The following is a 112,231-nucleotide window of genomic DNA, read 5'->3' as shown; positions in this document are numbered from 1 at the left end:
TTTGCCTGAACCTGCCGGTCGGTCTCAACCTCAACCTGCCGATCTACAAGCGCATCTCTAAGAACGCGTTGATTTCGGGCGGGCAGGAGAAGGCTCATGCCGAGCGGCAGATCGCTGGGCTGCGCATCAAGACGGCGGGCCGCGGGGCGCTGGCGTCCAGCCTGTCGGGCGGCAACCAGCAGAAGATCGTCATCGGCAAGTGGCTGAACCACGGCGCGAAGCTCTTCATCTTCGACGAGCCGACCGTCGGCGTCGACGTCGGCACCAAGGCCGAAATCTACCGGCTGTTCTCGACGCTTCTGGCCGAGGGGGCGGGCATCATCCTGATCTCCTCCTACCTGCCGGAGGTCTACGAACTATCCGACACGCTCCATGTCTTCCGCAACGGCCGTGTCGTGGCGAGCCATGTCTATCACGCGGCCAGCCATGAACGGATCCTGTCCGAAGCGCTGGAAGCGACGACACAAAAGAATGGGGAGCAGCCATGAGCACCGAAACATTGCCGGCGGAGAAGCCGAAGCGGAATTTCAATGTCCTGTTCGGACTGACGCTGCTGCTTCTTCTGATCGCCCTGTGGATCGCGCTGTCGGTGGCGACGCCGTCCTTCGCCTCGGAGATCAACATCTCGAATCTCCTGCGCCAGGGCTCGATGATCGCCATCCTCGCGGTCGGCCAGACCTTCGTCATCATCACCGCCGGCATCGACCTGTCGGTGGGCGCGATCGTCGGTTTCTGCACCGTTATCCCGGCGCTCGTCATCAATGCCGGCTGGCCGGTTCCGGTCGCGGTGCTGGCGACGCTGCTGGTCGGCGTGGCGATCGGCCTGTTCCACGGCTTCGGCATCGTCAGGATGGGCCTGCCGCCCTTCATCATCACGCTGGCCACCCTGACCTCGCTGCGGGGCGTCGGCCTGTTGATCACGAACGGCAATTCGATCTCGATCCAGAGCGACGCCTTCCAGGAGTTCTCGCGCAACTCCTTCATCGGCATCCCGAATCTGTTCTGGATGGTCATCCTGGTGGCGGTGCCGTCCTATGTCCTCCTGCATCACAGCCGCTGGGGACGTTATCTCTTCGCAGTCGGCTCCAATCCGGAGGCGGCGCGACTGTCGGGCGTCAACGTGCCGCGCACGATCTACATGGCCTACATTCTGTCGGGCCTGTGCGCAGCCTTCGTGGGCGTGCTGCTCGCCTCGCGCATCGGCATCGGCAACCCGACCCAGGCCGAGGGCTGGGAACTGCAGGCCATCGCATCGTCGGTGATCGGCGGCACGTCACTGTTCGGCGCCATCGGCTCGGTGCATGGGCCGCTGCTCGGCGCGTTCATCCTCGCCACGATCAACAACGGCGCCAACCTGCTCAACGTGAATTCGTTCTGGCAGCGCGTCATCACCGGCCTGCTCATCATCGTGATCGTCTATTTCGACGGGCTGAGGCGCCGGGGCACGAAATAGCGATCGGGCAGGACAGCAGGCGCGGCGGGCGGTCCGCCGCTCCTGCGTTTCCGGATTCGCGTGGCGGCTTGGTCCCTGTTTTTCAGCATGTCTTTATCCCGAAACCGGCGCCCACTTTCGGCAGACATGCTTTAAGCCGCCTTTTCCCAGCTTTGCCTGATGTGCCGGTAGCCGTCGCGGTAGACGGCCTCGGGGCTTTCGGCGAAATCGCGCCAGACCTTTGTGGCGGCGGCGAGGTCGGCAAGTCCGCGGCCGAAGGCTTCGATGGTCAGCCAGTCGTCATAGCCGCTGTTGCGGATCGCCGCGAAGGTTTCCGCCCAGGGAATGTTGCCGCGCCCCGGCACGCCGCGATCGTTCTCGGAGATGTGGACGTGGACGATGTTCCTGCGGTTCTTGGTATAGGCGCCGATCGGGTCGGTCTCCTCGATATTGGCGTGGAAAGTATCGTACATGGCGCGGATATGGGGACGGTCGACCTCGTCGATATGGGCGCATAGCGCTTCCATCGTGTTAAACAGATAGCATTCGAAACGGTTGAGCGCCTCTAGGCCGATGGTGACGCCCCTGTTTCCCGCATGATCGCCGATGGCGCGCTGGGAGGAGACGGAGCGCTTCAACTCGGCGTCGGTCGGCCCGCTGCCCGAGAATGCGCCCAGCGTCGAATGCAGCGGGCCAGACAGGGTTGGCGCGCCGAGTGCGGCCGCGCAGTCGATGGCGTTCTTCATATAGGCGATGCCGGCCTCGCGGGTGGCGGCGTCCGGCGAAATCAGGTTCATCGCCGGATCGCCCATGGCCGAGACGGCGGTGCGTTCCAGGCCTATGCGGTCGAGCAAGTCGCCGAGCCGCGCGTAGCCGTCGGGCGTGCCTTCGAAGATCGGGATCTCCACGCCGTCATAGCCGGTCGCCTTGATGTCGCGCAGCAGCGCCTCGTGCTCGCCGGTGACGCGGGTGGTCCACAGGAACATGCACATGCCGATTTTCATTGGTGTTCCCCCCGTCGTTTACCCCTCACCCGGCCATTTCGAGCCGTCATTCCGGGGCCGCGCAGCGGAACCCGGAATCCAGGGCGGGAACGCTGCCAATCCAGGCCAGGCCAAGTAATGTCGGCATTCTGGATTCCGGGTTCCGCTGCGCGGCCCCGGAATGACGCGATGCCCTACAATTTCGTCCAGGCGCCGTTCTTCTTCGACGATTTCACGCAGGCCTCGATGAAGGCCATGCCTTCGACACCGTCCTGCACGGTCGGGAAGACGACGTCCCTGGGCGGTTTGCCGCCTTTCCTGCGGGCGGCGCGGATCGCCTTCGCGGCTTCCTGGTAGATGTTGGCGAAGCCCTCAAGATAGCCTTCCGGGTGACCGGACGGAACCCGGATCAGGCGGCCGGCCACCGGCATCGCACCCGCGCCGGCACGGGTCAGCAACTGCTTCGGCTGGCCGAAGGGCGTGTACCAGAGATAGTTCGGATCGGCCTGCACCCACTCCAGACCGCCCTTGGTGCCGTAGACGCGCAGCTTCAGCCCGTTTTCGTGGCCCGGCGCCACCTGGCTGGCCCACAGCATACCCTTGGCAGGATGCGCCTTGCCTTTTGCCTTGAAGCGCAGCAGCACGTTGACGTTGTCGTCAAGCTGGCGCCCCGGCACGAAGGAATCGAGGTCGGCCGACAGCGAATCCAGTTCCAGGCCCGAGACGAAGCGGGCGAGATTGTAGGCGTGGGTGCCGATGTCGCCGAGCGCCCCGCCGGCGCCGGCCTGCTTCGGGTCGGACCGCCACGACGCCTGTTTCTGGCCGGTGGCGGCGAGGTCTTCCGTCAGCCAGTCCTGCGGATATTCGGCCTGCACGAGCCGAATGTCGCCGAGCTGGCCCTTCGCGACCATCTCGCGCGCCTGCCGGATCATCGGATAGGCGGTGTAATTGTGGGTGAGGACAAAAACCTTGCCGGTCTTCTCCACAACAGCCGCCAGCTTCTTCGCCTCTGCCAGCGTCATCGCCAGCGGCTTGTCGCAGATGACATGGATGCCGGCGTTGAGGAAGGCCATCGCCGCCGGCACGTGGACGTTGTTGGGGGTGACGATGGCGACCGCCTCGATGCCGTCGGCGCGCTTCGCCTCCGCCTTTGCCATCTCGGCATAGCTGCCATAGCTGCGGTCGGGATCGAGGCCAAGTTCCTCTGCCGATGCCCTGGCACGCTTCGGATCGGACGACAGCGCGCCGGCAACCAGTTCGAACTCGTTGTCCATGCGCGCGGCGATGCGGTGCACCGCGCCGATGAAGGCGCCCTGGCCACCGCCCACCATGCCGTAGCGGATCGGACCGCTACCGGATTCCACCTGCCTGCCGCTGACCATGTTTGTCCTCCTTTAAGCGGCAGTCGGCAGTCGGCAACAGGCAGTCGGAATATCTTTGACGGGCACTACGGCTCGACCAGAATTCGCCATCCGACTGCCGACTGCCTATTGCCGACTGCCTGCGTTTCAAATCCCCATCATCGCCCTGAGCAACTTCTTGTCTTCCTTGCCCGCGGCGAAATCGTCGAAGGCCTTTTCCGTCACCCTGATGATGTGGTGCTGGATGAAGGGCGCGCCCTCGGCCGCGCCGTCCTCGGGATGTTTCAGGCAGCACTCCCATTCCAGCACGGCCCAGGACGAGTAGTCATACTGCGCCAGCTTGGAGAAGATGCCGCCGAAATCGACCTGGCCGTCGCCGAGCGAGCGGAAGCGGCCGGCGCGGTTCAGCCAGCTCTGGTAACCGGAATAGACGCCCTGGCGTCCATCCGGGTTGAACTCCGCGTCCTTCACGTGGAAGGCCTTGATGCGCTCGTGGTAGATGTCGATGAAGGCGAGGTAGTCCATCTGCTGCAAGAGGAAGTGCGACGGGTCGTAATTGATGGCGCAGCGCTTGTGGCCGCCCAGCGCGTCGAGGAACATCTCGAAGGTGGCGCCGTCGAACACGTCCTCGCTCGGATGGATCTCGTAACCGATGTCGACGCCGTGATCCTCGTAGACGTCGAGGATGGGCTTCCAGCGCCTGGCGAGTTCGCCGAAGGCTTCCTCGATCAGCCCGGCGGGGCGCTGCGGGAAGGGGTAGAGATAGGGGAAGGCCAGCGAGCCGGAGAAGGAGACCGAAACGTCGAGGCCCATGTTGCGTGATGCCTTGGCGCCGGCCTTCAATTGTTCGACCGCCCATTGCTGCCGGGCCTTCGGGTTGTTGTGCACCTTGGCGGGCGCGAAACCGTCCATCTGCGCGTCATAGGCGGGATGGACCGCCACGAGCTGGCCCTGCAGATGCGTCGACAGTTCGGTGATCTCGACGCCGGCGTCCTTGCAGATGCCCTGGACCTCGTCGCAATAGGCTTTGGAGGACGCCGCCTTCTCCAGGTCGAACAGTCGGCCGTCCCAGGTCGGAATCTGGATGCCCTTGTAACCGAGGCTTGCTGCCCATCCGGCGATCGCCGGCAGCGAGTTGAACGGGGCCGTATCGCCCGCGAACTGCGCCAGGAAAATGGCTGGTCCCTTCATCGTCGTCGGCATGGTTTCCTCCCTGTGCGGCCCAGCATAACGCGCAGCACGCCGTCTGCCAGTCCGTTTCAGATTTTTGGCGTGCCTCAGACCTCGTCGCTTTCTGGTATTACCAAATGGAATCGAATGGTCAAGCAGCGTCTTGATCTTCAAAACCAGTCCGGATCGTCACAAAAAGGCATAAATATCTATTGATTACAGCCATTTGAATTCTCTGGTCGGCTATTTGCCAGGGCTTCTTGTCGGGTGTTGGAAATTGCTGTAGAGGTCGATGGAAATCCAATTGGTCTAACCAGTTCAAGCATTCTGCTGGCCGATTGGGAGGAGGTCGCGGTCCGCCCTCGACACGATGACGGCGCGTGACCGCATCTGACGGTTCTGGGAAGACAATCTGGGAAGGAAACGATCATGCATCTTTCGACGCACAACTGGATGCGGGCTGAGCCGCTCGAGGTGACGCTCAGGCGCATCAAGAAATTCGGCTACGAATCGATCGAGATTTCCGGAGAGCCAGAGCAGTACAAGACCAAGGAGACCCGTGCGCTGCTCAAGGAGCACGGCATAAGATGCTGGGGGTCGGTCACCCTCATGCTGGGCGACCGCAACCTTGCGGCGAGGGACCAGGGCCAGCGCGAACGGTCCGTGCAATACGTCAAGGACGTGCTCACCATGGTGAGCGAGCTGGACGGCGAGATCATCACGCTGGTGCCGGCCACGGTCGGCAAGGTCGTTCCCGACGGCACCGAGGACGAGGAATGGAAATGGGTGGTGGACGCCACGCGCGAGTGCTTCACCCACGCCAAAAAGGTCGGCGTGCGCATCGCGATCGAGCCGCTGAACCGCTTCGAGACCTATCTGTTCAACCGCGGCGAGCAGGCGATGGCGCTGGCCGACGCGGTGTCGCCCGAATGCGGCATCTGCCTCGACGCCTATCATATCCACATGGAAGAATTCGATGTGGCGGAAGCTATCCGCAAGGCGGGCAAGCGGCTGTTCGACTTCCATGTCGCCGACAACAACCGCTTCGCCGCCGGCCTCGGCACGATCGACTGGAAGAAGATCGTCGGGCTCCTCAAGGAGATCGGTTATGACGGCGCGCTCACCAACGAGTTCGTCGCGCCGGTCGACCGCACGCCCGCCAACCGCTATCCCGACATGGTCGAGCGCAACCCCGTCGACATCTCGCCGGAGCAGCTCAAGTTCATCCAGGATCACGGGTCGAGCCTGCTGACGGAAAAATTCTACACCGACCAGATGCGCATCACGGCGGAGACGATCCTGCCGCTGATCAAGTGAGCTGGGCCTTGGCGTTGACATGAATACACCCCTACCCCTTACCCCTCCCCTCAAGGGGGAGGGGGATTCTGAGGCGCCGGCGCTCCCCTCCCCCTTGAGGGGAGGGGTCAGGGGTGGGGGTACGGCTTGCGAAATGGCAGGAGCAGGCCGTTGCGCATAAAAGCGGTTCAAGCCTGGTGGGTTCGCGTGCCGATCGAGGCGGCGCGGCAGCACCGCAGCGATTTCGGTCAGGTGAAGACCTTCGACGCCGCCATCCTGCGCATCGAGACGAACGATGGTCTCGTTGGCTGGGGCGAGGGCAAGAACGCGGCCGGCAGCGCCGGCAGCTATGGCGCGCTCGTCCACATGCTCAACCACGAGGTCGGGCCGCAATTGATCGGCCGCGACCCGGCCGATATCGCGATCATCTGGGAGATGCTCTACAACGGCTCGCGCCACGAGATGGCGGCGCGCGAGGGCCATGCCATGCCGCAGATCGCGCGGCGTGGCATGAGTGTAGCAGCCATCAGCGCCGTCGACATCGCGCTGTGGGACATTCTGGGCAAGTCGCTCGGCCAGCCGGTGTGGCGGCTGATCGGCGGCCGCAAGACGGATCGCCTGCCGGCCTATGCCTCGGGCGGCTGGGCGGATGCGGACGGCATCGGCGAGCAGTTGCGCTCCTATATCGACAGGGGCGGCTTCAGGGCGGTGAAGATGCGCGTCGGCGCGATGGACGGCGCGCCGCAGGTCTCGGCCGGGCGCGTGCGCGCCGCGCGGGAGGCGTTGGGGCCGGAGATCGACATCATGGTCGACGCGCACGGCACCTACACGGTGGCCGATGCCAGGCGCTTCGTCCATATGGTCGCGGACCAGAACCTCGCCTGGTTCGAAGAGCCTGTCATCGCCGACGACAAGGCCGGCATGGCGGAGGTGCGCGCCAGCGGCGCGGTGCCGATCGCGGCCGGCGAAAGCGAGGCGACCCGCTACGCGTTCCGGGACCTCGCGGTGGCCAAGGCGGCGGACGTGTTCCAGCCGGACCCGGCCTTTTGCGGCGGCATTTCGGAGGCGTTGCGCATCGGCACGATCGCCAGCGCGTTCAACCTGCGCTTCGCGCCGCATCTGTGGGCCGGGGCGCCCTGCTTCTTCGCCGGACTGCATGTGTGCGCGGCCGCACCGGCCTCCTTCATCGTCGAATATTCGCTCGGCGCCAATCCGATGATTCACGACCTGGTCGAAGAGACTGTCGAAGCGCGGGACGGTATGGTAGCGATCCCCGAAAAGCCGGGGCTGGGATTCACGGTCTCGGAAAAATTCCTGGAGGCGCACGCGCAACGCTGTTGACGATGAAAGAAAACACGCTTCTGGCGGAACTCGCCGCCTACCTCTTCTCCCATGCCGACAGCGAGAGCGGCCGCACGCCTTCCGAGCGCGAACTGGCCGAGCATTTTTCCGTCAGCCGCGGCCAGATCCGCGAGGCGCTCGCCATCCTCGAAGCCATGCGCATCGTGGAACGGCGCGCCAAGTCCGGCATCTATGTCGATACCAGGCAGGCGAGCGTGGAGGCGATGGCGCTGTTCGCGCGCGCCGGCCTGCCGCTCGACCCGGTGCAGATCTACGAAACGGTGGAACTCAGGAAGATCCACGAGATCAAGGCGGCGGAACTCGCCTGTGCCCGCGCCACGGAAGAAAATTTCGCGCGGCTGAGGGAGATCCTGAAGGAATCGGAGGAGCAGCTCGCCGCCGGCGAAGGATTGGCCAGGCAGGATCGCGATTTCCATCTGGAGATCGTCCGCGCCACCCAGAACAGCGTGTTCTACCGGATTTGCAGCGTCTACTACGTGATGGGCGAACGGAGGCTGCCGGTCTATTTCAACGATCCCGAGCGCGGGCGCCGGTCGCACGCCGAGCACATCCAGATCTACGAAGCCCTTCTGCGCCGTGACGGCAATCTGGCGCAGGCGCTGATGAGCGCGCATCTGCAAGGCGCGGAAAGCTACTGGAAGGGGCTGATCGGCGGCGACGCCGGCCGGACGACACCGGTGCTGGAAAAGGCAATTTGACGTACACGCTCAGCCCCTTCTCTGGCGAGCAGGCCGGAGAAGGGGAAGAATTTCCGTATTTCAGGACCGGGAGTTTCGATCCATCATGCCCCTGATCCTTTCGACCCACGCGCTGCACCCGAAGGCAAGCGCCATGCTCGCCGCTGCCGGCGAGTTGAGGATCGCCTCCGCCTTCGATGCCGCGACGCTGGCTCGGGAAGCGACCGACGCGGACATCGTCGTCGTGCGCGCGCCGCTGCCGGAGGCGCTGTTCTCCACGGCGAGGAAACTGAAGGCCGCCATCCGCCACGGCGCCGGGTTGGACATGATCCCGATGGACGCCGCCACTGCCGCCGGCGTGCTGGTGGCCAACGTGCCGGGCGTGAACGCACGCTCCGTCGCGGAACACGTCTTTTTCGCCATCCTGGCGCTGCTTCGACGCTTCCGGTCGATGGACCGCGACCTGCGCGAAAAGGGCTGGCTGGCTGGTCGCGCCCATGCCGACGGCAACCACGAACTGTCGGGCCGCACCATCGGCATTGTCGGCCTCGGCGCTGTCGGCCAGACGGTCGGCCACATGGCCGCGCACGGGTTCGGTCTAAACGTAGTCGCCACCACGCGCAGCGCCCGCGCCGCACCCGATGGCGTGCGCTTTCTGCCGGTCGACGAACTGGTGCGCGAAAGCGATATCGTCGTGCTCTGTTGCCCGTTGACACCGGAAACGCGCGGCCTGATGAGCGCTGAGCGCATTGCCTTGATGAAGCCCGGCGCCTTGCTCATCAATGTCTCGCGTGGCCCCGTGATCGATGACGCTGCGCTGATCGAGGCACTTCGCGAAAACCGCATCGGCGGCGCGGCGCTCGACGTCTTCGCCGAGCAGCCGCTGCCCGCGGATCACCCGTATTTCGGCTTCGACAATGTCGTCATCACCCCGCATATGGCCGGCATCACGGAAGAATCGATGATGCGCATGGGCGTCGGCGCGGCCGAAGAGACTGTCCGCGTCCTGCAAGGCGGACTGCCGGTCAATCTGCGCAATCCCGAAGCGGTCGGACGTTACAGGCAGCGGTTTCCCGCGTCGGAAAAGGGACAATCCGGCTCTTCCGAGGGAACTTGAAACCGGCCATCGCGCAATTCGACCTATTTTGCGCAAGATTGGAGCGTCAACTCGCATCATGCGGCTTTATCCGATTGTCTTCGTCGCGTGCTGCGCGGCTCTGGCTTCGACCCCGGCCCCTGCCGGCGCTGAGGCGCGCTACGTCTTCTGCGACAATGGGTTGAGGTGCATCAAGGCGCCTTGCCCGTCCAACAATGCGTTGGACCTGGCCACCGGAACGGTGATGCGGGGCGTCTCTCTCGATCCGGACCGGTTGCCCGGCGAATCTGCCGAAGGGGTGCGAGGCGGAAAGCTCGTCGTGCGCGGCTTTATCCAGCGCCGGACAGTGACCTATACGGGCAAGGAGTACGACCTGCCTTTTCTCGTGGCCACGGCAGTCGAACGGGCCACGACTCCCGCCGAGAACGCGCGCTGCTTTTCCCGGTAGCCGTGCCGGCTTCTCGCCGGGGTGCCGGCGATGCCGCCGAATTTCAAGCCGTCAGAAGAGTTTCCACCGCCGCGGCGATCGCCAGAAGCCGGCTATCGTGGCCATGGCGGCCGACAAGCATGAGGCTGGAAGGAAGGTCTGTGCCTGGCATCGGGAGGGAGATCGCGCACAGGTCGAACTGGTTGGCGACCTGGGTGTTGCGCAGCAGAAGGCCTTCGGCGCGGTCCCGCGCGGCCTCGTCCGCTGCCATTGCGGCGATGGTCGGCGCTAGGATCGGAACGGTGGGCAGGACCAGCGCGTCGAGGCCCGAAAGCCGCTCGTCCATGGCCGCCATAAGCTCGCGGCGCCGGCGCAGCGCCCGCATATAGACAGGCGCCGGTACGGAGGCCGCCCGCGCGAGCGGTTCCGACACATGCGGATCGACGGCGGTGGCGGCACCGGCGGCGAGCCAGTCGGCATGGATTTCCGCGCCTTCCATCGCCGCGATCGAAGCGCGCTTCGTCGCTTTTTTCATCTCGATGAGAAGATCGTCGATGGCAACATCTGCGACAGCCATTCCGGTAAGTGTTAACTTACGCAACGAATGATCGAACGCATCGGCAACCGTAGCTTCGGTGTGTGCGAACAAGGCGCCGCGCGGAATGCCGATGCGGACGCCGGACAGATCGACAGGCTGAAGGTGTCGAAACTCCTCTCCCGCCATGATTGCGTCGGCCGCCGCGCATTCGGCGACGGTCCTGGCCAGCGGCCCGATCGAGTCCAGCGTCGGCGAGAGCGGAAAGGCGCCGTCCAGCGGAACGCGCCGGGCGGTCGGCTTGAAGCCGACGACCCCGTTCAGTGCGGCGGGGATGCGTACCGAGCCGCCGGTGTCTGAGCCTATGGCGACGTCGCTGGTGCCTTCTGCTACCGACACGCCCGCGCCGGAGGACGAGCCGCCGGGGATGCGGGCGGCGTCCGCGGCGTTGCCGGGCGTCCCATAGTGCGGATTGTCGCCGATCGCGGTGAAGGCGAACTCGGTCATCGCCGTCTTGCCGATGATGACGGCCCCGGCGCGTCGCAACCGCGCCACCACGACGGCGTCGGCCTCGGCCGGCCTGACATCGCGGCGCATCAGCGAACCGGCCAGGGTCGGCTCGCCGGCAACGTCGAACAGGTCTTTTACGGAGACGATGGCGCCGTCCAGCGGCCCGAGGGTCACGCCCGCCCTGCGGCGGGCGTCGGCGGCGTCGGCGGCGGCGCGAGCGGGCTCCACATAGAGCCTGGAAAACACCTTCTCTTCTTCCGCCCGCGCGGCGAGGCGCTGCAGCCTTTCCTCCAGGCGATCGCGCGACGATTCCACGATTGTTGCCCTCCGTAGCCGGAACACTATGCTTGCGGCTTGCTTTGTCATGGCAGGAACCCAATCGCAACCGCACCATGTCCACCACCTACGAACCGGTCAACACGCTCAAGCCCGTTCATGAGGATGTCTGGATCGTCGACGGTCCGGAGATCCGGTTCGGACCGCCGGGGCTCAAGATGCCGTTTCCCACGCGCATGACGATCGTGCGGCTGGCCGGGCAAAACCTCTTCATCCATTCGCCGACGGCCTTGTCCGATATGCTGAAGGCCGAAGTCGAAAAGCTCGGCACGGTCAGGTGGATCGTCGGCCCGAACCGGATTCATTACTGGTGGATACCGCAATGGCACGAGGCGTGGCCGCAGGCTGAAGTCTTCCTGGCGCCGCGTATCCGCGAGCAGGCGGGAGACCATATCCGTTTCGACGCCTCGCCGCTGGACGGCGCGGACGGCTATCCCTGGGACAGCGAGATCGCCACGCTGCCGGTCGCAGGCAGCTACATGACGGAAGTGGAATTCTTCCATCGTGCCTCGCGCACCCTCATCCTGACCGACCTGATCGAGAATTTCGAGCCGCGCAGGCTGTCATTGTGGATGCGGCTATTGACCTGGCTGGGCGGCGTCCAGGACCCGCACGGCTCGATGCCGCGCGACATGCGCATGACGTTCTCCGCCGACAGGCAGAAGCTTCGTACGGCGATCGATACGATGATCGGCTGGGCGCCGGAGCGCATCATCATCGCTCATGGCCGCTGGTATCGGCGTGACGGGGCGGCCGAGCTCAGGCGCGCTTTCGGCTGGCTTGAGGGGTGAAAGGGCGGCCACGCCCCCTGGATCATCGGTGCGCTCTCTCGACCGTTCCGGGTCTGCTCACGGTCTGCAGCGAGGCCACCGGCGCACCCGCTATCCGCGCCATGACGGCGTGCGCCAATTCCGAGCCGGCCAGCCGCACATCCTCGTTCACCACGTAGATCTGCGGACGAAACAGGTGCAGCAGGCGCGACGACTGCTTGGAGACGATATCGACCTCACGGCCGAGTTGAAGTCCCGCATCCTCTATGCCGGCCACAAGCGCAAAGGTGGCGCCGCCGGCGCCGCTGACGATGCCGTCGGGGCAGCCCCGACGACGCATCATGTCGACGGTCGAGGCACGGATGGTATCGATGGAATTGTCGAGCGTCGCGGCGGGAAAGGGAATTTCGGACAGGCCATGCTCGGCCAGCGCCTCGGCAAAGCCTTCGCGCATGTGATGGTAATAGCTGAGATTCGGCGGCGGCGGCAGCAGGGCCAGCCGCCTGCGTCCCAGGCCGGCAAGCGTGCGTACCGCCTCGGCCGCGAAGGCGCGGTTGTCGAAGTCGTGGTAGGGATGCTCGATGCCCATGCGGGTGCGGCCGTGCGTGGCGAAGGGAAAGCCGTGCTCGCTCATGTAGCGCACGCGCTTGTCGTCCGGCTCGGTGCGCGAAATGATGATGCCGTCGGCGGACCCGGTCTCGACGATGTAGCGGACCGGTTCGAGTGGATCGTTGTTGCGCGAATAGGGCGTGACGATCAGGTGGTAGGGCGTCGGCGCCAGCGCCTCCGAGATGCCGTAGATCATGTCGGAGACGAAGCCGCCGATCTGCTCCTCGGTGTCGAGGACGAGCGAGATGACGTTGGTCTTGCCGGTGCGCAGGCGCACGCCCGCCCTGTTGGGACGATAGCCGATCTGCCTGGCGACCATCTGCACGCGCTTGCGCGTCTCAGCGCCGATCTCCGGCGCATCCTTCAGCGCGCGCGAAACGGTGGTGACGCCGAGACCCGTCATGAAGGCGAGCGTCTTGAGCGTCGGCCTTTCCGAATGCCGCGTCTCGTCCGCTTCGTCCTGTCGATTGTCTTTGCGCATCCTACCCGTCCGCCAAGGCGCATAGCAGCCGCACCGGGCTGCGGCAACGGCCGATTCCCGCCGGCCTGTCCGACGGTTTCTTCTGGAACCTCAAGTATATTGAAACGTTACAGATTACCAGCATTATGACGTCATGGGCACGTCTGACGCCGGTTACCGTAACAGGCCGTCCAGTCCGAATAATTGCCACGACAGATATGCGGATTTCCTTTCTTCACCGCAATCATCGCATTGCAAAAGACGCGAAGCTGCGGATCGAGAAGGCAGCCTCGATCCGGAGAGGCGGTTGCGCCGGTCTCAAAATTGCCTTATGCACAATCTGTAACGTTTCAGAATTCTGGGAGGAATCGAAATGGGATACAGAAGCGTCACAGCCGCGCTGGCGGCGAGCGCCTTTGCCCTCGCCTTCACCGGTGCGGCACAGGCGACGGACCTGGAGGTGATCCACTGGTGGACGTCGAAAGGCGAGTCGGCCGCCGTTTCGCAGTTCGCCAAGGCCTTCGACAATGACGGCCACGGCGACCATTGGGTGGATAGCGCCATCGCGCTCGGCGAGACCGCGCGCTCGACCGTCATGCAGCGCGTGCTCGGCGGCGACCCGCCGGGCGCCGCCCAGTTCAATCCCGGTCGCCAGTACGAGGAGTTGATCTCCGGCGGCAAGCTTCTCGACCTCACCGACATCGCCAAGGAAAACAAGTGGGAGGAGGTCATCCGCCCGAAGGCCATCCAGAGCGCCTGCCTTGTCGACGGCCATTGGTGGTGCGTGCCCGTCAACCTGCATTCCAACTACTGGGCCTGGTATTCCAAGCCGGCATTCGAGAAGGCAGGGCTGCCCGAGCCGCGAAGCCTGGCCGAGTTCATCAAGGACGCGCCCAAGCTGAAGGAATCGGGCGTCATCCCCTTCGCCATCGGCGGCGACGGCAATGGCTGGCAGATCCAGCTTCTGTTCCAGGACATGGTGACGGAAGCGCTCGGCGTGAAGCAGCGCGACAAGATGTTCACCGAAAAGAGCGCCGACATCGCCGGCGGCCCCGAGATGAAGGGCGTGTTCGAGCAGTTGCGGACGCTCAAGCAATATACCGACAACGGCTACGCAAACCGCAACTGGAATGACACGACCAACATGGTCATCACCAACAAGGCCGCCCTGCAGGTGATGGGCGACTGGGCGCGCGGCGAATTCGCGGCCGCCGGCATGACCGGCGTCAAGGATTTCGGCTGCATGATCGGCCTCAACGAAGACAAGCCGGTGGTCTCGACCGACGGCGACATCATCGTCTTCTTCAAGCAGGACAATCCGGATGTGGAGGCGGCGCAAAAGCGGCTGGCGGCTCTTTTGCTCAGCCCGAAGGTGCAGGTGGCCTTCAACAACGCCAAGGGCTCCATGCCGGTGCGCGGCGACGTCGATTTGGGCACGGCCGATCCGTGCATGCAAAAGGCGCTCAAGGCGGTGGAAGATCCAGCCAAGATCGTCACGGCGACCAACAGGTTCATCACCGAGAACACCAACCAGCAGATCAACGAACTGGTGTCGCAGTTCTTCGCCGACGATTCCATGTCGCCGGACGACGCGACCGCCAAATTTGCCGACGTCATCGCCAACTCGGATTGAGAACGACACAATCCCGAGCGCATCACCGCACTCGGGATTGTTCTTGCGTTTGATCGTAAGCCGGACTGCCGCAATCCACGACAATCGTAACCGACGGGAAGATGCAGAAAAGCTGGACCCGCAGACTAAACCTCATCGCGATCATCGGCACCTTGCCGATGATCCTGGTGGCCGTCGGCGTCTTCGTGATCGGCGTCGGGTTCTCGGTACTGTGGTCGTTCACCTCGTCCAAGCTGTTTCCGAGCTACGACTTCGTCGGCCTCGCGCAGTATCGCCGGCTGTGGTCGGACGGGCGCTGGCTGATCTCGGTCGACAACATCTGGCTGTTCGGGCTGCTGTCGATCGGCTTCAACATGGTCTTCGGCTACCTGCTGGCCGTCTTCATGGACCAGCGCATCCGCAACGAGGATCTGTTCCGCTCGGTCTTCCTCTATCCGTTCGCCATGTCGCTGATCGTCACCGGGCTGGTGTGGCAATGGGCGCTCGATCCCAATCTCGGGCTTCAGCAGGCGATGCGCAATTTCGGCTGGCAGGGCTTTTCCTTCGCGCCGCTGGTCGATTCCCGCACCGCGCTCTACGGGCTCGTCGTCGCCTCGATCTGGCAGGGTTCCGGAGTGACGATGGCGATCCTGCTGGCCGGCCTGCGCGGCGTTGATGAGGAGATATGGAAGGCGGCGCGGGTGGACGGAATTCCCGCCTGGCGCACGCATCTCTTCATCATTGCGCCGATGATGAAGGGCGCGTTCGCGACCGCCTTCGTGCTGCAATGCGTCACCGTGGTGCGGGTCTACGACCTGGTCATCGCCATGACAGGCGGCGGCCCCGGCATCGCCACGACCATGCCGGCGGTCTACGTCATCCAGCTTATCACCGTGCGCCAGAACGTCGGACAGGGCATGGCCGCTGCTACGATGATGCTGCTGCCCATCCTCGTGGTGATCGCCGCGATGGGGCTGCTGCGCTGGCGCCGCAGCCGGGCGGGGAGGGTCGCCGCATGACCGCTGCCGCTACCTTCTCCGTCCGGCCCGCAACGAGCGCGGGAGCGGAGCCGCGCGGGCCGAAGCCCAGGCGGCTGTCGATCGGCCGCTTCGGCGTCTACGCTTTCCTCGTCGTCTCGGCGCTGTTCTTCCTGGTGCCGCTCTACATCATGGTGGTGACGTCGCTGAAGGGCATGCCGGAGATCAGGCTCGGGCATCTCTTCAACCTGCCGGCCGAAGTCACCTTCCAGCCCTGGGTCGACGCCTGGCTGCACGCCTGCACCGGGCGCGATTGCAACGGGCTGAGCCCCGGCTTCCTCAACTCGGTGAAGATCACCGTGCCGAGCGTCGTCATCTCGATCGTCTGCGCCTCGATCAACGGCTATGCGCTGAGCTTCTGGCCGTACAAGGGGGCGAACCTGCTGTTCGGACTTCTGGTGTTCGGCGCCTTCGTGCCCTACCAGGTGGTGATCTACCCGCTGATCATCGGGCTGTCCTCGGTCGGCCTGTTCGCCACGCTGCCCGGCATCATCATCGTGCACGCCATCTTCGGCATGCCGATCCTGACGCTGCTGTTCCGCAATTTCTACGCAGCACTTCCGGTGGAACTGTTCAAGGCGGCGCGCGTCGACGGCGCCGGTTTTTGGCGGGTGTTCTTCCACATCATGCTGCCCATGTCGGTGCCGGTCACCATCGTCGCCGTGATCCTCCAGGTGACGGGCATCTGGAACGACTTCCTGTTCGGCGTCGTCTTCGCGGGAAGGTCCAACTGGCCGATGACGGTGCAGCTCAACAACATCGTCAACACCACGACGGGCGTGCGCGAATACAACGTCAACATGGCCGCCACCATCCTGACGGCCGCGGTGCCGCTCGCCATCTACTTCATTTCCGGCCGCTGGTTCGTGCGCGGAATCACCGCCGGCTCGGTCAAGGGGTGAGGACGGGGTGAAGATGACAGTCACGACAGATAGCGTTGCCGCCGTGCCCTCGAGCGTCTCGATCCAGGATCTTTCGCTGAGCTTCGGAACCGTCAAGGTGCTGAAATCGCTCGACCTCGACATAAAGGAGGGCGAGTTCGTGGTGCTGCTCGGGCCGTCCGGCTGCGGCAAGTCCACGCTGCTCAACTGCATCGCCGGCCTGCTCGACATTTCCGGCGGCCGCATCTTCATCAAGGGCAGGAACGTCACCTGGGAGGAGCCGAAGGACCGCGGCATCGGCATGGTGTTCCAGTCCTACGCGCTCTATCCGCAGATGAGCGTGGAGAAGAACCTGTCCTTCGGCCTGCGCGTCGCCGGCACGCCGAAGGACGAGATCGCAAGGCGCATCGCGCGCGCGGCCGAAATCCTGCAGATCGAGCCGTTGCTCGACCGCAAGCCCGCCGCGCTGTCCGGCGGCCAGCGCCAGCGCGTGGCGATCGGGCGCGCTCTGGTGCGCGACGTCGACGTCTTCCTGTTCGACGAGCCGCTCTCCAACCTCGACGCCAAGCTGCGCTCGGAACTGCGCGTCGAGATCAAGCTGCTGCACCGGCGGCTCAAGAACACGATGATCTACGTCACCCACGACCAGATCGAGGCGATGACGCTGGCCGACCGCATCGCGGTGATGCGCGCCGGCGTCATCCAGCAGTTCGACGAACCGCAGGTGATCTACAAAAAGCCGGTGAACCGTTTCGTCGCCGGGTTCCTCGGTTCGCCCGGCATGAACTTTCTGGACGGCGAAATCATGCTGCGCGGCGGCCAGGCCGCCTTCGTCGCCGACGCCATCGACGTGCCGCTGACCAAATATGATTTCGGTCCCGCCGGCGCGAAGCCGGGCCCCGCCGTCCTCGGCATCCGGCCGGAGCACATCGCCGTTAACGCCGGCAGCGACTGGCCGTTCGAGGCGGCGGTGCCGGTCGAGATCGTCGAGCCGATGGGCTCCGATACGATCGTCTGGTCGAAGCTCGGCCGGCAGGCCGTCACCATGCGGGTGACGGCGGAACGGTCGCCGAAGGTCGGCGACCGCATCGGCATCGGCTTCGATCCCATCAACGCCTCGCTGTTCGACACGGACGGCAACCGCCTGTGAGTTTCCATCCCGAGCAAACGGAAAGCACGCCATGAACTGGTCGTTTCAACTCTACAGCGCCCGCAAGTTCCCGCCGTGGGACAGAATCCTGAAACTGCTGGCGGATGCCGGCTATGCGGAGGTCGAGGGGTTCGGCGGCATCTATGACGATCCGGCGGGCTTCCGGGCCGAACTCGACAGGAACGGCCTGGCCATGCCGACAGGGCATTTTTCCATCGACGCGCTCGAAAACGATTTCGACGGCGTGCGGCGCATCGCCGATGCGCTGGGCGTGAAACTGATGGTCTGTCCTTATCTTGTTCCCGAGGCGCGGCCTTCGGACACGACTGGGTGGCGCGGCTTCGGCGAGCGGCTGGCGAAAGCCGGCGAGCGGGCCAAGGCGGCCGGATACGGTTTCGCCTGGCACAATCACGACTTCGAGTTCAAGGCGCTGCCGGACGGTTCCGTGCCGATGGAACATCTGCTGTCCGCGGCGCCAGGGATCGGCTGGGAATTCGACGTGGCGTGGTGCGTGCGCGGCGGCAGTGACCCGATGCGCTGGATCGACCGGCACGGACAGCGCATCAGCGCCGTCCACGTCAAGGACATCGCGCGGCCGGGCGAAGGGCAGGACGAGGACGGCTGGGCCGATGTCGGGCACGGTTCGATGGACTGGGCCAAGCTGCTCAGGGCATTGCGGGCCGAAACACCGGCGAAGTACTTCATCATGGAGCAGGACAACCCGAACGACATCGAACGCTTCGCGCGGCGCTCGCTCGCGGCGGTGCAGAGCTACCAGGACGCGAAGGGATAACGGTCATGGCGAGGAGACTGGGGGTCGGCGTCATCGGCTGCGGCAATATCTCCGCGGCCTATTTCAGACTGGCGCCGCTGTTTCGCGGCATCGAGATGCGCGCCTGCGCGGACATCGACATGGCCGCGGCAAGGGCCCGCGCCGGAGAGTACGAGATTCGGGCGGAGACGGTGGACGGCCTGCTCGCCGCACCCGACATCGACATCGTGGTCAACCTGACGAATCCGGCCGCGCATTACGCGGTGTCGAAGAAGGTGCTCGACGCCGGCAAGCACGTCTATTCGGAAAAACCCTTCGTGCTTTCGGTCAGGGAGGGGCTGGACCTGAAGAAGCGGGCCGCAGGAAAGGGGCTGCGCATCGGTTCGGCGCCCGACACCTTCCTCGGCGGCGCGCATCAGCTTGCGCGCAATCTCATCGACAGCGGCAAGGTGGGAAAAATCACCAGCGGCACGTGCTTCGTGATGGGACACGGCATGGAGCACTGGCATCCGAATCCGGATTTCTTCTTCCAGCCCGGCGCCGGGCCGGTGCTCGACATCGGGCCTTATTATGTCACCAATCTGATCCAGCTGATCGGACCGGTGCGCCGGGTGGCGGCGGTTGCCACGACGCCGGCGAAGGAGCGCACGATCCTGTCGAAACCGCGCAAGGGAGAAAAGATCGCGGTCAACACGCCGACCACCATCCACGCCGTTCTGGAGTTCGAGAACGGCGCCGTGGTGACGCTGAACACCAGCTGGGACGTGTGGGTCCACAACCACGCGCCGATGGAGCTTTATGGCGAGGCGGGCACGCTCTTCGTGCCGGACCCGAATTTCTTCGGCGGCAAAGTGAGCTACACCAGTGCGGACAAGACGGTGACATCATTGCCGAAATGGGAGCATCCCCTTGCCGTCGCCAACGAGAAGCATCCGGCGGGGATGATGGCCAACTACCGCACCGCGGGACTGGCCGACATGGCGCTCGCCATCCTGCAGGACCGGCCGCATCGCTGCTCGATGGAGCTGGCGCTGCATGCGGTGGACGTCATGACGTCGATCCTGAAGTCGGGCGAAACGGGCAAGTTCGTCGCCATGCAGACGACATGCGGGCGCCCGGCTGCGCTGGGCGTGAAGGAAGCGAAGGCGATGATGGCGAAGCGGTAGCAGCGAGGGACTTCCACAATCTCGGTCGTCGCGCACCCCCACCCCTAACCCCTCCCCACAAGGGGGAGGGGGACGTGGGCGCGGCAGCTTCCCCTCCCCCTTGTGGGGAGGGGTTAGGGGTGGGGGTGCGACGCCATACGCGGTTGTCTGCCGGCAACGGGGAGAAGGAGAATGGCCGCGCCGGCGGCCACCCCCTCGCCCCGTTCACGGGGAGAGGGTAAGGGTGAGGGGCAGCGCCGACTCGCCTGGTTCGGCGCTACCCAACACGATTTCGATTTCGAGGATTACCCATGCCCTACACACCCGCCGAAAATCGCTATTCCGCCATGCTCTACAACCGCTGCGGCCGGTCGGGGCTGAAATTGCCGGCGATCTCGCTCGGGCTGTGGCACAATTTCGGAGACGACACGCCCCATCGAACCAAGCAGGCGATCCTCCACAAGGCGTTCGACCTCGGCATCACGCATTTCGACCTCGCCAACAATTACGGCCCGCCGCCCGGCTCGGCGGAGACCGCTTTTGGTAGACTCCTGCGCGAGGACTTCGCCGGCTACCGCGACGAACTCATCATCTCGACCAAGGCCGGCTACGGGATGTGGCCCGGACCCTACGGCGAGTGGGGCAGCCGCAAATACCTGCTTTCCAGTCTCGACCAGAGTCTCAGGCGCATGGGACTCGACTATGTCGACATCTTCTATTCGCACCGCTTCGATCCCGACACGCCGCTGGAGGAAACGATGGGTGCGCTCGATCATGCGGTGCGCTCGGGCAAGGCGCTCTATGCCGGCATCTCGTCCTACAATTCGCAGCGTACGCGCGAGGCCGCCGATATTCTCAAGCGCCTCGGCACGCCCTGCGTCATCCACCAGCCAAGCTACTCCATGCTCAACCGCTGGGTGGAAGAGGACGGGCTGCTCGACACGCTGGACGGTCTGGGGATCGGATCGATCGTGTTCACGCCGCTGGCGCAAGGCATGCTGACCAACAAATATCTCAACGGCATCCCCGAAGGCAGCCGCGCCAGCCAGGGCAAGTCGCTTCGCCAATCCTTCATCACCGAGGAAACGGTCGCCAACATCAAGGCGCTGAACGAGATCGCCAAGAAGCGCGGCCAGAGCCTTGCACAGATGGCGCTCGCCTGGGTGCTGCGCAAGGGCCGCGTCACCTCGGCGCTGATCGGCGCCAGCCGGCCCGAGCAGGTGGAGGACTGCGTCGGCGCGCTGAAGACGCTCGACTTCAGCGACAGCGAACTGGCCGAGATCGACCGCTATGCCCGCGAGGCGAACGTCAATCTGTGGGCGCAGTCGGCGGAGCGCAAGGGGCCGCCGCGCAAGTAGGGGAAAACCGCGAACAGGGTCAGGCGGCGCCTGCCGCCTGGCATTTCGCGCAGACGCCGCGGAACTCGATGACGGCCTTCTTCGGCGCGAAGCCGGTGGAGCGTACCCAGTCGTCGAGTTGGTGGCCGATGGCATGGTCGGAGAATTCACTGGCCTGGCCGCACTGGTCGCAGATGGCGAAGGCGATCATGGAATGGCTGTGGTCGTGCGGCTCGGCGCAGGCGACGAAGGCGTTGAGGCTCTCCAGCCTGTGCACGAAGCCTTCCTTGATGAGCGCATCGAGCGCGCGATAGACCTGCAGCGGCGCGCGGAAGCCGCGCTCGCGTAACTGGTCGAGCAGCATGTAGGCGCTGAGCGGCGCGCTGGCGCGCTCGAGCTTTTCCAGGACCGAGATCTGGTTCTTGGTGAGCGCCGCCCTTGCCGTCATGATGTGTGCCTGCCTTTGCCCCGCCGGTCTGGCGAGCCTTCCCATGACATAGCGAGGAAGCGCCGGTTTTTCCACCTTGCCGTTTTGTCCCGCTTCAAGCAGGCGAGGGTACGGCTGCCCCGTTCGGCTGTCGGTCGGCCTACTTTAGTGCGCTTCGTCCCAATTACCGGCGGCGCGGGCGTCGACCTGCAACGGCACCGACAGCGACACGGCGGGCATGGCGGCGTTCTCCATCACCTGCCTGACGACGGGAATGGTCGCGTCGACCTCCTGTTCCGCCGTCTCGAAGATCAGTTCGTCATGCACCTGCAGGAGCATGCGGGCTGACAGCCCGGCATCCGCCAGCGCGCCCTCCATGCGCACCATGGCGCGGCGGATGATGTCCGCTGCCGTTCCTTGCAGGCGCGCATTGATGGAGGCGCGCTCGTTGAAGGCGCGAACCGAGGGGTTCGGGGAGCGTATCTCGGGATAGTGGATGCGGCGGCCGAACACGGTCTCGACATAGCCGTTCTCGCGCGCATAGGCCTTGGTCGTCTCGATATAGTCGCGGATGCCGGGGAAGCGCTCGAAATACTTCTTGATATAGGCGCCCGCTTCCTCGCGCGGGATCGAAAGCTGGTTGGCGAGGCCGAAGGCCGAGATGCCGTAGATGATGCCGAAATTGATCGCCTTGGCGCGGCGGCGCACTTCCGAGGGCATGCCTTCGACGGGAACGCCGAACATCTCGGAGGCGGTGATGGCGTGGATGTCGGCACCCTCGGCGAAAGCCTGTTTCAGTTGCGGAATGTCGGCCACGTCGGCGAGCACGCGCAGTTCGATCTGGCTATAGTCGGCCGATATCAGCCTGTTGCCCGGCTCGGCGATGAAGGCGGTGCGGATCCTGCGGCCTTCGGCGGTCCGCACCGGAATGTTCTGGAGGTTCGGGTCGGACGAGGACAGCCGCCCGGTCGTCGTCGAGGCCAGCGAATAGGACGTGTGGACGCGCTTCGTCTCGGGATGGATGAAGCCGGGCAGGGCGTCGGTGTAGGTGGATTTGAGCTTGGTAAGCTGGCGCCAGTCGACGATCTTGCGCGGCAGCGCGTGGCCTTCCGCCGCAAGGTCCTCCAGCACCCGCGCCGATGTCGTCCATTGGCCCGTCTTCGTCTTGGTGGCGCCCGGCAGCCCCATGCGGCCGAACAGAATGTCGCCGAGCTGCTTGGGGGAGCCGATGGTGAAGCGCTCGCCGGCCAGTTCGTAGATTTCGTCCTCCAGCCCGGCCGCGCCCTGGGCCAGTTCTCCCGACAAGCGCGACAGGATCTGCCGGTCGACGGATATGCCGCGCTGCTCCATGCGCGCCAGCACCGGCACCAGCGGCCGTTCCAGCCGCTCGTACACAGACACCAGCCCCTTGGCCGCCAGTCGCGGCTTCAGCACCAGCCACAGGCGCAGCGTGACGTCGGCGTCCTCGGCGGCGTAGCAGGTCGCCTTGTCGAGGGGCACCTGGTGGAAGCCGATGAAGCTTTTTCCCGAGCCAGCCACCTCCTTGAAGGCGATCGGCTTGTGGCCGAGCCATTTTTCCGAGAGCGCATCCATGCCGTGCCCGCCGGACGTTCCGGCGTCGAGCACATAGGAGATCAGCATGGTGTCGTCGTAGGAGACGACGTCGATGCCGTGGCGCTGCATGACGACGAGGTCGTATTTCAGGTTCTGCGCGATCTTCAGGACTGAGGGGTCTTCCATCAAGGGCTTGATGGCGGCGAGCGCGTCGCGGATCGGAATCTGGTTTTCCACCAGCCCGCCGCCGAGCAGGTCGTCCTCGCCATTCTTGTGTCCGACCGGGACATAGGCCGCATGGCCGGGCCGGATGGCGAGCGAGAAGCCGCATAGGTCCGCCTGCATGGGGTCGAGCGAGGTGGTCTCGGTATCGAAGGCGACGATGCCCGCCTCGCGTGCGTCCGCTACCCATTGTTCGAGCGTCGCGAGGTCGCGGATGCAGTGGTAGGCGTTGACGTCGATCTTGTCAGCCACCGCCGTTTCCGCCCGCATGGCGGAAAGCAGCGAGGGAGAATCCCCCTCCTCCTTGAGGGGAGGGGTTAGGGGTGGGGGTTCTGAAGCGTCGGCGCTCGACGAAATACCCCCACCCGCGCCTCCGGCGCGACCTCCCCTCAAGGGGGAGGTAGAGGCGCTGCCCACATCCGGTCCGTGCGCGGTATCGGCGCGCTCGACCGCGACCGAAGCCGCCTCGATATCGGCCGGCTCGGCGCCGGTCGCTTCCGCGACGCGGCGAGTCAGCGAGGAAAATTCCATGGCCTTGAGGAAAGCGATCAGCTTCGGGCCGTCGGCGGGCTGGAGGATGAAGTCTTCCAGGCCTTCGCCGACTGCAACGGGCACGTCGGTCTTCAGCGTCACCAGGTCGCGTGAGATGCGCGCCTTGTCGGCGTTGTCGATGATGGACTGGCGCCGCTTCTCCTGCTTGATTTCCGTCGCGCGCGCCAGAAGCGCGTCGAGGTCGCCGAACTGTTCGAGAAGCTGGGCCGCGGTCTTGGGGCCGATGCCGGGAACGCCGGGAACGTTATCGACCGAGTCGCCGGTCAGCGCCTGCAGGTCGATCATCTTTTCCGGCGGCACGCCCCATTTCTCGATCACTTCGGGAATGCCGATCTGGCGGTCCTTCATCGGATCGTACATGCCGACCGTGGGGCCGACGAGCTGCATCAGGTCCTTGTCGGAGGAGACGATGGTGGTGTCGCCGCCGGCCTCGCAGGCGAGCCGGCAGTAGGTGGCGATCAGGTCGTCGGCCTCGAAGCCTTCCATCTCGACGCAGGGCAGGCCGAAGGCGCGCGTCGCCTCGCGGATCAGGCCGAACTGCGGAACGAGGTCTTCCGGCGGCGCCGAGCGGTTGGCCTTGTATTCCGGATAGAGATCGTTGCGAAAGGTCTTCGAGGAATAGTCGAAGATGACGGCGAAATGGGTGGGCGTGGTGCCGACATCGGTGTTGCGCGCTTCGCGCAGGAGCTTCCACAGCATATTGCAGAAGCCGGAAACGGCCCCGACCGGCAGGCCGTCCGACTTGCGCGTCAACGGCGGCAGCGCGTGATAGGCGCGGAAAATGTAGCCCGAGCCGTCGACAAGAAAGAGATGATCGCCTTTTTTCATGGGTGCTAGCCGTACCGTGCAGGTGCTGGCGTGTCCACGGCAAACGCCCCGCGCAAGACAGGTTCCGACAACGTCCTGACAGGAGGCGTCAGCACTCTCACAAGCATGTTACGAAGATGTAATGTTCGTGCCCTTGAATCGCCACGTTGTGCGACCCAGATAGCAGTCATCGGCAGTTTTCGCCGAAGTCCGGAGCAAGGCCCGTCCCCCGCCTATGCCGGACACCTGCGGCAGCCTATCCCCCTCTCCGGGCTGCCGCAATGTTTGAGTATCGCCGCCGTGGTTCCCCCTCCACCACGGCGGCGTCTTTTTGTCCCGATCCCTTTATCCCGGCCCCTGTGCCGCCGTTTTTACCGCCCGGTTTGCCTGGGGCGGGCTTTCCGTTTGCAATCGACGCCGTTACGGTTGCGCCGCAAATGTGAAAGGCCTTCGGAATGTCTGCAATTTCCTCCGTCCTGGACCGGCTCGACCGGGACTTCGACAATAGCCTGGACAGGCTGTTCGACCTGCTCCGCATCAAATCCATATCGACCGACCCGGCCTTTGCCGCCGACTGCCGTGCTGCCGCCGAGTGGCTTGTCGCGGATCTGAAGACGATCGGCTTCGATGCGTCGGTGCGCGCGACGCCCGGGCATCCGATGGTGGTGGCGCACCACGACGGCCCGGCGGATGCGCCGCACCTCCTCTTCTACGGCCACTACGACGTGCAGCCGGTCGATCCGCTCGACCTGTGGGACGACGATCCATTCGATCCGAAGCTCAAGGAGATCGAACCCGGCCGCAAGGTCATCACCGGGCGCGGCTCCTCCGACGACAAGGGACAGCTCATGCTGTTCGTGGAGGCGTGCAGGGCGTGGAAGGCGGAGCATGGCGCGCTGCCGTGCCGGATCACGCTCCTGTTCGAGGGCGAGGAGGAAAGCGGCTCTCCCTCGCTGAAACCGTTCCTCGAGGCGAATGCGGAGGAACTGAAGGCCGATGTCGCGCTGGTCTGCGACACCGACATGTGGGACCCCGAAACGCCGTCCATCTGCACCTCGCTGCGCGGGCTGGTCGGCGAGGAAGTGGTGGTCAAGGCGGCGAACCGCGACCTGCATTCGGGCATGTATGGCGGGCCCGCCGCCAACCCGATCCGCATCCTGGCGAAGATCCTCGCCGACATCCACGACGATACCGGCCGCGTCACCATTCCCGGCTTCTACGAGGGCGTGGACGAGGTGCCCTCGCAGGTGCTGAAATCGTGGGAAGCGCTGGGCCAGAACGCGGAAAGTTTCCTCGCACCCATCGGCCTGTCGATCCCGGCCGGCGAGAGGGGCCGTTCGGTGCTGGAGATGGTGTGGGCGCGGCCGACGGCCGAGTTCAACGGCATTTCCGGCGGCTATGAAGGCAAAGGCTTCAAGACGGTGATCGCCGCGCAGGCCTCGGCGAAAGTGTCGTTCCGCCTCGTGCAGAAGCAGGATCCGAAGAAGGTCCGCGCCGCCTTCCGCCAGTTCGCCTCCGAGCGCCTGCCAGCCGACTGCCATATCGAATTCCATCCGCATGGCGGCTCTCCGGCGATCCAGCTCGCCTACGATTCGCCGTTCCTGACCAGGGCGCGCAACGCGCTGACCGAGGAATGGGCGAAGCCGGCGGTGACGGTCGGCTCCGGTGGCTCCATTCCCGTCGTCGGCGATTTCCAGACCTATCTCGGCATGGAATCGCTGCTGGTCGGCTTCGCGCTGTCGGACGACCGCATCCACTCGCCCAACGAGAAATACGACCTGAAGTCCTTCAGGAAAGGCCAGCGATCGTGGGCGCGCATCCTTGATGCGCTGACGAAGGAGGCGGGCCGATGAACAGTTCCATTCGTTTCCATCGCCACGACCTGCCGAACCTTTCCCACTACGATGTCGAGGCGGTCGCCATCGACACGGAGACGCTCGGCCTCAACCCCCATCGCGACCGGCTGTGCGTGGTGCAGCTTTCGCCGGGCGACGGGACGGCCGACATCGTCCAGATCGCACCGGGCCAGAAGCGGGCGCCCAACCTTGCGGCGCTGCTCAGGAACAGGCGCATCACCAAGCTCTTCCACTATGGCCGCTTCGATATCGCGGTGCTCTATCACGCCTTCGGCGTCATGGCCGAGCCGGTGTTCTGCACCAAGATCGCCTCGCGGTTGACCCGCACCTACACCGACCGGCACGGGCTGAAGGACATCTGCAACGAGCTTCTCGGCGTCAGCCTGTCCAAGCAGCAGCAATCGTCCGACTGGGCGGCCGAGACGCTGTCGCCCGAACAGCTCGACTATGCGGCTTCCGACGTTCTCTACCTGCACCGGCTGCGCGAGGTGCTGGCCGGGCGGCTGGCGCGGGAAGGGCGGACGAAGGAGGCGGAAGCCTGTTTCCGCTTCCTGCCGACGCGCTCGAAGCTGGATCTCATGGGCTGGGCGGAACAGGATATCTTCGCGCACAGTTGAGCGACCGGGAACCTTGCCGGGATTCCGGCGTTTGTCGGCGCGACACGAAGGAGAGGAACATGGCCGAGCGACAGCCGATGGCAAGCGCGCCGAAAGACGGCTCCGAGGTGACGGTCTACTGGACGGATGCAGACGGGGTCATGAACGAATCCGTCGGCCGCTGGCAGGACGGCGGCTGGTGGGTCTATGTCGACAGCGACACCAGAAAGCGCGTCCAGCCGTCGAGCTGGCGGCCGGACGGCGCGGGCGAGACCTGAAAAGTTCAGCGGTGGCGGGAACTGGTGAACGCCGGGGATTTGACATAGCCTCGGTCGTTGCAACCAGTGGCTGATTCGGCCCCTTGCGGCCCCGGCCACCGTAACAGGAGGGAAACGCAATGGGCGTTGAAAGTCTGGTGGTCTTCATCATCATCGGCGCGATCGCTGGCTGGCTGGCCGGCCTCATCGTCAAGGGCTATGGCTTCGGACTGCTCGGCAACATCGTCGTCGGTATCGTCGGCGCCTTGATCGCCGGCTGGCTCTTCCCGGCGCTGGGCGTCAGCCTCGGCACGGGCATCGTCGCAGCCATCATTCATGCGGTGATCGGGGCGGTGATCCTACTCGTGCTGATCCGGCTGGTGAAATCGGCATAGCATCAAGGACGAGGATCGGAGCGCGTCATGAACGCAACATGCTTTATCTGGTGATCGGCGCGCTCGTCGTCATCGTCGTGGTGCTCGGCGCCTATCTCTACCGGCAGGAGACGAAGCCGGAAGGCGTCGAGATGAAAATCGACGACAACGGGATTTCCATCCAGAAGAACTGAAGCGGCGGAGCTTCACCGCCGCCAGGCTTGATCCTTGTCGCGCGGCGACGCCCGTTCAATCGGCCTTTCGCGAGGAGGTCATCTGATGTCCGTCAGGTGGCGAGCCGGCCTCGCCTTTCGAAGGGATCAGCCGCCGCCGGCTTCGGTCCCTTGTCGATAAGCAATCCGGTGATACGAGCGAAGCCAGCGAACGACTTGCGCGCTTCCTCCGCGCTCATCTGCGCCGCCATCGCCGCCGAGCAGCAATTCAGGGCGCAGCGGAAAACCGGTCCCCGCCGGCCCATCGGCCATTCCCGCAGGAAGGCCATGGCGTCGGCAACGTTCTCGATCTCCTCGACCGGATGACCGGCGCCACGCGAAACGCGCACGGGCGACAGGAACTGCAAGCGGTCCATGACTTCCTCCCGGATATGCAATGACGGGCCGCAATTCGGCCTGACCGTCAAACGCATTACGGAAAGATTGGTTCCCGCCGATGCCCCGACAGCGACGCAGTGCGATAGCCAGAGCTGCTGTCTCGCCTTGACACGCACTCTGCAGGACGTCGCCCTTGCCGGTAGAGCGGGATAGCGGACAGGCGCATCACCTTCGACAAAGGTTCGGATTGCGTGAAATCGCTATGCCGTAGCAACATGCGAATTTCTTGAGTGTCCTGAGGTCGGTCATGTCCGCCTGACCGACCGGCGTTTCCCGAGATTCTGAAAGGCACGAGCAGGTCAAGCGTTGTAGTTCTTTCATCTGACTGTCATCGACGCACGCGTATCTTGCCGAGCAAGATTGCTGCGAAAGCATCCTTGCCCAGTGGCAGAAGTCTTGGGGTTCATCTGCAAGGGATGAACAGGGTGTCAGAGCGATAGCGCAGACGATACTGCGCCAGATACTGCTTTTTACTTTCGTGACGGGCCTCGGCATGGGGCCTCCGTTGACTCGTCGGGATGGGATTGTAAGTTAAAGAAGGGTAAATGACGGAAACCGCAGGGTTCAAGTGTTTATTTGAATCCATGTCGTCAAGGGGGACATCATGACGATCACGTATCAGGCTCTTCTTGTGAGCGGTGCCCACGGCTGGCACAATGGCACCGGCACGATCACCTATTCCTTCCTCGGCGACATCCCGAGCTATTACGACCAGATAGACACCAATGGCGACGGGATCGACGACGCCTACGACATCGACGGGCACGGACATACGCCCAACTATCCCTACGAACTGCCGATCGCTACAACCAGCGTATCGCTTTCCGTAGAGGAGCGGGCTCTGGCGGAGAGGGCCGTGGCGGCGTGGAACGCCGTCGCCAACATCCATCTCGTCGCCGGCGGCGCCGATGGAGGCGAGGCGGGAGGCCCGGTTCCGGGCAACGGCCATCTGGTGGGAGGGCTCGGAGGTACAGCCGGATTTGGCGAGACGGAGCTTTACAGGAACGACGATGGCTATTCGTCATACGATATCACGTCGGTCTTCAGCGACGGGATCAATTTTGGCGGCCAGACCTATACGAGCATATATGTAAACACCAACGGCAGTATCTCGTTCGAAAACGGGATCTCTCAATATACGCCAAGTTCCATCACGGCCGGATTGACGCCGATGATCGCGCCGTTCTGGGCTGATGTCGATACGCGGACGGACGGTGAAGCTCCTGAAAGCAACCCTGTCTATGTCGATTTCGACAGCGTGAACAAGGTGCTGACCGTCACCTGGAGCATGGTCGGTTATTACGACTACAACGCCGACAAGACGAATTCCTTCCAACTCCAGCTTTACGACCGTGGCGAGGGGGACTTCGATATTGTCTTCCGTTATCAGGACATCGAGTGGGTGACGGGTGATGCGAGCGGGGGAACCGGCGGCCTCGGCGGCACGCCCGCGCACGCGGGATTCACGCAAGGAGACGGCAGCGATTTTTACGAATTGTCGCAATCCGGCGATCAGTCGGCGCTGCTGCAACTCGAAAATACGGCCGGCAACACCGGCGTGAACGGACTGTGGGTGTTCCACGTCCGGGACGGAACTGTCGCCGGCGACATTACCTTTGCCGGGGGCGATTTCTCGGATCCCAACCTGTTCGGATTCGTTTCCGACTTTCCCGGCACGCTGGGCACGCCCAGCCTGAACGGCGACGTCTGGATGAATGAAGGCAATTCGCTGCAGGCCGGCGCCTCCTATGGCGACACGGGCTGGCAGACCTATCTCCATGAACTCGGACATGCTCTGGGGCTGCACCATCCGAACGAGGATCCGAACAATACGGCGGCAGACCCACGCAACAACAATCAGTGGACCGTCATGTCCTATGTGCCGCATCCGGGAGAGGCCGGCGTACCGGATCCGGAGGCGGCCTATCCGCTGACGCCGATGATTCTCGATATCCAGGCGATGCAGGCGCTCTATGGAGCCAACCTGACCACGCATACCGAGAACACGAACTACGTTTCTGGAAACAACGCCCAGTTCGCTCTGGCGGACGGCGGCACGATCGACGGCAGGACCGCCATCTTCACGATATGGGACGCCGGCGGCGTCGATACGATCAATGCGTCCAACCAGACATCGGCCGTCTCGATAAATCTGAATCCGGGTACTTTTTCGACGATCGGATCGGTCGCCAACAATATCGGCCTCGCCACCGCTGTCACCGTTGGCGGCGTTGTCGTCAACTATGTGGAAAACGCGGTCGGCGGCTCGGCTAACGATCTGCTCGTCGGCAATGCCGACAACAATGTCCTTGACGGCGGTACGGGCGCCGACCTGATGCAGGGCGGCGCCGGCAACGATACCTACGGGGTCGACAACGCCAACGACATCGTCGACGAGAGCGTGGTGGGCTCGAACGGCTTCGACCGGGTGCAGTCAGCGCTGTCGATCAACCTGTCGGACGCTGCCCATTTCAAGGGCGACATCGAGATGGGCGTGCTGCTTGGAACTGCCGACCTCAACCTTACCGGCAACACCCTCAACAACCTGCTAGTGGGCAATGCCGGCAACAATTTCATCAACGGCGGCACCGGTGCCGATCTCATGCAGGGCGGTGCCGGCAACGACACCTACATCGTCGACAATGTCGGCGACATCGTCGACGAGAGCGTGACCGGCTCGGACGGCTTCGACCGGGTGCAGTCGGCGCTGTCGATCAACCTTGCCGATGCTGTCCATTTCAAGGGCGCCATCGAGATGGGCGTGCTGACGGGCAGCGCCAACATCAATCTCACCGGCAACGGCCTCGACAACCTGCTGATCGGCAATGCCGGCAACAACTTCATCGACGGCGGCGCCGGCAACGACACGCTGCAGGGTGGTGCCGGCAACGACACGCTGCAGGGCGGCACCGGCGCCGATCTCATGCAGGGCGGCGCCGGCAACGACACCTACATCGTCGACAATGCCGGCGACATCGTCGACGAGACTGGATCGGATGGTTTCGACCGGGTGCAGTCCTCGATCACCATCAACCTGTCGGACGCCGTCCACGTCAAGGGCGACATCGAGATGGGCGTGTTGACCGGCAGCGCCAACGTCAACCTCACAGGCAACGGCCTCGACAACCTGCTGATCGGCAATGCCGGCAACAACTTCATCGACGGCGGCGCCGGCAACGACACGCTGCAGGGCGGTGCCGGCAACGACACGCTGCAGGGCGGCACCGGCGCCGATCTCATGCAGGGCGGCGCCGGCAACGACACCTACATCGTCGACAATGCCGGCGACATCGTCGACGAGACTGGATCGGATGGTTTCGACCGGGTGCAGTCCTCGATCACCATCAACCTGTCGGACGCCGTCCACGTCAAGGGCGACATCGAGATGGGCGTGTTGACCGGCAGCGCCAACGTCAACCTCACAGGCAACGGCCTCGACAACCTGCTGATCGGCAATGCCGGCAACAACTTCATCGACGGCGGCGCCGGCAACGACACGCTGCAGGGTGGTGCCGGCAACGACACGCTGCAGGGCGGCACCGGCGCCGACCTGATGCAGGGCGGCGCCGGCAACGACACCTACATCGTCGACAATGCCGGTGACATCGTCGACGAGACTGGATCGGATGGTTTCGACCGGGTGCAGTCCTCGATCACCATCAACCTGTCGGACGCCGTCCACGTCAAGGGCGACATCGAGATGGGCGTGTTGACCGGCAGCGCCAATGTCAACCTCACAGGCAACGGCCTCGACAATTTGCTGGTCGGCAATGCCGGCGACAACTTCATCAACGGCGGCGCCGGCAACGACACGCTGCAGGGCGGTGCCGGCATCGACACGCTGCAGGGCGGCACCGGCGCCGACCTGATGCAGGGCGGCGCCGGCAACGACACCTACATCGTCGACAATGCCGGCGACATCGTCGACGAGAGCGGCGCCGACGGCTTCGACCGGGTGCAGTCCACGTTGAATATCAGCCTTTGGGACACGGCACATGTCAAAGGGGCGGTCGAGATGGGGGTGCTGACGGGCAGCGCCAATATCAACGCCTCGGGCAACGACCTCAACAACCTGCTGGTCGGCAACAGCGGCAACAACATCCTCAATGGCGGCTGGGGCAACGACACGCTGACCGGCGGTGCGGGGCATGATACGTTCGCCTTCACCACGGCGCTGCACAATACCGCCAATGTCGACACCATCACCGACTTCGTCTCGGGCGACGACACCATCCAACTGGCGAGCGCCATCTTCACGGCGCTGACGGCGACCGGCACGCTCGCCGCCTCCGCCTTCGCCATCGGCGCAGCCGCCACGCCCAACCAGCACATCCTCTATAACGAAACCAACGGCTGGCTCAGCTACGATGCCGACGGCAGCGGCTCCGGTGCCGCGATTCATTTCGCCACCCTCTCCACCCATCCGACCATCTCCAATACGGATTTCGTCGTCGTGTGAGGGCGCACAGGACAAGCTGGCGTCTAAACTTCGGCCAAGTGCTTCAGAAGCACTTGGCCGGTTTTACCCGAAGCATTGCGTGCGAAGCTGGAAGCTCCGCCGAAACTGCGGAGGTAAGCGCCGCCTGTTTGGCACACAGACAACAAGGGCAACGAATATAAAGGCCTACCGGCCACCAACCGCGAAATCTCTGTTTGCGGGCACCCTGAAATTCTATACTTTCTTTCGATAACAACCCTCTGGCGGGGATCGTGGTGCCAACGGCGAAACAAACAATACTGGCCGCGCGCGCACCATCAGAGGCGCGCCTTGCCTTGCGCCAGTGCGCGGGCGGGTTCGCATTCGTCGCGCTGTTTTCAGGCCTCATCAACCTTCTTGGCCTGACCGGGTCGCTTTACATGCTTCAGGTCTATGACCGGGTACTGCCTTCGCACAGCGTGCCGACCCTGATCGTCCTGTCGATCGCCATGATCGGCCTCTATGTCTTCTACGGCCTGCTCGACATGGTCCGGCAGAGGCTGATGATCCGCATCGGCAAGCGCTTCGACCGCCGGCTTCAGCCAAGCGTGCTTGCGCTTTCCCTCGCCCTGCCGCTCAGCATGGGATCGGAAGGAGCCCGTATCCAGCCGATCGGCGATCTGGAGCAGATCCGCAACTTCATCGGCAGCACCGGCCCCACCGCGTTCTTCGACCTGCCCTGGCTGCCGCTTTATCTGTGCGGCATCTACCTGCTGCATCCCTATCTCGGTCTGCTCGGGACTGTCGGCGCCATCACCAGCCTGCTTTTCACGTTGCTGGCCGAAGGCCTGAGCCGTGCTCCGGCACGGCGCGCCGCCGAATCCGCCATTGCGCGACGCCAGATGGCGGAGGCCGCGCGGCGCAATGCCGAGGTCGTGCGCGCCCTCGGCCTCGGAACCCGTATCGGCGAACTCTGGCGGGAACGAAGCGCCGCATTCCTCTCCGACCAGTTGCGCATCAGCGACGTCATCGGCCTGTCCAGCGCCCTGTCGCGCACCTGGCGGCTGATCCTGCAGTCCCTGATGCTCGGCCTGGGCGGCTACCTCGTCATCATGGGCGAGGCGTCCGGCGGCGTCATCATCGCTTCGTCGATCATGCTCACCAGAGCCCTCTCCCCGGTCGATGTCGCCATTGCCAACTGGCGCTCCTTCTCCGCGGCTCGGCAGGCCTACGCCCGGCTGGACAATCTGCTGCGAACCGTCGGCATCCCCCAGGAGAAGGTGGGGCTGCCGCGTCCGGCGACGACGCTGCGGGTCGAGGGCCTTGCCGTCGGCGCGCCGGGGCAGCAGCGGCCGATCGTCCAGGCCGCCAGCTTCGCACTCGACGCGGGCGCGGGCCTGGGCGTCATCGGCCCAAGCGCGTCGGGGAAATCCACGCTGGCCAGGGCACTCGTCGGCGCATGGACGCCGCTGCGCGGCAAGATCCGGCTGGACGGCGCCGCCCTCGATCAATTCGACGCTGCGGCGCTCGGACGCGATATGGGCTACCTGCCGCAGGACGTGGAACTCTTCGAGGGAACCGTCGCCGAGAATATCAGCCGTTTTGCCGCCGACCAGGATTCCGAAGCGGTGCTCAGGGCGGCGGAAGCAGCCGGCGTCAAGGACATGATCCTGAGGCTTCCGGACGGCTTCCAGACCCAGATCGGCGATGGCGGCATGGCGTTGTCGGCGGGGCAGCGACAACTCGTCGGCCTTGCCAGGGCGCTCTACGGCGATCCATTCCTCGTCGTGCTGGACGAACCGAACTCGAACCTCGATGCGGACGGCGACGCAGCCCTCGGCAGCGCCATCCGCAACGTCAGGCAACGCGGCGGCATCGCGATCGTCATCGCGCACCGCCCGTCCGCCCTTCTTCATCTCGATCAGGTCATGGTGATGGCGGACGGGATGATCAAGGCATTCGGACCCAAGGACGAAGTGCTGGCGCAGATGACCAGACCACCTTCGCCTCCGCCGCGCCCCGATGTCCCGCCGCCCAACGGACCGCGCGGGCCGATCGTCGTTCCGCTTCACGAGCGGCGATAGGCAGGCCGATGACGCTCAACCCAAGCATAACCGGGCGCTCCACGGAGGCATTTCGTGGCTGATGCCCTTCATGCTCCCGGCACGGCCGCAAGCAGACGAGACAGCGGCGGCGGCGACGGCATTCGTTCGACCATTGCCGTGGGACTGACCGTCGCGGCCGCGCTGGTCGGCGGAATCGGGTGGTGGGCGGGCACCAGCGTGATCGCCGGCGCCATCATCGCGCCTGGCACCGTCGTCGTCGAATCGAATGTGAAGAAGGTCCAGCAGCAGAGCGGCGGCACGGTGCGTTCGATCCTGGTCCGCAACGGCGACCACGTCCGCGCCGGCGATATCCTGGTGAGGCTGGACGACCGGACCGCGCGGGCCAGCCTGCAGATCGTCAGCCAGCAGCTCGACCGCGCGCGGCTGCGGATGGCGCGTCTCAATGCCGAAGCGACGGGAGCGAGGCAGCTTGCCGTTCCTCCATCTCTTGCCGGCCGAACCGGAGACCCCGAGATAGAAGCCCTCATGGAGGGCGAACGCGCGCTGCTGATGAGCGACCTCAATTTGCAGGACGGCAAGAAGGCGCAACTGGAAACGCGCAACCAGCAGTACCGGGAGCAGATCGACGGCCTCGAGGCGCAGCGCGCCGCGGCGCACGACGCACTGGCGCTCGCCCAGCGCGACGTCGTGACCGTCCAGGCCCTCTACGACCGCAAGCTCGCGTCACTCGACCGCCTGACGGCGCTGCAGACGCAGATCATCCAGCAGAAGGGCGAGATCGGGCGCCTGACCGCCGCCATCGCCGAGGCGGAAGGCCGCATCAGCGAGAACGCCATGATCGGCATGCAGGCCGAGGAAGACTTCCGAAAGAGCGCCAATACCGACCTGCGGGACACGGAAGGCAAGGAAGCCGAGCTGATCGAGAGACAGGCGGTCGCGCAGAACCAGTTGGACGATACCGTCGTGCGCGCGCCGCAGGACGGCGTGGTCCAGGAACTCGGCATCCATACGATCGGCGGAGTCGTTTCGCCGGGCGAAACCATGATGCTGATCGTGCCCGGCACGGATCAGCTCGTCATCGATGCCCAGGTGTCGCCGATGCATATCGACGAGGTGCATGTCGGACAGCCCGTCGTTGTTCGTTTTTCCGCCTTCAACCGCACGACCACGCCCGAATGCCACGGCGCGATCGAAAATGTCTCGGCCGACCTCATTCGCGACCAGAACACACGCACCGCCTACTACCTCACCAGGATCGACGTGAGCGACGAGGCGACCTGTCTGGGCCGCGACCAGGCGCTGGTTCCCGGCATGCCGACGGAACTGCACATCCAGACGGGCGATCGCACCGTCTGGTCCTACATCTTCAAGCCGCTCACCGACCAGATGATGCGGGCGCTGCGCGAATAGAAGCGGCGGTCGGATCAGCTGCGGCCGTATCGATCCTCGAAGCGGACGATATCATCTTCGCCGAGATAGGAACCCGACTGCACCTCAATCACTTCAAGTGGAGTCTCGCCCGGATTCTCCAGGGCATGGATTTCGCCGACGGGGATGTAGATCGACTGGTTCTCGGTCAGGACCACCGTCGCGTCTCCCTTGCGCACGCGCGCGGTGCCCCGAACGACGACCCAGTGCTCGGCCCGATGGCGATGCATCTGCACGGACAATTTGGCGCCCGGTTTGACGGTGAGGCGCTTGACCTGATGCCGGTCGCCGCAATCCACTGAATCATAGTGGCCCCACGGCCGGTAAACGTCGCGATGGGTCAGGTGCTCCTGGCGCCCCGTTTCCTTCAATTCCTCGACGATCTCGCGCACGTCCTGCACGCGGCTCTTGTGGGCGATCAGCACGGCGTCCTTGGTCTCGACCACCACGAGATCGTCGACGCCGAGCAAAGCCACGAGGCGACTCTCCGAACGGGCCAGCGTTCCTCTTGCCGAAACGGCGACGATATCGCCGCGAAAGGCGTTGCCCTGTTCGTCCGTTCCCTCCGCTTCCCGCAAGGCCGACCACGAGCCGATGTCGCTCCACCCGGTTCGAAGCGGGACCACCACCGCATCCGCGGTTTTTTCCATCACGGCATAATCGACCGATTTGGAGGGGCACGCGACGAAGGCCGCCTCGTCAATGCGGAGGAACTGCCCGTCCTTCCGCGGCGAAGCCATGGCATCGCGGCATGCCGCTACGATCGCCGGCTCATGTCTTTCCAGTTCGTCGAGGTAGCGGCTCGCCTTGCACAGGAACATGCCGCTGTTCCAGTAATACGCCCCGGAGGAGACGTAGGCGGATGCGATATCGCTGTCCGGCTTCTCCTCGAACCCGTCGACAACGAAGCCCGCGCCGTGCCGCGGACCGCGACGGATATAGCCATAACCCGTTTCCGGCCTGGTCGGCGTGATGCCGAAAGTGACGAACTTGCCGGCCTCGGCCAGATCGACGGCCTGGATAACGGCTTCGGCGAAGATATCCGCATCGGCGATGAAATGATCGGAGGCAAGCACGAGCAGCAGCGGGTCCGCTCCGTTGCCGATGGCATGCAGCGCCGCCAGCGCGATCGCCGGCGCGGTGTTGCGCGCCACCGGCTCCAACAGGACAAGCGCGCCCTCGATGCCGACCTGGCGCAACTGCTCGGCGGCGAGGAACCGATGCTCGTCGTTGCAGACCAGAAGCGGCGAAGCGGTCTCAAGCTTTTCGAGCCGCCGGGCCGTATCCTGCAGCATGGTGCGTTCACCGATGAAGCTGAGGAACTGCTTCGGATAAAGCTGCCTTGAAAGCGGCCAAAGCCTCGTCCCGGCTCCCCCGGCCAGGATGATCGGAACAATCGCCAAGACAGCCCCCCGTCCGGTGCCGATTGCCCGTCAGTTTCGCCCCGATTGCGAAAAAGACAATATTGGAAACATTAGACCTTGGTCCACCTGCCCGCAGGCACGGCAAATCCGAGGCACGGGTGCGATGGGACAAAGCGGCCCGATCGGTGGCGGCGAGCGGTCGTCAGCTCGCCTCGCGCATGGCCTCGGCGGCCTGCAGATCGACCGAGACGAGCTGGCTGACGCCCTGCTCGGCCATGGTGACACCGAACAGGCGGTCCATGCGCGCCATGGTGATGGGATTGTGGGTGATGACGACGAAGCGGGTTTCCGTAGACGCCGACATTTCGTCCATCAGGTTGCAGAAGCGCTCGACATTGTGGTCGTCCAGCGGCGCGTCGACCTCGTCCAGCACGCAGATGGGCGCGGGATTGGTGAGGAAGACGGCGAAGATCAGCGACATCGCCGTCAGCGCCTGTTCGCCGCCGGACAGCAGCGTCATGGTCTGCGGCTTCTTGCCCGGCGGGCGGGCGAGGATTTCCAGCCCGGCTTCCAGCGGATCGTCGGATTCGATCAGTTGAAGCTCGGCGGTGCCGCCGCCGAACAGATGCGAGAACAGACGCTGGAAATGGCCGTTCACCACCTCGAAGGCAGCGAGCAGCCGGTCCCGGCCTTCGCGGTTCAGGCTCTGGATGGCCTGCCGCAGCTTGCGGATCGCCTCGATCACGTCCTCGCGCTCGGAAACGATGGTCTCCAGCCGCTCGGAAAGCTCCCTCTGCTCCTCCTCGGCGCGCAGGTTGACGGCGCCGAGCCGCTCGCGCTCGATCTTCAGCCGGTCGAGCTGGCGGTCGATGTCGGCCATGTCGGGCATCGGGCTGTCCGCCTCGAGGCCGGTGTGGCGGATGACGAGATGCGGCGGTGTGTTCAGCGCCTCCTGGATGCGCGCCTCCACTTCCTTGCGGCGCTCGTCGGCGGCGGTGAGCCGTTCTTCCGCGCGGGCGCGCGCCTCTCGCGATTCGGCAAGGCCCTGGATCGCGGCGGTGGCGGCCTTGTCGAGCTCCGCCTGCCGGTTCTCGGCCTCCTGGAGCCGGTCGGCAGCGGCCTTGCGCAGTTCCTCGGCTTGCGAGAGCTGCGACAGCAGCGCGCGCCGCCTGGCGTCGAGCTCGTCCGGCGCATCGACCAGCTTGTCGCGTTCGCCGGCGGCCTCGGCCTTGCGCTCGCCAAGGGCCGTGATCTGCGCGGAGGCGTTTTCGGCGCGCGACAGCCAGTTGGCGCGCTCCCGGGCGATGGCTTCCAGCCGGCGGGTGCGGGTTTCGGCCTCGCGCTTCAGGCCCTCCACCATGGCGCGGGCGTCGGCGGCGGCCGCGCGTTCGCGGCCAACCGTGGCGGCCAGCGTGTCCAGCCGTGCCTGCAGATCGGAAAGATCGGGCGCGGCAGTCAGATTCCGCTCCGCCTCGGTGGCCGCGGCGGTCGCCTCGGCATGGCCTTCGGCGACGCGGGCGCGGGCCTCTTCCAATGCGGCGCGGCGGCTCGACAACTCACCGGCGGCCTTTTCCGCGCTGGCCAGCGCCTCTCTCGCCAGGCCGACTTCATGCTGCGCGTCGCGCCACGCCTGACGTGCCGCGCGCTCGGCCTCGGCGCTTTCGCGCGCTACGCGCTCGGCGGCCGCCAACGCCTCCTCGGCGACGCGCACCGCCTTCGTCGCCTCCACCGCCTCGGCGTTCAGTTCGGCCAGCCGGTTCTTCTGCGCCAGCCGGAGCGCGGCCGGCGTCGGCGCATCGGCGCTGGCAACCAGACCGTCCCAGCGCCACAGGGCGCCTTCCCTGGTGACCAGACGCTGGCCGGGCGAAAGCATCTTCTGCAAGCGCGGGCCGTCGGCCGCCTCGACAATGCCGATCTGAGCCAGCCTGCGGGCAAGCTGGCTCGGCGCGCGCACGACCGAGGCGAGGCTGCGGATCCCTTCGGGCAGAGCAGGATCGCCGGATTGCGGCGCGGTCTCGCTCCAGTGAACCGGCGCGCTGCGGTCGAGCGGCACGTCGAGGTCTTCGCCGAGCGCGGCGCCCAGCGCCGTTTCGAAACCGCGATCGACGCCGATCTGCTCCAGCACGGCGGGAAACAGGTCGCCGCCGGCGGCGTTCAGCATCTTCGACAGCGTCCGCGCCTCGGTTTCGATGCGCCCGAGTTCAGCCTTGGCTTCCTGCAAGGGCGGGCGCGCCGCGGATTCGGCCGCCCTCGCCTCGCCGACCGCCTTCTCGGCAGCGATCGCCATGGCCTCGCAGGCCGACAGTCTGGCTTCCGCCGTGTCCACCAGCGCGCGCTTTTCGGCCGGGTCGGGCAGGCCGGCCAGCTTTGCCGCGATCTCGCCGGCCTCGCGCTCGACATCGGCCAGTTGCCGCGCCAGCCGGTCGCGCCGCTCGACCGCTTCGCGCATCACGCGTTCGAACTGGTTACGCTGCGCCGCCGCTTCGGCGCGCTGGGCCGTCAGCGCGGCGAGCGAGCCTTCGCTCAGCGCCAGCGTGGCGGCCGCTTCCTCGAAGACGCTGCGCGTCGAGGCCTCCCGCTCGGCGGCCCCGGCGTTTTCCGAATTGAGGGCGCGCTCCTCTTCCGACAGGCGCTCCAGCACCTCGGCATTGTCGCGCACCATGCGCTCCTCGCGCGCGATGTCGGCGTCGAGCTGCTCCAGGCGGCGGTCGAGTTCGGCCTGGCGGGCGCGGATGCGGCCGGCCTCCTCCTCGATCTGCGCCTTGGCGATGGAGAGGCGCTGCACTGCCGCAGCCGCGGCGGCTTCCGCCTCGCGCAGGTCCGGCAGGCGATGGGCGGCGACCGCCTGCTCCTTGGCGGCGTTCATCTGCAGGGCCGCGCGCTCGCCGACCAAAGAGGTCGCCGTCGCAAGCGCCGACTGCGCCTCGCCCTCCTGCGCTTTGGCCTGCGTCCAGCGCAGATGCAGCAGGATCGCCTCCGCCTTGCGGATGTCGGCCGACAGGCTCTTGAAGCGTGACGCCTGACGGGCCTGCCGCTTCAGGCTTTCGATCTGGCCCTGCAATTCGCCGACGACGTCGTCGAGGCGTTCGAGGTTCTGCTCGGCGCCCTTCAGCCTGAGTTCCGCTTCGTGGCGGCGGCTGTGCAGGCCGGAGATGCCGGCGGCCTCCTCCAGCAGCGCGCGGCGCGCCTGCGGCTTGGCCTGGATCAGTTCGCCGATGCGGCCCTGCCCCACCATCGAGGGCGAGCGCGCGCCGGTCGACTGGTCGGCGAACAGGAGTTGCACGTCCTTGGCGCGGGCTTCCTTGCCGTTGATGCGATAGACCGAGCCGGCCTCGCGCTCGATGCGGCGCGAAACCTGCAACTCGTCGGCGTCGTTGAACGCGGATGGCGCTGTGCGATCTACGTTATCGAGGAAAAGCGTCACCTCGGCGGTGTTGCGGGCGGGCCGGGTGCCCGAGCCGGAGAAAATGACGTCGTCCATGCCGGACGCGCGCATGTTCTTGTAGGAGCTTTCGCCCATCACCCAGCGCAGCGCCTCGACAAGATTGGACTTGCCGCAGCCGTTCGGCCCGACGATGCCGGTCAGGCCGCGCTCAATGACGAATTCGCCGGGTTCGACGAAGGATTTGAAGCCGAGAAGGCGAAGGCGCGAGAATTTCATGCACGCCTCCCCCGGCCGCGCAGGCGCGACCGGTCGGAGGCGAGCGGAGCCTCAGAGTAACGGGTCGATGATGGCGGACATTTCCGCAATCGACATAGCCCCCTTGTAGGTCTTGCCGTTGATGAAGAAGGTTGGCGTCGAGTCCACCTTGAACTCGTCGGCGCCGCGCTTCTGCACAGCCCTGACTTGGTCGAGAAGCTTCTGGTCCGTCAAGCAGGCGTTGAAGCTCTCCTGTGTAAAACCGGCCAGCCGCGAGATCTGGAGCAGCGCGTCCTTGGTGTTGTTGCCGGCCGCCCACTGTTCCTGCTGCTTGAACAGCACGTCCACCATGGGGAAATAGTTGTCGCCGGCGCAGCGCGCAAGCATGAAGCCGGCCTCGGCACGCGGATCGAAGGGGAATTCGCGCAGGATGTAGCGCACCTTGCCGGTGTCGATGTACTTCTTCTTCAGGTCCGGGAAGGTCGTGTCGTTGAAATGCGCGCAGTGCGGGCAGGTCATCGAGGCGTATTCGACGATGGTGACGGGAGCGTCCTCCTTGCCCATCGACTTGTCGGGCAGCGCGCCGGGCTTGAGAAGCTCCGTCATGTCGACCGTGCCCTGCGGCTGGGGCGCATCGTCCGCGGGAGCGGCCGCCTGCGCCCGCGCCTCGGTCGCCGCCATGACGAAAGCCGCCGGCACCGCGGCAAGCGAGGAAAGAACGGTTCTGCGGGACAAGATCATGCGAATCACCTGACAGGAACTGGATTGTGCAATGCTAAGGCATGGAAAAGCGAGTATTGGCGCGAATTAAGGCATCGGCAGGAGCAAGCCAATTGACAAGTCGGCCCGGCGCGATCACGAAAATGCGAGATTTCTATCGCTTCCTGCCAAGGACCGTGGCCCCCAGACGCTCCAGCGACGCCCGCAAGTCTCCGTCTTCCACCGGCGAGACCACTTTTGCCACCTTTTCCTTTTCGGGCGCGGACAGCGGCCGCAGGACCGGTCTCGGCCTCTCCTGAGGCCTCGCCAGAGGCTTTTGCAGGATGCGGATTCGGCCGATGGCGTTGAAGCCGAGGAAGGCGTTGACCCGGCCGATGACCTCCCCGGTCTGATGCTGGAGATGCAGCGCCGCCATGCCTTCGCAGGCGATGACCAGCACGGCGGGCTCGAACGGATCGTCCTCGTTCAGGCGGCGCGGCCACTGGATCTTCTCGGGCCGCGACGTCGCTGCAAGGCGCTCGCCGACGATCTCCTCCCACGACTGGACGAGCCCGATCGAGATGCCGGCGCGCTTGCGCAGCATCGGATCCAGGATTCCGGTCGCGAGGTCGCTTACCGGAACGGGATTGCCGAAAGGCCTCTTGCCTGCCATGCGTTCTCCGGTCCAGCCGGCCATGCCGGCATCAACAACGGCTTCATCAGTTCAATGGCATCGCAGCAAACTCGCCGCAAGTCCGCATATCCGCTTGAAGCGGATATCGCCTCCCGCCTGCTGGCCTGGTACGACACGCATCATCGCGATCTGCCCTGGCGCGTGCCGCCGCGCGACCTGGCGAAGGGCGTGCGGCCCGATCCTTATCGGGTGTGGCTCTCGGAAGTCATGCTGCAGCAGACGACGGTCGAGGCGGTAAAGCCGTATTTCCGGAATTTCGTCGCCCGCTGGCCGACCGTGGAAGCGCTGGCCGCGGCCGAGGCCGACGACGTGATGAAGGCCTGGGCGGGGCTCGGTTACTATTCACGCGCCCGCAATCTCAGGGCATGCGCCGCCGCTGTGGCGGAGGCCGGCGGAGCATTTCCGGCGAGCGCAGCGGCTTTGTTGAAGCTGCCGGGCATCGGCCCCTACACGGCCGCCGCCATCGCGGCGATCGCCTTCGACAGGCCGGAGGCCGTCGTGGACGGCAATGTCGAGCGCGTCGTCTCGCGGCTGGCCGCCATCGCCACGCCGCTGCCGCAGGCCAAGGCGGACATCCGGGCCATCGTCGAAAGACTGGTGCCGATCGATCGACCGGGCGACTTCGCGCAGGCCATGATGGATCTGGGCGCCACCCTATGCACGCCGAAACGCCCGCGCTGCATGCTGTGTCCGCTGCGCGAGGATTGCGCGGCCACGCGGGCGGGCGACCCGGAATTCTATCCCGTCCGCCCGGCCAAGCCGGCAAAGCCGGTCAGGCGCGGCGCCGCTTTCGTCGCGGTGCGGCCGGACGGCGCGGTGCTGTTGCGCAAGCGGCCGGACAAGGGGCTGCTCGGCGGCATGGCGGAAGTGCCGACGACCGACTGGAACGCGCGACAGGACGGCGAAACCGCCGTCTCGGCAGCGCCCTTCGCCGCCGACTGGCAGCCGAAAGGCGCGATCGTCCATGTCTTCACCCATTTCACGCTGGAGCTTTGCGTCTATCGCACCTCCCATGCCGGACCGACGCCGGCAGGGCATTTCTGGTCCGGAGCGGAAGGAATCGCCGCCGAAGCCTTGCCGACCGTCATGAAAAAGGCCATCGAGGCTGCCATTCCCGGCGCCACCAGACGGCTCCGTTCCTAGAACACGTTCATCGCAAGAGAGAAAGAATGCCGGACATCCGCCACATCGTCTTCGACATCGGCAAGGTGCTGCTCCATTACGATCCGGAATTGCCGTTCAGCCGGCTGATCCCCGACGCTGAAGAGCGCCGCCGGTTTTTCGAGACCGTCTGCACCGGCGCGTGGAACGTCGAGCAGGACCGCGGCCGCTCCTGGCAGGACGCCGAGGCGCTGCTGATCGCCGAGCATCCGGCGCATGAGGACAACATTCGCAACTTCCGCCGCCACTGGCACGAGATGGTGCCCCATGCCTACGACGACAGCGTGGCCCTGATGGAAGGACTGATCGAGGCAGGCTACGACGTCACCATGCTGACCAACTTCGCCTCCGACACCTTCTACGAGGCGCGCGAGCGCTTCCCCTTCCTGAAGAAGCCGCGCGGCGTGACCGTCTCCGGCGACATCCGCCTGATCAAGCCGGATCTCGCGATCTATCGCCATCATGCGGATGCGTTCGGGCTCGAGCCAGCCGCCACCGTGTTCATCGACGACAGCCCGCATAACGTCGAAGGCGCGAGGAAAGCCGGTTGGCAGGCCGTGCATTTCACCGACGCCGCGACGCTGGCCGCGGATCTCGGCAGACTCGGCGTTACCGTTTGATCTGAATCGCTTACGCGGACGCGCTCAGGCGGTGATTCAACGACCTGAGATCGAGATTCAGGTCGTTCAGATTCTGATTCAACAAGGCGGTCTGCCGTGGGCCCGCTGGCTACGGCAGGTCCCCGGCCTCAGCGCGCCTTTCATCGTGCCACCGGCGCAATGAATTCGCCTTCGGCGAACCGGCGGCTAGGCCCCTGCCCGCTCCATTCCCAGGCGCGCGATGCGCCGCAGTTCGTCGATCGGGGTGAGACCGCCGGAGCGCTCGTAGTGCCAGAAGGTCCAGCCGTTGCAGGCGTCCAGTCCCTGGACCTGCGCGCCCATCTTGTGGATCGATCCGGCGCTGTCGCCGACCGCCAGCGTGCCGTCCGCGCGCACCTTCGCCGACCAGCGCCGGCGTGAATCGACCAGCGTCGCGCCGGGCGCGATCAGGCCGGTATCGACGAGGCTGCCGAAGGCAACGCGCGGCTCGGCGCGCTTGCCCGACAGGATCGACAAATTGTCCTGCGCCAGCGGCTTGACGGAGGCGATGCGCTCGTTGGCGGCGTCGATATAGGCCTGCTCGCGCTCGATGCCGACGAAGTGGCGGCCGAGCCTTTTGGCGACGGCACCGGTGGTGCCCGAGCCGAAGAATGGATCGAGGACCACGTCGCCCGGTTTCGTCGAGGCCATCATGATGCGGGCGAGCAGCGCCTCGGGCTTCTGCGTCGGATGCAGCTTGTCGCCGTTGTCGTCCTTCAGCCGCTCCGCTCCGGTGCAGATCGGAAACAGCCAGTCGGAGCGCATCTGAACGTCGTCGTTGGCGGCCTTCAGCGCCTCGTAGTTGAAGGTGTAGCCTTTGGCCTTCTGGTCGCGCGAGGCCCAGATCATCGTCTCGTGCGCGTTCTGGAAACGCCGGCCGCGGAAATTCGGCATCGGGTTGGTCTTGCGCCAGACCACGTCGTTGAGGATCCAGAAGCCAAGGTCCTGCATCTTGGCGCCGACGCGGAAGATGTTGTGGTAGGAGCCGATCACCCAGATGGTGCCGGCCGGCTTGAGGACGCGCTTGGCCGCCAGCAGCCAGGCGCGGGTGAAGGCGTCGTAGGCCTCGAAGCTCTCGAACCTGTCCCAATCGTCGTCGACGGCGTCGACCTTGGATTGGTCGGGCCTGTGCAGGTCGCCGTCGAGCTGAAGGTTGTAGGGCGGATCGGCGAAGATCACGTCGATGGAATGCTCGGGCAGACGATTGAGCGCCGCTACGCAGTCGCCCTTGAGGATCGTATCGAGCCACTCGGCCTGCTGCGGAGCGGAGGAGAGTTCGTCGAGAAGACGCACGGCGGTCATGGCTTACACCTGGTACGCGTTACTGTTTACCCGCCGTTATGGTTACCGTTCTCAGTAAAGATTTAATGAAGTGACCGCGGCGATTTGCGACGCGTGTGGGGATGGTGTATGCCGCCCCGGCCCGCGACGGGCTGTCCCCTCCCATTCATGCCGGATTGTCATGCCCCAACCCGATCTCGTCATCTTCGATTGCGACGGCGTTCTCGTCGATTCCGAAATCCTGGCCGCCCGCGTCGAGGCCGACCTGATCACCAAGGCCGGTTACGAGACGACTGCCGAGGAGATCGCCGAAACCTACGCCGGCCTGACCTTCAAGGACATATTGATGGCCATAGAGGAAAAGGCCGGCATCCCGTTCCAGATCGCCATGATCGACCAGGCCGAGGCGTTGATCGACCGGAAGCTGAGAAACGAGGTGCGCGCCATCGAAGGCGTCGGCCAAGCCATCGCGCGCGTGGCCGCGCCCCGCTGCATCTGCTCCAATTCGCGGACGGAGCGCATCGAGTTCATGCTGGAGCGGACCGGCCTGCTGCCGCTGTTCGCCGGCCGCATCTTCTCGGCGCTGGAGACGCCGAGCGGCAAGACCAAGCCGGCGCCGGACGTTTTCCTCCACGCCGCCGAGACGCTCGGCGCCGATCCGGCAAACACCTTCGTGATCGAGGATTCGGTCCACGGTGTGACCGGCGCACGCCGCGCCGGGATGCGGGTGATCGGCTTCACCGGCGCGTCGCACAGCTATCCCGGCCATGCCGATGCGCTGACGGAAGCGGGCGCCGAGACGGTCATGCGCCGCTGGGCGGAACTCGCCGGCGTGATCGCTGCGCTGTCCGAATGGTCCGAGGACGCCTGAACGCCGGCCGGCCGGCCCTGCCGCCCGCGCCGCGACGCTTATCTCGGAATGTCGGAGATCGACGTCTGCGAGCCCTTGGGGGTGGTTGGCGCAGCAGGCGCGGCCTTGACCGGTGCTTTCTTGCGCACGACGCGCTTCTTTCGCGGCGGAGGCGCCTTGGTCTTGCCTTCGTCGTAGCCCGCAAAGACCTGATAGTTGCTGGTCTCCGGTTCGGGAACGCTGATATTCGCGTCGCTGTAGACGAACTGGGTGGCGGCCGACATGTCTGAGACCTGCACCTTGTACTGCTGCAGGTTGGAATAGAGCACCTCCGATCCCCGCATCACCACGATACGGATCGGCATGGTGATCGTGCCCGGCTTGGCGAGAGGCCCCGGCACGACCTTGCCGGCCACCGCGACGTTCATCGTCATGGTGCCGCTGGCGTGCGTGCAGTCGCGCGTCACGTTGGTGATGGCGGCCTGGTAGATGATGTTGGAGGAATTGTTCTGGTCATCCTGCGTCAGCGGATCGCCGCTGTCGTCGGACGCGGCCTTCCTGCCGCCCCTGCCGTAGGTGTTGTAATAGGCGGTGCCGTCGCGAAGGGTAACGTTCGGGCAATAAGCCCTCAGGGAACTGGCCGTCACCTTGCCTGTCTCGGTGCCTGTATTGGGCTTTACCGCCTTGTTGTCGCCCAACCCAAGCACGCCGTCACTCGATTGGCAGCCCGCGACGGCGAGCATAAGGCCGACAAGCGCAGAGCCGGCAAAAAAGCGACTGTTGGACAAACAAAACAGCATGAAGCGCACTTCCCTCTCGCAAAGCCGGTGTCCTATAGCAACCCGGCGGCAAAAATGCGACTGAGGACGCGCACAAAATACGGTGTGCAAGACAGAACGCGACGGCAGGAAGGGACGAGCCGACCATGCACTATGTGAGCACACGCGGCGAAGCGCCGGCGCTGGGATTTTCAGACGCCGTCCTTGCGGGCCTCGCGCGCGACGGCGGCCTCTACGTTCCCGATCAATGGCCGCAGTTTTCCCCCGCCGACATCAGGGCGATGCGCGGGCTCGCCTATCCGGACCTCGCCATTCGCCTCCTGACGCCCTTCCTCGGCGGCGAGGTGCAGCCGGCGGTTTTCGAGACGCTGGTGCGCGAGGCCTATGCCACGTTCCGCCATGAGGCCGTCTGCCCCCTGGTGCAGCTCGGGCCGAACAGCTTCGTGCTGGAACTGTTCCACGGGCCGACGCTCGCCTTCAAGGACGTCGCCATGCAGTTGCTGGCGCGCCTCATGGACCATGTGCTTGCCGAGCAAGACCGCCGCGCCACCATCGTCGGGGCGACCTCCGGCGACACCGGCGGCGCGGCGATCGAGGCCTTTGCCGGGCGGGAGCGGACCGACGTCTTCATCCTGTTCCCGCATGGACGCGTCTCGCCCGTCCAGCAGCGGCAGATGACCACGTCCAGCGCCGCCAATGTCCATGCGCTCGCCATAGAAGGCAATTTCGACGACTGCCAGGGCATGCTCAAGGACATGTTCAACGACCACGGCTTCCGCGACCGGGTGGCGCTGTCGGGCGTGAATTCGATCAACTGGGCGCGCATCATGGCCCAGATCGTCTATTATTTTTCCTCCGCCCTGTCGCTCGGGAGTCCGGACCGACCGGTCTCCTTCACCGTGCCGACGGGGAACTTCGGCGACATCTTCGCCGGTTACGCCGCCAAGAAGATGGGCCTGCCGATCGAGCGGCTGGTCATCGCCACCAACGACAACGACATCCTCGCCCGCACGCTGGAGAGCGGCGAATACCGCATGAAGGGCGTGGTGGCGACTACCTCGCCGTCGATGGACATCCAGGTCTCGTCGAATTTCGAGCGGCTGCTGTTCGAGGCCGGCGGTCGCAACGCCGACACGGTGCGCCGCTATATGGCGTCGCTGAAACAGTCCGGCGCCTTCACCATCGACGAAAAGGATCTGGCGGCGATCCGGGGCGACTTCGACGCCGGCCGCGCGACCACCGACGAGATTGCGGCGACCATCCGCGCGACGCTCGAGCGCAGCGGCTACCTGCTCGACCCGCATACGGCCGCCGGCGTGCGCGTGGCCGCAAGCCACCCCTCTGGCCATCCCTCGGGCGCAACGCCGATGATCGTGCTCGGCACCGCCCATCCGGCCAAGTTCCCGGCGGCCGTCGAGGCGGCCTGCGGCGTCACCCCGGCGCTGCCGGCATGGCTTGCGGACTTGATGCAAGCCGACGAAAAGTTCACGGTACTTCCATCGGACCTGAAAATGGTGGAAGATTACATAAGCCACCGTGCGCGGGCAGCGCATCAGAGGTAGCGCAGGGAGTGAAGTCCATATGAGTGTTGAGGTAAGCCGTCTGTCGAACGGCCTGACGGTCGCCACCGAAACGCTTCCAAACCTTGAATCCGTCGCTCTCGGCACCTGGGTCAAATCCGGGGCGCGAAACGAGCGCGACGAAGAGCACGGCATGGCCCATCTGCTGGAGCACATGGCCTTCAAGGGAACAAAGCGGCGTAGCGCCTTCGAGATCGCCTCGGAGATCGAGAATGTCGGCGGCGAGATCAACGCGGCTACCAGCGTCGAGACCACGTCCTTCTACGCCCGCGTGCTTTCCGACGACGTGCCGCTGGCGGTCGATATCCTCGCCGACATCCTGCAGGAATCGGAATTCGACCCCGACGAGCTCGCCCGCGAGCAGCATGTCATCCTGCAGGAGATCGGCGCCGCGCACGACACGCCCGACGACATCGTCTTCGACCGCTTCACCGAGACGGCCTTCCGCCACCAGACGATCGGCCGTTCCATCCTTGGCACGCCGGAGACGGTGAAATCCTTCACCTCGAAGCAGCTCCACGACTTCATGGAACGCCAGTACGGCGCCGAGCGCATGGTGATGGTCGCCGCCGGCGACGTCAGGCACGACGATTTCGTGCGCGAGGTGGAGAAGCGGCTCGGCGGCTTCCGCAGCAAGGCCGACAGCACGGCGCCCCGCTACGCCCAATATGTCGGCGGCGACTTCCGCGAGAACCGCGACCTGATGGACGCGCAGATCGTGCTCGGCTTCGAAGGCCGCGCCTATCATGTGCGCGACTTCTACGCCAGCCAGGTGCTTTCCATGATCCTCGGCGGCGGCATGTCGTCCCGCCTCTTCCAGGAAGTCCGCGAAAAGCGCGGCCTGTGCTATTCGGTCTACGCTTTCCACTGGGGCTTTTCCGACACCGGCATTTTCGGCGTCCACGCCGCCACCGGCCAGCAGGACATCGACCGGCTGGTGCCGGTCATCATCAACGAGCTGGAACGCGCCGGCGACAGGATCGGCCAGGAAGAGCTCGACCGCGCCCGCGCCCAGTATCGCGCCGGACTGATCATGTCGGGCGAGAGCGCGGCCAGCCGTGCCTCGCAGATCGCCCGGCAATTGCTGCTGTTCGGCCGGCCGATCCCCAAGGAAGAGCTGATGGAGCGACTGTCCGCGCTGACGGTGGACCGGCTGACCGACCTTTCGGCGCGCCTGTTCTCAACCAAGCCGACCCTCACCGCGGTCGGTCCGGTCGGCACACTGGCGCCCTACGAAGCCGTGCTGGACGCCCTGCCGCGGTCCCACGCAACGGCGCATCGCCTCGCCGTCTGACGGCCTCCCGCCGACGTGTTCGCGCTTCCTTTCTTCCGCCGCGATCTGCCGGTTCTGAAAGGCGGCAAGGTGACGTTGCGCGTGCCGCTCGCCAACGATTACACGGCATGGGCCGGGCTTCGTGGCGAGAGCCGCGCGTTTCTCGAAAAATGGGAACCGCGCTGGGCGGCGGACGAGCTGGAGCGCGCAGCGTGGCGCCATCGCCTTGGGCGCTACCGCGAGGATTACGCCCAGGGCACGGCCATCGCCTTCTTCATCTTCGAGCGAGAGCACGGCAAGCTCGCCGGCGGCATCACGCTGGGCAACATCCGCCACGGCGTCTCGCAGAGCGGGCATATCGGCTACTGGATGGGCGAACGCTATGCCGGCCGCGGCCTGATGACCGACGCCGTCAACGTGCTAGTTCGCTTCGCCTTCGACAGGTTGCGGTTGCACCGGGTGGAAGCCGCCTGTATTCCCGACAACGTCCGCTCGATCCGCGTGCTTGAAAAAGCCGGATTCCAGCGCGAAGGACTGCTGCGGTCGTTCCTCAAGATCAACGGCTCGTGGCAGGACCACTACCTCTACGCACGGATCGTCGACGACGGGCCGGGCAGCAGCAAGAAGGACTGATTCTTGACTTTTCCGGCGCGAATACGATCGCTGCTCGCCTTCGTCCTCGCGACGGTCACGCTGCTTGGCGCAATCTCCCAGGCCTTCGCCATAGAGCCGATCAAGATCGCCCGCGACGACGTGGCGCTGGACCTGTCGCGCGCGGTGGAAATCTACCGCAACCAGGGCGAGAATTTCCAGGTTTCCACAGCTCCCGGCTCCGACGGCATCGTGCGGCGCATCGAGGTCGAGGCCAACGACAAGCGCTCGACCGGCGACTGGGCCGTGTTTGCGCTTGCCAACACCACAGACCAGCAGCTCGACCGGCTGATCGTCGCGCCGCATTTCAGGCTGGTCAATTCCGGCATCTTCTGGCCGGACATGGGCTCGACGCGCATCGCGGCCATCACGCCGAGCGAAGGCTTCGCGCTCGACCGGCAGACCAGCCCCGACGCCGACGTCTTCCGCGTCACCCTCAATCCGGGCACCGTCGTCACCTTCGTGGCCGAACTCGCCTCGCCCAAGCTGCCGCAGGTCTATCTGTGGGAGCCCGAGGCCTACAAGGACACGGTGAATTCCTACACGCTCTATCGCGGTATCGTCATCGGCATCGCCGGCCTGCTGGCGCTGTTCCTCACCATCCTCTTCGTCGTCAAGGGAACCTCGATGTTCCCGGCCACGGCAGCGCTCGCCTGGGCGGTGCTGGCCTATATCTGCGTCGATTTCGGCTTCCTCAACAAGATCATCGAGATCTCGCCCGGCAACGAGCAGATGTGGCGGGCGGGAACCGAGGTGGCGCTGGCGGCGACATTCGTGGTGTTCCTGTTCGCCTATCTCAATTTGAACCGATGGCACGGCCATTTCAGCTACGGCGCGGTTCTGTGGATTCTCGGCCTGCTGCTGATAGCCGGCGTGGCGATCATCGATCCGGCGGTGGCCGCCGGCATCGCGCGTCTCTCCTTCGCCGCCACGGCGCTAACGGGCCTCGGCCTGATCGTCGTGCTCGGCCTGCGCGGCTACGACCGCGCCATCATGCTCATTCCAAGCTGGGTCATGGTGCTGATCTGGATGGTCGGATCGTGGATGGCGATCACCGGCATGCTGGACAACGACATCGCCCAGCCGGCGCTGGGCGGCGGCCTGATCCTGATCATCCTCCTGATCGGCTTTACGGTCATGCAGCACGCCTTCGCCGGCGGCGCGCTGCACCAGGGCCTGTTCTCGGACCTCGAGCGCCAGGCGCTCGCCGTCTCGGGCTCGGGCGACACGGTCTGGGACTGGGACGTGCTGCGCGACCGGGTGGTCACGCGGCCCGACATCAGCCTCGAACTCGGCCTGGCGCCCAACAGCCTCGGCGGGGCCGCCCGCAACTGGCTTCCGGTGCTGCATTCCGACGACCGCGACACGTTCCGCACGACGCTGGACGTGGTGCTGGAGCACCGCAGGGGCAAGATCGCCCAGAACTTCCGCCTGCGCGGCGCCGACGGGCATTATCACTGGTTCGCGCTGCGCGCCCGGCCGGTGATCGGCTCGGACGGCGAGGTGATCCGCTGCGTCGGCACGATGGTCGACGTCACCGAGCAGAAGAAGTCGGAGGAACGCCTGCTGCACGACGCCGTGCACGACAATTTGACCGGGCTTCCCAACCGGGAGCTGTTCATGAACCGGCTGGAGGCGATCATCTCCATCGCGCGCACCGAGGAGAAGGTTCGGCCGACCGTTTTCGTGGTCGACATCGACCGCTTCAAGCAGGTCAATGACGGGCTCGGCATCTCGGCGGGAGACACGATCCTTCTGACCGTGGCGCGGCGGCTGCACCGGCTGCTGAAACCGAAGGACTCGCTGTCGCGCTTCGCGGGCGACCAGTTCGCCCTGATGCTTCTGTCCGAGCAGGACCCGGCGCGCATCGCCTCGATCGCGGAAGCGGTCAAGCACGCCATCAGCGCGCCGATCACTTTCGCCAAGCGCGAGATCGTGCTTACCGCCTCGATCGGCCTCATCACCTGGACGTCCGAGCAGGTGTCCGCCGAAGACCTGGTCAAGGACGCCGAGCTTGCCATGCATCAGGCCAAGCGCTTCGGCGGCGACCGCATCGAGCCGTTCCGGCCCGCCTTCCGCACCATCGGCACCGACCGGCTGCAGTTCGAGTCGGACCTCAGGCGCGCCATCGAGCGCAAGGAGTTCACGCTGGCCTACCAGCCGATCATCCGGCTGGAAGACAACAGCGTGGCCGGCTTCGAGGCGCTGCTGCGCTGGGATCATCCGCGCCGCGGCATGATCCCGCCGGCCGACTTCATTCCGGTGGCCGAGAATTGCGGGCTGATCGTCCAGCTCGGCCTGTTCGCCATGCAGAAGGCCGCCGACGATCTCGCCGCCTGGCAGAAGCAGATCGGCGACGCGCCGCTGTCCGTCTCTGTCAACCTCTCCAGCCGGCAGTTGATCCGCCGCGATCTGGTCAGCGACGTCCGCTCCGTCATCGCGCGGTCGAACCTCAAGGCGCGCTGCCTGCGCCTCGAACTCACCGAATCGCTGGTGATGGACAATCCCGAGCAGACCGCCCATGTGCTGACCAAGCTCAAGCAACTCGGCATCGGGCTTTCGCTGGACGACTTCGGCACAGGCTATTCCTCGCTCGCCTATCTCACGCGCTTCCCGTTCGACACGATCAAGATCGACAAGAGTTTCCTCGACGACACCTCGCCCAAGCGCACGGTGCTGATCCGCTCCATGATCAACATGGCGCACGAGCTCGGTCTGTCCGTGGTCGCCGAAGGCATCCGCGACCAGAGCGACGGGCTGGAGCTCAGGCAGATGGGCTGCGAATACGTCCAGAGCTTCTCGTTCGGCGCGCCGATGGCCGGCGACGCCGCGCTGAAGCTTCTGAAGGAGCAATATCCGCTGACGCCGGCGTGACCCTTTTTCGTCTCCCCTTGAACGGGGAGAAGGTGTCACGAAGCAATGGATGAGGGGCTACGCGGCATTCTGCAAGATCACGCCGCCTCTCATCTGCCTGCCGGCATCCTCTTCCCCTGAATGGCAGAGCAAGCGCATATGGCGGTGCACCCCCACCCCTGCCCCCTCCCCACAAGGGGGAGGGGGACTTTGGGCAGCGCCACGATGCGCTGACGCTGGCGATTTTGGGCGGTCGGCGGTGTCGGCGTCACCCTCCCCCTTGTGGGGAGGGGACAGGGGTGGGGGTACACGGCGGTCGCGATTGAAAGAAAATCAATATGCGATTCCCCTGGTGAACAGGGAGAGGAAAGCTAGGCGTGGCCGGCGGCCGTGCTCAGATGTGTCGGGTCGATGCCGATGGAGGCCAGCAGGCGGTCGTATTTGCGCTCTATGTCGGAATCGAACAGGAATTCCGGCGTGGCCGGGCAGGTCAGCCAGCCGTTCTCGGCGATCTCGGTTTCGAGCTGCCCCGCACCCCAGCCGGAGTAGCCGAGCGCCATCAGCGCATGGCGCGGGCCACGGCCGGCCGATATGGCGCGCAGGATGTCGACGGTCGCCGTCAGGCAGATGTCCCCCGCCACGGGCAGCGACGATTCCACCCGATAGTCCCCGGTGTGCAGGACGAAGCCGCGGCTGCGGTCCACCGGGCCGCCGTTGCGCACCACGAAATCGCGCGCCTGCCTGGGCAGGCGGATCGCCTCCTGCTCGTCCATGATGCCGAGCTGGACCAGAAGATCGGGGAAAAGCATCTGCTGCGTCTGGTTGATGATCAGGCCCATCGCGCCCTCGTCGCTGTGGGCGCAGATATAGATCACCGTGCGCGCGAACCGGTCGTCCTTCATGCCGGGCATGGCGATGAGGAACTGGTCGTCGAGAAAGCCGCCGCTTTCGTCCGGTTTCTTGGTGCGCAAAAGATCCATGATCGAAGCGTAACGCGTTTCATGCCCGTATTAAAGACGTACGATGGCAGGACGCGGTTCGCGCGAGGCGACGCGTCTTGCGGGAAGGTCACGCAAATATGATGCGCGCGCGACGGCGGGCGCTGTTGCGTCGCCACAAAGGCGCGGTCAAATCGCGGCCATGAAAAACTCGACTCTGCTCCTTTCCGGCGCTTTCGCTTTGCTGGCAGCCGCCGGCCCGGCGGCCGCCGCCTCGTCCGACTGGGCGACCAGCGAAGGCGGCCGCGTCCGGCTGGTCACCAGCGGCCTGCCGGATGCGAACGGCAACCTCCAGGGCGCACTGGACATCCAGCTCAAGCCCGGCTGGAAGACCTATTGGCGCGATCCGGGGGACAGCGGCGTGCCGCCGCAGCTCGACGTTTCGGCCAGCACCAATGTCTCGGGCGCCGTCATGTCGTTTCCCGCGCCCCAGCGCCATGACGACGGCTACGGGCAATGGTCCGGCTACAGCCATTCGGTGGCCTTGCCGATCAGCTTCACCGTGCCCTCGCCGGGCAAGAAGACGACCGTCGCGGCCGACGTGTTCCTGGGCGTGTGCGAGACGATCTGCATTCCCTTGCAGGCGCGCCTGACGGTCGATCCTGCTACCGACCCGGACAATGCCGGCGACGCGAAGACGCTCAAGGCGGCCCTCGCGGCCCTGCCGGCCGACGCCGGCGACGCCTTCGGCGCGAAGCAGCTTTCGGCGACCCACGAGAGCGTGACCATCGAGGCCACCGTGCCCGGCGATCCCGCAGCCGCGGACCTCTTCGTGGCGGGCGACGACGACTACATGCTCGGCCCTCCGACCCGCGAGACGAAGGACGGCAAGGTGCTGTTCACCGTGCCTATCCTCGACCGCCCGTCCTCGACGCCGACCGGCGGCGGCCTCCACTACACGCTGACCGGCTCAACCGGCGCCGTCCGCGGCCTGCTGCCCTACCCGTGAACGGCGTTGCGGCGGCATCGATAGTCCGCTATCGCTTCGGCACCTTCCTTCCATATCAGCGAGGACCTCGATGACCATTTCCGTTGGCGACAAGCTGCCTGACGCGACGTTCAAGACCATGACCGCCGACGGCGCAAAGGAGGTTTCCACTTCTGACGTCTTCGCCGGCAAGAAGGTGGTGCTGTTCGCGGTGCCGGGCGCGTTCACGCCGACCTGCTCCAACAACCACCTGCCGGGTTACCTGGAGAACCATGACGCCATCCTGGCGCGCGGCGTCGACACGATCGCCGTCGTCGCCGTCAACGACGTCCATGTCATGGGCGCCTGGTCCCGCTTCAGCGGCGGCGAGGGCAAGATCCTCTACCTGGCCGACGGCAACGGCGATTTCGTCAAGGCGATCGGGCTGGACGCGGATTTTTCCGCCAATGGCATGGGCCTGCGCTCCAAGCGTTTCTCGATGGTCGTCGAGGACGGCAAGGTCACGGCGCTCAACGTCGAGGACAAGCCGGGCGTCGACGTTTCCGGCGCGGCGCATATCCTGGGACAGCTCTGACGCTTGGAGCGGACGCTCCGACGAGCGCAGTTCCGCTGGTCCGGCTCAATAGCTCTGGGTCGAACGGCGGGACCGTTTGGCGGGCGACCGGGACGCGGTCGCCTTCGCGGTGGCGCCGCCAGATGTCTGCGGCGACGCAACCGCGGGCTTCGCCGGCTTCTTCTTGAACGGCGCCATGCCTTCGCGCGCCAGCTCGTCGGCGCGCTCGTTCTCCGGATGGCCGGCATGGCCCTTGACCCAGTGCCATTCGACCTGATGGCGGCGGCGCGCCTCGTCGAGCGCCTGCCACAGTTCCGCGTTCTTGACCGGCTGTTTCGAGGCGGTGCGCCAGCCGTTGCGCTTCCAGCCCTCGATCCAGCCCGAAATGCCGTCCTTGACGTAGCTCGAGTCTGTGTAGAGATCGACGGTGGTGCCTTCCTTGATAGCGTTGAGCGCGTTGATGGCCGCCATCAGCTCCATGCGGTTGTTGGTGGTCAGCGCCTCGCCGCCGGAGAGTTCGCGCATGGCGCCGTCATTGGCGCCGTCGCTGCGCAGGCGCAGCACCGCGCCCCAGCCGCCGGGTCCCGGATTGCCGGAGCAGGCGCCGTCGGTATAGGCCTCGACCCGCCTCACGCCGCCGCTCCGTCGAGTTCGAGCCCGTATTCGGTCGGCGAGGCGACCTGCCGGTGGAAGCGCATGCGGCGCAGATATTCCAGCGGGTCCTTCTTCACCACCAGGCTGCCGGCCGGTGTGTTCAGCCAGTCGTAGAGGCGCGTCAGCATGAAGCGCAGCGCCGAACCGTGCGCCAGCATGGGAAGGGCCTGTGCCTCGGCCGAAGACAGGGGCCGGACCGAATTGTAGCCGGAAAGCAGCGCCCTGCCCTTGGTCAGGTTGAAGGCATTGTCCTTCTCGAAGCACCAGGCGTTGAGGCAGACCGCCACGTCGTAGGCCAAGAGGTCGTTGCAGGCGAAATAGAAGTCGATCAGCCCCGACAGGCGCTTGCCGAGGAAAAACACGTTGTCGGGGAACAGGTCCGCATGGATGACGCCCGCCGGCAGGTCGGCCGGCCAGTTCCGTTCAAGCAGGCCGAGGTCCGCCTCGACCTCGGCAGCCAGTCCCTCTTCCACCTCGTCGGCGCGGTCGCGCGCGCGTTCCCACAAGGGCCGCCAGCCCGAGACCGACAGCGCGTTGGGCCGCCTGATGTCGAAATCCAGGCCGGCCAGGTGCATGGCGGCCAGCGCCTTGCCGACCTCGCGGCAGTGCTCGACGGTCGGGCGCCGCATCCACATGCCTTCCAGGAAGGTGACGATCGCGGCCGGCCGCCCGGCCAGTTCGCCGATCGCGCCGCCGTCGCACCGCCTGACCGGCAGCGGGCAATTGATGCCCTTTTGCGAAAGATGCTGCATCAACCCGACGAAGAACGGCAGGTCGTCGCGGTTCACCCGCTTCTCGTAGAGCGTGAGGATGTAGGACCCGCTCGACGTGTGGAGGAGAAAATTGGAATTCTCCACGCCTTCGGCGATGCCCTTGTAGGAGAGCAGTTCGCCGATCTCGTAGTCGCGCAGGAAGGCGGCGAGCTCGATCTCGGAAATATCGGTATAGACCGCCACGCTCAGCGCGCTCCGTTGACGAAGGCCATGTCTGCGGCCGTGAGTTCGACGTCGCGGAGCACGCGCATCACCGGAAAATCCTCCGTCTCGGTCGCCGTCACCGCCAGTTCCACCGAGACGTCGAAGCGGGCACGGAAGGCGTCGATGATCTCGTCGACGATGATCTCGGGGGCCGAGGCCCCGGCCGACAGGCCGAGCGTGCCGATGGTGCCGATCTCGTCCCACGGAATGTCGCCGGCGCGCTGCACCAGCAGCGACATGGCAGCGCCGGCGCGTTCGGCGACCTCGACCAGCCGGCGCGAGTTCGAGGAATTGGGGGCGCCGACGATGAGGAACAGGTCGGCGCCTGGCGCCGTCTCCTTGACCGCTTCCTGGCGGTTCGTCGTGGCGTAGCAGATCGATTCGGCGGCGGGCGCCTGGAGTTCGGGGAAGCGTTCCTGCAAGGCGCGGATGATGCCGGCGGTATCCTCGACGGACAGCGTCGTCTGGGTGACGAAACCGAGCGCGGCGGGATCGGCGGGCGTGAAGGTCGCGGCGTCGGTTTCCGTTTCGATCAGCGTCACCGCGCCGTCCGGCAACTGCCCCATCGTGCCGATCACCTCGGGATGGCCGGCATGGCCTATCAGCAGCACATGGCGGCCCAGACGCTGGTGGCGCATGGCCTGCTTGTGCACCTTCGACACCAGCGGGCAGGTCGCGTCGAGATAGAACAGATTTCGTGCCATCGCGTCCGCCGGCACCGACTTCGGCACGCCGTGCGCGGAGAACACCACCGGGCTCTCGCGATGCTCCGGCGGGATTTCGGAAAGCTCCTCGATGAAGACGGCACCGAGATTTTGCAGGCCCTCGACCACGTAGCGGTTGTGCACGATCTCGTGGCGCACATAGACGGGCGCGCCGTATTTCTTCAGCGCCAGCACGACGATCTGGATGGCGCGGTCCACGCCGGCGCAGAAGCCGCGCGGCTGGCAAAGGCGGATCGTCAAAGGCGGTTTCGTATGCAGCATGATCTCGGGCATCCGGACAGTGCGGACATGAGGGGCGCACCCCTGCCCTGTCAAGGGCGCACAGCCATTGAAGTTCTAGCCCGGCGCTAGACTGCCGGTTGGGAGCGACGCCTCAGCCAGACGAACACCACGCCGACCAGCGCCGCCGCGAGGCCGTACCAGGTGATGGCGTATTGGAGGTGGTTGTTGGGCAGATCGACGATGGTGACGCCGCCGACCGGCAGGCCGCCGGGATTGGGCGTCTTGTCGGCATCCACGAAGAGGGGCAGCACATGAGCGCCGGCCGGCAGGCCGGAACTCGCCGCCATAGCGTGCAGGTCCTTCCAGAAGAAGATGTTCTTGTCCGTCTCGTTGTCGGGCACGAACGAGGAGGGTTTTCCCGTCAGTTCGACACGCAGGAGGCCGGTAACGGCGACGCGGCCCGAAACCTGGCCTTGCGGGCGCGTGGCGGGGTCCTGGCGGCCGTCCGGCACGAAGCCGCGATTGACGAAAAGCCAGTCGCCGTCATCGAGCTTGAGCGGCGTGTAGACGTAGAACCCCGGCTCGCCATCATAGGTCGCCAGAAAGTGGCGCTCGAAGCGATGCTCGAACGTGCCTTCCACCCGGACCGGGCGGTATTCCTGTTTCGCGAGGCCGGGATCGGCCTTAAGCGCGGGCACGAGTTCGACCGGCGGCATGGCCATACGCTCGCGGATCGTGGCGAGCAGGCCTTCCTTCCAGTGCAGGCGCTGAACCTGCCACGTGCCGAGGCCGATCAGGATGACGAAGGCGAGTGCCGACGCGGCGAGGACCGGCCAGGCGCGCTGCCGGCGCCCAGGCACGCGATCGACGCTCATTGCGGGCGGTCCAACCTGCCTTCGGCGGCGCTCTTGGCGTACTGCATGGCGATGAGCACGCCCTTGATCAGCCTGAGCGAGACGAGGCTGAGGACAAGCGTCAGCGGAATCCAAAGCAGGAAGTGCACCCACAGCGGCGGGTTGTAGGAAACCTCCATCCACAGCGCCAGCCCGACCACGATGAAGCCGATGATGAGGATGACGAAGACGGCCGGGCCGTCGCCGGCATCGGCGAACGAATAGTCGAGCCCGCAATTGTGGCACTCCTTGCCGACGGTGAGGAAGCCGGAGAAGAGCCGGCCCTCGCCGCAGCGCGGGCAGCGGCCTTTCAGCCCGGCCGAAACCGGTTCGATCGGCGGCCAGATGGCCTTGTCCTCGTTCTCGCTCATGACAAATCTCCTGCCGCAGCGCCGGGAAAAAGCAAAAAGGCGGCCGCATCCGCGCGGCCGCCTCCGAAACCCATGTCTTCGTCGCTCAGCCGGCGTGCTCGATGACGGCGCCTGCCGAAGCCCACACATAGATGCAGGCGAACAGGAACAGCCATACCACGTCGACGAAGTGCCAGTACCAGGCGGCCGCCTCGAAACCGAAATGCTGTTTCGGGGTGAAGTCGCCGCGGATGGCGCGGATCAGGCAGACGGCCAGGAAGATGGTGCCGATGATGACGTGGAAGCCGTGGAAGCCGGTCGCCATGAAGAAGGTCGCGCCATAGATGGAATCCTTGAAGCCGAACGGCGCGTGCATGTACTCGTATGCCTGCACGAAGGAGAACAGGATGCCGAGACCGACGGTCAGCACGAGGCCGTTGATAAGCCCCTTGCGGTCGCCGTGGATCAGCGAATGGTGCGCCCAGGTCACCGTCGTGCCGGACAGAAGCAGGATGATGGTGTTGTAGAGAGGCAGGTGGAAGGGATCGAGCACCTCCATGCCCTTCGGCGGCCACACCCCGCCGGTGAAGGCGGCGCGGGCGACCTGCGAAGCCTCGTTGGGAAACAGGCTGGCATCGAAGAAGGCCCAGAACCAGGCGACGAAGAACATCACCTCGGAGGCGATGAACATGATCATGCCGTAGCGCAGGTGAAGCGAGACCACGCGGGTATGATGACCCTCATGGGCTTCCTTGATGGTGTCCGACCACCAGGAGAACATCACGTAGAGCACGACCAGCAGGCCGACGAAGAACAGCCAGGGCGAAGCGATGTTGACGCCGAAGAGGTGGAATTCGTTGCCCTTCATGTACTGCATCCAGGCGACGCCGCCGATCGCCATGATCAGCGCGCCTATCGATGCCAGGAACGGCCAGGGGCTCGGACTGACGAGATGATAATCGTGATGCGGTTTCGCGTGTGCCTCGGCCATGTCAGCCCCCCAGTGTTCCTGCGGTATCGGTGGTTTTTCCGCTTCCTGCCTCCGGCGCGGCTGCGACCGGCTTGTTCCCCTCAACGGCGAACATCGTATAGGAGAGCGTGATGGTCTTGATGTTCTTCAGTTCCGGCGCATTGACGATGTCGGGATCGACATAGAAGATCACCGGCATGTCGGCCGTCTCGCCAGGCTGCAGCGTCTGGTCGGTGAAGCAGAAGCACTGGATCTTGTTGAAGTAGGCTCCGGCCAGGTCCGGCGCGACATTGAACGTGGCGCGGCCGGTGACCGGCTTGTCGGACAGGTTCACAGCCTTGTAGTGGGCTTGGCCCGTCGCGCCGATCTTGAGGGTGATGGAGCGCTTGACCGGCTGGAACTGCCAGGGGATATCGGCCGCGTTGGCGTCGAAACGGATGGTGATGTCGCGGTCCAGGACCTTGCCGGCATAGCTCTGTTCCGCGCGCCGCGTGGTGCCGCCGTAGCCGGTCGCCTGGCAGAACATCGAATAGAGCGGCACCGCCGCATAGGCCATGCCGATCATTCCCGCGAAGCAGGCGAAGCACGCCAGCGCGATGACGCGGTTGGAATTGCCGCCGCGGGGTGTGTTGTTTTCGGGTGCCGTCATCGTGCCCTCACATCGACCGCTCGAAAACGGCAGGGGCGAATTTCACGATCGTCGCCAGGTAGAAGATGATGACGAGCGCACCGAGCGCCAGCCCGATGGCGATCGACCGGTTGCGGCGCGCCTTCTTCTGCCGCTCCGTCAGCGTGACCAGCTCCAGCTTGTCGTCGGCCATCGTCATGCTCCACCCGCGGCAGCCAGCATCCGCTCGACCACGCTGTCGGCCAGATAGACCGCGAAGATGGCAAAGAGATAAAGCAGGGAATAGCCGAACAGCGCCTTGGCCGGCCGCATGACGCGATCGCTGTCGGGCATACGAAGCACCTTCCAGGCATACCAGACAAAGCCGGCGCCGAGCAGCGCCGCCGCAATCCCGTAGGCGATGCTGGCGTAGCCCAGCAGCCAGGGCGCGACGCCGACGGGCGCCAGCAGCAGCGCATAGGCGAAGATCTGCCGGCGCGTCGAGGCCTCGCCCGCCACGTTAGGCAGCATCGGGATGCCGGCCCGCTCGTAATCCTGGCTCTTGAACAGGGCCAGCGCCCAGAAATGCGGCGGCGTCCACAGGAAGATGATGAGGAAGAGGATGACGCTTTCCAGGCTGACCGAGCCGGTTACGGCGGCCCAGCCGATCACCGGCGGGATGGCGCCTGCGGCACCGCCGATGACGATGTTCTGCGGCGTCCAGCGCTTCAGCCACATCGTGTAGATGACGGCGTAGAAGAAGATGGTGAAGGCGAGCAGCGCCGCCGAGAGCCAGTTGACCAGCACGCCCAGCGTCATCACCGACAGGGCCGAAAGCACGAGGCCGAAGCTCAGCGCCTCGCCGGGCGTGACGCGGCCGGACGGCACGGGGCGGCTCGCGGTGCGCGTCATCACGGCGTCGATGTCGGCGTCGTACCACATGTTGAGCGCGCCGGACGCGCCGGCGCCGATGGCGATGGCCAGAATGGCGATCACCGCGATGGCCGGATTGATGGGAGTGGGCGCGGCGACCAGACCGACGAACGCGGTGAAGACCACGAGCGACATGACGCGCGGCTTCAGGAGGGCGAAGAAATCGCCCGCGGTCGCTTCCGACATGCGGAAGCCCGTCTCCTCCATCCGGGTTTCGTCAACAAGGGCCATGCGTACTCAAAATCCGCTTCTTCCGTCTGGCCGAAACCGCCGGGTGCCGGCGGTTCCGTCTGGCATCGAAATGCCGCTTACTTGATCTTCGGCAGTTCTTCCCACTGGTGGAAGGGCGGCGGCGAAGGCAGCTGCCATTCCAGGGTCGTCGCGCCTTCACCCCAGGGGTTGGCACCGGCGATGCGCTTCTTCTGGAAGGCCTCGAAGACGCCGAACAGGAAGATCAGAACACCGAAGCCGGAGATGTAGGAACCGATGGAGGAAATATGGTTCCAGGCCGCGAAGGCGTCGGGATAGTCGATATAGCGGCGCGGCATCCCCGACAGGCCGAGGAAATGCTGCGGGAAGAACACCAGGTTCACGCCGATGAACGTCACCCAGAAATGGGTGCGGGCGATCAGCGGCGAATACATGTAGCCGCTCATCTTCGGGAACCAGTAGTACCAGCCGGCGAAGATGGCGAACACCGAACCCAGCGACATCACGTAGTGGAAGTGCGCCACCACGTAATAGGTGTCGTGGACGGCGCGGTCGAAGCCGGCATTGGCAAGCTGCACGCCGGTGACGCCGCCGACGGTGAACAGGAAGATGAAGGCGATCGCCCACAGCATCGGCGTGCGCAGCGAGATGGAGCCGCCCCACATCGTCGCGATCCACGAGAAGATCTTCACGCCCGTCGGCACCGCGATGACCATGGTGGCGAAGACGAAATAGCGCTGCGCGTCGAGCGACAGGCCGGTGGTGAACATGTGGTGCGCCCACACGACGAAGCCGACGCCGCCGATCGCGACCATGGCGTAGGCCATGCCGAGATAGCCGAACACCGGCTTCTTCGAGAAAGTCGAGACGATATGGCTGATGATGCCGAAGCCCGGCAGGATCAGGATGTAGACTTCCGGATGGGCGAAGAACCAGAACAGGTGCTGGAACAGGATCGGGTCACCACCGTTTTCGGGGACGAAGAAGGCGGTGCCGAAATTGCGGTCGGTCAACAGCATGGTGATGCCGCCCGCGAGGACCGGCAGCGACAGAAGCAGCAGGAACGCCGTGACCAGCACGGACCAGGCGAACAGCGGCATCTTGTGCAGCGTCATGCCCGGCGCGCGCATGTTGAAGATGGTGGTGATGAAGTTGATCGCGCCCAGGATCGAGGACGCGCCGGCGATGTGAAGCGCCAGGATGGCCAGATCCATGGCCGGTCCGGGCTGACCGCTGGTGGAAAGCGGCGGATAGATGGTCCAGCCGCCGCCCACGCCGTAGGCGCCGGGCGCGCTCGGCACGAACATGGAGATGATGAGCAGCAGCAGCGCCGGCGGCAGCAGCCAGAACGAGATGTTGTTCATGCGCGGGAAGGCCATGTCCGGCGCGCCGATCATGATCGGCACCATCCAGTTGGCGAAGCCGCCGATCAGCGCCGGCATGACCATGAAGAAGATCATGATCAGGCCGTGGGCGGAGGTGAAGGCGTTGTACATGCTCTTGCCGCCGTCCACGGCGGCGGCCGGATCCATGCCGTAGACCATCTGCGCCAGGCCCGTGAAGATCTGGATGCCCGGCTCGGCCAGTTCCATGCGCATCATGACCGACAGGAAGCCGCCGATGCAGCCGGCGATGATCGCGAAGATCAGGTAGAGCGTGCCGATGTCTTTGTGGTTGGTCGAGTAGACCCAGCGGACCCAGCCACGGGGCCTGTGGTCGTGATGATCATCGTGCGCTGCAGCGTGAGCCATCTTCCGCTCCGTTCCCTATCTTGCGTGCCGCGGCATCAATTGCCGGCGGCGGCTACCTTGTTGGTTCCGTCGACCTCGGCCATCAGCGCCTTGTTGGCGCCGTCGAGGTCGGCCTTGGCCGCGGTCAGCCAGGTCTTGTACTGGTCGTCCGACACGACCCGGATGGCGATCGGCATGAACGCGTGATCCTTGCCGCACAGTTCGGAGCACTGGCCGTAGTACAGGCCTTCCTTCTCGGGCTTGAACCAGACCTCGTTGATGCGCCCGGGCACGGCGTCGGTCTTGACGCCGAAGGCCGGCATGGCGAAGGCGTGGATGACGTCGGTGGCGGTCACCAGCACGCGCGTCAGCTTGTTGACCGGAACGACCAGCTCGTGATCGACGGTGAGCAGGCGCGGATAGACCGCCATGTCCTGCTTGCCGGCGGCGGCACGGTCCCCGTCGTCCAGGATGGCGGAATTGTAGGAGAGCGGATCGTCGACCTGGTATTCATAGTCCCAGTTCCACTGGTTCGCCGTCGCCTTGACGGTCAGCGTGGGATCCTCGGTCGGCGTGTATTGGGCCGTGAGCAACTGGAAGGACGGAACGGCGATGAACAAAAGCACGATCACCGGCCCGACGGTCCAGATCACCTCGATCAGCGTGTTGTGGCTGGTGCGCGACGGGGTCGGATTGACGCTCTCGCGGAACTTGATGATGCAATAGGCCAGCAGTGCAAGGACCAGAAGCGTGATCGGCCCGATGAACCAGAGCGTGTAGTGCTCGAACCACGTCATCTGGCGCATGATGTCGGTGGCCGCAGGCTGGAAATTCATTTCCCAGGGCTTCGGCTGCGCAGCCTCGGCCGCGCCGCTCGTCAGCAATGCGGCGACGGCGCCGGCGCCTGCAAAAAACTTTTTCTTCGCGCTCATCATCTCCCCCGCGACACGGCCGCAAGTACAAGGACCGGCGGAACGGGAATCCCCGACCGTCCGGTTCTGGTTCAAACCATACTCTTTTTCCCGTCGCAAGAAAGGAGCGGCCGAATCCGTGCGGCATTTTTGCGCGCAAAGCATGGCAAGGCTCGCCATGCGGATCGGCCAACCCGGGCCGGAGGCGGGCGGCGCCCCGCTTTTGCGGCCGATTCGGCCATTTCGCGAGAAGAATTCCGCATTGCGGCCTTATTCGGGCGCGATTGAGCGGCTCGCCGTGCTTTTCTGGAACCTGTACGCGGCTTAAAGTGTGGTGATTCGGCAACGGAGCCTCCATGACCCATCGGTTTTCGAGCATCCTGGTCAAGGTTTTCTTCCTGGCCGCCCTTGCGGCGATGTGCGGGTTCACGGCTGCACAGGCGGCACAGCCCAGCGGAACCGTGAAGTCCAAGCACGGCGCCTGGTCGATCATTTGCGACACGCCTGCCGGGGCGAGTTCCGAACAGTGCGTCATGATGCAGAACGTCGTGGCCGAGGACCGGCCGGAAATGGGGCTGTCGGTGGTCGTGCTGCGCACCGCCGACAACAAGGCCGAGATCCTGCGCGTGCTGGCGCCGCTCGGCGTGCTGCTGCCCAACGGCCTCGGCCTCAACGTCGACGGCAAGGACATCGGCCGCGCCTATTTCGTGCGCTGTTTCCAGGACGGCTGCTACGCCGAGGTCATCCTCGAAAAGCCGCTGCTGGATACGCTCAAGACCGGCAAGTCGGCGACCTTCATCGTCTTCCAGACGCCGGAGGAAGGCATCGGCATCCCGGTCGATCTCAGCGGCTTCGCCGACGGCTTCGCCGCCCTGCCCTGACGCCGCCGGCCGGACCCGCCTATCGCATAGCCAGATAGACGGCGATGCCGCCGGCCATGCCGATGCCTATGCCGGCGATCGCATATTGGACACCGAAAACGGAGCCGGCCGCGAGCCCGACCGCCGCGCCGACGCCTATCCACCAGTGACCCTTCAAGCCTTCCATCACGCCGAAGTGGTTTCATCCGTTGTTTTGCCGGGTGCAAAGCGGCCCGTGCGACGCCTATATAGGGCCGACTAGCGAAACATGGAGCCTCTGGCCTTGCGTTCTCCCCTGACCGACCAGTTCGACATTTCCGACGAGCGCATCAAGCGGATCGTGTCCGACGCCGTCTCGGGCGCGGACGACGGCGAGCTTTTCCTGGAATACCGGGAAAGCGAAGCGCTGATGTTCGACAACGGCCGGCTCAAGACCGCCAACTTCAACACCGACCAGGGTTTCGGACTGCGGGTCGTCGCCGGCGAGGCCAGCGGCTACGCGCATTCGAGCGAATTGTCCGAGGCGGCGCTCCTGCGCGCGGCGGGCGCGGTCTCGACCGTCAAGGACGGCTATTCCGGGACGCTGGCCGCGGCCCCTCCCGGCACCAACCGCCATCTCTACGGCGACGAGAACCCGATCCCCTCCCCCGCTTTCGAGGCCAAGGCGAAGCTGCTCCAGGAGATCGACGCCTTCCTGCGCGACGCCGATCCGCGCGTGCGGCAGGTCACCGCCTCGCTCGCCTCGTCGTGGCAGCATGTCGAGATCATGCGCGCCGACGGGCAGGTCGTGCGCGACATCCGCCCGCTGGTCAGGATCAACATCGCCGTGGTGGTGGGCGACGGTGACCGGCAGGAGAGCGGCTCCTACGGGATGGGCGGGCGCACCGGCTTCGGCGAGTTCCTGGCCGACCACAGCTGGCAGTTCGCCGCCAAGGAGGCGCTCAGGCAGGCGCTCGTCAATTTGGAGGCCGTGCCGGCGCCGGCCGGCACGTTCGATATCGTGCTGTCCTCCGGCTGGCCGGGCGTAATGCTGCACGAAGCCGTCGGCCACGGGCTGGAAGGCGATTTCAACCGCAAGAAGACCTCGGCCTTCGCCGGGCTGATGGGCCAGCAGGTGGCGGCGAAGGGCGTGACAGTCGTTGACGACGGCACCATCGCCGAGCGCCGTGGCTCACTGACGGTGGACGACGAGGGCACGCCGACCAACCGCACCGTGCTGATCGAGGACGGCAGACTGGTCGGCTATATGCAGGATCGCCAGAACGCGCGGCTGATGGGCATGAACGCGACCGGCAACGGGCGGCGCGAATCCTACGCCCACCAGCCGATGCCGCGCATGACCAACACCTACATGACCGCCGGCGAGCACACGCCCGAGGAGATCATCGCCTCGGTGAAGAAGGGCATCTACGCCGTGTCGTTCGGCGGCGGACAGGTGGACATCACGAGTGGAAAGTTCGTGTTCGGCTGCACCGAGGCTTACATGATCGAGGACGGCAAGGTGACCCAGCCGATCAAGGGCGCCATGCTGATCGGCAACGGCCCGGACGCCATGCACCGCGTTTCGATGGTCGGCAACGACATGGAGCTCGACACCGGCATCGGCATGTGCGGCAAGGCCGGCCAGGGCGTGCCGGTCGGCGTCGGCCAGCCGCATCTGAGGATGAACCAGATGACGGTCGGCGGCACGCAGGTTTGAGCCGTATAGACAAGTGGCAATCGCAGACGCTTACCCGGGGCCGTCATTCCGGGGCCGCAGCGGAACCCGGAATCCAGTCCGCCGGCCTTCCTCATAAGGCACGACGCCGGATTTACCCGTCGAAACCTAGCTTACCAGCGCTCCGCTCTGGATTCCGGGCTCCGCTACGCGGCCCCGGAATGACGTGCAGCATCACACCCAAGACGCCTGCGTCTTCGGCAGGCGATGGTCCGGATCGACGACGGTCAGCCTCAGCGCGCCGGGCGCATTCCAGCGCCAGAGCGCCACACAGGTGCCGCCGGGCGACATGAAGGACGGGTAGATCACGCCGTCGGCGCCCTCGCCCATGAGGCGCTTGCGCAGGCGGTGGGTCTCAGGAACCTTGCCCCTGTCCATCGCATCCCGCCACTCGCAGGCATGGATGGACGGATCGATGCGGCGCGCGTCGAGTTCCGCGGGGTCCGTCAGATCGACCAGTCTGGCCGCGTCGAGCCGAAGCTGCGCGATCAGCGCGGGGTGTTGGACGAAGCCCTGATTGTATTCCGCCCAGGCCGTCGACAATTCGCGCGCGGCGTAGATCGTCGGCTGGCCGACCGGGTTCCAGCGCCCGCCGAAGCGCGCCGCCCCTTCGCCGGACAAGGGCATATAGGCCCAGCGCGGCACAAAGGCGCGCCAAAGCGTGTGCGAGGATGGCGGCGGCTGTCCGGCCGGATCAGGCATAGACGCCGGAACGCACGGCCTCCAGATAGGCGAGCACCTTGTCGGCCTTGCCCTCGCCGACGAGATCATAGGCGGTCTTGCCGGCCCAGCCGGGGATCGGCTGGTGCTTGAACCAGATGGCGGCGCGCTGCTCGCCGCCGGCCATCTCGCCGGCCATGGCGAGGATGCGCACCACCGGGCTCAGCGCCGCGTCGGCCTTTCTCGCCCCGGATTTGCGTGCGCCCGCTTGGGCGGCCAGCGTGTTGCGGGCGACGCCGATCAGCGCCGCAAGCTCCGACAGGGTGACGCCGAGCAATTCGGCCACCCGCCGCGCCGACAGGAAAGGAACCTTGTCGTCGCCGAAGCGGATTGCCGGGCTTTCGAGGAGCGCAGTGGTCATCGCACTCTCCTTACAATATTTGACATCATGACGTCAAAATAGGCGCAAAATTCGCCAGTTTCAAGGGTAAGATCGGGGGCATCGTCCCGTACCGTCCTGCTTCGCAAGCCACCTTTCCCTTGCCCGGCAGAGCCGCATATGGCGTCGCACCCCCGCCTCCCGCCCCTCCCCGCAAGGAGATGCGCTGGAATGCGTCGGCGACGGGGCACCGCACCCCCACTCCTAGCCCCTCCCCACAAGAGGGTGGGGGACGTTCTCGCCACTGTGGGCGCAAACCGGCCGCCGTTTGGCGCGATCGGCGGACGATGGATTCCCCTCCCCCTTGCGGGGAGGGGCTAGGGGTGGGGGTATCGTGCCGGAAATTCCATATGCGATTATTCTTCCCCATCCCGAGAGGAGCGCAGGCCGGATCGCCCGGCGTTTTCCCATCGAGCGGCGGGGAGGTGGCCGCCCAGCGACCGGGTGGATCGGCCGATCGCCGGCAGCCGGGCTTGGGCCGTGAAGGATCGGACGGTTCTCACCGCCGCTTGCGCGGCTTCTCCAGCAGGGCAACCGCCTCGACATGCGGCGACCACAGGAACTGGTCGATCGGCGTGACGCTTACCAGGCGATAGCCGCCCTCCAGCAGAATCGACAAGTCCCGTGCGAGCGTCACCGGGTTGCAGGACACCGCGGCGACGAAGGGCACGTCCGAGCGCGCGATCTGCCGGGACTGGTCCTCGGCGCCGGCGCGCGGCGGGTCGAAGACGAGGCCGTCGAAGGCGTTCAGTTCCTTGAAGGTGAGCGGGCGGCGGAACAGGTCGCGCTTTTCCGTCGTCACCCGCTTCAGCCCCTTGGCGAAGCGAAAGCCGCGATCGAGTGCCGCCAGGGCAGCAGAATCGCTTTCAACGGCCTGGATTTCCGAGCGCGCCGCCAGCCTCAATGCAAAACTGCCGCAGCCCGAGAAAAGGTCGGCGACGCGCTTCGCCTTGCGCAGATGATCGCCGACCAGCGCCGCCATCGCCCGCTCGGCGGCCTCGGTGGCTTGAAGGAAGACGCCCGGCGGAATCGCCACGGGGACGTCGCCAAAGGTCACGACAGGCTTTCTCGGCTCGACCACGATCTCGCCGCCGTCCACCGACAGCCGCGCCAGCCCTTCGCGAATGGCGAAATCGGCAGCCATGCGGCGGCGCTCGTCGGAAAGCCTGCCACCACCCATGGCGGCCACGTCGAGACCGGAAGCCGTGAGGGTCACCGACAGATGGAAGGGCGCGGCGGTCGCGCAGACCCGCTCGGCCAGAACCCGCAGCATCGGAAAGGCGGCGACGATCTCCGGCCGCAGGATCGGGCATTCCACGATCGGCACGATTTCCGGGGACAAATGCCGGTTGAAGCCGAACACCATGCCGGCTTCGGTGCGCCGCACGGCGAAGGTGGCGCGCCGCCGCGCGCCGGCGGCGCAGGGAACCAGCGGGCCGACTTCCGCCTCGATGCGTTTGGAGCGTAGCGCTTGCACGACGCGCTCACGCTTCCACTCGCGATAGGCCTCCGCCTCGAAGTGCTGCAAGGCGCAGCCCCCGCATTCGGTGAAATGGCGGCAGGCCGGCGCGACGCGCTGCGGCGACGGCGCAAGCACAGCCAGCAGGTCGGCGCGGTCCCTGAGGCGCGCGGCGGTGACCTCCTCTCCCGGAAGCGTATAGGGGATGAACACGTCGCCGCCGTCAGCGCGGGCGACGCCGTCGCCCTGTGCGCCGAGGCGGTCGATGGTGAAGCGCGTATCGGTCAACGGTCCTTCACCCCACCCAGCAGGAATTCGCGATTGCCGTCGCCGCCTTCGATCGGCGAGGGGCACAAACCGAGCGAGCGCCAGCCCGGCTGCGTCTCCAGCCAGACGGCGAGTTCTCTGGCGATGCGTTCGGCCTCGGCCGGATCTTTCAGCAGCCCGCCCTTGCCGATCGCCGCGCGGCCGGCCTCGAATTGCGGCTTGACCAGAAGGATGGCAACGGCACCGGCCTTGGCCAGTTCCAGCGCCGGCGGCAGCGCCAATTTCAGGGAAATGAAACTGACGTCGGAGACGACGAAATCGGGAGCGACGCCGCCAAGATCGTCCGCGGTCAGGTCACGGGCGTTCAACCCCTCGATCGAGGCGATGCGCGGGTCGGCCGCGACGGAGGCCGCCATCTGGCCGTGACCGACATCGATGGCGGTGACGCGAGCGGCACCCCGCTCCAGCAGAACCTGGGTAAAGCCGCCGGTCGAAGCGCCGATATCGAGCGCGTGGCAACCGGCCGGATCGAGGACGAAATGATCGAGACCGGCGATCAGCTTCAGCGCCGCGCGCGAGACATAGCGCTGCGCTGGGTCCTGCACCGAAATGACGCTGGCCTGCTGAACCGCCTGCCCCGGCTTGCGCGCCGGCGCGCCGTCGACCCTGACGGCGCCGCGCTCGACGGCGTCGCGCGCCCGCGAGCGGCTGGAAAGCAGGCCGCGCTGGACAAGCGCTTCGTCGAGCCGCTGGCGCTGGCTGGCTGGCTGGTTGGACGTCATGACCTTCCATGACGAAAGCCGCACCGAATGACAAGCGCGGACAGCGCCGGCGGCAGGCCAGGGCAATCGCATATGGCGCTACACCCCCACCCCTAACCCCTCCCCACAAGGGGGAGGGGGACGCCGCCGCCGTCTTTGCGTCCGAAATTGCCAAGGTTGCTATGTCGTGGCGCTGCCGCAAGAGTCCCCCCTCCCCCTTGTGGGGAGGGGTTAGGGGTGGGGGTGTGCGGCGGCCGGAATGGGGGGACATTCCATATGCAATTGCCCTGGGCGGCACGCCTCAGGAACGCGGCGGGCCGGCCGGCTCGACAACGGAAGGCGATGTGACTTCACCACCTTCAGGGGCTGGCGCGACGAGCGCATCCTGGACCACCACGAACCGCGGTTTCTGCTTGTAGGAAAAACCGCCGCGGATATCGCCGATCTTGCTTGCCACGATTTCCAAGGCCGCCTGCTCGAGCTTGCGGTCGTAGCGCACGCCCGCGACAGCCGGCGCGGTCGCGACCGCAAGGGCGATCGAGGTTGGAAGGATGGTTTTCATTTTTAGCTCCCTGCCTGCCACACGGCATAGCAGGAAGGACTGAACAGAGCGCCAACCGGAAAGGTAAGCGAAAGCGCAAAAGTCAGCGTAAACAGACTGTTAGCGCAGTGTGATCGACAATCGATTCAGGATGGCCGCTGGCAACGGCCGGCTGGAGCCCCGCGCGCTATCCAGGCAGCGGAATGAATTCTTCCTCGTCGCCAGGGACGATGTCGAAACGGCCGGTCTTCCATTCCTCCTTGGCCTGTTCGATCCGTTCCTTCGAGGAAGAGACGAAGTTCCACCAGATATAGCGCTTCGACCCGAGAGTCGCACCGCCGAACAGCATGAAATGCGCGCCGGAAGCGGACGACACGACGATCTCGTCGCCCGGCTTGAACACGAGCAGCCGATCGGCCGGGAAAGCGTCGCCGGCGATGACCACGTCTCCGGACAGCGTATAGATCGCGCGCTCCTCGGCGTCGGCCGGTATCTTCACACTGGCGCCGGGATCGAGCCGGATATCGGCATAAAGCGTGTCCGAATAGGCGCTGACCGGCGATTTCAACCCGTCGAAGGCACCGATGACGACGCGGCCGCACACGCCGTCGGCATCGAATTCGGGAAGGCTCGCGGCGCTGGTGTTCTCGAACACCGGCGCCATCTCTTCCCTGGCGTCGGGCAGGGCCAGCCAGGTCTGCAGGCCGGAAACCGACATCGGTTCGCCGCGCAGTTCCTCCGGCGTGCGCTCGGAATGGACGATGCCGCGCCCGGCCGTCATCAGGTTTACGTCACCCGGCGCGATCACCATCTCGGTGCCGAGCGAATCGCGGTGGCGGATCTTGCCGTCGAACAGATAGGTGACGGTGGAAAGCCCGATATGCGGATGCGGCCGCACGTCCAGCGCCTGCCCGGCGCGCAGGATGGCCGGCCCCATGCGGTCGAAGAAGATGAACGGCCCGACCAGCCGGCGCTTAGCCGTCGGCAGGGCGCGGCGCACCTGGAAGCCGTCGATATCCCTGGCGTTGGGGATGACCATCAGTTCGAGGGCGTCGCAGGCGAAGGCGTCGCCTATGTCGGGATCGTTTCCGGGAAAGAAGCTCATCGACCAGTTCCCTTCTTCAGGACCATGTCAGGATGCCGACATCATAACGCGACAGGTGGCGGTCATATGTCACGAACTGCATATTCTCGATGATCGCCTGCGCCAGCATGAGCCTGTCGAAAGGATCGCCGTGCAGCGGCGGCAGCCGCTCCACGAAAGCCGCATGGGCAGGAAGGATATTCAGCAGCGAATATCCTGCGTTGCCAAAATGGCCAATCGCCTCATGCCCGGAGAAAGGCGGGCTATCAGCCCGTCTCAGCCGGTGCTTTATCGAGATTTCCCAGATCGAAATGACCGAAACCACCGCAACGGTTTCGGTGCTGTCGATTAATTCCATCAGGCGCGCCGGAATTCGCCGTGGCTCGGTCAGCGTCCATATCGCCACGTGTGTGTCGAGAAGAAGCTTCACTCTTTCTCGTTCTCGCCGAGGAACATCGCCTCTATCTCGGCATCCATAGACTGAAAGGCATCGAAGTCCATTGGCGGATACTTGCCCGCCAGCAGGCCAAGCCGAAGCTTCTTCTTCGCCGGACCAATCGGCACCAGCCGCGCCGCCGGCTTGCCGTTGCGCGCGATGATGATCTCTTCCTCGGAGCCGTTTTCCACCGCCTCCACCAGCTTGGAAAGCGAGGTTTTGGCTTCGAGCATGTTGACCGTGGTCATGACGGCCCCCTTAGCCAAGTCTGGCTAAGTATAAGCCGCCGGGTTCCTCTATTCAAGCGGTGACGCCGGAGCCGGTCACTCCCCGTCAAGCGGCTCCGTGCCCACCGGCTTGCCGTCGCGCGACAGGCGGATCTTCTCGACCTTGTCCTCGGCAGCTTTCAGCAGGCGGTCGCAATGCGCCTTCAGCGCCTCGCCGCGTTCATAGATCCTGATCGACTGATCGAGCGGCACGTCGCCGCGCTCCAGGTCGTCGACGATCTTCTCCAGCGCGTCGAGCGCCTGCTCGAAGCTCATCGCCCTTACGTCCTCGTTGGTCTTGACGTCGTCGTTCGCTTCAGCGGTCATCGGTCATCCTTTCATCAGCCGGCCGACATGGGCGGCGGTCGAGAAGGCCAGCCCCTGCAGGTCGTAGCCGCCTTCGAGCAGGCTGACCAGACGGCCGGCGCTGTGGGTGGAGGCCTTTTCCATCAGTTGTCCGGTCGCCCAATCGAAATCCTCTTCGGTCAAATCGATCTCGGCCAGCGGATCGCGGTGGTGGGCGTCGAAGCCGGCCGAGATGATGACCAGGTCGGGGCGGAAGGCGTCGATGGAGGGCAGGACGCGCGACAGGAGGGCGTCGCGAAAGGTGTCACTGCCGGTGCGCGGCGCCAGCGGCGCGTTGACGATGTTGCCGGCACCTGTCTCGTTCTTCGCGCCGGTGCCGGGATAGAGCGGCATCTGGTGCGTCGAGCAATAGAGCACCGTGGGGTCGTCCCAGAAGATATCCTGCGTGCCGTTGCCGTGATGGACGTCCCAGTCGACGATGGCGACGCGTTCGGCGCCGTGCTTCTTCTGCGCGTGGCGGGCGGCGACCGCGGCGTTGTTGAACAGGCAGAACCCCATCGCCGTCGTCTTTTCGGCGTGATGGCCCGGCGGGCGCGAGGCGACGAAGACGTTGTCGGCGCGGCCCTCGAACACGTCGTCCACCGCCGCATTGGCGGCGCCGATCGCGGTCAGCGCCGCCTGCCAGCTTTTCGGCGTGGCGACCGTGTCGGCATCGATCTGCGTCATGCCTTCCGAAGGGACGGCGGCGCGGACGCGATCGAGATGCTCCTGCGGATGCGCATAAAGGATGGTCGCTTCGTCTCCCATCGGCGCCTCGACCCGGTCGAGCGCGGCGAACGCCTCGTCATCCAGCACGCGCTGGATAGCGCGCAGCCGGTCGGGCCGCTCGGGGTGTCCGGCGGGTGTCAGGTGTTCGAGGTAGATCGGATGGGTATAGAGGCGGGTGACCATGCGCCTAACATAGAGCGCGACACGCCGTTTCGCCACGCAAGCGCTGAATTCGGCTGGGGAAAGTCGCCCGGGACGCCCGATACCACTTCTCCGCTAGGCAGACAGGGGATCGTGGGCTAGTTTCGGTCCCGCCAGGTGCCCGCCGCGAAGCGGGAGAATCGGGAACGCGGTGCAAATCCGCGGCGTGCCCAACGCTGTGAGGGGGACCGCATCGGCAAATGCCACTGCCTGAGGGCGGGAAGGCGCCGAATGTGGGACGAACCCGAGCCAGAAGACCGGCCAGGCAAGACGGTCGCCCCGCAAGGCCGGGCGGAGCGACCTGTTTTCGATCGCAAGGGGATACGCGATGGATGCCGGCGCTCATCATCTGGACGACAACGCTTTCGACGAGGACGCCCGTGCGGCCGTCTATCGGGCCATCTTCACGCGCCGCGACATCCGCTCGGATTTCGTGGCAGCACCGATCGACGACAGTACGCTGGCGCGGCTGATCCGTGCCGCGCACCACGCGCCTTCGGTCGGCTTCATGCAGCCGTGGAATTTCATCGTCATCCGCGACAGGCGACGACGCGAGAAGGTGCGCGACATCTTCCTCCAGGCCCGCATCGAGGAAGAATGCAATGTCGCCGAGGACCGCCGGGCGCTCTACCGGAACCTGCGGCTCGAAGGCATCTGCGAAAGCGCGCTGAACCTGTGCATCACCTGCGATCGCGAGCGCGCCAGGGACTCACCGCTCGGCCGCTGGCACAATCCCGAGATGGACCTCTTCAGCACCGTCTGCGCGGTTCAGAACTTCTGGCTGGCGGCGCGCGCCGAAGGCATCGGCGTGGGCTGGGTCAGCATCCTCGACAAGGGCGCCCTCAAAGCCTTGCTCGGCATTCCCGAGCATGTCGTGCCGGTCGCCTATCTGTGCGTCGGCCGGGTCTCCGGTTTCGCGACGACGCCGGAGCTGCAACGGCGGAGGTGGCGCGAACGACTGCCTCTCGCCGAACTGGTGATGGGCGAACGCTATGGCGCATCCGGCGACGCCGGGCTGACCAAGGCGATCGCCGACCTGCCGGCACAGGAGTGACGCTCAGGCCGGGCGGGCGGCAGCTTCTCCAAAAGAACCGAATGCCTTGTCCTTCAGTTCGCGAAACTGGCGCGAGACCTCGGAGAGCCTGGCGTCCCACTCAGGATCGGGCGCCTGCCCTTCGATCGCCTTGAAATAGACCTGCATCAGCGAAGCAATGGCGAACGGCTCGACAAAGGCGGCCTTCAGCGCCCAGGCGAAGACGATGGCCAGCACGAAGCTCCAGCCGCCAAGTTCGCCGGGCATGAGGTAGACGACGGCGCCGGCCGGCGCCAGCATGACGAGGAAGATGGCGAAGGTGACGCCCCACAGGATCAGCGCCAGCCACGCCGCGTTCTTGACCATCTTCGCGCCGTTCTGGGCATAGAGCACCACACCCTGCCGCGCGGTCTCGAAAGGAGAGGACGATCCGACGCGGATATTGTAGCCCAGGATGATCTCGTCGATGTAGGTGAGCGCTATGCGGATCACCGTGTTGATGAGGCCGACAAGGCCGTTCAGGCCGGGGATCGGCAGGAAGGCGGCAATGCCGCCGACAAGGCCGGTGACGACGCGGACCGCGCCTTTCACCAGTTGATCGACCACAAACAGGATGCCGGCTTCGCCGAAGCGCCCGGCAACGACCTCACGCGCGTAGGCGAGCTGACCCTGACCGCCCGGCACGGACCGGCCATCGAGCAGATGAACCATCACCGCGATATGCCCGGCCTTCAGCAGATAGAGAATGAATTCGCGGATCCAGTAGACAACAAGAGAGACCAATACAAAACCGGCGACGCCGCCATAGAAGGCTCCGGCTTCCGGCCCGCCATTGGCGAAAGCCTGCCCCACGCCCCAGCCGATGCCCGCACCGGTTCCGGTCGCTGCGATATAGGCCAGCGTGATGCCGAAATAGACGATCATCCTGAACAGGATGAACGGCCACGTCCTTATCATGATCGACACCGAGCGGCCGATCGAGAAATCCCACATCGTCCTCCCCCCGGTTGAGACGATGCCGCAGGATCGACCATGCCGGCCGTTTCGTCAACGGCGCGGCGGGCGCGATCATCTATTTCCGCTAGAGAATCTCGGTACTGGCGATGTGGATGCCGAAGCCTTCCAGGCCGACATAATGGCGCTCGCGCGAGGCGATCAGCCGGATCGAAGAGATGCCGAGATCCTTGAGGATCTGCGCGCCGAGGCCGATCTCGCGCCATTCGCTCTCGCGGCGGCGGGCCTCTTCATGGTCCTCGCCGCCGGCGGCCGGGCGATTGCGGTCCTGATGCGCGACGCCGACCGAGCCCTCGCGCAGATAGACGATGACGCCGCGCCGCTCCTCGCCCATCGCCTTCATGATCGCGTCGAGCCGATGGCTGGTGCCGAACACGTCGCGCACCACATCCTCGGAGTGGAGCCGCACCGGCACGTCGTGGCCGTCGCGGATATCGCCGAAGACGACAGCCAGATGGTGCATCACGTCCCAGGGCAGCATGTAGGTGTAGACCTTGGCCGTCCCTCCGGGGGTCTCGATGTCGGAGCAGGCGACACGCTGCACCAGCGTCTCCTGGCGCTGCCGGTAGGCGATCAGATCGGCGACGGAGACCTGCTTCAGCCCGTGCTTCTCGGCGAAGGCCGAGACCTCGGGGCCGCGCTTGACGGTGCCGTCGTCGTTGACCAGTTCGGAGATGACCCCGACCGGCGGCAGGCCGGCCAGCTTGCACAGGTCCACCGCCGCCTCGGTATGGCCCGAGCGCATCAGCACTCCGCCTTCGCGCGCGATCAGCGGGAAGATGTGGCCCGGCCGGACGAAATCGTTCGCGCCGACATTGCCGTTGGCGAGGTTGCGCACGGTCAGCGTGCGGTCGTCGGCGGAGATGCCGGTGGTGGTGCCGTGCTTGAAGTCGACGGAAACCGTGAAGGCCGTGGTGTGGGCGGAATCGTTGTCCGCCACCATCGGCGCGAGGTTGAGCCGCCTGGCTTCCTCCTTGGGCATCGGCGTGCAGACGATGCCGGAGGTGTTGCGCACGATGAAGGCCATCTTCTCGGGCGTGCAATGCACCGCAGCGACGATCAGGTCGCCCTCGTTCTCGCGGCCGTCGTCGTCCATGACGACGACAATCTCGCCGCGCTCGAAGGCGCGGATGGCCTCGACGGTCTTTTTCTGGTCGTAGGGCATGGGGCTCGCTTCGCTCGTAAGACAATAAGAGTTTAGGGCAATAAGGCAGTAGGGCAGGGAAAGCGCACTGGCAACATATTGCCCTACTGCCTTATTGCCTTACTGCCCTATCTCCCCGTCTGTCCCCGGTGCCGCAGATAATGATCCGCGATGGCGCAGGCGACCATCGCCTCGCCGATCGGCACGGCGCGGATGCCGACGCAGGGATCGTGGCGACCCTTGGTCCTGATCTCCACATCGTTGCCGTCCTTGTCGATGGAGCGGCGCGGCGTAAGAATAGACGAGGTGGGCTTGACGGCGAAGCGCGCCACGACCGGCTGGCCGGTGGAAATGCCGCCGAGAATGCCGCCGGCGTTGTTGGACAGGAAGACAGGCTTGCCGTCGTTGCCCATGCGCATCTCGTCGGCGTTCTCTTCGCCGGTGATGCGGGCGGCCGCGAAGCCGTTGCCGATCTCGACGCCCTTGACTGCATTGATCGACATCAGGCCGGATGCGATGTCCTGATCGAGCTTGGCGTAGATCGGCGCGCCGAGACCCGCCGGCACGCCTTCCGCGACGATCTCGATCACCGCGCCGACCGAGGAACCCGCCTTGCGGATGGCGTCGAGATACTCGGAGAACACCGGCACGGAGGCCGGGTCCGGCGTGAAGAACGGATTTTCGGGATCGTCGATAAAATTCCAGTTCCAGTTGGCGCGGTCGATGTCCTTTTCGCCCATCGAAACCAGCGCGCCGCGCACGGTCAGGCCCGGCACGACCTTGCGCGCCAGCGCACCGGCGGCGACCCGCGCCGCCGTCTCGCGCGCGGAGGAACGGCCGCCGCCACGATAGTCGCGCAGGCCGTATTTCACCTCATAGGCATAGTCGGCATGGCCCGGCCGGTACTGGCGGGCGATCTCGCCATAATCCTTGGAACGCTGGTCGACATTCTCGATCAGCATGGAGACGGGCGTGCCGGTCGTCACGAGGGTCGCGCCGTCGTCGTCCGGCAGCACGCCGGACAGGATCCTCACCTCGTCGGGCTCGCGCCGCTGGGTGACGAAGCGCGACTGGCCCGGCCGGCGGCGGTCGAGCTCGGCCTGGATGTCGGCGAGCGTGAAGCGGATGCCCGGCGGGCAGCCGTCCACCACGCAGCCGAGCGCCGGGCCGTGGCTTTCGCCCCAGGTCGTGACGCGGAACAGATGACCGAAAGTATTGTGAGACATGCGTCGAACCAGCCCTGCGCCGGAAGCGCCTCCGGCTACCGGCGCCTTCTATTGTCGTTTCGAGCGGCGGTCAAATTGGCAGGCGGCCTGCAATCACCTGTGATGTCGCCAGTTTTACTTTTGACACATTGGATTGCTTTCTGCTGTCCTGCGCCCGTCAAACAAACGAGTTGGCCCGCTGCGGGGAACGGCGGCATCTGAAAAAAGGACAATCCATGCGTATCCTGTTCGGCGTCACCACCATCGCCACCATGCTTTTCGCCGGCACAGCGCTTGCCGGACAGACCGAGGGTCTCATCAAGAAGATCGACAAGGATACGATGACGATGACGCTGGACGACGGCAAGGCCTACAAGCTCAACGCCGAGATGGACGTCGATTCGCTGAAGCCCGGCATGGATGTCGTGATCGCCTATGACGTGACCGACGGGCAGAACATCGTCACCGACATGGAACTGCCGGATTCCGACGGGAACTAAAACATGTCTCCCGAAAGCGGGAAACCGGCTTCGGGACAAAGACATGCGCAAAAACAAGAACCTAGAGCGCGCCGAGCGAATCTGAAAGATAGCTGCGCGCTTTGGACATCCGGCGCAGGCGCACCGCGCCTGAACGCCCCGCTCAGAGCCAGGCCAGTTGCCCGTCCTGGAGCTTGAGCACCCGATCCTGCGGCGTCTCCACATTGGCCGCCGCGATGCCGTCCAACCCGCCGAAAATATGGAAGAGCGAGCGGATGACGCCGCCATGCGTGACGCAGACGGTCGGTTTGGCGATTTCCGCGAAGAAGGGCCGCACGCGCTCGCACAGCAGTTCGTAGCCCTCGGCGTCCTTGCCGGGAGGCACGAAATTCCATTTGTCTTCCTCGCGGCCGCGCGTGCAGCCGGGATTGCGCGCCTCCAGCTCGGCGAAGGTGTAGCCTTGCCAGTCGCCGAAATTCATTTCCATCAGCCGCGCGTCGGTGCGGTAGGCCTTCGGATCGAGCCCCATTGCCGAGCGTATCAGTTCCATCGTGGTGCGGGTGCGGATGAGCGGGCTGGCGACGAAATCGAACGCCGCCGGATCGGATATCAGTTCGGCCAGATGCCGGCCGTTGGCGCTCGCCTGGCGCCGCCCCTCTTCAGTGATGGGAATGTCGGCCTGCCCCTGGAGTCGGTAGTCGACATTCCACTGGGTCTGGCCGTGGCGGACGATATAGACAAGCGGAGACATGGCGCTGAAGCGTCTTTCGAAGGGAGCCGTGCGGGAACCGTCAGTCCTTAATGACGGAGATGTCGGGCGCGTCCACCGCCTTCATGCCGACGACGTGATAGCCGGAATCGACGTGATGGACCTCGCCGGTGACGCCGCGCGACAGGTCGGATAGGAAATACAGCCCCGAATCGCCGACTTCCTCGGGCGTCACGGTGCGCTTGAGCGGCGCGTTGTATTCATTCCACTTGAGGATATAGCGGAAATCGCCGATGCCGGAGGCCGCCAGCGTCTTGATCGGGCCGGCCGAGATGGCGTTGACGCGGATGCCCTTGCCGCCGAGATCGACGGCGAGATAGCGCACGCTGGCCTCGAGCGCGGCCTTGGCGACGCCCATGACGTTGTAGTGCGGCATCACTTTCTCGGCGCCGTAATAGGTCAGCGTCAGCAGCGAGCCGCCTTCGCTCATCAGCGGCTCGGCGCGCTTGGCGATGGTGGTGAAGGAAAACACTGAGATATCCATGGTGCGCAGGAAATTGTCGCGCGTGGTCTCGACGTAGCGGCCGGTCAGCTCGTCCTTGTCGGAGAAGGCGATGGCGTGGACGAGGAAATCGAGCTTGCCGAATTTCGCGGCCACGTTCTCGAAAACGGCGTCGAGGCTTTCCGGATCGGTCACGTCGCAATGGCCGGCAATATGGGCGCCGAGCTCGGCGGCCAGCGGCTCGACGCGCTTCCTGAACGCCTCGCCCTGATAGGTCAGCGCGATCTCCGCGCCGTGGTCGACGCAGGCCTTGGCGATGCCGTAGGCAATCGAACGGTTGTTGGCCACGCCGAGGATCAGGCCACGCTTGCCGGCCATCAGGCCCTGTCCACCCACCATGTGAGCGTTCTCCGCAATATCTTGATGCTTTTGCAGTGCCTATCGCACAGGCACAGAAAGCCTTCAAGCTTCAAACGATTGAAGAACGGGCATGGTCTTGCCTCAGGCCGGGTCTTCTCAGGCCTTGGCGCGCAACAGGGCTTCGAGTTCGGCGTCGCCCTGTTCGGGCAGCATCAGCCGCACATGCGCATAGAGGTCGCCGTGGCCGCCGTCCTTGAGCGGCAGGCCGCGCCCCTTGACGCGCAGCACCTTGTCGGAGCTCGACCAGGCGGGCACGTTGAGCGCGATCCGCCCCGTCGGCGTGTCGACAGCGACCTTCGCGCCGATCACGCCCTCCTTCAGCGGCACCGGCAGGTCGACATGCAGGTCGCGCCCTTCGACGCGGTAATAGGAATGCCGGCGCAGGCGGATGCGGACCAAAGCATCTCCAGGTTGGCCACCCAGAGGCGACGCCTCGCCCTGCCCCTTCAGGCGGATGGTCTGGCCGTCCTCGACATAGGCCGGCAGCTTGACGGCGATCCTGCGGCCGCCGGGAAGCTGCGCGGTCACCTTCGGCGCGCTCGCCATGTCCTCGACGGTGATGTCGAGCGTCACGTTGACGTCGGAGCCGCCGGGCGCAGCTTGACGGCGCGTACCGGCACCGGCGTGCTGCTGCGAAAAGGCATCGCCGAAAATCTGGCTGAAAATGTCGCCGGCGCCGCCGCCGAACGGATCGCCGCCCTGACCACCCGCCGGGCCACCGGAGCGAAACTCGAAATGCGCGCCGCCCGGGCCGCCCTGCCGGCGCCGGAAGCCGGCGAAAGGATCGCCGCCCGCGCTCTCGAAGCCCTGGAAACGCTGTTTTCCCTCGGCGTCGATCTCGCCGCGGTCGAAGGCCGCGCGGGTCTTCTCGTCGCCGACGATCTCATAGGCCTGGTTGACGGACGCGAAGCGGTCCTTCGCCTTGGGGTCATCCGGATTCTGGTCCGGATGATACTTCTTGGCGAGCTTGCGGTAGGCCGATTTGATGTCCTTGGCCGAGGCGTTCCTGGCAACGCCCAGCACCTCATAGGGGTCGCGCATAAAGTCCTGCCTGCAAGAGGAAAGTTACGGGTCGGCCTTTATATGCGATCGCGTAGGAAGAAATTCCAGTCCGGGGCATGTTCGTCCCCGGAAAATCCGGGCAGCAGATCAAAGCTGTTTGAAGCTCTCGATATGCCAATCGTCCGGTCCCGCCATGCAGGCCTGTCCGGTGAACATCGAGACGCCGTCGAAGCTTTCGCGCGACCCTTCGAACGAGCGGCAGATGCGCCCGCCCTGCTTGGATTGGGCAAGCTGCGTGATGGCGCCCCGCGCCCCGGTCTCGGGGTTCGCCCAGGCGAGCGGCTTGCCGGCAAGCTCCTCGATGTCGGCCGACGTCACCGCGTTGCGGATCGTCGTCTGGTCGACGGTGATATCGACGCCGGTGGCTGATTGCGCGGGCGCAACGCTGGACGTCACGATCGAATGATCCACATCGGCCTTGTCGAGGCTGAAACCGCCGACGCCGCAACCCGCCAATGCAAGCATGGCCGCGACCATCGCGGCATGGTTGCAGGCCGAACCGAAAAGCGTCCGTGGCCGGCTGTCAAAGACTTGCGCGACAGGCGACAATCGGCAATCTCCCCGGCCTGTGAAAGAATTCGATAAACTATGAGCAATCCCGAGTTAACAACTGGTGACTTCACCGAGGCGTCGGAGCCGTTTCGGCTGTTCGCGGACTGGCTGGACGACGCCGGCAGGAGCGAGCCCAACGACCCCAACGCCGTCGCGCTCGCCACCGTCGACGCCGATGGCCTGCCGGACGTGCGCATGGTGCTGCTCAAGGGCTTCGACGAACGCGGCTTCGTCTTCTACACGAATTTCGAGAGCGCCAAGGGCCGAGAGATCCTCGACACGATGAAGGCGGCGATGTGCTTCCACTGGAAGTCGCTGCGCCGGCAGGTGCGCATACGCGGCCCGGTCGAGGTGGTCAGCGACGCCGAGGCCGACGCCTACTACGCCAGCCGGCCGCGCGGCAGCCGCATCGGCGCCTGGGCTTCGAAACAGTCGCGGCCGCTCGAAAGCCGCTTTGCGCTGGAGAAGGCGGTGGCCGAATACACGGCCCGCCATGCGGTGGGCGACATTCCGCGCCCGTCCTGGTGGTCTGGCTTCCGCATCCTGCCGCAGACGATCGAGTTCTGGCACGACCGCCCCTTCCGCCTGCACGACCGGGTGGTGTTCAGGCGCCAGGGCGACGATTGGGAGAAGGCGCGGCTTTATCCGTGAGTGTTTTGACTTAAGGGATAAACTGAAACAGCACCCCCAGTTCTGGTTTATTTTTGGCCAGTCACGAGCCTTGAACCCAAAAAGCGTTCCGGCAATGATAAAAACGAAAGGGCACCGCTTGGGGTGCCCTTTCAACTGGGAAGCCGAGGATTCGTCCGCCCAAAGGGGCAACTGCCAATCTAGTCTCGGCTTTTCGAGGTTGAATATAAGCTAATTGGGCCGGGGAATCAATGCCAATAGAGGACACGGATACAGCCGCACTTACGCTGCTGTTGTCACCGGAAAGACTGGCGACACTCAGCCAGCTAACCGGGAATGTCAAAGCCGCTATCGAACTTCACCAGGAAACATTGAGGCTTGGCGCAGCGCTTATGAATATCACAGCCAGCATTGAAATCGCGTTGCGCAATGCGATCTGTGAAAATCTGGGTCAGCATTTTGCTGTGGCCGGTTGGCTTCTAAATCCGCCGGCTCCCTTTCAATGGAAGGAGCCTGAAATCAAGAAGATCAAATTGGCATTAGATAGCGCCCGTCGAAGCGAATATGCGAAACTATCCCAGGCTGAGAAACATGCTCTCGATGCCTTGGCTTTCCCGAACGGCAGCCCGGCGCATCTGTCGCATTTAAACCGCGCGAAAGCCCGGCGAGCTCAAATCCATGTGTCGGATGGCAAAATTATCGCAGAGTTAACTTTCTATATTTGGAAGCGGCTTTGCGGCCCCGACTACGAGCACACTCTTTGGAAGCCAACTCTAAAGCGGGTTTTTCCGTTCAAGAAAGTCGGGCGGGCTGAAATCGCAGATCATCTTGAAAATCTATATCAGGCTCGTAATCGCCTAGCTCATCATGAGCCGGTGCTGCATGGCAGATTCTCCGAAGCCGTAGCGGCGATAAAGTTCATCGTTCGGCATCTACAAGCTTCTCCGCCGACCGATCAGACGCCACTGGCACGGTTGATAGCCGAAGACCTGATTGCTCTAGAGGCGCAGGCCGCAGCACTCCACAGAGAGCTAGACACGTATAGAACGTAGAGGCAAAACAGAATCTCGGTGCCCTGTTTCACGTCGAAACAGTCTTCTATCACTTCTTCCGGTTCATGAACGCCATCAGCGCGGCGCGCGCCTCGTCGGATTTCAGGCGCTGGCGGAACAGGTCGCTTTCCTCGGCGATGCGGGCGAGCAGCGGCTCGCGCGGCCCAAGCATCAGGTCGCGGGCGATCTTCAGCGCCTGCGGCGGCTTGGCGGCGACGGCATCCGCGGCGGCCAGAACGGCGGATTCCAGTTCGTCCTCGCCGACCACCGCATGGATCAGCCCCGCGGCCTTCGCGCGCTCGGCCGAAAAGCCCTCGCCGAGCGCCAGCAGCGCGAACGCGTCCTGACGGCCGAGCACCTGCGGCGCGAGCAGGCTGGAACCGGCTTCGGGCACCAGTCCCAAGTCGACGAAAGGCGTGCGGAAGACGGTGCGCGGCGTGGCGAAGGTCAGGTCGCAATGCAGGTTGAGCGTGGTGCCGATGCCCACCGCGATGCCGTCCACGCCCGACAGCATCGGCTTTTCGGCCTTCGCCAGCGCCATCAGGAAGTCCCAGACCTCGTCGCCGCCCTCGCCGCCGGTCGCGACGACGAGGAAATCGGCGAGGTCGTTGCCGGCCGAGAAAGCGCCCGGCACGCCGAGGAAGACGTGCGCGCGCACCTCAGGGTCCGCGTCGCCGTCGCGCAGCGCCGCACACATGGCCGCATACATGGCCCGCGTCAGCGCGTTCTTCTTGTCGGGCCGGTTCATGCGGATGATCTGCACCGCGCCGCGCCGCTCGATCCGGATATGATCTGTCACGATATCTTCCACCGTCATCGGGAAATCAGGGCCTTGCCGGCTTCGGCGAGGCTCGCCGCGCCGCCGATGACGCGGTCCTTCAGCGCGCCGACCTCGCCCAGCAGATTGTCGGCGTAGAAGCGGCAGAGCGCGATGCGCTCGTCCGTGCCGCCAGCGACCGCGCCGCGCGCCAGATAGGCGCCGCCTGCCGCCAGCGAGAACATCCTGAGATAGGGGGTGGCGCCGGCCAGAGCGGTTTCCACATCTTTCGCCGCGAGCCTGTCCTGCAGGAAGCGCGTGGTTTCGGACAGATCGTCCAGCGCCTCGTCGAGCAGGTCGGCGGTGTCGCCGAAGCCCGCGAGGTTGGAGGTCCGTACCGAGCCTGCGATGGCCACCAGCTCGTCGATATAGCCATGCACGTGCTCGCCCTCGGCGAGCGGTAGCTTGCGGGTGACGAGATCGATCGCCTGGATGCCGTTGGTGCCCTCGTAGATCGGCGCGATGCGCGCGTCGCGCAGCAGCGCGGCGGCCCCCGTCTCCTCGATGTAGCCCATGCCGCCATGCACCTGCACGCCGAGCGAGGCGACGTCGACGCCGATATCGGTGGAAAACGCCTTGGCGAGCGGGGTGAGCAGATTGGCGCGGTCGCGCCAGTGGTCTGCCTCGTCGGGAGAGACGCGCGCCATGTCGAGCGCATGGGCGCAGCAATAGCTGATGGAGCGGGCGGCCTGCGTCAGCGCCTTCATGGTCAGGAGGGTGCGCTGCACGTCGGGATGATGGACGATCGGCGCCATGCCGTCGCCTTCATAGCCGGCCGCCTTGCCCTGGCGGCGCTCGTTGGCGTAGGCAAGCGCCTTCTGGAACGCCGCTTCAGCGATCGCCACGCCCTGCATGCCGACGGCGAGGCGGGCGTTGTTCATCATGGTGAACATGCAGGCCAGCCCCTTGTGCTCCTCGCCGACCAGCCAGCCGACTGCGCCCGGCTCCTGCCCCCCATGGCCGTCGCCGTAGATCATGGTGCAGGTGGGGGAGCCGTGGATGCCGAGCTTGTGCTCGATCGAGGCGCAGAACACGTCGTTGCGCCGGCCCGGCGACCCGTCCGACTCGACGAGGAATTTGGGCACAAGAAACAGCGAGATGCCGCGTGTGCCGACGGGCGCGTCCGGCAGGCGCGCAAGCACGAGATGGACGATGTTGTCGGTGAAATCGTGCTCGCCGTAGGTGATGAATATCTTCTGGCCGAAGATGCGGTAGCTGCCGTCGCCCGTGGGCTCGGCACGGGTGCGCAGCGCGCCGAGATCGGACCCCGCCTGCGGCTCGGTCAGGTTCATGGTGCCCATCCATTCGCCCGAGACCAGCTTTTCCAGATAGGCCGCCTTGAGATCGCCCGAGGCGTGCTTGTCGAGAGCCTCGACGGCTCCCATGGTCAGCGTCGGGCCGAGGGCGAAGGCCATGGAGCCGGAATTCCACATTTCGAGCGTCGCCACGGCGAGCATCATCGGCAGGCCCTGGCCGCCGAATTCGGGCGGACCGGACAGGGCGTTCCAGCCCCCTTCGGCCCAGCGCCGGTAGAGGTCGCGCCAGCCGGGCGGCGTCGCCACCTTACCGTCCTTCAGCACCGCGCCGATCTCGTCGCCGGCTTTGCGCAGCGGCGTCACCTCCTCGGTGGCGAAGCGTCCCGCCTCGGCGATGATCGCATCGACAAGATCCTCGCCGAGGTCGCCGAAAACGCCATGATCCATCGCCGCCTTGAGGCCCGCCACGTGCTTGAGGGTGAACCCGATGTCCGCCACGGGTGCCTTGTACATGCGCCTGCTCCTCGTTGCGGTCCGTTTGACCGGCCTGCCCTGCGCCCCGGCGCCAAAATCGCGCCGTCCATTGCCGCGAGACACTACAGCCTCCGAACCGCAAAACCACTGGTCTTTGGTGGGTATCGGCAGAGGATAGCGTCGGTCTACAGCTTTCGCCATTTTACGTAAACGTCAAATGTTGTCACGCGGATTTTGCATTGGTGACCGTCGGAGACTATCGTCGTCCTCGACGTTTCCGTTTCGACAGGACCCGAGCCCGTGCTTGCCCCGACAGCCGATCCCTACCGATGCATCGAATGCGGCCTGCCCTACCGGGCGCCCGGCTTTTCCTATTACCACGGCGATATCGACAACGGCCCCGCCTATTGGAGCGACCGGGAGATTCTGTGTTCGCCGCGCTGCTCTCTGGCCCACCATCGCCGCCGTGAGAGCGAAGGCACCCTGCCCCAGCTTCCCGCGCCCGATCCATTCGAGGCAGCGGTAGCCGGCCGCCGACGTTAAAGCAGGGCTCCCGAAAGCGGGACTCGGTTTCGGGACAAAGACATGCGCGGAAACAGGGAGCTAGGTCCTGTGGACAGTTAGGTTTCCTGGCAATGCAAGACACTGATCGGGCGCCTTCATTGCGTCATCCCGGACAAGCGACGCGTAGCGGAGCGCTGATCCGGGATCCATTCCGTGACGTGACCGGCCATCCTGTGCCGGATGAGCTGCGCGTGCCTGAACCGTTCCGGAATGGATCCCGGCTCGCGGTCGCTATCGCTCCCTTGGCCGGGATGACGAGCAGCGGAAATCGGCTTATGCGAGAACGACTTCGATCTCTAACTTTCCACAGCACCTAGGCGTGGGGCCCTTCGACTACGGGGTTCGCAGCCCGTATCGGACAAGCCGGCGAAAGACTTCATTAACCATGCCGCCGCACTATCGGCCTTTGATATTCCGTGGGATCGATCGTGCTGGCGCAAATCCTCCGCCGCTTCCTTCTGGCCGCTTTCGCCACGGCGTCCGGGCTCGCGACGGCGGCCGCATCCGACTTCTCCGCGCCGTGGGAGAAACCCGACCGCGCGCTCGTCGTCGACGCTTATGAATACAATTCCATCGACTGGGGCGCGCTTGCCTCCGATAAACGGGTGGTCGGCTTCATCAACAAGGCGTCCGACGGGTTGCCGCCGCCCTATGTTTGCACCGGCGACGACGAAGCCGTCCGCCTGTGCAAGGCGCTGTGGAAGCGCCATGCGGTCGCGCGCGAGCTCTACCAGACGCGCAGGGCGCTGGCCCATGCGCTCGGCCTGAAATGGGGCGCCTACCACCTCGCCCGACCGGGAAATCCGGAAGCGCAGGCCGACAATTTCGTCGATTTCGCAGATCCCGGCCCCGACGACCTGCTGGCCCTCGACATCGAAGACAACGACCCGGCGCAATGGATGTCGCTGGAGGACGCCGAGGCATTCGTGCGCCAGCTTCACCGCAGGGTCGGGCGCGTCCCCATCCTCTACACCAACGAGGCGACGGCGCGGCATATCGCCGAGAACCGCGAGCGCTACCGCCTGCTGTCGCGCCTGCCGCTCTGGTATGCGCGCTACAAGCCCGAGATCGGCGCGCATTTCCCGAAAGGCTACTGGCAGTCCTATGCGCTGTGGCAGTTCTCCGCTCGGGCCAATTGCGGCCGCGCCGCCTGCCCCTACCGCGTTCCCGGCACGCCGACCGACATCGACGTCAACGTGGCGGCCATGACAGCGGAGGAACTGCGCGCGGCCTGGCCGTTCGGCGCCCTAGTGGACGTGCCGCCGGACTATCTGGCGAGCGTGCCTGTTCCCGTCGCCCGCGAGCAGGCGCTGAAGGGCGACGTGACGATCGCCTATGCCGACGTCGCGCCGCCGCCAGACCTGGAAGAAGTGATGACGGCGCTGGCCAGGCAATGGCGGCTTTTCGCGGCCGGGTTCCATATGCCGGTCGAAGTGGCGGAAAACCCTTACCGGGAGGGCATGGCCGAATACGCCATCGCCAGGGCCGAAGCGCGTAAGAGCGCGTTGGTGGCACAGTCCGAACCGGCCGTCGATCCGGTTGTCACCGGCTCGGTCGCCGAACCGGCCGAGCGGCCGGAGCGCGTCAGCCCTCAGCCGTCTCGCGCGCAACCGCGCGCCAGCCGATATCGCGGCGGCAAAAGCCCTGCGGCCAGTCGATCACATCGACAGCCTCATAAGCCTTTGTCTGCGCATCGGAAACGGAAGCGCCGGTAGCGGTGACGTTGAGCACCCGGCCGCCATTGGCGACCAGCGCGCCGGCGTTCATGGCCGTTCCCGCCTGGAACACCTTGACGCCTTCGATGGCTTCCGCCTTGTCCACGCCGCGGATGGCCGAGCCCTTTTCCGGCACGCCTGGATAGCCGTTCGCGGCCATGACGACCGTCAGGGCGGCGTCGTCGCTCCAGCGCACGGAGGTGTGCGCAAGCTGGCCGTCGACGGCGGCGTTGAGCAGCACCAGCAGGTCGTCCTTCAGGCGCATCATCAGCACCTGGCATTCGGGATCGCCGAAACGGACATTGTATTCGATCAGTTGCGGGCCGTTGTCGGTGATCATCAGGCCGACGAACAGCACGCCGGAAAACGGCATGCCGCGCGCCGCCATGCCCTTCATGGTCGGCTCGACGATCTCGCGCATGGTGCGGTCCACCATTTCGGGCGTCATGACCGGCGCAGGCGAATAGGCGCCCATGCCGCCGGTGTTCGGGCCTGTGTCGCCCTCGCCGACGCGCTTGTGATCCTGCGCCGTGCCGAAGGGGATGGCCGTCCTGCCGTCGCACAGGCAGAAGAAGCTCGCTTCCTCGCCTTCCAGGAACCCTTCCACCACGACCTCGGCGCCGTCCTCGTCGAGGCATGCATCGATCGCCGAAAGCGCCTCGTCGACGGAGGTGGCGACCGTCACCCCCTTTCCCGCCGCCAGCCCGTCCGCCTTGACGACGATGGGCGCGCCCTGTTCCTTCACATAGGCCCTGGCGGCGGCCGCGTCAGCAAAGCGCCGGTAGGCGGCGGTGGGAATGGAGAATTCCGCGCACAGGTCCTTGGTGAAGCCTTTCGACCCTTCGAGCTGCGCGGCTGCCTTCGACGGCCCAAAGACGCGGATACCGGCGGCGACGAGATCGTCGGCGATGCCCGCCACCAGCGGCGCCTCCGGCCCGACGACGACCAGATCGATTTTCTTCTCGCGGCAGAAAACGGCGACCGCGCCGTGATCGGCAATGTCCAGCGCGACGATCGTCGCCTCCTCGGCGATGCCGGGGTTGCCGGGCGCGGCGTAGAGCGTCGTCAGGAGAGGCGATGCCGCCAGTTTCCAGGCCAGCGCATGCTCACGTCCGCCGGAGCCGAGAAGAAGAACGTTCATGAAGGCTCTCACTGTTAAATCCTTGCGAGTCGCTATGGATAGAGCGTCCGCGGGTCAAGTGCGGCGAATTTCGTAAGGCATAAAAGCCAATGCTGAACATGGAATTGGGCATCATGTGATGCTATATTCCGTGCCTGAGGAGTATGATGCCATGCGCACGACAATAGCTCTTGACGACGACCTGATCGCCAAGGCTCAGGCCTATACCGGGCTCACTGAAAAGTCCGCGATGGTCCGCGAAGCGTTGAAGGCGCTTATCGAAAGGGAAAGCGCCCGCCGGCTGGCGCGCCTGGGCGGCAGCGAACCCGACCTGAAGGATGTGCCACGTCGCAGGGTCGAGTTGTGATCCTGGTCGACACGTCGGTCTGGGTTGATCATTTTCGTGGAAACGATCCGCGTCTCGTCGAATTTCTCGAGCAGGGGCAGGTTCTTACCCATCCGTTCGTTATCGGGGAACTGGCACTCGGCGGACTCGCGAATCGCGGCGAGATCCTGACGTATCTGAAAGAATTGCCTGAAGCCCTGGTCGCGACCGACGACGAGGTTCTTCGACTTGTCGAGATCGAGACACTTGCCGGCACGGGCATCGGCTATATCGATGCACATCTGCTTGCTGCCACGCGCTTAACAGGGGGCGCACGCCTCTGGACTCGTGATCGCCGGCTTGCCGAGGTGTCGAATCGGTTGTCGGTCGGTCTTTCGTGACCGCGAGTCACGTTTGACGCCTTCTCCTATCATTCCAGAAGACACCGCAAACGTCTGGAACAATCACTGTCCGCCATAGTGGAAACGGCAAGCGGCTATCTCGAGCGTCTGCTCGTCGCCTCTTCCCGAAATGCGATAGACGACCCTGTGCTCTTGCGTGATCCGGCGCGACCACCAACCGGCAGTTTCGTTGCGAAGCGGTTCCGGTTTGCCAATTCCGGAGAAAGGCGTGCGACGCATATCCTTGATCAGTTCGTTGATTCGAAGCAGGATTTTATGATCGACAGCCTGCCAGTAGAGATAATCATCCCACCCGGCAGGCGTCCACAGAACCTTCATGGCTCGATCAACTCATGCTCTTCCAACTTGCCGGCGTTTGCCTGAGCAATCGACTGACGCAAATGTTCGGCATTTGCAGGCGAACTCAGGAGATGCAGCGTCTCGCGCAACCCCTCCAATTCGGCGAGCGGCATGATGACGACCGGCTCATGGTTCTGGCGTGTGACAACCAGTTCGGTGCGGTCCTGTTCCAGCTTGTCGAAATGCTTGGCCATGTTGGCGCGCAGCTCGGTAAGGGTGACGTAGCCCATCTGAAATTCCTTTTCTGTACGTTAATATGTACAGCCGACACGAAATCGAATCAAGAGCTGCTCGGGACCGTCCAGACGGCTTGACGCCTCCCGCTTGCCCTGCCACTCCAGCCGCATGGAAACCATCCAGTCACGCGCGGCGCGGGGCCGCGTTTCCGATGCGCCGAGCGGGCATTGGGTGTACAGAGTGCTGCCGCGCGCCGTGTGGCCCTATGCGCAGCTTGCGCGCTGGGATCGCCCGATCGGCTGGGAACTGCTGCTGTGGCCGTGTTGGTGGTCGGCGGCCATGGCGGCAAGCGCTTATGCCCGGCCGGACGATCCGCTCGTCTCGCTGCTGCCGTCGCTGTCGACGCTGATCCTGTTCCTCGTCGGTGCGATTGCCATGCGCGGCGCCGGCTGCACCTACAACGACATCGTCGACGAGGGCATCGACGACCAGGTCGAGCGCACGCGCTCGCGGCCTCTGCCGTCGGGGCAGGTCAGCCGCCGTCAGGCCTGGGCCTTCATCGTCGTGCAGGCCTTGGTCGGGCTGGCGGTTCTTCTGCAGTTCAACAGCTTCGCCATCCTGCTCGGCTTCGCTTCGCTGCTGGTGGTGGCCGCCTACCCGTTCATGAAGCGCATCACCAACTGGCCGCAGTTCGTGCTGGGCCTCGCCTTTTCCTGGGGCGCGCTGATGGGCTGGGCGGTCGAGTTCGGCGACGTCGACGGGCCGGCCGTGCTTCTCTACGTCGGCTCCATCCTGTGGGTGATCGGCTACGACACGATCTACGCCCACCAGGACAAGGAGGACGACGCCATCGTCGGCGTGCGCTCGACCGCGCGCCTGTTCGGCGAGAACACCAAGCCCTGGCTGGCCGGCCTCTATGGCGGGGCGCTGATGTGCATGGCGCTGGCATTCGCCTCGGCCCAGATTCCGCTGGTTTCACTGGCAGGATTGTGTGCGGCCGGCGTTCACATGGCGCGCCAGATCGTCGTGCTGAACATCGACGATCCCGACCAGTGCCTACGGCTGTTCAAGTCGAACAACACCGTCGGCTGGCTGATCTTCGCCGGCCTGCTCGGCGGCGCCGTGTGGGTGGCGCTGAAGCCGATGGTGTGAGAGACGGCGCAGCCCCCTCTCCCGTCAACGACAGGGCAATCGCATATGGCGGCACACCCCCACCCCTAACCCCTCCCCACAAGGGGGAGGGGAACTTCGCGACGGTGCTACGCCGCGCCAACGCTGGTGATCTCGGGCGAAACCGCGGCGCCGGCGTCTCCCTCCCCCTTGTGGGGAGGGGTTAGGGGTGGGGGTGTGCGACCTCTGAAAAGTCCATATGTAATCCCTCCCCGCAAGGGGGGATCACTCCCGCGCGATGATCTCCTCGCCGCCGATCACCAGCTTCAGGCCGAGATTGCCGGTGCGGCGGCGCGCCAGGAAGCGCGGGCGGCGCTGCATGGAGGAGCGGCCCTTGCGGCGCTCCTGGACGGGCGCCGTCCTGACGGCGGTGCCGAGCGATTCCTCCAGCGTGCGGGCGACGCCGTCGGCCTCGATCAGGAGCATGGGCAGGCGATAGGCTTCGGCCCAGGCGCGCCAGTCGGCGGCGATGTCGTCGAGGTCGTCGGCGACCAGCAGCGGCACCGAAAGCATCGGATCGTTGTGATAGAGTTCCAGCGTCACCGTGACGTTGCCTTCGTCGTCCTCGATGGCGCGCGCCGCCACGCCGCGGAAGGCGTGTGCCGGCAGGGCGATGATGGCGGGAACGCCGCTCATCTCCAGCATGCGGCGGATGACGGCGCCACGCTGGTCTATGGTGAAGGTCACGTCGCCGAAGTCGTCGCGGGCGGCATAGCTCACCACCTGCGGCAAACGGAACGGGTCGAGGCGCATGTTGCGCCCGGCCCAGACTGGCTTCAGTCCGGTGTTCATGGAGTTGGCCTTCCTGTCTCTCCTGAGAGCCGGCCTTCGCCGTCCGAAGCCGTCACGCGTGCCTTCGTTTCATGAAGGCTACGGACGGCGTAGGCCGGTTTCCGGTCTCTCCGGCCGGTTTTTCCGGCCTTGTTATGAGAAACAGTAAGCCCGCGACCTTACCGCCGCGCTTAAGAAAGTCGGTTAAATTTTGCTGATCCGGCAGATGGTTATCCAATCGCCACCAAGGCGGCCGGATGGAAAGGTTCAGATAACCTTGCCGGGGTTCATGATGCCGGCGGGATCGAAGGCCGCCTTGACCCGGCGCATCAGGTCGACGGCAACCGGCGGCGCGGTGGCGATCAGTTCGGCGCGCTTCAACTGGCCGATGCCGTGCTCGGCCGAGATCGAGCCGTTCAGCGAACGCACGACATCGTGCACCGCCTTATTCATCGGCTTGTAGAGCGCCAGGAACGCCGCGTCGTCGCCGCCCTCGGGGCGGGAGATGTTGTAGTGCAGATTGCCGTCGCCCATATGGCCGAAGCAGACCGGGCGGGCGCCGGGGCTGACGCTTTCCACTGCCTTGGCCGCTTCTTCTATGAAGGTCGGGATCAAGGCGACGGGTACTGAAATGTCGTGCTTGATCGAGGCGCCCTCGGGCTTCTGGGCTTCCGGCAGTATTTCGCGGAAATTCCAGAAATCCTCCTGCTGGCCGAGGCTGGCGGCGATGACGGCGTCGCCGGCGATCTCCTTTTCCAGCCCTTCGGAGAGGATATCCTCGACGAGCGCCCGCGCATCCTCGGCGGAGCGGCCCGACGAGATTTCCGTCAGCACGTACCAGGGCCAGTTGTCCGCCAGCGGCCGCACCGCACCGACGCCATGCGCAAGCGTGAAATCATAGGGGCGCGCGCCGATCAGCTCGAAGGCGGTCAGCGCCGCACCCGCCCGGTCCATCGCCAGCGAAAACAGCGCGAGCGCGGCCTGCGGCGATGGCAGCCCGACGAACGCGACCTCCCGGCCCTTCGGCTTGGGGAACAGCTTCATCACGGCGGCGGTGATGACGCCGAGCGTCCCCTCCGCTCCGACGAACAGGTTCTTCAGGTCGTAGCCGGTATTGTCCTTCTTGAGCTTGCGCAGGTCGTCGAACACCTCGCCGGTGGGCAGCACCACCTCGACGCCGAGACACAGCTCGCGCGCATTGCCATAGGCGAGCACGCCGGTGCCGCCGGCATTGGACGAGAGATTGCCGCCGAGCTGGCAGGAGCCCTGTGCGGCCAGCGACAGCGGAAACAGCCGGTCGGCCGCGTCCGCCGCCTCGCGCAGCGTCTGGAGGATGACGCCTGCCTCGACGGTGACCGTGTTGGACAGCACGTCGATCTCGCGGATGCGGTTCAGCCTGGACAGCGACAGCACGATCTCGCGGCCGCTGGCGTCCGGCATCTGGCCGCCGACCAGCCCGGTATTGCCGCTTTGCGGTACGACCGGCGTGCCGGTCTCGGTGGCGAGGCGCATGATGCGGCTGACCTCGTCGACGCTGCCGGGACGCAGCACCAGCGACGTGCGGCCATGCCACAGGCCGCGCCGCTCGACGAGGTAGGGCGCGATGTCCTGCGGATCGGTCAGCGCGTAGCGGTCTCCGACGATTGCCGCGAAGCGCGCGACAAGGGAAGGATCGAGCTTCTGGAGGGGATCGTTCATGGCGGGCAAGCTATTGCCGTCGAAAAGGAAAGTCACGTGGGCAATCGCATATGGAATTTCCGGCGGCGCCGTACCCCCACCCCTAACCCCTCCCCGCAAGGGGGAGGGGAACTTAGCGGCGGCGTCTCCGAATCCCCCTCCCCCTTGCGGGGAGGGGTTAGGGGTGGGGGTACGGCGCCATATGCGATCGTCCAGCCGTCGAACAAGAGAGGGGGCTTGCGAAACAAGCCGTAACAGGGGCGAACGGTCTCTGCGACGGCCCTGCCCCCGGAAATGCTGAGGCAAGCACGACCAGAGGGAGAAAAGCCCGGAGAAAAGACCGAATCAGCCCCTCGGCGCGGCGGCGCGCGCCAGCCGGTCGTTGATCGCCTCGCCCAGCCCCTGCATCGGTATGGGCTCGACGGCGATGGCGGCGGCGCCCGTACGGTCGAGCGCCTGCAGGAAGGCGAAGAGATTCGCCGCCGCCTCGCGCAGATCGCCGGTTTCCGAGAGGTTCTTCACCGCCACGGCCTTCTCCGAGCCCGCAGCCCGGTGCGGTCCGAAGGCCAGCAGCGCCTCGCCGGCCTTGACGGCGTCCACGCCAAGCCGCACGGAAGCGCCCGGCGCATAGTGCGAGGCCAGCATGCCGGGCGCCTGGATCGCCCCGCCCGAATTCCGGGCAAGGCGCACCCCTGCCACCCTTTCGATCTCCTCGGCCGCGATGCCGCCCGGCCTCAGCAGCCGCACCGTTCCGTCCTCGACCTTGACGATGGTCGATTCCAGTCCGACGGGCGTCGGCCCGCCATCGACGACCAGCGGAATGCGGCCCCCCAGATCGGCGGCTACGGCCTCGGCGGAGGTGCCGCTGATGCGACCGGAAGAATTGGCGCTCGGCGCCGCCAGCGGGCGTCCGAGCCGCGCGATCAGCTCGCCGCCGAAACCGCGCGGCATGCGCAGAGCGATGGTGTCCAGCCCCGTCGTCGCCAGCGGGTGAATGCCGGCGGCGGGCTGCAAGGGCAGGACCAGCGTCAGCGGTCCCGGCCAGAAGGCTTCCGCCAGCTTCAGCGACAGCGGATCGAAGCGCCCGATGCGCCGGGCCATGTCCATCGACGCGACATGGGCGATGAGCGGATTGAAGCGCGGTCGGCCCTTGGCCTCGTAAATCTTCGCCACCGCGACCCCGGTGGTGGCGTCGCCGGCCAGCCCGTAGACCGTCTCGGTTGGGATGGCCACGACCTCGCCCGCTTCGAGCAGGGAGATCGCGCGCTCCATCGCATCGCCGGCGGGGATGATTTCGGCAGTCATAGGATCGATCCTCAAGGCCGGCCGTCCTGTCCGGCAGCCGGCGCATCGTCGATACGGCTGCCTATCGCGCTGCGGACGCGGAGGCAAGGCGCGAAAGCGACGCGCGCCAAATCGCTAAAATGCCGGGCTTTGCCGAAAGCCGGCTTCAATGGCGATGCGCTATCACCGCGTCAACGGAAAACGGGCAAGGGGTTTTCAAATGCGCAGCATCACCGCTGTCGTCCTGACTTTCGCCGTGGTAGCCGGAACCGTGCTACCGGCCGGCGCGTCGTCGATCGTCGTGCTCGGCGCGGCCCAGGCGTTCGATCCTTCCGTCGTCACGCTGGGAACGGCGCAGGCGGACGACCTCTCGGTCGTCAAGGCCGTTCAGGCGGAGCCGGAGGCGAGCGGCAACCCGTCCGTCGTGACGCTCGGCGATCCCGCCGTCAGCAACGACAAGGTCGCGGCCATCCCCTCCAGCCATGCGCCGCGCGGCGCGCCGATGGTGATCCGCGCCGGCATCGTCGGCGGCGCCTCCGTCGCGCCCGCCCCGGCGACCGCGAGCGCCTCGAAAGCAGCCAAGGATTCGACAGGCGACGCGGTCAAGTCCTCCAACGGCTCGCTGCGCGACGCCATGGCCCAGGCCGGACAGGCGCCCGCCGTGGCCCAGTAGGCGGAAGGCGGAAAGCCGAAGGTCGAAGAAAGTTTTTCGTCCGCTTACGCGGACCGCCCGGCCCTCGGCTATGGCCTCCTGCCCTTCGGGCGTTCAGACCCTCCGAAACGTTCACTGGACGTTTCGGTTCGCCCGAAGGCGAACCGGGCCTTCACCGTTCGTCGCTCGAAAAGCCCATTTGGGGGCTTTTCGTCCGCTTGCGCGGACCGCCCAGCCCTCGGCTATGGCCTCGGGCGTTCGTCGCTCGAAAAGCCCATTTGGGGGCTTTTCGTCCGCTTGCGCGGACCGCCCAGCCCTCGGCTATGGCCTCGGGCGTTCGTCGCTCGAAAAGCCCATTTGGGGGCTTTTCGTCCGCTTGCGCGGACCGCTCCTCACCCCGCGATCCTGGAGAAATCCGCTACCTGTCCCGTGGCCGCGCGGATGCGCGCGAGCAGCGCCAGCCGGTTGGCGCGCACGGCCTGATCCTCATCATTCACGAGAACCTGTTCGAAGAATGAATCAACAGGTTCACGCAATGCGCTAAGGGCGCGCATGGCGGCGGAAAAGTCTTCCTTTTGAATCGCTTCGCCGGCTTCCTTCTCGGCCTGATTCACCGCCGCAAAGAGGGATTTTTCGGTCGATTCCTTCAAAAGAGCCGGGTCGACCGCGTCGGTGACGGTCGTGCCCTTCTTCTCCTCCGCGGCGAGGATGTTGGCGGCGCGCTTGGTGCCGGCCAAGAGGTTCCTGCCGTCCTCGCTGTCCAGGAATGCGCCCAGCGCCTCGACGCGGCGCACGACGGCGAGCAGGTCGTCGGACTGCGGCGTGATGACGGCATCGATCAGATCGTGCCGCGCACCCTGGTCGCGGAGATGGACTTTCAGACGGTCGTGGAAGAAGGAGAGGAGGTCCGCGCCCAGCAGACCGGCCCTGGCGGCAGCCTCGGCGCGGATGCGCCGCTCGTAACCGGAAACGGCGTTGTCGAAGTCCTCCTCGCCATCGACGTCGCCCGACTTTTCGGCCGCCAGCTTCGCCTGATAGGCATCGAGTTCGTTCTCTATGCGCGCTTCGTCGTGCCAGGCGAAAGCGAGCGCGAATAGCTTCGAGAGTTCCAGCCTTCCCTCGCCCGAGAGGGCAAGACGGATCACCCCCAGAGCCGCCCGGCGCAGCGCGTACGGGTCCTTCGAACCCGTCGGCTTCTCGTCGATGGCCCAGAAGCCGGTCAGCGTGTCGAGCTTGTCGGCCAGCGCCACGGCGATCGACACCGGGTCGGTCGGCACGCGGTCGGACGGGCCTTGCGGCTTGTAATGGTCCTCGATCGCGGCGGCGACGGAGGGATTCTCTCCCTGAAGCAACGCGTATTTGCGCCCCATCGCACCTTGCAGTTCGGGGAACTCGCCCACCACTTCGGTCTGCAGGTCCGCCTTGGCGAGCACGGCGGCGCGGTCGGCGAGGTCGGGATCGGCGCCGACGATGGGCGCCAGTTCGCGCGCCAGACGGCGGATGCGCTCCACCCGTTCGCCTTGCGTGCCGAGCTTGGCGTGGAAGGTGACGCCGAGCCTGTCGAGGCGCGCCATGCGCTGGTCGAGCGGCCTGGCGAGGTCGAGACCGAACTTTTGCGCCGACTCCCTCAGTGCGTCGAGGTCGGGCAGGTCGGCCTGGTCGGTGTTCCAGAAATAGAGCGCATCGGACAGGCGCGCGCGCACCACCTTGCCGTTGCCGTAGGCGATCTCCGCGCCGCCGTCCTTCGCCTCGATATTGGCGGTGACGAGGAAGCGGTTGGAAAGGCTTTCCGCCCCATCCTGCGGGCGGGTGACGAAGCACTTCTGGTTGGCGCGGATGGTCAGGCGGATGACCTCCGCCGGAATCTCCAGAAATTCCTTCTCGAACTCGCCCATCAGCACGACCGGCCATTCCACCAGCCCGGACACTTCCTCCAGCAGGCCGTCATCCTCGACCAGGTCGAGCCCGTTGGCGAAAGCGAGGTTCTTGGCGTCCGACAGGATGATCTCCTTGCGCCGGTCGGCGTCGATGACGACCTTCGCCGCCTCCAGGCTGGCGGCGTAATCGTCGAAGCGCCTCACGGTGATCGGCCCCGGCGCATGGAAGCGGTGGCCGTAGGTGACGTTGCCGGAGCGGATGCCGTCGATCTCGAAATCGACCACCACCGGCTCCTCGGTCTCCGGGCCGAAGGTGCAGACGATGGATTGCAGCGGCCTGACCCAGCGCAGCGCCTCGCCGCCCCGCCCCTCGACGCCGCCGTAGGAAAAGCCCTTCGGGCCGGACGCGGCGCCCCAGCGCATCGACTTCGGCCACGGGAAGGCGCGGATCACCGTCGGGATCAGCCCGGCGATGATGTCTTCCGCCGCGCGGCCCGGCCGCACGATGCGGGCAACATAGAAATCGCCCTTCTTCGGATCGGACTGCACCTCGGCTTCCGAGACCGAGGCCAATCCCGCCTTGCGCAAGAAACCCTGAACGGCCTGTTCCGGCGCCTTGGTCGGCGGTCCCTTGATCTCTTCCTGCACGTCCTTCGAGCGCGCGGTCAGGCCGCGTATGTCGAGCGCCAGCCGGCGCGGCGTCCAGTATTCGCGCGCCGCCTCATAGGTCAGGCCGGCCTCGACCAGACCGTCCGTCACCATCTTCCTCAGGTCGCCCGCCGCCTTGCGCTGCATACGGGCGGGAATTTCCTCGGAGCGGAGTTCGAGAAGCAGGTCTGGCATCACGCGGCCTCCGCCTGGAGGGAGAAGCCGCCCGCCTCGGTCTGCAGGAAGGCCTCGCCGCAGGCCTTGGCGAGGTTGCGCACGCGCAGGATGTAGCTCTGCCGCTCGGTAACGGAAATGACGCCGCGCGCGTCGAGCAGGTTGAACGCATGCGAGGCCTTGATGCACTGGTCGTAGGCGGGCAGCACCATCCTGTAGGGCTGGCCTTCGGGACGATCGGCGCCGGCGTCGAGCAGCGCCTTGCATTCGGCTTCGGCGTCCTCGAAGTGGCGGAACAGCCTTTCGGTGTTGGCATATTCGAAATTGTGACGTGAATATTCCTGTTCGGCCTGCAGGAAGACGTCGCCATACGTGACCTTGTCCGCCCCTTCGCGTCCGTTGAAGTTCAGGTCGTAGACGTTGTCGACGCCCTGCACATACATGGCCAGCCGCTCCAGACCATACGTCAACTCGCCGGCGACGGGCGCGCATTCGATGCCGCAGACCTGCTGGAAGTAGGTGAACTGCGAGACTTCCATGCCGTCGCACCAGCATTCCCAGCCCAGCCCCCAGGCGCCCAGCGTCGGGCTTTCCCAGTCGTCTTCCACGAACCGGATATCGTGCAGCAGCGGATCGATGCCGATCGCCTCCAGCGAGCCGAGATAGAGCTCCTGCAGGTTCGGCGGGTTCGGCTTCAGGACGACCTGATACTGGTAATAATGCTGCAGCCGGTTCGGGTTCTCGCCGTAGCGGCCGTCCTTCGGCCGGCGCGAGGGCTGCACATAGGCGGCGTTCCATGCCTTCGGTCCCAGCGCGCGCAAGGTGGTGGCGGGGTGGAAGGTGCCGGCGCCGACCTCCATGTCGTAGGGCTGGAGGATGACGCAACCATACCGCGCCCAGTAGTCGTGCAGGGTCAGGATCAGCCCCTGGAACGAGCGTTTGGGGTTCATGTGTTCTGGCAGGTCGGCGGTCACGGCGGTCTCGGCGGCAACGGAGGGATGCCGCACTCCCTAGAGGCAGGGCCGGAGGGCGTCAAGCGAACGTCGTTGCGCCGACGGCGGACGGCGCAGGCCGCAGGCTGTTCGGCGAGGCCCGGCAATGATAGGCCTTCATCGAATGATCCCTGATACGGAGGCAGCGATGATCACCGGATCGCTTTGCAGGGCCGCGCGCGCCCTGGTTGAAATCAACCGCGCCAGGCTGGCCGAAAAGACTGGCGTCGACGCAAAGGCCATCGAACTGTTCGAACGGGGGATCGACGTCCCCGACAGCGCCGCGGCCGCGGCCTTGCAGACCACCCTCGAAGACTTGGGAGCCGTCTTCCTGCCCGAAACGGCATCGCAAGGCGTCGGCGTCCGGCTGAAATTCAGCCGTTCGATCACCGAGCGCATCGCCAATCTGGAAAGCGAGGGCGGCCCTATCGCAAGCGACGACGTGCCGTAGTCCGGCATCACGCCGGTCGGGTCCCGCTGCCTGCGGCAGCTCCGGCCCTTCGGGCGTTCGATCAGCTTTGAAAGCTCCACCGGACCTTTCAATTCGCCCGATGGGCGAAGTGGTCCGGCCAGCGGTTATGATCTCCACCGTCGCCCGGCCCCTCGCAGGCTCGGGGCGTTCGAAGCTCGCAAAGCCAAGCAATTGGCTTTGCGTTCGGCTCCGCCGAACCGCTTCTCACCCCTTCGGAGCAGGCGTCGCGGGTTTCGGCTTCTGGACTTCCTGGGCGGTGTTGGACTCCAGCGGCGGAAGGCCTTCCAGAAGCTTGCGCTGGACGGCGGCGAGCACGTCGGGATCGGGTTTCAGATCGCGCGCGGTGCGCCACTGATAGGTGGCCTCCAGCTTGCGGCCGACACGCCAATAGGCGTCGCCCAGATGGTCGTTCAGCACCGGGTCCTCGGGCTTCAGCGAAACGGCGCGCTCCATCTCGCGCACGGCGTCGTCGAAGCGGCCGAGCTTGAAATAGGCCCAACCGAGCGAATCGACGATGTAGCCGTCGCTCGGCCGCATATCGACCGCCTTCTGGATCATCGCCAGCGCGTCCTTGAGGTTCATGCCCTGATCGACCCAGGAATAGCCGAGATAGTTCAGCACCTGCGGCTGGTTGGGATAGAGCTCCAGCGCCTTCTTGAAGTTCGGCTCGGCCTTCGGCCATTCCTTCAGCCGCTCATAGGCGATGCCGCGCTGGTAGAAGATATTCCAGTTGGCCTTGGCCGGGGTCTTCAACGCCTCGGCCGCGCGGTCGTAAAGCGTCGCCGCCGAACGGAAATCCTCCTTCGAGGAATAGACGCTGCCCAGAGCCAGATAGGTGCGCATGTCGTTGGGATGCGCATCGACGAGCGTTTCGAGATGCTTCACCGCCTCGTCCGTCTTGCCGAGATCGGCGAGATTGAGGCCGAGTTGCAGGTCGGCCACCTCCTTGAGAGGCGAGTTGCCGGGAATACGGCGATAGAGGTCGATGGCGCGCTGGCTGTCCTTCAACTGCTCGGCCACAGCCGCAAGCTGGACGAGCGCGGCGTCGCTGTCGGGCCTGAGCGCCAGCGCATATTCGAGATAAAGCCGCACGAAGGGCTCGCCGCCGCCGCGGTTGAGCGCGGTCGCCAGATCGAGCAGGATTTCGGAGGCGCCGTCCGCAGGGTTGCCCACCAGCGGCTCGATCTTCTCGCCCTTCTCGATCCTGTCGCGCAGCGTGGCGATGTCCGGCTTGCCCGGCGCGAACAGGTCGGCCTGCCTCAGCACGTCGAGCGCGCCGTCCCTGTCTCCCTTGCGCGACAGGAAGGAGGCGTAGGCCTCGGCGTTGCGCATCCAGGTCTCGGGCGCGGCGCCACCGGCCGCCGAATTGTCCATGGTCGCCTTGTAGGTTTCTTCCGCCTTGTCCGTCAGGCCCGCAACGTCGGCGATGAGCGCGCGGTGATAGGACTTGAAGAGATCGAACCAGTCGGGTCCGTCCAGCTTCTCGATATGGCTCATGGCGTCGGCGGGCTTGCCCGCGCCTTCCATCGCCCAGCCGGTCATGACGCCGGAGATCAGCTTGTCGAGATCGGATTCCAGCGAAAGCTTCAGCCAGGACTGCGCCTTGGCATAATCCTTCTTGTGGAAGGAATTGATAGCCAGCGCCAGGCGAGAGAAGCGCTCGACGTCCGCGACGTCCTTCAGCTTGTCGGCGTAGGGCAGCGATTCCTCGAATCGGCCCTGCGCGATCAGCGAAAGCATCAGGTTCTGCTGAAGCTGCGTGTCGTTGGGGGCGAAGGCGAGAGCCTGCTTGTAAAAGGTGATCGCGTTGTCGAGATCGTTGTCGCCTTCGGCGATGCGCGCGGCCAGAAAAGCGCCGGAAAACGAGGTGATCGTGGGGGGCGCGTCGTCCTTTTTGGCCAGGGCCGGCTGGCCCGTAAACGCCAGCACGGAGAGAAGTGCCAGGCCGGAGACCCAGCGAAGCCGATTTTGCCGCATCGTATCCCTTTCTGCGGACGAGAACCCTCGGACGGGAACCCGCCTATCAAAGCCGCTTTTCGGAACAAAGCATGGCCTTTTTGGGATGAGGCCGCAATATCGGCCCGTTCACATTCCGGGCAAACGGACAGGCATCGGCGCAGAGCGGCGAAAAAGCGCCGAAACCGGCACCCGGAGATTCTGAAAAAAGGCCCTTATTCCTTATTCTTTCACCGCACCGGTCATCGACGACACGTAATGCTCGACGAAGAAGGAATAGAGGATGACCACCGGCAGCGAACCGATCAGCGCGCCGGCCATCAGCGAGCCCCATTCGTAGACGTCGGAGCGCACCAGTTCGGTCAGCACGCCGACCGGCACCGTCTTGTTCTCCGACGACTGGATGAAGGTCAGCGCGTAGATGAATTCGTTCCAGGACAGGGTGAAGGCGAAGATGCCGGCGGAGATCAGGCCGGGCACCGACAGCGGCAGCACGATCTTGACCAGGATCTGCCAGCGGCTGGCGCCGTCGATCAGCGCGCATTCCTCCAGTTCGAAGGGGATCGAGCGGAAATAGCCCATCAGCAGCCAGGTGCAGAACGGCACCAGGAATGTCGGATAGGTGAGGATGAGCGCGAACGGCGTGTCGTAGAGCCCGAGCTTGAACACCATCAGCGAGAGCGGGATGAACAGGATCGACGGCGGCACCAGATAGGCGAGGAAGACCGCCAGCCCGACCTGCCGCGACCCCGAGAACCGCAGCCGCTCGATCGCATAGGCCGCGAAGACCGACGCGAACAGGGAGATGACGGTCGCGGCGGTCGAGATGATGACCGTGTTGAGCAGCCAGCCCGGATAGGACGTCTCGAACAGAAGGTAGCGGATATGATCAAGCGTCGGATGGACGACCCACAGCGGATTGAACCGGTCGTAGTCGGTCATCTCGATGTTGGGTTTGATCGCCGTGATCGTCATCCAGTAGAACGGAAACAGAAGCACGAAGACGAAGACGAGCAAGGGCAGGTAGACCGTGACGACGCGCCGCGGCACGCTCTGGAGATAACCCATGCCGCCGTCGTCGGCCCTGGTCGTTCCGGTTTCAGTCACGGCCATGTCAGTCGCCTCCGCCCTGCTGCCATTTCCTGCGCTGCAGGCCGAAATAGCTGAACAGGATGGCGGCCAGCAGGAAGGGGATCATCGCCACGGCGATCGCCGCCCCCTCGCCCAGTTGTCCGCCGGAAATGCCGCGCTGGAAGGACAGCGTCGCCATCAGGTGCGTGGCGTTCACCGGGCCGCCGCGGGTCAGGACGTAGATGAGCTGGAAGTCGGTGAAGGTGAACAGCACCGAGAACGTCATGGTGATGGCGATGATCGGCGTCAGCAACGGCAGCGTGACATAGCGGAACAGTTGCCAGCGGCTGGCGCCGTCGAGCGTGCCCGCCTCGTAGAGGGATTGCGGAATGGTCTGCAGGCCGGCAAGCAGGGTGATCGCCACGAAGGGAATGCCGCGCCACACATTGGCGGCGATGACGGACGCCCGCGCATTGGTCGGATCGCCGAGGAAATTGATGCGGTGGTCGATCAGCCCCATCTGCTGCAGCGCCCATGACAGGACCGAGAACTGCGAATCGTAGATCCACCAGAAGGCGATGGCCGACAGCACCGTCGGCACCACCCAGGGCAGCAGCACCACCGCCCGGAAGAACGATTTGAACGGCAGGTTCTCGTTGAGCAGCAGCGCCAGCCACAAGCCGAGCATGAATTTCAGGATCGAGGCGCTGACCGTATAGAGCACGGTGTTGAAGACCGAGAGCCAGAAAACGCTGTCGTCCCACAGATATTCATAGTTCTCGAGGCCGATGAAGATGCCCGGCCGGCCGATTCTCGCATCCGTGAAGCCGAGCCAGACGCCGAGCCCCAGCGGATAGGTCAGGAAGACCAGCAGCAGGATCGCCGACGGCAGCATGAAGCCGAAGCCCAGCGCGTTGCGGCTTTCGGCCAGGCGCGAAAGCAGGCTGGGGCGCGATGGGGCTGCGGCAGTCGTTACGGCCATTTGATCTTCCCTGAATTCCTGACCAGAGATATCCGGCAGGACGGCGAGGTGCGGCGCCGAACGTGCAAGGCCGGCGCTGCCCCTGATCCCCGTTCACGGCAGGACAATCGCATATGACGGCGCACCCTCACCCCTAACCCCTCCCCACAAGGGGGAGGGGGATACCGACGCCTCGTTTTTCGCAAGAAATCACCGACACTGGCGCATTATGGCGCCGCCACGGAAGTCCCCCTCCCCCTTGTGGGGAGGGGTCAGGGGTGGGGGTGCGCGACAGTCGAAATTCCATATGCGATAGCCTTGCCATGACTATGGAGAAGGAAGAAGAGCTAGACCCGATAATAGCGGTTGGCCCGCTTTTCCGCCTCTTCCATCGCTTCCTGCGGCGTCGCCTGTCCCGTCACCGCTTTGGCGTACATGTCGACCAGCACATAGTCGGCCATCGTCGCCGCGGAGGCATAGCCGAGCGGGCCGGCATAGCCGTTGTTGCGCAGCGTCGCCGACGCCTTGGCATAAGGCGCGTAGTTCGGATCTTTCGTCCAGATCGGATTGCTGTCGTAGGCCTTGAGCGTCTGGCAGCAGTAGCCCGACGAGCCCTTGATCCACTCCGACATCTGCGGCTCCTCGAACATGAACTGCAGGTAGGCCTTCGCGGCATTCGGGTACGGCGTGTAGTTGAAGATCACCGCCGACGACACCTGGTAGAGTTCCACGGATTCGCCCACCGGTCCGATCGGCAGGCTGGCGGTGCGGATGTCCTTGGCCATCTCGGCCAGCTTCGGATCGTTGTCCTTGTTGATCCTTGCCGTTTCATAAGCCGAGATGCCGTTGGCGATGACGGAAAGCTCGCCCGCCAGGAAGGCGCGGTTGTTGTTGACGTCCAGCCAGCTTTCGGTGCCGGGAATGAAGGTCTTGTAGAGTTCCTGGGCGTATTCGATCGACTTGAGCGTCTCGGGGCTGTTGATCACCACCTTGCCGCTCTCGTCGACCATCTTGCCGCCGTGGCTCCACAGCAGCCAGTGAGCGTAGTTGTTGCCGTCGCCGACGCCGTGACCATGTGTGAAGCCGGCCGGGTGGCCGTTCTTCTGCAGGGCCTTGCACAGTTCGAGGAAGCCCGCGGTGTCCTTCGGGAATTCGGAGAAGCCGGCTTCCTTGACCCAGCTTTCGCGGTAGACGATGGCGTTGCCGATGGTCGCCAGCGGCAGGCCGATGAACTTGCCGTCCTTGGTCGCGTAGCTCTTGGGCCCCTCGTGCCAGCCGCCGTACTTGCCGCCGAGATATTCGCCCAGGTCGGTCACGTCGAGCAGCTTGTCCGGATACTGGAACGGATCGTCGAACCAGACGAACATCATGTCGGGGCCGGAGCCGACATTGGCGGCGACCGCCGCCTTCGGACGGATATCCTCCCAGCTCTCCTTGTCGACGCGCACCTCCACGCCCGTCGCATCGGTGAATTTCTTGGTCATCGCCAGCCAGGCGTCCTCGTCACCCTGCACGAAGGGCGACCAGCGCAACAGCCTGAGCTTCGCGCCCTCCTCGGGCGTGTATTTGGGGGCGTCCTGCGCATAGGCCGGCGAACCGATCAGGCGGCTGCCGATGGCGCCGGCGGCCACGCCGGCTGTCGTGCGTATGACGTCGCGTCTGGTGAATTTCATGTCGATCTCCTCCTGCTGGTTTCTTCTACGGACTGTTGAACTCCGGATTTCATGCGCCTTTGCGGGGCTCGACCCGCCTGCCGGTCTCGCCGTGAAAGAGATGGATGAGGCGAGGATCGGCGGACAGCCGTATTGTCTCGCCGGGATTGAAGGAATGACGCTCGCGGAAATTGGCGACCACGTCCTCTCCGCCCGGCGTGCGGCCGATCAACTGTACCTCCGACCCCGTCGGCTCGACCACCGTGATGGTGACCGGAAAGCCGTCCTCGGACAAGCGCAGGTGCTCGGGGCGGATGCCCAGAACCGCCCGGTCTCCGCGGTCGATGCCGGCGGCGCCGGACAGTTGCAGCGAAACGCCGTTGCCCTGGAAGACCGGCGCGCCGTCGGCGGCGATTTCGCCGCGCAGGAAATTCATCGCCGGCGAGCCGATGAAGCTGGCGACGAAGAGATTGTCGGGCCGATCGTAAAGCTCGAGCGGGGCGCCGATCTGCTCGACCACGCCGTCATGCATGACGACGATCTTGTCCGCCATCGTCATGGCCTCGATCTGGTCGTGGGTGACGTAGACCGTCGTCGTCTTCAGGCGCTGGTGCAACTCCTTGATCTCGGCGCGCATCTGCACCCTGAGCTTGGCGTCGAGGTTGGACAGCGGCTCGTCGAACAGGAACACCTGCGGATTGCGCACGATCGCGCGGCCCATGGCGACGCGCTGGCGCTGGCCGCCCGAAAGCTGGCGCGGATAGCGTTCGAGCAGCGGCGTCAGGCCCAGGATCTCCGCTGCGCGGGCAACCGCCGCCGTGCTCTCGGCCTTGGCGACGTTCTTCAGCATCAGCGAGAACGCCATGTTCTCGGCGACGGTCATATGCGGATAGAGCGCGTAGTTCTGGAACACCATCGCCACGTCGCGCTCCTTGGGCGCGATGGTGTTGACCACGCGCCCGCCGATCGCGATCGTGCCGCCGGAGATCTTCTCCAGACCGGCGATCATGCGCAGAAGCGTGGATTTTCCGCAGCCGGAGGGGCCGACCAGCGTAACGAACTCACCGTCGTCGATATCGACGCTGACGCCGTGAAGGATCTCGACCGAGCCGAAAGACTTGCGCGCGTCGGCGATCGTGACTGACGCCATCGTTTCCCTCCCGAACGGTTTTCCGCGACACCCTTCGAAGGGACCCCGCTTATACCGGACGCGACTGCAGTGCTCCTCACCAATCGCATCCGTTCAGTGAATGGTAGCGCTACCAATGGGCGCTGTAAAGACGCCGTTCCGGGGAACTCGGAGAGGCCGGAAAAAACGTGTAAAAAGTCCGAAGCCGAAGGGAAGAAGGCTGCGCACGGGCAGGCTCACTTACTGATGCGACGCCGACCCTTGCCTCGGTCATTTGTCGCCGTCATTCCGGGGCCGCGCAGCGGAACCCGGAATCCAGAGTGGAGCGGTGACAGGTCGAGCCAATACCAGCAAGGCCGGCGGACTGGATTCCGGGTTCCGCTGCGCGGCCCCGGAATGACGGGCTACGTTGGTTGGAACGGCGCCGACCTGCCACCGGATGCGCCCGCTCCTAGTTCACCCGGCTGATGCAGAAATCGATCACGTCGATCAGCGCGGCCTTCTGCGGCGTCGCCTCCAGCGGCGCCAGCGCGTCGCGGGCGATCTCGCCGAAATGCCTGGCCCGGCCGATCGTGTCGGCGATGGCGCCGTGGCGCGTCATCAGGCCGATCGCCTTTTCGAGCCCCTCGTCGTCGGTCTGGTTCTCCTCGATCGCCTTCGTCCAGAAGGCGCGCTCGGCGGCGGTACCGCGGCGATAGGCGAGGATGACGGGCAGCGTCACCTTGCCCTCGCGGAAGTCGTCGCCGACATTCTTGCCCAGATCCTGCGCGGAGCCGCCATAGTCCAGCGCGTCGTCGATGAGCTGGAAGGCGAGGCCGAGATTCATGCCGTAGGAACGCAGCGCCGCGCGGTCCGTCTTCGAGGCGTTTGCGATCACCGGACCGACCTCGGCCGCGGCCGAGAAAAGTGCTGCGGTCTTGGCCTTGATGACGGCGAAATGCTCATCCTCGGTGGTTTCGAGGTTCTTGGCGGCGGCAAGCTGCATCACTTCGCCCTCGGCGATGATGGAGGCAGCGGATGAGAGGATGTCGAGCGCGTCGAGCGAGCCGACGTCGACCATCATGCGGAAGGCCTGGCCGAGCAGGAAATCGCCCACCAGCACGCTCGCCTGGTTGCCCCAGATCATGCGCGCCGTCTTCTTGCCGCGCCGAAGATCGCTCTCGTCCACCACGTCGTCGTGCAGGAGCGTCGCCGTGTGCATGAATTCGACGCTCATGGCGAGCTTCACATGACCGTCGCCCTGGTAGCCAAACATCTGCGCGGCGGCCAGCGTCACCATCGGCCGCAGGCGCTTGCCGCCCGAGGAGATCAGGTGATTGGCCACTTCGGGGATCATCTCGACGTCCGATCCCGCCCGCGACAGGATCAATTCGTTGACCCGCGCCATGTCGGCCGCCGTCAGATCGACGAGTTGCTTGATGGAAGCGGGCTCCCGCTTTCCGTCCCCGAGATTGACAACGACACCCACAACGACACTCCGTCCGATCCGCGCCCGCGCTGCGCCCAATGAGTCTAGGCGGCGGCACCGCATGCGACAAGTGGCGAATTGGCGCGGAACCGCAAGGCCGATAGCAAGATCGTGATTTACAGCGGGACCGCAAACTGAAAGTTTCATGGCTATGATCGAACTCGTGCGCACCAACGACCCCGTCATCATCTCCTTCGTCGAATCGCTGATGCGCGACGCCGGCATCGGCTGCCTGGTGGCGGACCAGAACATGAGCGTGATGGACGGTTCGCTCGGCATCCTGCCGCGCCGCATCCTGGTCGAGAGCGACCGCGCCGACGAGGCGCGGCGCATTCTCACCGACGCCGGCATCGGCCAGGAAATGCGTCCGAAATGACAGCGTCGAGCCCGGCTCCCGTCCTGCCGGCGCATACGCTCGACGCCTTCCATCGCGGCCGCTTCCACCTGCTGCAACCGGCGGCGCGCGGCCACCGGGCCGGCATGGACGCCATGATGCTGGCGGCCGCCGTGCCGTCCGCCTTCGCGGGGCGTCTTGCCGATTTCGGTGCCGGCGCCGGTGCTGCCGGGCTCGCCGTGCTGTCGCGCTGCGCCGGTGCGCGCGCGCTTCTGGTCGAACGGTCGGACGAGATGGCCGCGTTCGCCGAGGCGACGCTGGTGCATGAGGCAAACGTGCATCTGGCCGGCCGCGCCGCCGTGCTGCGCGCCGACGTGACGCTGACCGGCAAGGCCCGCGCCGCCGCCGGCCTTGCCGACAATGCGTTCGATTTCGTCGTCATGAACCCGCCCTTCAACGCCGACGCCGACCGCGCCACGCCGGACGCGCTGAAACGCGAGGCGCATGTGATGGAGGACGGGCTGTTCGAGCGCTGGATGCGCAGTGCGGCGGCTGTCGTGCGGCCGCGCGGCGGCATCGCCGTCATCGCCCGGCCGGAACAGGCCGGCGCGCTGCTCGACGCGCTCGGCGGGCGTTTCGGCAATCTGGAACTCAAGGCCGTGCATCCGCGCGCCGACCGGGCGGCGATCCGCATCGTGCTGAGAGGCGTGCGCGGCGGCCGCGGCAAGCTCGCCATCCAGCCGCCCTTGATGCTGCACGATACCGGCAGCGACCGTTTCCGCGCGCAGGCCGACGCGATCAACAACGGTATCGCGTCGCTGTTCGGCGACTGAGGCGCCGAGAGAGACCGCGGGCAACCGGATTCCTCAGACCGTGCGACGCAGGTCGGTCTTTTCGTCCGCGTCATTCCGAGGCTGCGCAGCAGAATCCGGAATCCAGTCCGCCAGCGTCGCTCGTCCAGATTCGAATTGGCACGTCCCGCTCTGGATTCCGGGTTCCGCTGCGCGGCCCCGGAACGACGACCTGAATTGAGAATGATCACAATCTCCAACGTCCGCATGACCGGCTCCAATGTCCGCATGGCCTGGCCAGGCTCACCCCCACCCCTGCCCTCCCCACAAGGGGGAGGGAGACGCCGACACCACCGTTTCGCCCAAGATCGCCAGCGTTGATGCATTGCGGCAATGACACAGAAGTCCCCCTCCCCCTTGTGCGGAGGGGTTAGGGGTGGGGGTGCGCGGGGCGGCAACTGAGGAAATTCCATATGCGATTGCCCTGCTGACCCGAGCCTTGCATTCTTGCCCTCGCGCGGCGAATGCCTACATGCTCTTGGCCCCGTTTCCCGGAGAACCCGCTCGTGCGCCGCTTCCTCAATCGCCTGCTGCCGAAATCCTGGCGCTCCGACGCCGTGACCATTCCCGTCATCCGGCTGCAGGGCGCCATCATGTCGGGCGGCGGGCAGTTTCGGCCCTCTCTGTCGCTCGCCACCACGGCGGGCGTGATCGAGAAGGCGTTCGCCTTCAAGGCGCCCGCCGTCGCCATCGCCATCAACTCGCCAGGCGGCTCGCCGGTGCAGTCGCGGCTGATCTACAAGCGCATCCGCGACCTGGCGCAGGAGAAGAACAAGCGCGTTTTGGTGTTCGTGGAGGACGTGGCGGCCTCCGGCGGCTACATGATCGCTGTGGCGGGCGACGAGATTATCGCAGACCCCTCCTCCATCGTCGGCTCGATCGGCGTCGTTTCCGCCTCGTTCGGCTTTCCCGAGTTGATGAAGAAGATCGGCGTCGAGCGGCGCGTGCATACGGCCGGCCAGAACAAGTCGATCCTCGATCCGTTCAAGCCGGAGAAGAAGGAGGATGTCGAGCGGCTGAAGACGCTCCAGCTCGACATCCACCAGACCTTCATCGACCTCGTGAAG

At 65.3% G+C, this 112,231-nt stretch carries 107 protein-coding genes, 1 pseudogene and 1 riboswitch (2 of these 109 only partly in view); of the genes and pseudogenes, 48 read left to right on the top strand and 60 right to left on the bottom strand.

The features are described from left to right. Together ABMA46_RS05940 and ABMA46_RS05935 are read left to right on the top strand one after the other, a co-directional pair. A protein-coding gene (locus tag ABMA46_RS05940; RefSeq protein ID WP_348998381.1) for a sugar ABC transporter ATP-binding protein crosses the window boundary here: on the top strand, nt 1-488 show its 3' portion. Its footprint begins 1,066 nt before the window's first position; the window shows 488 of its 1,554 coding nt (coding positions 1,067-1,554); the start codon falls outside the window, past its left edge; it ends in the stop codon at nt 486-488. Continuing rightward, nucleotides 485-1,453, top strand: a complete 969-nt coding sequence (locus ABMA46_RS05935) for an ABC transporter permease (protein WP_348998380.1) — start codon at nt 485-487, stop codon at nt 1,451-1,453. Before ABMA46_RS05940 ends, ABMA46_RS05935 begins: the two co-directional genes overlap by 4 nt. 131 nt (nt 1,454-1,584) lie before the next feature. On the opposite strand, the gene ABMA46_RS05930 is transcribed toward ABMA46_RS05935, so the two are convergent. From ABMA46_RS05930 to ABMA46_RS05920, 3 genes are all read right to left on the bottom strand, one after another. Then, nucleotides 1,585-2,436, bottom strand: coding sequence for a sugar phosphate isomerase/epimerase family protein (locus ABMA46_RS05930; protein WP_348998379.1), 852 nt, complete (start codon nt 2,434-2,436; stop codon nt 1,585-1,587). Nucleotides 2,437-2,609: 173 nt separating this feature from the next. Further along, complete coding sequence (locus tag ABMA46_RS05925; protein ID WP_348998378.1) at nt 2,610-3,797, bottom strand: Gfo/Idh/MocA family protein; 1,188 nt, start codon at nt 3,795-3,797, stop codon at nt 2,610-2,612. Between the two features lie 126 nt (nt 3,798-3,923). Next, nucleotides 3,924-4,979 carry a sugar phosphate isomerase/epimerase family protein gene (locus tag ABMA46_RS05920; protein ID WP_348998377.1) on the bottom strand — a complete coding sequence of 352 codons (1,056 nt, stop codon included), beginning with the start codon at nt 4,977-4,979 and terminating at the stop codon, nt 3,924-3,926. Between the two features lie 396 nt (nt 4,980-5,375). Here ABMA46_RS05920 and ABMA46_RS05915 point away from each other — a divergent pair, with 396 nt between their 5' ends. From ABMA46_RS05915 to ABMA46_RS05895, 5 genes are all read left to right on the top strand, one after another. Further along, nucleotides 5,376-6,263 (top strand): sugar phosphate isomerase/epimerase family protein, encoded by an 888-nt coding sequence (locus ABMA46_RS05915; RefSeq protein WP_348998376.1) that lies wholly within the window; start codon nt 5,376-5,378, stop codon nt 6,261-6,263. Nucleotides 6,264-6,413: 150 nt separating this feature from the next. Beyond that, on the top strand, nt 6,414-7,583 hold the full coding sequence (locus tag ABMA46_RS05910; RefSeq protein WP_348998375.1) for a mandelate racemase/muconate lactonizing enzyme family protein: 1,170 nt from the start codon (nt 6,414-6,416) through the stop codon (nt 7,581-7,583). Between the two features lie 2 nt (nt 7,584-7,585). Further along, nucleotides 7,586-8,302, top strand: a complete 717-nt coding sequence (locus tag ABMA46_RS05905) for a FadR/GntR family transcriptional regulator (protein WP_348998549.1) — start codon at nt 7,586-7,588, stop codon at nt 8,300-8,302. Nucleotides 8,303-8,387: 85 nt separating this feature from the next. Continuing rightward, the gene (locus tag ABMA46_RS05900; RefSeq protein ID WP_348998374.1) at nt 8,388-9,398 is read left to right on the top strand and encodes a hydroxyacid dehydrogenase; all 1,011 of its coding nucleotides are present in this window, start codon (nt 8,388-8,390) and stop codon (nt 9,396-9,398) included. 58 nt (nt 9,399-9,456) lie between these two features. Next, on the top strand, nt 9,457-9,825 hold the full coding sequence (locus ABMA46_RS05895; protein ID WP_348998373.1) for a hypothetical protein: 369 nt from the start codon (nt 9,457-9,459) through the stop codon (nt 9,823-9,825). Between the two features lie 43 nt (nt 9,826-9,868). On the opposite strand, the gene ABMA46_RS05890 is transcribed toward ABMA46_RS05895, so the two are convergent. Next, the gene (locus ABMA46_RS05890) at nt 9,869-11,164 is read right to left on the bottom strand and encodes an amidase (RefSeq protein ID WP_348998372.1); all 1,296 of its coding nucleotides are present in this window, start codon (nt 11,162-11,164) and stop codon (nt 9,869-9,871) included. Between the two features lie 77 nt (nt 11,165-11,241). Here ABMA46_RS05890 and ABMA46_RS05885 point away from each other — a divergent pair, with 77 nt between their 5' ends. Then, nucleotides 11,242-11,976 (top strand): DUF4336 domain-containing protein, encoded by a 735-nt coding sequence (locus ABMA46_RS05885; protein ID WP_348998371.1) that lies wholly within the window; start codon nt 11,242-11,244, stop codon nt 11,974-11,976. Between the two features lie 22 nt (nt 11,977-11,998). Here ABMA46_RS05885 and ABMA46_RS05880 read toward each other — a convergent pair whose 3' ends face one another. Then, nucleotides 11,999-13,045 carry a LacI family transcriptional regulator gene (locus tag ABMA46_RS05880; RefSeq protein WP_348998370.1) on the bottom strand — a complete coding sequence of 349 codons (1,047 nt, stop codon included), beginning with the start codon at nt 13,043-13,045 and terminating at the stop codon, nt 11,999-12,001. 352 nt (nt 13,046-13,397) lie between these two features. Here ABMA46_RS05880 and ABMA46_RS05875 point away from each other — a divergent pair, with 352 nt between their 5' ends. From ABMA46_RS05875 to mgrA, 7 genes are all read left to right on the top strand, one after another. Continuing rightward, nucleotides 13,398-14,657, top strand: coding sequence for an ABC transporter substrate-binding protein (locus tag ABMA46_RS05875; RefSeq protein WP_348998369.1), 1,260 nt, complete (start codon nt 13,398-13,400; stop codon nt 14,655-14,657). 101 nt (nt 14,658-14,758) lie between these two features. After that, the gene (locus ABMA46_RS05870; RefSeq protein ID WP_348998368.1) at nt 14,759-15,655 is read left to right on the top strand and encodes a carbohydrate ABC transporter permease; all 897 of its coding nucleotides are present in this window, start codon (nt 14,759-14,761) and stop codon (nt 15,653-15,655) included. After that, nucleotides 15,652-16,575 (top strand): carbohydrate ABC transporter permease, encoded by a 924-nt coding sequence (locus ABMA46_RS05865; RefSeq protein ID WP_348998367.1) that lies wholly within the window; start codon nt 15,652-15,654, stop codon nt 16,573-16,575. Before ABMA46_RS05870 ends, ABMA46_RS05865 begins: the two co-directional genes overlap by 4 nt. A gap of 13 nt (nt 16,576-16,588) precedes the next feature. After that, complete coding sequence (locus tag ABMA46_RS05860) at nt 16,589-17,704, top strand: ABC transporter ATP-binding protein (protein ID WP_348998366.1); 1,116 nt, start codon at nt 16,589-16,591, stop codon at nt 17,702-17,704. Nucleotides 17,705-17,735: 31 nt separating this feature from the next. Continuing rightward, nucleotides 17,736-18,497, top strand: coding sequence for a sugar phosphate isomerase/epimerase family protein (locus ABMA46_RS05855; RefSeq protein ID WP_348998365.1), 762 nt, complete (start codon nt 17,736-17,738; stop codon nt 18,495-18,497). A gap of 5 nt (nt 18,498-18,502) precedes the next feature. Then, entirely contained in the window at nt 18,503-19,642 is a 1,140-nt protein-coding gene (locus ABMA46_RS05850) for a Gfo/Idh/MocA family protein (RefSeq protein ID WP_348998364.1), read from the top strand. A 290-nt stretch (nt 19,643-19,932) separates the two neighbouring features. After that, nucleotides 19,933-20,979 carry an L-glyceraldehyde 3-phosphate reductase gene (gene mgrA / locus ABMA46_RS05845; RefSeq protein WP_348998363.1) on the top strand — a complete coding sequence of 349 codons (1,047 nt, stop codon included), beginning with the start codon at nt 19,933-19,935 and terminating at the stop codon, nt 20,977-20,979. 19 nt (nt 20,980-20,998) lie between these two features. On the opposite strand, the gene ABMA46_RS05840 is transcribed toward mgrA, so the two are convergent. Both ABMA46_RS05840 and polA read right to left on the bottom strand, forming a co-directional pair. Then, nucleotides 20,999-21,406: a Fur family transcriptional regulator gene (locus ABMA46_RS05840; RefSeq protein ID WP_348998362.1), complete on the bottom strand. Its 408-nt coding sequence runs from the start codon at nt 21,404-21,406 to the stop codon at nt 20,999-21,001. Nucleotides 21,407-21,550: 144 nt separating this feature from the next. Further along, nucleotides 21,551-24,541 carry a DNA polymerase I gene (gene polA, locus ABMA46_RS05835; protein ID WP_348998361.1) on the bottom strand — a complete coding sequence of 997 codons (2,991 nt, stop codon included), beginning with the start codon at nt 24,539-24,541 and terminating at the stop codon, nt 21,551-21,553. A 434-nt stretch (nt 24,542-24,975) separates the two neighbouring features. On the opposite strand from polA, the gene ABMA46_RS05830 reads away from it, so the two are divergent. The 5 genes from ABMA46_RS05830 to ABMA46_RS05810 all read left to right on the top strand — a co-directional run bounded on the left by ABMA46_RS05830 (nt 24,976) and on the right by ABMA46_RS05810 (nt 27,797). After that, a complete protein-coding gene (locus ABMA46_RS05830; protein ID WP_348998360.1) occupies nt 24,976-26,373 on the top strand; it encodes a M20/M25/M40 family metallo-hydrolase in 1,398 nt (465 codons plus the stop codon). Beyond that, complete coding sequence (locus tag ABMA46_RS05825; protein ID WP_348998359.1) at nt 26,370-26,993, top strand: ribonuclease D; 624 nt, start codon at nt 26,370-26,372, stop codon at nt 26,991-26,993. The genes ABMA46_RS05830 and ABMA46_RS05825 overlap by 4 nt, the downstream gene beginning before the upstream one ends. 59 nt (nt 26,994-27,052) lie before the next feature. Then, nucleotides 27,053-27,250 carry a hypothetical protein gene (locus tag ABMA46_RS05820; RefSeq protein WP_348998358.1) on the top strand — a complete coding sequence of 66 codons (198 nt, stop codon included), beginning with the start codon at nt 27,053-27,055 and terminating at the stop codon, nt 27,248-27,250. Between the two features lie 119 nt (nt 27,251-27,369). Then, on the top strand, nt 27,370-27,624 hold the full coding sequence (locus tag ABMA46_RS05815) for a GlsB/YeaQ/YmgE family stress response membrane protein (protein WP_348998357.1): 255 nt from the start codon (nt 27,370-27,372) through the stop codon (nt 27,622-27,624). Between the two features lie 38 nt (nt 27,625-27,662). Continuing rightward, nucleotides 27,663-27,797: a hypothetical protein gene (locus tag ABMA46_RS05810; protein WP_348998356.1), complete on the top strand. Its 135-nt coding sequence runs from the start codon at nt 27,663-27,665 to the stop codon at nt 27,795-27,797. A 92-nt stretch (nt 27,798-27,889) separates the two neighbouring features. Here ABMA46_RS05810 and ABMA46_RS05805 read toward each other — a convergent pair whose 3' ends face one another. Further along, complete coding sequence (locus tag ABMA46_RS05805) at nt 27,890-28,192, bottom strand: DUF982 domain-containing protein (protein WP_348998355.1); 303 nt, start codon at nt 28,190-28,192, stop codon at nt 27,890-27,892. Nucleotides 28,193-28,818: 626 nt separating this feature from the next. On the opposite strand from ABMA46_RS05805, the gene ABMA46_RS05800 reads away from it, so the two are divergent. The 3 genes from ABMA46_RS05800 (at nt 28,819) to ABMA46_RS05790 (ending at nt 36,107) form a co-directional block, all read left to right on the top strand. After that, complete coding sequence (locus ABMA46_RS05800; RefSeq protein WP_348998354.1) at nt 28,819-32,673, top strand: nidogen-like domain-containing protein; 3,855 nt, start codon at nt 28,819-28,821, stop codon at nt 32,671-32,673. Between the two features lie 314 nt (nt 32,674-32,987). Beyond that, on the top strand, nt 32,988-34,715 hold the full coding sequence (locus ABMA46_RS05795) for a type I secretion system permease/ATPase (protein ID WP_348998353.1): 1,728 nt from the start codon (nt 32,988-32,990) through the stop codon (nt 34,713-34,715). 54 nt (nt 34,716-34,769) lie between these two features. Further along, nucleotides 34,770-36,107, top strand: coding sequence for an HlyD family type I secretion periplasmic adaptor subunit (locus tag ABMA46_RS05790; protein WP_348998352.1), 1,338 nt, complete (start codon nt 34,770-34,772; stop codon nt 36,105-36,107). A 14-nt stretch (nt 36,108-36,121) separates the two neighbouring features. Here ABMA46_RS05790 and ABMA46_RS05785 read toward each other — a convergent pair whose 3' ends face one another. The 4 genes from ABMA46_RS05785 to ABMA46_RS05770 form a co-directional block, all read right to left on the bottom strand. Then, nucleotides 36,122-37,528 carry a mannose-1-phosphate guanylyltransferase/mannose-6-phosphate isomerase gene (locus ABMA46_RS05785; RefSeq protein WP_348998351.1) on the bottom strand — a complete coding sequence of 469 codons (1,407 nt, stop codon included), beginning with the start codon at nt 37,526-37,528 and terminating at the stop codon, nt 36,122-36,124. A gap of 163 nt (nt 37,529-37,691) precedes the next feature. Next, nucleotides 37,692-41,150, bottom strand: coding sequence for a chromosome segregation protein SMC (gene smc, locus ABMA46_RS05780; RefSeq protein ID WP_348998350.1), 3,459 nt, complete (start codon nt 41,148-41,150; stop codon nt 37,692-37,694). Nucleotides 41,151-41,201: 51 nt separating this feature from the next. Continuing rightward, nucleotides 41,202-41,870 (bottom strand): DsbA family protein, encoded by a 669-nt coding sequence (locus tag ABMA46_RS05775; protein ID WP_348998349.1) that lies wholly within the window; start codon nt 41,868-41,870, stop codon nt 41,202-41,204. A gap of 133 nt (nt 41,871-42,003) precedes the next feature. Continuing rightward, nucleotides 42,004-42,501, bottom strand: coding sequence for a DUF721 domain-containing protein (locus ABMA46_RS05770; protein WP_348998348.1), 498 nt, complete (start codon nt 42,499-42,501; stop codon nt 42,004-42,006). A 54-nt stretch (nt 42,502-42,555) separates the two neighbouring features. Between ABMA46_RS05770 and mutY the strand changes: the two genes are divergently transcribed. Then, nucleotides 42,556-43,665: an A/G-specific adenine glycosylase gene (mutY, locus tag ABMA46_RS05765; RefSeq protein WP_348998347.1), complete on the top strand. Its 1,110-nt coding sequence runs from the start codon at nt 42,556-42,558 to the stop codon at nt 43,663-43,665. A 26-nt stretch (nt 43,666-43,691) separates the two neighbouring features. Then, complete coding sequence (locus ABMA46_RS05760) at nt 43,692-44,303, top strand: HAD family hydrolase (protein ID WP_348998346.1); 612 nt, start codon at nt 43,692-43,694, stop codon at nt 44,301-44,303. 186 nt (nt 44,304-44,489) lie between these two features. On the opposite strand, the gene ABMA46_RS05755 is transcribed toward ABMA46_RS05760, so the two are convergent. Next, nucleotides 44,490-45,623: a site-specific DNA-methyltransferase gene (locus tag ABMA46_RS05755; RefSeq protein ID WP_348998345.1), complete on the bottom strand. Its 1,134-nt coding sequence runs from the start codon at nt 45,621-45,623 to the stop codon at nt 44,490-44,492. Between the two features lie 160 nt (nt 45,624-45,783). On the opposite strand from ABMA46_RS05755, the gene ABMA46_RS05750 reads away from it, so the two are divergent. Beyond that, complete coding sequence (locus tag ABMA46_RS05750; protein ID WP_348998344.1) at nt 45,784-46,473, top strand: HAD family hydrolase; 690 nt, start codon at nt 45,784-45,786, stop codon at nt 46,471-46,473. 38 nt (nt 46,474-46,511) lie between these two features. Here the strand turns inward: ABMA46_RS05750 and ABMA46_RS05745 are convergent, their stop codons facing one another. Beyond that, entirely contained in the window at nt 46,512-47,252 is a 741-nt protein-coding gene (locus ABMA46_RS05745; protein ID WP_348998343.1) for a hypothetical protein, read from the bottom strand. Between the two features lie 125 nt (nt 47,253-47,377). Between ABMA46_RS05745 and thrC the strand changes: the two genes are divergently transcribed. From thrC to ABMA46_RS05725, 4 genes are read left to right on the top strand one after another with little or no spacing between them, the layout of a single operon-like run. Continuing rightward, nucleotides 47,378-48,793 carry a threonine synthase gene (gene thrC, locus ABMA46_RS05740; RefSeq protein ID WP_348998342.1) on the top strand — a complete coding sequence of 472 codons (1,416 nt, stop codon included), beginning with the start codon at nt 47,378-47,380 and terminating at the stop codon, nt 48,791-48,793. A 19-nt stretch (nt 48,794-48,812) separates the two neighbouring features. Continuing rightward, nucleotides 48,813-50,105 (top strand): M16 family metallopeptidase, encoded by a 1,293-nt coding sequence (locus ABMA46_RS05735; protein ID WP_348998341.1) that lies wholly within the window; start codon nt 48,813-48,815, stop codon nt 50,103-50,105. A 15-nt stretch (nt 50,106-50,120) separates the two neighbouring features. Then, nucleotides 50,121-50,717: a GNAT family N-acetyltransferase gene (locus ABMA46_RS05730; protein ID WP_348998340.1), complete on the top strand. Its 597-nt coding sequence runs from the start codon at nt 50,121-50,123 to the stop codon at nt 50,715-50,717. A gap of 3 nt (nt 50,718-50,720) precedes the next feature. After that, nucleotides 50,721-53,609, top strand: a complete 2,889-nt coding sequence (locus ABMA46_RS05725; protein ID WP_425475694.1) for an EAL domain-containing protein — start codon at nt 50,721-50,723, stop codon at nt 53,607-53,609. Nucleotides 53,610-53,959: 350 nt separating this feature from the next. On the opposite strand, the gene ABMA46_RS05720 is transcribed toward ABMA46_RS05725, so the two are convergent. After that, nucleotides 53,960-54,568: a YqgE/AlgH family protein gene (locus ABMA46_RS05720; protein ID WP_348998339.1), complete on the bottom strand. Its 609-nt coding sequence runs from the start codon at nt 54,566-54,568 to the stop codon at nt 53,960-53,962. Between the two features lie 160 nt (nt 54,569-54,728). Here ABMA46_RS05720 and ABMA46_RS05715 point away from each other — a divergent pair, with 160 nt between their 5' ends. Together ABMA46_RS05715 and ABMA46_RS05710 are read left to right on the top strand one after the other, a co-directional pair. After that, nucleotides 54,729-55,535, top strand: a complete 807-nt coding sequence (locus ABMA46_RS05715; RefSeq protein ID WP_348998338.1) for a protein-disulfide reductase DsbD domain-containing protein — start codon at nt 54,729-54,731, stop codon at nt 55,533-55,535. A 70-nt stretch (nt 55,536-55,605) separates the two neighbouring features. Continuing rightward, entirely contained in the window at nt 55,606-56,088 is a 483-nt protein-coding gene (locus ABMA46_RS05710; RefSeq protein WP_348998337.1) for a peroxiredoxin, read from the top strand. Between the two features lie 45 nt (nt 56,089-56,133). Here the strand turns inward: ABMA46_RS05710 and rnhA are convergent, their stop codons facing one another. From rnhA to coxB, 11 genes are all read right to left on the bottom strand, one after another. Then, on the bottom strand, nt 56,134-56,700 hold the full coding sequence (gene rnhA, locus ABMA46_RS05705) for a ribonuclease HI (RefSeq protein ID WP_348998336.1): 567 nt from the start codon (nt 56,698-56,700) through the stop codon (nt 56,134-56,136). After that, on the bottom strand, nt 56,697-57,677 hold the full coding sequence (locus ABMA46_RS05700; protein WP_348998335.1) for a homoserine kinase: 981 nt from the start codon (nt 57,675-57,677) through the stop codon (nt 56,697-56,699). Before ABMA46_RS05700 ends, rnhA begins: the two co-directional genes overlap by 4 nt. Nucleotides 57,678-57,679: 2 nt before the next feature. Beyond that, the gene (gene ispH, locus ABMA46_RS05695) at nt 57,680-58,684 is read right to left on the bottom strand and encodes a 4-hydroxy-3-methylbut-2-enyl diphosphate reductase (protein ID WP_348998334.1); all 1,005 of its coding nucleotides are present in this window, start codon (nt 58,682-58,684) and stop codon (nt 57,680-57,682) included. Nucleotides 58,685-58,770: 86 nt separating this feature from the next. Then, entirely contained in the window at nt 58,771-59,520 is a 750-nt protein-coding gene (locus tag ABMA46_RS05690) for an SURF1 family protein (RefSeq protein ID WP_348998333.1), read from the bottom strand. Further along, nucleotides 59,517-59,909 (bottom strand): DUF983 domain-containing protein, encoded by a 393-nt coding sequence (locus ABMA46_RS05685; RefSeq protein WP_348998332.1) that lies wholly within the window; start codon nt 59,907-59,909, stop codon nt 59,517-59,519. Before ABMA46_RS05685 ends, ABMA46_RS05690 begins: the two co-directional genes overlap by 4 nt. A gap of 85 nt (nt 59,910-59,994) precedes the next feature. After that, entirely contained in the window at nt 59,995-60,879 is an 885-nt protein-coding gene (locus ABMA46_RS05680) for a cytochrome c oxidase subunit 3 (RefSeq protein ID WP_348998331.1), read from the bottom strand. Between the two features lies 1 nt (nt 60,880). Continuing rightward, nucleotides 60,881-61,507, bottom strand: a complete 627-nt coding sequence (locus ABMA46_RS05675) for a cytochrome c oxidase assembly protein (protein ID WP_348998330.1) — start codon at nt 61,505-61,507, stop codon at nt 60,881-60,883. A 7-nt stretch (nt 61,508-61,514) separates the two neighbouring features. Next, nucleotides 61,515-61,679, bottom strand: a complete 165-nt coding sequence (locus ABMA46_RS05670) for a hypothetical protein (protein WP_348998556.1) — start codon at nt 61,677-61,679, stop codon at nt 61,515-61,517. Nucleotides 61,680-61,681: 2 nt separating this feature from the next. Continuing rightward, the gene (locus tag ABMA46_RS05665) at nt 61,682-62,629 is read right to left on the bottom strand and encodes a heme o synthase (protein WP_348998329.1); all 948 of its coding nucleotides are present in this window, start codon (nt 62,627-62,629) and stop codon (nt 61,682-61,684) included. A gap of 77 nt (nt 62,630-62,706) precedes the next feature. Continuing rightward, nucleotides 62,707-64,359: a cytochrome c oxidase subunit I gene (ctaD, locus tag ABMA46_RS05660; RefSeq protein WP_348998328.1), complete on the bottom strand. Its 1,653-nt coding sequence runs from the start codon at nt 64,357-64,359 to the stop codon at nt 62,707-62,709. A 35-nt stretch (nt 64,360-64,394) separates the two neighbouring features. After that, nucleotides 64,395-65,270 (bottom strand): cytochrome c oxidase subunit II, encoded by an 876-nt coding sequence (gene coxB, locus ABMA46_RS05655; RefSeq protein ID WP_348998327.1) that lies wholly within the window; start codon nt 65,268-65,270, stop codon nt 64,395-64,397. Between the two features lie 335 nt (nt 65,271-65,605). Here coxB and ABMA46_RS05650 point away from each other — a divergent pair, with 335 nt between their 5' ends. Then, nucleotides 65,606-66,130 (top strand): invasion associated locus B family protein, encoded by a 525-nt coding sequence (locus tag ABMA46_RS05650; protein WP_425475693.1) that lies wholly within the window; start codon nt 65,606-65,608, stop codon nt 66,128-66,130. A 19-nt stretch (nt 66,131-66,149) separates the two neighbouring features. Here the strand turns inward: ABMA46_RS05650 and ABMA46_RS05645 are convergent, their stop codons facing one another. Then, on the bottom strand, nt 66,150-66,299 hold the full coding sequence (locus ABMA46_RS05645) for a hypothetical protein (RefSeq protein WP_348998326.1): 150 nt from the start codon (nt 66,297-66,299) through the stop codon (nt 66,150-66,152). A 93-nt stretch (nt 66,300-66,392) separates the two neighbouring features. Here ABMA46_RS05645 and tldD point away from each other — a divergent pair, with 93 nt between their 5' ends. After that, nucleotides 66,393-67,808, top strand: a complete 1,416-nt coding sequence (gene tldD / locus ABMA46_RS05640; protein WP_425475692.1) for a metalloprotease TldD — start codon at nt 66,393-66,395, stop codon at nt 67,806-67,808. Between the two features lie 192 nt (nt 67,809-68,000). Here tldD and ABMA46_RS05635 read toward each other — a convergent pair whose 3' ends face one another. From ABMA46_RS05635 to ABMA46_RS05590, 10 genes are all read right to left on the bottom strand, one after another. Continuing rightward, on the bottom strand, nt 68,001-68,528 hold the full coding sequence (locus ABMA46_RS05635) for an RES family NAD+ phosphorylase (RefSeq protein ID WP_348998325.1): 528 nt from the start codon (nt 68,526-68,528) through the stop codon (nt 68,001-68,003). After that, complete coding sequence (locus ABMA46_RS05630) at nt 68,521-68,907, bottom strand: antitoxin Xre/MbcA/ParS toxin-binding domain-containing protein (RefSeq protein WP_348998324.1); 387 nt, start codon at nt 68,905-68,907, stop codon at nt 68,521-68,523. The genes ABMA46_RS05635 and ABMA46_RS05630 overlap by 8 nt, the downstream gene beginning before the upstream one ends. 517 nt (nt 68,908-69,424) lie before the next feature. Continuing rightward, on the bottom strand, nt 69,425-70,672 hold the full coding sequence (locus ABMA46_RS05625) for a class I SAM-dependent RNA methyltransferase (RefSeq protein WP_348998323.1): 1,248 nt from the start codon (nt 70,670-70,672) through the stop codon (nt 69,425-69,427). Continuing rightward, the gene (locus ABMA46_RS05620; protein WP_348998322.1) at nt 70,669-71,433 is read right to left on the bottom strand and encodes a TlyA family RNA methyltransferase; all 765 of its coding nucleotides are present in this window, start codon (nt 71,431-71,433) and stop codon (nt 70,669-70,671) included. The genes ABMA46_RS05625 and ABMA46_RS05620 overlap by 4 nt, the downstream gene beginning before the upstream one ends. Nucleotides 71,434-71,713: 280 nt before the next feature. Then, nucleotides 71,714-71,974 (bottom strand): hypothetical protein, encoded by a 261-nt coding sequence (locus tag ABMA46_RS05615; protein WP_348998321.1) that lies wholly within the window; start codon nt 71,972-71,974, stop codon nt 71,714-71,716. Nucleotides 71,975-72,140: 166 nt separating this feature from the next. Beyond that, the gene (locus ABMA46_RS05610; protein WP_348998320.1) at nt 72,141-73,058 is read right to left on the bottom strand and encodes a pirin family protein; all 918 of its coding nucleotides are present in this window, start codon (nt 73,056-73,058) and stop codon (nt 72,141-72,143) included. A 16-nt stretch (nt 73,059-73,074) separates the two neighbouring features. Further along, on the bottom strand, nt 73,075-73,467 hold the full coding sequence (locus ABMA46_RS05605) for a type II toxin-antitoxin system VapC family toxin (RefSeq protein ID WP_348998319.1): 393 nt from the start codon (nt 73,465-73,467) through the stop codon (nt 73,075-73,077). After that, nucleotides 73,464-73,721 carry a type II toxin-antitoxin system Phd/YefM family antitoxin gene (locus ABMA46_RS05600; protein ID WP_348998318.1) on the bottom strand — a complete coding sequence of 86 codons (258 nt, stop codon included), beginning with the start codon at nt 73,719-73,721 and terminating at the stop codon, nt 73,464-73,466. The genes ABMA46_RS05605 and ABMA46_RS05600 overlap by 4 nt, the downstream gene beginning before the upstream one ends. A 75-nt stretch (nt 73,722-73,796) precedes the next feature. Further along, nucleotides 73,797-74,066: an exodeoxyribonuclease VII small subunit gene (locus tag ABMA46_RS05595; protein WP_348998317.1), complete on the bottom strand. Its 270-nt coding sequence runs from the start codon at nt 74,064-74,066 to the stop codon at nt 73,797-73,799. Nucleotides 74,067-74,069: 3 nt separating this feature from the next. Beyond that, nucleotides 74,070-74,996, bottom strand: coding sequence for a histone deacetylase family protein (locus ABMA46_RS05590; RefSeq protein WP_348998545.1), 927 nt, complete (start codon nt 74,994-74,996; stop codon nt 74,070-74,072). 116 nt (nt 74,997-75,112) lie between these two features. Beyond that, nucleotides 75,113-75,294: riboswitch (cobalamin riboswitch) on the top strand. Between the two features lie 48 nt (nt 75,295-75,342). Between ABMA46_RS05590 and bluB the strand changes: the two genes are divergently transcribed. Then, a complete protein-coding gene (gene bluB / locus ABMA46_RS05585) occupies nt 75,343-76,068 on the top strand; it encodes a 5,6-dimethylbenzimidazole synthase (RefSeq protein WP_348998316.1) in 726 nt (241 codons plus the stop codon). Between the two features lie 3 nt (nt 76,069-76,071). Here the strand turns inward: bluB and ABMA46_RS05580 are convergent, their stop codons facing one another. The 3 genes from ABMA46_RS05580 to aroC form a co-directional block, all read right to left on the bottom strand. After that, nucleotides 76,072-77,040 (bottom strand): hypothetical protein, encoded by a 969-nt coding sequence (locus ABMA46_RS05580; RefSeq protein WP_348998315.1) that lies wholly within the window; start codon nt 77,038-77,040, stop codon nt 76,072-76,074. Nucleotides 77,041-77,128: 88 nt separating this feature from the next. Then, a complete protein-coding gene (gene ribB, locus ABMA46_RS05575) occupies nt 77,129-78,226 on the bottom strand; it encodes a 3,4-dihydroxy-2-butanone-4-phosphate synthase (RefSeq protein ID WP_348998314.1) in 1,098 nt (365 codons plus the stop codon). A 107-nt stretch (nt 78,227-78,333) separates the two neighbouring features. Beyond that, complete coding sequence (gene aroC / locus ABMA46_RS05570; RefSeq protein ID WP_348998313.1) at nt 78,334-79,431, bottom strand: chorismate synthase; 1,098 nt, start codon at nt 79,429-79,431, stop codon at nt 78,334-78,336. A gap of 215 nt (nt 79,432-79,646) precedes the next feature. Here aroC and ABMA46_RS05565 point away from each other — a divergent pair, with 215 nt between their 5' ends. Further along, a complete protein-coding gene (locus tag ABMA46_RS05565) occupies nt 79,647-79,910 on the top strand; it encodes a DUF1344 domain-containing protein (protein WP_348998312.1) in 264 nt (87 codons plus the stop codon). Between the two features lie 142 nt (nt 79,911-80,052). Here the strand turns inward: ABMA46_RS05565 and ABMA46_RS05560 are convergent, their stop codons facing one another. The 4 genes from ABMA46_RS05560 to ABMA46_RS05545 all read right to left on the bottom strand — a co-directional run bounded on the left by ABMA46_RS05560 (nt 80,053) and on the right by ABMA46_RS05545 (nt 83,131). Next, a complete protein-coding gene (locus tag ABMA46_RS05560) occupies nt 80,053-80,640 on the bottom strand; it encodes a histidine phosphatase family protein (RefSeq protein WP_348998311.1) in 588 nt (195 codons plus the stop codon). A 40-nt stretch (nt 80,641-80,680) separates the two neighbouring features. Then, on the bottom strand, nt 80,681-81,499 hold the full coding sequence (gene fabI / locus ABMA46_RS05555) for an enoyl-ACP reductase FabI (protein ID WP_348998310.1): 819 nt from the start codon (nt 81,497-81,499) through the stop codon (nt 80,681-80,683). Nucleotides 81,500-81,616: 117 nt separating this feature from the next. Further along, nucleotides 81,617-82,561 carry a DnaJ C-terminal domain-containing protein gene (locus tag ABMA46_RS05550; RefSeq protein WP_348998309.1) on the bottom strand — a complete coding sequence of 315 codons (945 nt, stop codon included), beginning with the start codon at nt 82,559-82,561 and terminating at the stop codon, nt 81,617-81,619. Between the two features lie 108 nt (nt 82,562-82,669). Beyond that, nucleotides 82,670-83,131, bottom strand: coding sequence for an RT0821/Lpp0805 family surface protein (locus tag ABMA46_RS05545; RefSeq protein ID WP_348998308.1), 462 nt, complete (start codon nt 83,129-83,131; stop codon nt 82,670-82,672). A 39-nt stretch (nt 83,132-83,170) separates the two neighbouring features. Here ABMA46_RS05545 and pdxH point away from each other — a divergent pair, with 39 nt between their 5' ends. Both pdxH and ABMA46_RS05535 read left to right on the top strand, forming a co-directional pair. Next, nucleotides 83,171-83,785 carry a pyridoxamine 5'-phosphate oxidase gene (pdxH, locus tag ABMA46_RS05540; protein ID WP_348998307.1) on the top strand — a complete coding sequence of 205 codons (615 nt, stop codon included), beginning with the start codon at nt 83,171-83,173 and terminating at the stop codon, nt 83,783-83,785. 230 nt (nt 83,786-84,015) lie between these two features. Continuing rightward, nucleotides 84,016-84,816 (top strand): hypothetical protein, encoded by an 801-nt coding sequence (locus ABMA46_RS05535; RefSeq protein WP_348998306.1) that lies wholly within the window; start codon nt 84,016-84,018, stop codon nt 84,814-84,816. 49 nt (nt 84,817-84,865) lie between these two features. Here ABMA46_RS05535 and ABMA46_RS05530 read toward each other — a convergent pair whose 3' ends face one another. Together ABMA46_RS05530 and ABMA46_RS05525 are read right to left on the bottom strand one after the other, a co-directional pair. Beyond that, a complete protein-coding gene (locus tag ABMA46_RS05530) occupies nt 84,866-85,615 on the bottom strand; it encodes a crotonase/enoyl-CoA hydratase family protein (RefSeq protein ID WP_348998305.1) in 750 nt (249 codons plus the stop codon). Nucleotides 85,616-85,629: 14 nt separating this feature from the next. Next, entirely contained in the window at nt 85,630-87,402 is a 1,773-nt protein-coding gene (locus ABMA46_RS05525; protein WP_348998304.1) for an acyl-CoA dehydrogenase family protein, read from the bottom strand. 261 nt (nt 87,403-87,663) lie between these two features. On the opposite strand from ABMA46_RS05525, the gene ABMA46_RS05520 reads away from it, so the two are divergent. Together ABMA46_RS05520 and ABMA46_RS05515 are read left to right on the top strand one after the other, a co-directional pair. Beyond that, nucleotides 87,664-87,906: a hypothetical protein gene (locus ABMA46_RS05520; protein ID WP_348998303.1), complete on the top strand. Its 243-nt coding sequence runs from the start codon at nt 87,664-87,666 to the stop codon at nt 87,904-87,906. A 449-nt stretch (nt 87,907-88,355) separates the two neighbouring features. Further along, nucleotides 88,356-89,480, top strand: a pseudogene (locus ABMA46_RS05515) (glycoside hydrolase family 25 protein); the annotation flags it as partial. Nucleotides 89,481-89,511: 31 nt separating this feature from the next. Here the strand turns inward: ABMA46_RS05515 and purD are convergent. Then, entirely contained in the window at nt 89,512-90,783 is a 1,272-nt protein-coding gene (gene purD / locus ABMA46_RS05510) for a phosphoribosylamine--glycine ligase (RefSeq protein WP_348998302.1), read from the bottom strand. Nucleotides 90,784-90,934: 151 nt separating this feature from the next. Here purD and ABMA46_RS05505 point away from each other — a divergent pair, with 151 nt between their 5' ends. Both ABMA46_RS05505 and ABMA46_RS05500 read left to right on the top strand, forming a co-directional pair. Further along, nucleotides 90,935-91,129, top strand: a complete 195-nt coding sequence (locus ABMA46_RS05505; RefSeq protein WP_348998301.1) for a type II toxin-antitoxin system VapB family antitoxin — start codon at nt 90,935-90,937, stop codon at nt 91,127-91,129. Beyond that, nucleotides 91,126-91,488: a type II toxin-antitoxin system VapC family toxin gene (locus ABMA46_RS05500; protein WP_348998300.1), complete on the top strand. Its 363-nt coding sequence runs from the start codon at nt 91,126-91,128 to the stop codon at nt 91,486-91,488. The genes ABMA46_RS05505 and ABMA46_RS05500 overlap by 4 nt, the downstream gene beginning before the upstream one ends. Before the next feature lie 63 nt (nt 91,489-91,551). Here ABMA46_RS05500 and ABMA46_RS05495 read toward each other — a convergent pair whose 3' ends face one another. Together ABMA46_RS05495 and ABMA46_RS05490 are read right to left on the bottom strand one after the other, a co-directional pair. Further along, nucleotides 91,552-91,827, bottom strand: coding sequence for a Txe/YoeB family addiction module toxin (locus tag ABMA46_RS05495; protein WP_348998299.1), 276 nt, complete (start codon nt 91,825-91,827; stop codon nt 91,552-91,554). Further along, the gene (locus ABMA46_RS05490; protein WP_348998298.1) at nt 91,824-92,078 is read right to left on the bottom strand and encodes a type II toxin-antitoxin system Phd/YefM family antitoxin; all 255 of its coding nucleotides are present in this window, start codon (nt 92,076-92,078) and stop codon (nt 91,824-91,826) included. Before ABMA46_RS05490 ends, ABMA46_RS05495 begins: the two co-directional genes overlap by 4 nt. Before the next feature lie 115 nt (nt 92,079-92,193). Between ABMA46_RS05490 and ubiA the strand changes: the two genes are divergently transcribed. Beyond that, complete coding sequence (gene ubiA, locus ABMA46_RS05485) at nt 92,194-93,177, top strand: 4-hydroxybenzoate octaprenyltransferase (protein ID WP_348998297.1); 984 nt, start codon at nt 92,194-92,196, stop codon at nt 93,175-93,177. Between the two features lie 243 nt (nt 93,178-93,420). Here the strand turns inward: ubiA and ABMA46_RS05480 are convergent, their stop codons facing one another. The 3 genes from ABMA46_RS05480 to ABMA46_RS05470 all read right to left on the bottom strand — a co-directional run bounded on the left by ABMA46_RS05480 (nt 93,421) and on the right by ABMA46_RS05470 (nt 96,948). Continuing rightward, nucleotides 93,421-93,987 carry a DUF6101 family protein gene (locus ABMA46_RS05480; protein ID WP_348998296.1) on the bottom strand — a complete coding sequence of 189 codons (567 nt, stop codon included), beginning with the start codon at nt 93,985-93,987 and terminating at the stop codon, nt 93,421-93,423. 246 nt (nt 93,988-94,233) lie between these two features. Continuing rightward, entirely contained in the window at nt 94,234-95,664 is a 1,431-nt protein-coding gene (locus ABMA46_RS05475; protein WP_348998295.1) for an FAD-binding oxidoreductase, read from the bottom strand. A gap of 324 nt (nt 95,665-95,988) precedes the next feature. After that, nucleotides 95,989-96,948, bottom strand: a complete 960-nt coding sequence (locus tag ABMA46_RS05470; protein ID WP_348998294.1) for an L-threonylcarbamoyladenylate synthase — start codon at nt 96,946-96,948, stop codon at nt 95,989-95,991. Nucleotides 96,949-97,147: 199 nt separating this feature from the next. On the opposite strand from ABMA46_RS05470, the gene ABMA46_RS05465 reads away from it, so the two are divergent. Continuing rightward, nucleotides 97,148-97,600 (top strand): hypothetical protein, encoded by a 453-nt coding sequence (locus tag ABMA46_RS05465; protein ID WP_348998293.1) that lies wholly within the window; start codon nt 97,148-97,150, stop codon nt 97,598-97,600. Nucleotides 97,601-97,971: 371 nt separating this feature from the next. On the opposite strand, the gene glyS is transcribed toward ABMA46_RS05465, so the two are convergent. Together glyS and ABMA46_RS05455 are read right to left on the bottom strand one after the other, a co-directional pair. Beyond that, nucleotides 97,972-100,299 carry a glycine--tRNA ligase subunit beta gene (gene glyS, locus ABMA46_RS05460; RefSeq protein ID WP_348998292.1) on the bottom strand — a complete coding sequence of 776 codons (2,328 nt, stop codon included), beginning with the start codon at nt 100,297-100,299 and terminating at the stop codon, nt 97,972-97,974. Further along, complete coding sequence (locus ABMA46_RS05455) at nt 100,299-101,228, bottom strand: glycine--tRNA ligase subunit alpha (protein ID WP_348998544.1); 930 nt, start codon at nt 101,226-101,228, stop codon at nt 100,299-100,301. The genes glyS and ABMA46_RS05455 overlap by 1 nt, the downstream gene beginning before the upstream one ends. A gap of 190 nt (nt 101,229-101,418) precedes the next feature. On the opposite strand from ABMA46_RS05455, the gene ABMA46_RS05450 reads away from it, so the two are divergent. Beyond that, the gene (locus ABMA46_RS05450; protein ID WP_348998291.1) at nt 101,419-101,721 is read left to right on the top strand and encodes an XRE family transcriptional regulator; all 303 of its coding nucleotides are present in this window, start codon (nt 101,419-101,421) and stop codon (nt 101,719-101,721) included. A 225-nt stretch (nt 101,722-101,946) separates the two neighbouring features. On the opposite strand, the gene ABMA46_RS05445 is transcribed toward ABMA46_RS05450, so the two are convergent. From ABMA46_RS05445 to ABMA46_RS05420, 6 genes are all read right to left on the bottom strand, one after another. Next, nucleotides 101,947-103,719, bottom strand: a complete 1,773-nt coding sequence (locus ABMA46_RS05445) for a tetratricopeptide repeat protein (RefSeq protein WP_348998290.1) — start codon at nt 103,717-103,719, stop codon at nt 101,947-101,949. A gap of 201 nt (nt 103,720-103,920) precedes the next feature. Continuing rightward, a complete protein-coding gene (locus tag ABMA46_RS05440) occupies nt 103,921-104,811 on the bottom strand; it encodes a carbohydrate ABC transporter permease (RefSeq protein WP_348998289.1) in 891 nt (296 codons plus the stop codon). Nucleotide 104,812: 1 nt separating this feature from the next. Then, nucleotides 104,813-105,751 (bottom strand): carbohydrate ABC transporter permease, encoded by a 939-nt coding sequence (locus ABMA46_RS05435; protein WP_348998288.1) that lies wholly within the window; start codon nt 105,749-105,751, stop codon nt 104,813-104,815. Between the two features lie 326 nt (nt 105,752-106,077). Continuing rightward, nucleotides 106,078-107,403 carry an ABC transporter substrate-binding protein gene (locus ABMA46_RS05430; RefSeq protein ID WP_348998287.1) on the bottom strand — a complete coding sequence of 442 codons (1,326 nt, stop codon included), beginning with the start codon at nt 107,401-107,403 and terminating at the stop codon, nt 106,078-106,080. 49 nt (nt 107,404-107,452) lie between these two features. After that, entirely contained in the window at nt 107,453-108,532 is a 1,080-nt protein-coding gene (locus tag ABMA46_RS05425) for an ABC transporter ATP-binding protein (protein WP_348998286.1), read from the bottom strand. Between the two features lie 430 nt (nt 108,533-108,962). Further along, nucleotides 108,963-109,979, bottom strand: a complete 1,017-nt coding sequence (locus ABMA46_RS05420) for a polyprenyl synthetase family protein (protein WP_348998285.1) — start codon at nt 109,977-109,979, stop codon at nt 108,963-108,965. A 151-nt stretch (nt 109,980-110,130) separates the two neighbouring features. On the opposite strand from ABMA46_RS05420, the gene ABMA46_RS05415 reads away from it, so the two are divergent. From ABMA46_RS05415 to ABMA46_RS05405, 3 genes are all read left to right on the top strand, one after another. Further along, nucleotides 110,131-110,355, top strand: coding sequence for a putative signal transducing protein (locus ABMA46_RS05415; RefSeq protein ID WP_348998543.1), 225 nt, complete (start codon nt 110,131-110,133; stop codon nt 110,353-110,355). Then, nucleotides 110,352-111,146 carry a tRNA1(Val) (adenine(37)-N6)-methyltransferase gene (locus ABMA46_RS05410; protein WP_348998284.1) on the top strand — a complete coding sequence of 265 codons (795 nt, stop codon included), beginning with the start codon at nt 110,352-110,354 and terminating at the stop codon, nt 111,144-111,146. The genes ABMA46_RS05415 and ABMA46_RS05410 overlap by 4 nt, the downstream gene beginning before the upstream one ends. 524 nt (nt 111,147-111,670) lie before the next feature. Next, nucleotides 111,671-112,231: the 5' portion of a S49 family peptidase gene (locus ABMA46_RS05405; protein ID WP_348998283.1), read on the top strand. 297 nt of this gene lie beyond the right edge of the window; 561 of the gene's 858 nt are visible here — the first part of the coding sequence; the start codon lies at nt 111,671-111,673; its stop codon lies beyond the right edge, outside the window.

It is taken from the genome of Mesorhizobium hunchu (assembly GCF_040081975.1).
GTDB classification, from domain to species: Bacteria; Pseudomonadota; Alphaproteobacteria; order Rhizobiales; family Rhizobiaceae; genus Mesorhizobium; species Mesorhizobium hunchu.
The sequence above is the reverse complement of the archived record's forward strand: the minus strand, read 5'-3'. Positions and strand labels throughout refer to the sequence as shown.

Excerpts from the sequence above, each read along its gene's own strand:
- ABMA46_RS05935 (WP_348998380.1), top strand. The coding sequence starts at position 485 with ATGAGCACCGAAACATTGCCGGCGGAGAAGCCGAAGCGGAATTTCAAT.
- ABMA46_RS05930 (WP_348998379.1), bottom strand. The coding sequence starts at position 2,436 with ATGAAAATCGGCATGTGCATGTTCCTGTGGACCACCCGCGTCACCGGC.
- ABMA46_RS05925 (WP_348998378.1), bottom strand. The coding sequence starts at position 3,797 with ATGGTCAGCGGCAGGCAGGTGGAATCCGGTAGCGGTCCGATCCGCTAC.
- ABMA46_RS05920 (WP_348998377.1), bottom strand. The coding sequence starts at position 4,979 with ATGCCGACGACGATGAAGGGACCAGCCATTTTCCTGGCGCAGTTCGCG.
- ABMA46_RS05915 (WP_348998376.1), top strand. The coding sequence starts at position 5,376 with ATGCATCTTTCGACGCACAACTGGATGCGGGCTGAGCCGCTCGAGGTG.
- ABMA46_RS05905 (WP_348998549.1), top strand. The coding sequence starts at position 7,586 with ATGAAAGAAAACACGCTTCTGGCGGAACTCGCCGCCTACCTCTTCTCC.
- ABMA46_RS05900 (WP_348998374.1), top strand. The coding sequence starts at position 8,388 with ATGCCCCTGATCCTTTCGACCCACGCGCTGCACCCGAAGGCAAGCGCC.
- ABMA46_RS05895 (WP_348998373.1), top strand. The coding sequence starts at position 9,457 with ATGCGGCTTTATCCGATTGTCTTCGTCGCGTGCTGCGCGGCTCTGGCT.
- ABMA46_RS05885 (WP_348998371.1), top strand. The coding sequence starts at position 11,242 with ATGTCCACCACCTACGAACCGGTCAACACGCTCAAGCCCGTTCATGAG.
- ABMA46_RS05880 (WP_348998370.1), bottom strand. The coding sequence starts at position 13,045 with ATGCGCAAAGACAATCGACAGGACGAAGCGGACGAGACGCGGCATTCG.
- ABMA46_RS05875 (WP_348998369.1), top strand. The coding sequence starts at position 13,398 with ATGGGATACAGAAGCGTCACAGCCGCGCTGGCGGCGAGCGCCTTTGCC.
- ABMA46_RS05870 (WP_348998368.1), top strand. The coding sequence starts at position 14,759 with ATGCAGAAAAGCTGGACCCGCAGACTAAACCTCATCGCGATCATCGGC.
- ABMA46_RS05865 (WP_348998367.1), top strand. The coding sequence starts at position 15,652 with ATGACCGCTGCCGCTACCTTCTCCGTCCGGCCCGCAACGAGCGCGGGA.
- ABMA46_RS05860 (WP_348998366.1), top strand. The coding sequence starts at position 16,589 with ATGACAGTCACGACAGATAGCGTTGCCGCCGTGCCCTCGAGCGTCTCG.
- ABMA46_RS05855 (WP_348998365.1), top strand. The coding sequence starts at position 17,736 with ATGAACTGGTCGTTTCAACTCTACAGCGCCCGCAAGTTCCCGCCGTGG.
- ABMA46_RS05850 (WP_348998364.1), top strand. The coding sequence starts at position 18,503 with ATGGCGAGGAGACTGGGGGTCGGCGTCATCGGCTGCGGCAATATCTCC.
- mgrA (WP_348998363.1), top strand. The coding sequence starts at position 19,933 with ATGCCCTACACACCCGCCGAAAATCGCTATTCCGCCATGCTCTACAAC.
- ABMA46_RS05840 (WP_348998362.1), bottom strand. The coding sequence starts at position 21,406 with ATGACGGCAAGGGCGGCGCTCACCAAGAACCAGATCTCGGTCCTGGAA.
- polA (WP_348998361.1), bottom strand. The coding sequence starts at position 24,541 with ATGAAAAAAGGCGATCATCTCTTTCTTGTCGACGGCTCGGGCTACATT.
- ABMA46_RS05830 (WP_348998360.1), top strand. The coding sequence starts at position 24,976 with ATGTCTGCAATTTCCTCCGTCCTGGACCGGCTCGACCGGGACTTCGAC.
- ABMA46_RS05825 (WP_348998359.1), top strand. The coding sequence starts at position 26,370 with ATGAACAGTTCCATTCGTTTCCATCGCCACGACCTGCCGAACCTTTCC.
- ABMA46_RS05820 (WP_348998358.1), top strand. The coding sequence starts at position 27,053 with ATGGCCGAGCGACAGCCGATGGCAAGCGCGCCGAAAGACGGCTCCGAG.
- ABMA46_RS05815 (WP_348998357.1), top strand. The coding sequence starts at position 27,370 with ATGGGCGTTGAAAGTCTGGTGGTCTTCATCATCATCGGCGCGATCGCT.
- ABMA46_RS05810 (WP_348998356.1), top strand. The coding sequence starts at position 27,663 with ATGCTTTATCTGGTGATCGGCGCGCTCGTCGTCATCGTCGTGGTGCTC.
- ABMA46_RS05805 (WP_348998355.1), bottom strand. The coding sequence starts at position 28,192 with ATGGACCGCTTGCAGTTCCTGTCGCCCGTGCGCGTTTCGCGTGGCGCC.
- ABMA46_RS05800 (WP_348998354.1), top strand. The coding sequence starts at position 28,819 with ATGACGATCACGTATCAGGCTCTTCTTGTGAGCGGTGCCCACGGCTGG.
- smc (WP_348998350.1), bottom strand. The coding sequence starts at position 41,150 with ATGAAATTCTCGCGCCTTCGCCTTCTCGGCTTCAAATCCTTCGTCGAA.
- ABMA46_RS05775 (WP_348998349.1), bottom strand. The coding sequence starts at position 41,870 with ATGATCTTGTCCCGCAGAACCGTTCTTTCCTCGCTTGCCGCGGTGCCG.
- ABMA46_RS05770 (WP_348998348.1), bottom strand. The coding sequence starts at position 42,501 with ATGGCAGGCAAGAGGCCTTTCGGCAATCCCGTTCCGGTAAGCGACCTC.
- mutY (WP_348998347.1), top strand. The coding sequence starts at position 42,556 with ATGGCATCGCAGCAAACTCGCCGCAAGTCCGCATATCCGCTTGAAGCG.
- ABMA46_RS05760 (WP_348998346.1), top strand. The coding sequence starts at position 43,692 with ATGCCGGACATCCGCCACATCGTCTTCGACATCGGCAAGGTGCTGCTC.
- ABMA46_RS05755 (WP_348998345.1), bottom strand. The coding sequence starts at position 45,623 with ATGACCGCCGTGCGTCTTCTCGACGAACTCTCCTCCGCTCCGCAGCAG.
- ABMA46_RS05750 (WP_348998344.1), top strand. The coding sequence starts at position 45,784 with ATGCCCCAACCCGATCTCGTCATCTTCGATTGCGACGGCGTTCTCGTC.
- ABMA46_RS05745 (WP_348998343.1), bottom strand. The coding sequence starts at position 47,252 with ATGCTGTTTTGTTTGTCCAACAGTCGCTTTTTTGCCGGCTCTGCGCTT.
- thrC (WP_348998342.1), top strand. The coding sequence starts at position 47,378 with ATGCACTATGTGAGCACACGCGGCGAAGCGCCGGCGCTGGGATTTTCA.
- ABMA46_RS05735 (WP_348998341.1), top strand. The coding sequence starts at position 48,813 with ATGAGTGTTGAGGTAAGCCGTCTGTCGAACGGCCTGACGGTCGCCACC.
- ABMA46_RS05720 (WP_348998339.1), bottom strand. The coding sequence starts at position 54,568 with ATGGATCTTTTGCGCACCAAGAAACCGGACGAAAGCGGCGGCTTTCTC.
- ABMA46_RS05715 (WP_348998338.1), top strand. The coding sequence starts at position 54,729 with ATGAAAAACTCGACTCTGCTCCTTTCCGGCGCTTTCGCTTTGCTGGCA.
- ABMA46_RS05710 (WP_348998337.1), top strand. The coding sequence starts at position 55,606 with ATGACCATTTCCGTTGGCGACAAGCTGCCTGACGCGACGTTCAAGACC.
- ispH (WP_348998334.1), bottom strand. The coding sequence starts at position 58,684 with ATGCTGCATACGAAACCGCCTTTGACGATCCGCCTTTGCCAGCCGCGC.
- ABMA46_RS05690 (WP_348998333.1), bottom strand. The coding sequence starts at position 59,520 with ATGAGCGTCGATCGCGTGCCTGGGCGCCGGCAGCGCGCCTGGCCGGTC.
- ABMA46_RS05685 (WP_348998332.1), bottom strand. The coding sequence starts at position 59,909 with ATGAGCGAGAACGAGGACAAGGCCATCTGGCCGCCGATCGAACCGGTT.
- ABMA46_RS05680 (WP_348998331.1), bottom strand. The coding sequence starts at position 60,879 with ATGGCCGAGGCACACGCGAAACCGCATCACGATTATCATCTCGTCAGT.
- ABMA46_RS05675 (WP_348998330.1), bottom strand. The coding sequence starts at position 61,507 with ATGACGGCACCCGAAAACAACACACCCCGCGGCGGCAATTCCAACCGC.
- ABMA46_RS05670 (WP_348998556.1), bottom strand. The coding sequence starts at position 61,679 with ATGGCCGACGACAAGCTGGAGCTGGTCACGCTGACGGAGCGGCAGAAG.
- ABMA46_RS05665 (WP_348998329.1), bottom strand. The coding sequence starts at position 62,629 with ATGGCCCTTGTTGACGAAACCCGGATGGAGGAGACGGGCTTCCGCATG.
- ctaD (WP_348998328.1), bottom strand. The coding sequence starts at position 64,359 with ATGGCTCACGCTGCAGCGCACGATGATCATCACGACCACAGGCCCCGT.
- coxB (WP_348998327.1), bottom strand. The coding sequence starts at position 65,270 with ATGAGCGCGAAGAAAAAGTTTTTTGCAGGCGCCGGCGCCGTCGCCGCA.
- ABMA46_RS05650 (WP_425475693.1), top strand. The coding sequence starts at position 65,606 with ATGACCCATCGGTTTTCGAGCATCCTGGTCAAGGTTTTCTTCCTGGCC.
- ABMA46_RS05635 (WP_348998325.1), bottom strand. The coding sequence starts at position 68,528 with ATGCCTGATCCGGCCGGACAGCCGCCGCCATCCTCGCACACGCTTTGG.
- ABMA46_RS05630 (WP_348998324.1), bottom strand. The coding sequence starts at position 68,907 with ATGACCACTGCGCTCCTCGAAAGCCCGGCAATCCGCTTCGGCGACGAC.
- ABMA46_RS05620 (WP_348998322.1), bottom strand. The coding sequence starts at position 71,433 with ATGACGTCCAACCAGCCAGCCAGCCAGCGCCAGCGGCTCGACGAAGCG.
- ABMA46_RS05615 (WP_348998321.1), bottom strand. The coding sequence starts at position 71,974 with ATGAAAACCATCCTTCCAACCTCGATCGCCCTTGCGGTCGCGACCGCG.
- ABMA46_RS05610 (WP_348998320.1), bottom strand. The coding sequence starts at position 73,058 with ATGAGCTTCTTTCCCGGAAACGATCCCGACATAGGCGACGCCTTCGCC.
- ABMA46_RS05600 (WP_348998318.1), bottom strand. The coding sequence starts at position 73,721 with ATGACCACGGTCAACATGCTCGAAGCCAAAACCTCGCTTTCCAAGCTG.
- ABMA46_RS05595 (WP_348998317.1), bottom strand. The coding sequence starts at position 74,066 with ATGACCGCTGAAGCGAACGACGACGTCAAGACCAACGAGGACGTAAGG.
- ABMA46_RS05590 (WP_348998545.1), bottom strand. The coding sequence starts at position 74,996 with ATGGTCACCCGCCTCTATACCCATCCGATCTACCTCGAACACCTGACA.
- bluB (WP_348998316.1), top strand. The coding sequence starts at position 75,343 with ATGGATGCCGGCGCTCATCATCTGGACGACAACGCTTTCGACGAGGAC.
- ABMA46_RS05580 (WP_348998315.1), bottom strand. The coding sequence starts at position 77,040 with ATGTGGGATTTCTCGATCGGCCGCTCGGTGTCGATCATGATAAGGACG.
- ribB (WP_348998314.1), bottom strand. The coding sequence starts at position 78,226 with ATGCCCTACGACCAGAAAAAGACCGTCGAGGCCATCCGCGCCTTCGAG.
- aroC (WP_348998313.1), bottom strand. The coding sequence starts at position 79,431 with ATGTCTCACAATACTTTCGGTCATCTGTTCCGCGTCACGACCTGGGGC.
- ABMA46_RS05565 (WP_348998312.1), top strand. The coding sequence starts at position 79,647 with ATGCGTATCCTGTTCGGCGTCACCACCATCGCCACCATGCTTTTCGCC.
- ABMA46_RS05560 (WP_348998311.1), bottom strand. The coding sequence starts at position 80,640 with ATGTCTCCGCTTGTCTATATCGTCCGCCACGGCCAGACCCAGTGGAAT.
- fabI (WP_348998310.1), bottom strand. The coding sequence starts at position 81,499 with ATGGTGGGTGGACAGGGCCTGATGGCCGGCAAGCGTGGCCTGATCCTC.
- ABMA46_RS05550 (WP_348998309.1), bottom strand. The coding sequence starts at position 82,561 with ATGCGCGACCCCTATGAGGTGCTGGGCGTTGCCAGGAACGCCTCGGCC.
- pdxH (WP_348998307.1), top strand. The coding sequence starts at position 83,171 with ATGAGCAATCCCGAGTTAACAACTGGTGACTTCACCGAGGCGTCGGAG.
- ABMA46_RS05535 (WP_348998306.1), top strand. The coding sequence starts at position 84,016 with ATGCCAATAGAGGACACGGATACAGCCGCACTTACGCTGCTGTTGTCA.
- ABMA46_RS05525 (WP_348998304.1), bottom strand. The coding sequence starts at position 87,402 with ATGTACAAGGCACCCGTGGCGGACATCGGGTTCACCCTCAAGCACGTG.
- purD (WP_348998302.1), bottom strand. The coding sequence starts at position 90,783 with ATGAACGTTCTTCTTCTCGGCTCCGGCGGACGTGAGCATGCGCTGGCC.
- ABMA46_RS05505 (WP_348998301.1), top strand. The coding sequence starts at position 90,935 with ATGCGCACGACAATAGCTCTTGACGACGACCTGATCGCCAAGGCTCAG.
- ABMA46_RS05495 (WP_348998299.1), bottom strand. The coding sequence starts at position 91,827 with ATGAAGGTTCTGTGGACGCCTGCCGGGTGGGATGATTATCTCTACTGG.
- ABMA46_RS05490 (WP_348998298.1), bottom strand. The coding sequence starts at position 92,078 with ATGGGCTACGTCACCCTTACCGAGCTGCGCGCCAACATGGCCAAGCAT.
- ubiA (WP_348998297.1), top strand. The coding sequence starts at position 92,194 with ATGGAAACCATCCAGTCACGCGCGGCGCGGGGCCGCGTTTCCGATGCG.
- ABMA46_RS05480 (WP_348998296.1), bottom strand. The coding sequence starts at position 93,987 with ATGAACACCGGACTGAAGCCAGTCTGGGCCGGGCGCAACATGCGCCTC.
- ABMA46_RS05475 (WP_348998295.1), bottom strand. The coding sequence starts at position 95,664 with ATGAACGATCCCCTCCAGAAGCTCGATCCTTCCCTTGTCGCGCGCTTC.
- ABMA46_RS05470 (WP_348998294.1), bottom strand. The coding sequence starts at position 96,948 with ATGACTGCCGAAATCATCCCCGCCGGCGATGCGATGGAGCGCGCGATC.
- ABMA46_RS05465 (WP_348998293.1), top strand. The coding sequence starts at position 97,148 with ATGCGCAGCATCACCGCTGTCGTCCTGACTTTCGCCGTGGTAGCCGGA.
- glyS (WP_348998292.1), bottom strand. The coding sequence starts at position 100,299 with ATGCCAGACCTGCTTCTCGAACTCCGCTCCGAGGAAATTCCCGCCCGT.
- ABMA46_RS05455 (WP_348998544.1), bottom strand. The coding sequence starts at position 101,228 with ATGAACCCCAAACGCTCGTTCCAGGGGCTGATCCTGACCCTGCACGAC.
- ABMA46_RS05450 (WP_348998291.1), top strand. The coding sequence starts at position 101,419 with ATGATCACCGGATCGCTTTGCAGGGCCGCGCGCGCCCTGGTTGAAATC.
- ABMA46_RS05445 (WP_348998290.1), bottom strand. The coding sequence starts at position 103,719 with ATGCGGCAAAATCGGCTTCGCTGGGTCTCCGGCCTGGCACTTCTCTCC.
- ABMA46_RS05440 (WP_348998289.1), bottom strand. The coding sequence starts at position 104,811 with ATGGCCGTGACTGAAACCGGAACGACCAGGGCCGACGACGGCGGCATG.
- ABMA46_RS05435 (WP_348998288.1), bottom strand. The coding sequence starts at position 105,751 with ATGGCCGTAACGACTGCCGCAGCCCCATCGCGCCCCAGCCTGCTTTCG.
- ABMA46_RS05430 (WP_348998287.1), bottom strand. The coding sequence starts at position 107,403 with ATGAAATTCACCAGACGCGACGTCATACGCACGACAGCCGGCGTGGCC.
- ABMA46_RS05425 (WP_348998286.1), bottom strand. The coding sequence starts at position 108,532 with ATGGCGTCAGTCACGATCGCCGACGCGCGCAAGTCTTTCGGCTCGGTC.
- ABMA46_RS05415 (WP_348998543.1), top strand. The coding sequence starts at position 110,131 with ATGATCGAACTCGTGCGCACCAACGACCCCGTCATCATCTCCTTCGTC.
- ABMA46_RS05410 (WP_348998284.1), top strand. The coding sequence starts at position 110,352 with ATGACAGCGTCGAGCCCGGCTCCCGTCCTGCCGGCGCATACGCTCGAC.